General features: G+C 64.3%; 112 protein-coding genes, 1 other RNA gene and 2 pseudogenes (2 of these 115 running past the window's edge). 68 read left to right on the forward strand and 47 right to left on the reverse strand.

The window, feature by feature from the left end:
• Positions 1-591: the 3' portion of a TSUP family transporter gene (locus V6W80_RS10930; protein WP_208694967.1), read on the forward strand. The gene continues 186 nt to the left of window position 1, outside the view; the window shows 591 of its 777 coding nt (coding positions 187-777); the start codon falls outside the window, past its left edge; it ends in the stop codon at positions 589-591.
• On the opposite strand, the gene nudC is transcribed toward V6W80_RS10930, so the two are convergent.
• The 5 genes from nudC to V6W80_RS10955 all read right to left on the reverse strand — a co-directional run bounded on the left by nudC (position 559) and on the right by V6W80_RS10955 (position 5,483).
• Positions 559-1,386, reverse strand: a complete 828-nt coding sequence (gene nudC / locus V6W80_RS10935; protein ID WP_338547083.1) for an NAD(+) diphosphatase — start codon at positions 1,384-1,386, stop codon at positions 559-561. The genes V6W80_RS10930 and nudC overlap by 33 nt on opposite strands.
• Positions 1,383-3,083: a ferrous iron transporter B gene (locus tag V6W80_RS10940; RefSeq protein WP_338547084.1), complete on the reverse strand. Its 1,701-nt coding sequence runs from the start codon at positions 3,081-3,083 to the stop codon at positions 1,383-1,385. The genes nudC and V6W80_RS10940 overlap by 4 nt, the downstream gene beginning before the upstream one ends.
• Positions 3,084-3,496: 413 nt before the next feature.
• The gene (gene dnaQ, locus V6W80_RS10945; RefSeq protein WP_338547085.1) at positions 3,497-4,231 is read right to left on the reverse strand and encodes a DNA polymerase III subunit epsilon; all 735 of its coding nucleotides are present in this window, start codon (positions 4,229-4,231) and stop codon (positions 3,497-3,499) included.
• An 18-nt stretch (positions 4,232-4,249) separates the two neighbouring features.
• Positions 4,250-4,714, reverse strand: coding sequence for a ribonuclease HI (rnhA, locus tag V6W80_RS10950; RefSeq protein ID WP_017640229.1), 465 nt, complete (start codon positions 4,712-4,714; stop codon positions 4,250-4,252).
• Positions 4,707-5,483, reverse strand: a complete 777-nt coding sequence (locus V6W80_RS10955) for a methyltransferase domain-containing protein (RefSeq protein ID WP_017640230.1) — start codon at positions 5,481-5,483, stop codon at positions 4,707-4,709. Before V6W80_RS10955 ends, rnhA begins: the two co-directional genes overlap by 8 nt.
• Before the next feature lie 83 nt (positions 5,484-5,566).
• Here V6W80_RS10955 and gloB point away from each other — a divergent pair, with 83 nt between their 5' ends.
• From gloB to fabI, 3 genes are all read left to right on the forward strand, one after another.
• Positions 5,567-6,346 carry a hydroxyacylglutathione hydrolase gene (gloB, locus tag V6W80_RS10960; RefSeq protein WP_338547087.1) on the forward strand — a complete coding sequence of 260 codons (780 nt, stop codon included), beginning with the start codon at positions 5,567-5,569 and terminating at the stop codon, positions 6,344-6,346.
• Positions 6,347-6,491: 145 nt separating this feature from the next.
• Positions 6,492-8,126 (forward strand): lytic transglycosylase domain-containing protein, encoded by a 1,635-nt coding sequence (locus tag V6W80_RS10965; RefSeq protein WP_338547089.1) that lies wholly within the window; start codon positions 6,492-6,494, stop codon positions 8,124-8,126.
• Positions 8,127-8,319: 193 nt separating this feature from the next.
• Positions 8,320-9,120, forward strand: a complete 801-nt coding sequence (gene fabI, locus V6W80_RS10970) for an enoyl-ACP reductase FabI (RefSeq protein WP_027599367.1) — start codon at positions 8,320-8,322, stop codon at positions 9,118-9,120.
• A gap of 56 nt (positions 9,121-9,176) precedes the next feature.
• On the opposite strand, the gene V6W80_RS10975 is transcribed toward fabI, so the two are convergent.
• The 13 genes and pseudogenes from V6W80_RS10975 to V6W80_RS11035 form a co-directional block, all read right to left on the reverse strand.
• Complete coding sequence (locus tag V6W80_RS10975; RefSeq protein ID WP_064308696.1) at positions 9,177-10,040, reverse strand: formate/nitrite transporter family protein; 864 nt, start codon at positions 10,038-10,040, stop codon at positions 9,177-9,179.
• A complete protein-coding gene (locus V6W80_RS10980) occupies positions 10,040-10,285 on the reverse strand; it encodes a hypothetical protein (RefSeq protein ID WP_017640235.1) in 246 nt (81 codons plus the stop codon). The genes V6W80_RS10975 and V6W80_RS10980 overlap by 1 nt, the downstream gene beginning before the upstream one ends.
• Positions 10,286-10,380: 95 nt before the next feature.
• On the reverse strand, positions 10,381-10,764 hold the full coding sequence (locus tag V6W80_RS10985) for a response regulator (protein WP_017640236.1): 384 nt from the start codon (positions 10,762-10,764) through the stop codon (positions 10,381-10,383).
• Positions 10,765-10,871: 107 nt separating this feature from the next.
• Positions 10,872-11,084, reverse strand: coding sequence for a hypothetical protein (locus V6W80_RS10990; protein ID WP_338547092.1), 213 nt, complete (start codon positions 11,082-11,084; stop codon positions 10,872-10,874).
• A gap of 244 nt (positions 11,085-11,328) precedes the next feature.
• Positions 11,329-12,954, reverse strand: a complete 1,626-nt coding sequence (locus V6W80_RS10995; protein ID WP_160922463.1) for a methyl-accepting chemotaxis protein — start codon at positions 12,952-12,954, stop codon at positions 11,329-11,331.
• 135 nt (positions 12,955-13,089) lie between these two features.
• Positions 13,090-14,442 carry an OprD family porin gene (locus tag V6W80_RS11000; RefSeq protein ID WP_338547095.1) on the reverse strand — a complete coding sequence of 451 codons (1,353 nt, stop codon included), beginning with the start codon at positions 14,440-14,442 and terminating at the stop codon, positions 13,090-13,092.
• 124 nt (positions 14,443-14,566) lie between these two features.
• Positions 14,567-16,033, reverse strand: coding sequence for an ABC transporter ATP-binding protein (locus V6W80_RS11005; protein ID WP_338547097.1), 1,467 nt, complete (start codon positions 16,031-16,033; stop codon positions 14,567-14,569).
• On the reverse strand, positions 16,030-16,851 hold the full coding sequence (locus V6W80_RS11010) for an ABC transporter permease (RefSeq protein ID WP_173147495.1): 822 nt from the start codon (positions 16,849-16,851) through the stop codon (positions 16,030-16,032). Before V6W80_RS11010 ends, V6W80_RS11005 begins: the two co-directional genes overlap by 4 nt.
• Positions 16,848-17,783, reverse strand: a complete 936-nt coding sequence (locus V6W80_RS11015; protein WP_064308691.1) for an ABC transporter permease — start codon at positions 17,781-17,783, stop codon at positions 16,848-16,850. The genes V6W80_RS11010 and V6W80_RS11015 overlap by 4 nt, the downstream gene beginning before the upstream one ends.
• A complete protein-coding gene (locus tag V6W80_RS11020; RefSeq protein WP_338547099.1) occupies positions 17,780-19,321 on the reverse strand; it encodes an ABC transporter substrate-binding protein in 1,542 nt (513 codons plus the stop codon). Before V6W80_RS11020 ends, V6W80_RS11015 begins: the two co-directional genes overlap by 4 nt.
• A 311-nt stretch (positions 19,322-19,632) precedes the next feature.
• Positions 19,633-20,232 (reverse strand): EF-hand domain-containing protein, encoded by a 600-nt coding sequence (locus tag V6W80_RS11025; protein WP_257706048.1) that lies wholly within the window; start codon positions 20,230-20,232, stop codon positions 19,633-19,635.
• Positions 20,233-20,333: 101 nt separating this feature from the next.
• The gene (locus V6W80_RS11030; RefSeq protein ID WP_173147501.1) at positions 20,334-21,392 is read right to left on the reverse strand and encodes an ATP-binding protein; all 1,059 of its coding nucleotides are present in this window, start codon (positions 21,390-21,392) and stop codon (positions 20,334-20,336) included.
• Positions 21,393-21,394: 2 nt separating this feature from the next.
• A pseudogene (locus V6W80_RS11035) lies at positions 21,395-22,135 on the reverse strand (response regulator).
• Positions 22,136-22,744: 609 nt separating this feature from the next.
• On the opposite strand from V6W80_RS11035, the gene V6W80_RS11040 reads away from it, so the two are divergent.
• The 5 genes from V6W80_RS11040 to V6W80_RS11060 all read left to right on the forward strand — a co-directional run bounded on the left by V6W80_RS11040 (position 22,745) and on the right by V6W80_RS11060 (position 29,029).
• Positions 22,745-23,728, forward strand: a complete 984-nt coding sequence (locus tag V6W80_RS11040) for a DUF1852 domain-containing protein (protein WP_338547101.1) — start codon at positions 22,745-22,747, stop codon at positions 23,726-23,728.
• 23 nt (positions 23,729-23,751) lie between these two features.
• Entirely contained in the window at positions 23,752-24,780 is a 1,029-nt protein-coding gene (locus V6W80_RS11045; protein ID WP_338547102.1) for a methionine synthase, read from the forward strand.
• A gap of 2,030 nt (positions 24,781-26,810) precedes the next feature.
• On the forward strand, positions 26,811-27,128 hold the full coding sequence (locus tag V6W80_RS11050; RefSeq protein WP_007162900.1) for a DUF1484 family protein: 318 nt from the start codon (positions 26,811-26,813) through the stop codon (positions 27,126-27,128).
• Positions 27,129-27,144: 16 nt separating this feature from the next.
• Positions 27,145-27,975, forward strand: coding sequence for a phage antirepressor N-terminal domain-containing protein (locus tag V6W80_RS11055; protein ID WP_338547103.1), 831 nt, complete (start codon positions 27,145-27,147; stop codon positions 27,973-27,975).
• 40 nt (positions 27,976-28,015) lie between these two features.
• Complete coding sequence (locus V6W80_RS11060) at positions 28,016-29,029, forward strand: DUF4917 family protein (protein ID WP_338547105.1); 1,014 nt, start codon at positions 28,016-28,018, stop codon at positions 29,027-29,029.
• Positions 29,030-29,944: 915 nt separating this feature from the next.
• Here the strand turns inward: V6W80_RS11060 and V6W80_RS11065 are convergent.
• Both V6W80_RS11065 and V6W80_RS11070 read right to left on the reverse strand, forming a co-directional pair.
• Positions 29,945-30,970: a phage portal protein gene (locus V6W80_RS11065; RefSeq protein ID WP_338547107.1), complete on the reverse strand. Its 1,026-nt coding sequence runs from the start codon at positions 30,968-30,970 to the stop codon at positions 29,945-29,947.
• Positions 30,970-32,703 carry a terminase ATPase subunit family protein gene (locus V6W80_RS11070; protein ID WP_338547407.1) on the reverse strand — a complete coding sequence of 578 codons (1,734 nt, stop codon included), beginning with the start codon at positions 32,701-32,703 and terminating at the stop codon, positions 30,970-30,972. The genes V6W80_RS11065 and V6W80_RS11070 overlap by 1 nt, the downstream gene beginning before the upstream one ends.
• 232 nt (positions 32,704-32,935) lie before the next feature.
• Between V6W80_RS11070 and V6W80_RS11075 the strand changes: the two genes are divergently transcribed.
• From V6W80_RS11075 to V6W80_RS11130, 12 genes and pseudogenes are all read left to right on the forward strand, one after another.
• Entirely contained in the window at positions 32,936-33,781 is an 846-nt protein-coding gene (locus V6W80_RS11075) for a GPO family capsid scaffolding protein (RefSeq protein WP_338547109.1), read from the forward strand.
• 28 nt (positions 33,782-33,809) lie between these two features.
• On the forward strand, positions 33,810-34,826 hold the full coding sequence (locus V6W80_RS11080; protein ID WP_271654855.1) for a phage major capsid protein, P2 family: 1,017 nt from the start codon (positions 33,810-33,812) through the stop codon (positions 34,824-34,826).
• Between the two features lie 3 nt (positions 34,827-34,829).
• Positions 34,830-35,531 (forward strand): phage terminase small subunit, encoded by a 702-nt coding sequence (gpM, locus tag V6W80_RS11085; protein WP_338547111.1) that lies wholly within the window; start codon positions 34,830-34,832, stop codon positions 35,529-35,531.
• Between the two features lie 102 nt (positions 35,532-35,633).
• Entirely contained in the window at positions 35,634-36,095 is a 462-nt protein-coding gene (locus V6W80_RS11090; protein WP_338547113.1) for a head completion/stabilization protein, read from the forward strand.
• On the forward strand, positions 36,095-36,319 hold the full coding sequence (locus V6W80_RS11095) for a tail protein X (protein ID WP_338547115.1): 225 nt from the start codon (positions 36,095-36,097) through the stop codon (positions 36,317-36,319). Before V6W80_RS11090 ends, V6W80_RS11095 begins: the two co-directional genes overlap by 1 nt.
• Positions 36,320-36,341: 22 nt before the next feature.
• Positions 36,342-36,656, forward strand: coding sequence for a phage holin, lambda family (locus V6W80_RS11100; RefSeq protein WP_027601400.1), 315 nt, complete (start codon positions 36,342-36,344; stop codon positions 36,654-36,656).
• Entirely contained in the window at positions 36,653-37,477 is an 825-nt protein-coding gene (locus V6W80_RS11105; protein WP_338547118.1) for an N-acetylmuramidase domain-containing protein, read from the forward strand. The genes V6W80_RS11100 and V6W80_RS11105 overlap by 4 nt, the downstream gene beginning before the upstream one ends.
• Positions 37,474-37,680 carry a hypothetical protein gene (locus tag V6W80_RS11110; protein WP_338547120.1) on the forward strand — a complete coding sequence of 69 codons (207 nt, stop codon included), beginning with the start codon at positions 37,474-37,476 and terminating at the stop codon, positions 37,678-37,680. The genes V6W80_RS11105 and V6W80_RS11110 overlap by 4 nt, the downstream gene beginning before the upstream one ends.
• Positions 37,677-38,030: pseudogene (locus tag V6W80_RS11115) on the forward strand (Rz-like lysis system protein LysB); the annotation flags it as partial. The gene V6W80_RS11110 and the pseudogene V6W80_RS11115, both read left to right, overlap by 4 nt.
• Entirely contained in the window at positions 37,954-38,211 is a 258-nt protein-coding gene (gene lysC, locus V6W80_RS11120) for an Rz1-like lysis system protein LysC (RefSeq protein ID WP_338547121.1), read from the forward strand. The pseudogene V6W80_RS11115 and the gene lysC, both read left to right, overlap by 77 nt.
• The gene (locus tag V6W80_RS11125) at positions 38,208-38,738 is read left to right on the forward strand and encodes a phage tail protein (protein ID WP_338547122.1); all 531 of its coding nucleotides are present in this window, start codon (positions 38,208-38,210) and stop codon (positions 38,736-38,738) included. The genes lysC and V6W80_RS11125 overlap by 4 nt, the downstream gene beginning before the upstream one ends.
• A complete protein-coding gene (locus V6W80_RS11130) occupies positions 38,731-39,177 on the forward strand; it encodes a phage virion morphogenesis protein (RefSeq protein WP_338547123.1) in 447 nt (148 codons plus the stop codon). The genes V6W80_RS11125 and V6W80_RS11130 overlap by 8 nt, the downstream gene beginning before the upstream one ends.
• A 143-nt stretch (positions 39,178-39,320) precedes the next feature.
• Here V6W80_RS11130 and V6W80_RS11135 read toward each other — a convergent pair whose 3' ends face one another.
• Positions 39,321-39,815: a hypothetical protein gene (locus tag V6W80_RS11135; RefSeq protein WP_338547125.1), complete on the reverse strand. Its 495-nt coding sequence runs from the start codon at positions 39,813-39,815 to the stop codon at positions 39,321-39,323.
• A 97-nt stretch (positions 39,816-39,912) separates the two neighbouring features.
• Between V6W80_RS11135 and V6W80_RS11140 the strand changes: the two genes are divergently transcribed.
• The 15 genes from V6W80_RS11140 (at position 39,913) to V6W80_RS11210 (ending at position 53,010) form a co-directional block, all read left to right on the forward strand.
• Positions 39,913-40,506 (forward strand): phage baseplate assembly protein V, encoded by a 594-nt coding sequence (locus V6W80_RS11140; RefSeq protein ID WP_338547127.1) that lies wholly within the window; start codon positions 39,913-39,915, stop codon positions 40,504-40,506.
• Complete coding sequence (locus V6W80_RS11145) at positions 40,503-40,844, forward strand: GPW/gp25 family protein (protein WP_338547128.1); 342 nt, start codon at positions 40,503-40,505, stop codon at positions 40,842-40,844. The genes V6W80_RS11140 and V6W80_RS11145 overlap by 4 nt, the downstream gene beginning before the upstream one ends.
• Positions 40,844-41,719, forward strand: coding sequence for a baseplate assembly protein (locus tag V6W80_RS11150; RefSeq protein ID WP_338547130.1), 876 nt, complete (start codon positions 40,844-40,846; stop codon positions 41,717-41,719). Before V6W80_RS11145 ends, V6W80_RS11150 begins: the two co-directional genes overlap by 1 nt.
• The gene (locus V6W80_RS11155) at positions 41,712-42,824 is read left to right on the forward strand and encodes a phage tail protein I (RefSeq protein ID WP_338547132.1); all 1,113 of its coding nucleotides are present in this window, start codon (positions 41,712-41,714) and stop codon (positions 42,822-42,824) included. The genes V6W80_RS11150 and V6W80_RS11155 overlap by 8 nt, the downstream gene beginning before the upstream one ends.
• Positions 42,825-43,184: a hypothetical protein gene (locus V6W80_RS11160; RefSeq protein WP_338547134.1), complete on the forward strand. Its 360-nt coding sequence runs from the start codon at positions 42,825-42,827 to the stop codon at positions 43,182-43,184.
• Between the two features lie 12 nt (positions 43,185-43,196).
• Positions 43,197-45,389, forward strand: a complete 2,193-nt coding sequence (locus V6W80_RS11165) for a glycine-rich domain-containing protein (RefSeq protein ID WP_338547135.1) — start codon at positions 43,197-43,199, stop codon at positions 45,387-45,389.
• Positions 45,390-45,392: 3 nt separating this feature from the next.
• The gene (locus V6W80_RS11170) at positions 45,393-45,959 is read left to right on the forward strand and encodes a DUF4376 domain-containing protein (protein ID WP_338547137.1); all 567 of its coding nucleotides are present in this window, start codon (positions 45,393-45,395) and stop codon (positions 45,957-45,959) included.
• Positions 45,959-46,390 (forward strand): hypothetical protein, encoded by a 432-nt coding sequence (locus tag V6W80_RS11175; RefSeq protein WP_338547139.1) that lies wholly within the window; start codon positions 45,959-45,961, stop codon positions 46,388-46,390. The genes V6W80_RS11170 and V6W80_RS11175 overlap by 1 nt, the downstream gene beginning before the upstream one ends.
• 92 nt (positions 46,391-46,482) lie before the next feature.
• Positions 46,483-47,649: a phage tail sheath protein gene (locus tag V6W80_RS11180; RefSeq protein ID WP_338547141.1), complete on the forward strand. Its 1,167-nt coding sequence runs from the start codon at positions 46,483-46,485 to the stop codon at positions 47,647-47,649.
• Positions 47,650-47,697: 48 nt separating this feature from the next.
• Positions 47,698-48,213 (forward strand): phage major tail tube protein, encoded by a 516-nt coding sequence (locus tag V6W80_RS11185; RefSeq protein WP_338547142.1) that lies wholly within the window; start codon positions 47,698-47,700, stop codon positions 48,211-48,213.
• A 62-nt stretch (positions 48,214-48,275) separates the two neighbouring features.
• Complete coding sequence (locus V6W80_RS11190; RefSeq protein ID WP_338547144.1) at positions 48,276-48,581, forward strand: phage tail assembly protein; 306 nt, start codon at positions 48,276-48,278, stop codon at positions 48,579-48,581.
• Between the two features lie 8 nt (positions 48,582-48,589).
• On the forward strand, positions 48,590-48,709 hold the full coding sequence (locus V6W80_RS11195; RefSeq protein ID WP_338547146.1) for a GpE family phage tail protein: 120 nt from the start codon (positions 48,590-48,592) through the stop codon (positions 48,707-48,709).
• On the forward strand, positions 48,699-51,296 hold the full coding sequence (locus V6W80_RS11200; protein ID WP_338547148.1) for a phage tail tape measure protein: 2,598 nt from the start codon (positions 48,699-48,701) through the stop codon (positions 51,294-51,296). Before V6W80_RS11195 ends, V6W80_RS11200 begins: the two co-directional genes overlap by 11 nt.
• A gap of 5 nt (positions 51,297-51,301) precedes the next feature.
• Complete coding sequence (locus tag V6W80_RS11205; RefSeq protein ID WP_338547149.1) at positions 51,302-51,745, forward strand: phage tail protein; 444 nt, start codon at positions 51,302-51,304, stop codon at positions 51,743-51,745.
• Positions 51,742-53,010, forward strand: coding sequence for a phage late control D family protein (locus V6W80_RS11210; RefSeq protein WP_338547150.1), 1,269 nt, complete (start codon positions 51,742-51,744; stop codon positions 53,008-53,010). The genes V6W80_RS11205 and V6W80_RS11210 overlap by 4 nt, the downstream gene beginning before the upstream one ends.
• A gap of 57 nt (positions 53,011-53,067) precedes the next feature.
• On the opposite strand, the gene V6W80_RS11215 is transcribed toward V6W80_RS11210, so the two are convergent.
• From V6W80_RS11215 to V6W80_RS11240, 6 genes are all read right to left on the reverse strand, one after another.
• Complete coding sequence (locus V6W80_RS11215) at positions 53,068-53,709, reverse strand: hypothetical protein (protein ID WP_338547152.1); 642 nt, start codon at positions 53,707-53,709, stop codon at positions 53,068-53,070.
• Positions 53,710-54,080: 371 nt separating this feature from the next.
• Entirely contained in the window at positions 54,081-55,175 is a 1,095-nt protein-coding gene (locus V6W80_RS11220) for a hypothetical protein (protein ID WP_338547154.1), read from the reverse strand.
• Positions 55,176-55,445: 270 nt separating this feature from the next.
• Positions 55,446-56,708 carry a Y-family DNA polymerase gene (locus V6W80_RS11225; RefSeq protein ID WP_338547155.1) on the reverse strand — a complete coding sequence of 421 codons (1,263 nt, stop codon included), beginning with the start codon at positions 56,706-56,708 and terminating at the stop codon, positions 55,446-55,448.
• Complete coding sequence (locus V6W80_RS11230; RefSeq protein WP_338547156.1) at positions 56,705-57,133, reverse strand: hypothetical protein; 429 nt, start codon at positions 57,131-57,133, stop codon at positions 56,705-56,707. Before V6W80_RS11230 ends, V6W80_RS11225 begins: the two co-directional genes overlap by 4 nt.
• Positions 57,134-57,516: 383 nt before the next feature.
• A complete protein-coding gene (locus V6W80_RS11235) occupies positions 57,517-57,978 on the reverse strand; it encodes a DUF2511 domain-containing protein (protein ID WP_338547158.1) in 462 nt (153 codons plus the stop codon).
• Between the two features lie 120 nt (positions 57,979-58,098).
• The gene (locus tag V6W80_RS11240) at positions 58,099-58,443 is read right to left on the reverse strand and encodes a helix-turn-helix domain-containing protein (protein WP_284670492.1); all 345 of its coding nucleotides are present in this window, start codon (positions 58,441-58,443) and stop codon (positions 58,099-58,101) included.
• A gap of 85 nt (positions 58,444-58,528) precedes the next feature.
• On the opposite strand from V6W80_RS11240, the gene V6W80_RS11245 reads away from it, so the two are divergent.
• From V6W80_RS11245 to V6W80_RS11295, 11 genes are all read left to right on the forward strand, one after another.
• Positions 58,529-58,759 carry a DNA-binding protein gene (locus V6W80_RS11245; protein WP_284670491.1) on the forward strand — a complete coding sequence of 77 codons (231 nt, stop codon included), beginning with the start codon at positions 58,529-58,531 and terminating at the stop codon, positions 58,757-58,759.
• A 29-nt stretch (positions 58,760-58,788) separates the two neighbouring features.
• Entirely contained in the window at positions 58,789-59,271 is a 483-nt protein-coding gene (locus tag V6W80_RS11250; protein WP_338547161.1) for a YmfL family putative regulatory protein, read from the forward strand.
• A gap of 106 nt (positions 59,272-59,377) precedes the next feature.
• Positions 59,378-59,758, forward strand: a complete 381-nt coding sequence (locus V6W80_RS11255) for a hypothetical protein (protein WP_338547163.1) — start codon at positions 59,378-59,380, stop codon at positions 59,756-59,758.
• Positions 59,755-60,114 (forward strand): hypothetical protein, encoded by a 360-nt coding sequence (locus V6W80_RS11260; protein ID WP_338547165.1) that lies wholly within the window; start codon positions 59,755-59,757, stop codon positions 60,112-60,114. The genes V6W80_RS11255 and V6W80_RS11260 overlap by 4 nt, the downstream gene beginning before the upstream one ends.
• 74 nt (positions 60,115-60,188) lie before the next feature.
• Positions 60,189-60,434, forward strand: coding sequence for a hypothetical protein (locus V6W80_RS11265; RefSeq protein WP_338547167.1), 246 nt, complete (start codon positions 60,189-60,191; stop codon positions 60,432-60,434).
• Positions 60,431-60,694, forward strand: a complete 264-nt coding sequence (locus V6W80_RS11270; RefSeq protein ID WP_338547169.1) for a hypothetical protein — start codon at positions 60,431-60,433, stop codon at positions 60,692-60,694. The genes V6W80_RS11265 and V6W80_RS11270 overlap by 4 nt, the downstream gene beginning before the upstream one ends.
• Positions 60,694-60,912: a hypothetical protein gene (locus V6W80_RS11275; RefSeq protein WP_338547171.1), complete on the forward strand. Its 219-nt coding sequence runs from the start codon at positions 60,694-60,696 to the stop codon at positions 60,910-60,912. Before V6W80_RS11270 ends, V6W80_RS11275 begins: the two co-directional genes overlap by 1 nt.
• Before the next feature lie 2 nt (positions 60,913-60,914).
• Positions 60,915-63,752 (forward strand): toprim domain-containing protein, encoded by a 2,838-nt coding sequence (locus V6W80_RS11280; protein WP_338547172.1) that lies wholly within the window; start codon positions 60,915-60,917, stop codon positions 63,750-63,752.
• 74 nt (positions 63,753-63,826) lie between these two features.
• Positions 63,827-64,084 (forward strand): hypothetical protein, encoded by a 258-nt coding sequence (locus V6W80_RS11285; RefSeq protein WP_338547174.1) that lies wholly within the window; start codon positions 63,827-63,829, stop codon positions 64,082-64,084.
• A 2-nt stretch (positions 64,085-64,086) separates the two neighbouring features.
• Positions 64,087-64,626, forward strand: coding sequence for a BRO-N domain-containing protein (locus V6W80_RS11290; RefSeq protein ID WP_338547175.1), 540 nt, complete (start codon positions 64,087-64,089; stop codon positions 64,624-64,626).
• Positions 64,627-64,629: 3 nt separating this feature from the next.
• Entirely contained in the window at positions 64,630-64,899 is a 270-nt protein-coding gene (locus tag V6W80_RS11295) for a pyocin activator PrtN family protein (RefSeq protein ID WP_338547177.1), read from the forward strand.
• On the opposite strand, the gene V6W80_RS11300 is transcribed toward V6W80_RS11295, so the two are convergent.
• Positions 64,896-66,014 (reverse strand): tyrosine-type recombinase/integrase, encoded by a 1,119-nt coding sequence (locus V6W80_RS11300; RefSeq protein WP_338547179.1) that lies wholly within the window; start codon positions 66,012-66,014, stop codon positions 64,896-64,898. The two genes, V6W80_RS11295 and V6W80_RS11300, sit on opposite strands and share 4 nt — an antisense overlap.
• Positions 66,015-66,116: 102 nt before the next feature.
• Here V6W80_RS11300 and dusA point away from each other — a divergent pair, with 102 nt between their 5' ends.
• Entirely contained in the window at positions 66,117-67,127 is a 1,011-nt protein-coding gene (dusA, locus tag V6W80_RS11305) for a tRNA dihydrouridine(20/20a) synthase DusA (protein WP_338547180.1), read from the forward strand.
• Positions 67,128-67,174: 47 nt separating this feature from the next.
• The gene (gene tal / locus V6W80_RS11310; protein WP_064308684.1) at positions 67,175-68,101 is read left to right on the forward strand and encodes a transaldolase; all 927 of its coding nucleotides are present in this window, start codon (positions 67,175-67,177) and stop codon (positions 68,099-68,101) included.
• 12 nt (positions 68,102-68,113) lie between these two features.
• Here the strand turns inward: tal and rssC are convergent, their stop codons facing one another.
• Positions 68,114-68,596 carry an anti-sigma factor antagonist RssC gene (gene rssC, locus V6W80_RS11315; protein WP_007158388.1) on the reverse strand — a complete coding sequence of 161 codons (483 nt, stop codon included), beginning with the start codon at positions 68,594-68,596 and terminating at the stop codon, positions 68,114-68,116.
• Positions 68,593-69,777 carry a two-component system response regulator RssB gene (gene rssB, locus V6W80_RS11320; protein ID WP_338547184.1) on the reverse strand — a complete coding sequence of 395 codons (1,185 nt, stop codon included), beginning with the start codon at positions 69,775-69,777 and terminating at the stop codon, positions 68,593-68,595. The genes rssC and rssB overlap by 4 nt, the downstream gene beginning before the upstream one ends.
• Before the next feature lie 204 nt (positions 69,778-69,981).
• Between rssB and V6W80_RS11325 the strand changes: the two genes are divergently transcribed.
• Positions 69,982-70,281 (forward strand): PilZ domain-containing protein, encoded by a 300-nt coding sequence (locus tag V6W80_RS11325; RefSeq protein ID WP_093251151.1) that lies wholly within the window; start codon positions 69,982-69,984, stop codon positions 70,279-70,281.
• 57 nt (positions 70,282-70,338) lie between these two features.
• On the opposite strand, the gene V6W80_RS11330 is transcribed toward V6W80_RS11325, so the two are convergent.
• Entirely contained in the window at positions 70,339-70,965 is a 627-nt protein-coding gene (locus V6W80_RS11330) for an MlaA family lipoprotein (protein WP_414206660.1), read from the reverse strand.
• Between the two features lie 218 nt (positions 70,966-71,183).
• Here V6W80_RS11330 and V6W80_RS11335 point away from each other — a divergent pair, with 218 nt between their 5' ends.
• Complete coding sequence (locus V6W80_RS11335; protein WP_017640583.1) at positions 71,184-71,447, forward strand: DUF4404 family protein; 264 nt, start codon at positions 71,184-71,186, stop codon at positions 71,445-71,447.
• On the opposite strand, the gene queF is transcribed toward V6W80_RS11335, so the two are convergent.
• The 3 genes from queF to V6W80_RS11350 are packed head-to-tail and all read right to left on the reverse strand — an operon-like array spanning position 71,448 to position 73,997.
• Positions 71,448-72,275, reverse strand: a complete 828-nt coding sequence (gene queF, locus V6W80_RS11340) for an NADPH-dependent 7-cyano-7-deazaguanine reductase QueF (protein WP_338547187.1) — start codon at positions 72,273-72,275, stop codon at positions 71,448-71,450.
• Positions 72,276-72,288: 13 nt separating this feature from the next.
• Complete coding sequence (locus tag V6W80_RS11345) at positions 72,289-73,068, reverse strand: ABC transporter permease (protein WP_017640581.1); 780 nt, start codon at positions 73,066-73,068, stop codon at positions 72,289-72,291.
• On the reverse strand, positions 73,065-73,997 hold the full coding sequence (locus V6W80_RS11350; RefSeq protein WP_017640580.1) for an ABC transporter ATP-binding protein: 933 nt from the start codon (positions 73,995-73,997) through the stop codon (positions 73,065-73,067). Before V6W80_RS11350 ends, V6W80_RS11345 begins: the two co-directional genes overlap by 4 nt.
• Positions 73,998-74,139: 142 nt before the next feature.
• Between V6W80_RS11350 and V6W80_RS11355 the strand changes: the two genes are divergently transcribed.
• Positions 74,140-74,550 carry a PA2817 family protein gene (locus V6W80_RS11355; protein WP_017640579.1) on the forward strand — a complete coding sequence of 137 codons (411 nt, stop codon included), beginning with the start codon at positions 74,140-74,142 and terminating at the stop codon, positions 74,548-74,550.
• A gap of 61 nt (positions 74,551-74,611) precedes the next feature.
• On the opposite strand, the gene nfuA is transcribed toward V6W80_RS11355, so the two are convergent.
• The 3 genes from nfuA to V6W80_RS11370 form a co-directional block, all read right to left on the reverse strand.
• On the reverse strand, positions 74,612-75,196 hold the full coding sequence (gene nfuA / locus V6W80_RS11360; RefSeq protein WP_064308678.1) for a Fe-S biogenesis protein NfuA: 585 nt from the start codon (positions 75,194-75,196) through the stop codon (positions 74,612-74,614).
• 81 nt (positions 75,197-75,277) lie between these two features.
• Positions 75,278-76,243 (reverse strand): sensor domain-containing diguanylate cyclase, encoded by a 966-nt coding sequence (locus tag V6W80_RS11365; protein ID WP_017640577.1) that lies wholly within the window; start codon positions 76,241-76,243, stop codon positions 75,278-75,280.
• 2 nt (positions 76,244-76,245) lie between these two features.
• A complete protein-coding gene (locus tag V6W80_RS11370; protein WP_257706040.1) occupies positions 76,246-77,247 on the reverse strand; it encodes a response regulator in 1,002 nt (333 codons plus the stop codon).
• A 227-nt stretch (positions 77,248-77,474) separates the two neighbouring features.
• Here V6W80_RS11370 and metH point away from each other — a divergent pair, with 227 nt between their 5' ends.
• Together metH and V6W80_RS11380 are read left to right on the forward strand one after the other, a co-directional pair.
• Complete coding sequence (metH, locus tag V6W80_RS11375; RefSeq protein WP_338547190.1) at positions 77,475-81,191, forward strand: methionine synthase; 3,717 nt, start codon at positions 77,475-77,477, stop codon at positions 81,189-81,191.
• Positions 81,192-81,284: 93 nt separating this feature from the next.
• Positions 81,285-82,412, forward strand: coding sequence for a PQQ-dependent sugar dehydrogenase (locus tag V6W80_RS11380; protein ID WP_338547192.1), 1,128 nt, complete (start codon positions 81,285-81,287; stop codon positions 82,410-82,412).
• Between the two features lie 35 nt (positions 82,413-82,447).
• On the opposite strand, the gene V6W80_RS11385 is transcribed toward V6W80_RS11380, so the two are convergent.
• The gene (locus V6W80_RS11385; protein ID WP_133863084.1) at positions 82,448-82,750 is read right to left on the reverse strand and encodes a DUF1883 domain-containing protein; all 303 of its coding nucleotides are present in this window, start codon (positions 82,748-82,750) and stop codon (positions 82,448-82,450) included.
• 85 nt (positions 82,751-82,835) lie between these two features.
• Here V6W80_RS11385 and V6W80_RS11390 point away from each other — a divergent pair, with 85 nt between their 5' ends.
• The 11 genes from V6W80_RS11390 to V6W80_RS11440 all read left to right on the forward strand — a co-directional run bounded on the left by V6W80_RS11390 (position 82,836) and on the right by V6W80_RS11440 (position 92,268).
• On the forward strand, positions 82,836-83,864 hold the full coding sequence (locus V6W80_RS11390; RefSeq protein WP_338547195.1) for an RNA methyltransferase: 1,029 nt from the start codon (positions 82,836-82,838) through the stop codon (positions 83,862-83,864).
• Between the two features lie 101 nt (positions 83,865-83,965).
• Positions 83,966-84,370 (forward strand): hypothetical protein, encoded by a 405-nt coding sequence (locus tag V6W80_RS11395; protein ID WP_017640571.1) that lies wholly within the window; start codon positions 83,966-83,968, stop codon positions 84,368-84,370.
• A gap of 51 nt (positions 84,371-84,421) precedes the next feature.
• Positions 84,422-85,027: a YncE family protein gene (locus V6W80_RS11400; protein WP_338547196.1), complete on the forward strand. Its 606-nt coding sequence runs from the start codon at positions 84,422-84,424 to the stop codon at positions 85,025-85,027.
• A 57-nt stretch (positions 85,028-85,084) separates the two neighbouring features.
• Complete coding sequence (locus V6W80_RS11405) at positions 85,085-85,444, forward strand: YncE family protein (protein ID WP_338547197.1); 360 nt, start codon at positions 85,085-85,087, stop codon at positions 85,442-85,444.
• A 149-nt stretch (positions 85,445-85,593) separates the two neighbouring features.
• Positions 85,594-86,448: an iron uptake transporter permease EfeU gene (gene efeU / locus V6W80_RS11410; RefSeq protein ID WP_338547199.1), complete on the forward strand. Its 855-nt coding sequence runs from the start codon at positions 85,594-85,596 to the stop codon at positions 86,446-86,448.
• Between the two features lie 41 nt (positions 86,449-86,489).
• Positions 86,490-87,644, forward strand: a complete 1,155-nt coding sequence (gene efeO / locus V6W80_RS11415; RefSeq protein ID WP_338547409.1) for an iron uptake system protein EfeO — start codon at positions 86,490-86,492, stop codon at positions 87,642-87,644.
• Positions 87,641-88,933 carry an iron uptake transporter deferrochelatase/peroxidase subunit gene (efeB, locus tag V6W80_RS11420; protein WP_338547201.1) on the forward strand — a complete coding sequence of 431 codons (1,293 nt, stop codon included), beginning with the start codon at positions 87,641-87,643 and terminating at the stop codon, positions 88,931-88,933. The genes efeO (V6W80_RS11415) and efeB overlap by 4 nt, the downstream gene beginning before the upstream one ends.
• Before the next feature lie 21 nt (positions 88,934-88,954).
• Positions 88,955-89,770, forward strand: coding sequence for an iron uptake system protein EfeO (efeO, locus tag V6W80_RS11425; protein ID WP_338547202.1), 816 nt, complete (start codon positions 88,955-88,957; stop codon positions 89,768-89,770).
• 78 nt (positions 89,771-89,848) lie between these two features.
• Positions 89,849-89,923, forward strand: a non-coding RNA gene (locus V6W80_RS11430) — sX9 sRNA.
• A gap of 202 nt (positions 89,924-90,125) precedes the next feature.
• On the forward strand, positions 90,126-91,784 hold the full coding sequence (locus V6W80_RS11435; protein WP_338547204.1) for a nitrite/sulfite reductase: 1,659 nt from the start codon (positions 90,126-90,128) through the stop codon (positions 91,782-91,784).
• The gene (locus tag V6W80_RS11440) at positions 91,768-92,268 is read left to right on the forward strand and encodes a DUF934 domain-containing protein (protein ID WP_173147539.1); all 501 of its coding nucleotides are present in this window, start codon (positions 91,768-91,770) and stop codon (positions 92,266-92,268) included. Before V6W80_RS11435 ends, V6W80_RS11440 begins: the two co-directional genes overlap by 17 nt.
• Positions 92,269-92,326: 58 nt before the next feature.
• Here V6W80_RS11440 and V6W80_RS11445 read toward each other — a convergent pair whose 3' ends face one another.
• Both V6W80_RS11445 and sohB read right to left on the reverse strand, forming a co-directional pair.
• The gene (locus V6W80_RS11445; RefSeq protein WP_257706032.1) at positions 92,327-93,319 is read right to left on the reverse strand and encodes a YhdH/YhfP family quinone oxidoreductase; all 993 of its coding nucleotides are present in this window, start codon (positions 93,317-93,319) and stop codon (positions 92,327-92,329) included.
• A gap of 50 nt (positions 93,320-93,369) precedes the next feature.
• The gene (gene sohB / locus V6W80_RS11450; protein WP_093251183.1) at positions 93,370-94,395 is read right to left on the reverse strand and encodes a protease SohB; all 1,026 of its coding nucleotides are present in this window, start codon (positions 94,393-94,395) and stop codon (positions 93,370-93,372) included.
• Positions 94,396-94,654: 259 nt separating this feature from the next.
• Between sohB and V6W80_RS11455 the strand changes: the two genes are divergently transcribed.
• Entirely contained in the window at positions 94,655-94,966 is a 312-nt protein-coding gene (locus V6W80_RS11455; protein ID WP_058765123.1) for an SCP2 sterol-binding domain-containing protein, read from the forward strand.
• A 51-nt stretch (positions 94,967-95,017) separates the two neighbouring features.
• On the opposite strand, the gene V6W80_RS11460 is transcribed toward V6W80_RS11455, so the two are convergent.
• From V6W80_RS11460 to V6W80_RS11490, 7 genes are all read right to left on the reverse strand, one after another.
• Entirely contained in the window at positions 95,018-96,499 is a 1,482-nt protein-coding gene (locus V6W80_RS11460; protein ID WP_338547205.1) for an efflux transporter outer membrane subunit, read from the reverse strand.
• Complete coding sequence (locus tag V6W80_RS11465) at positions 96,496-99,606, reverse strand: efflux RND transporter permease subunit (RefSeq protein ID WP_184287954.1); 3,111 nt, start codon at positions 99,604-99,606, stop codon at positions 96,496-96,498. Before V6W80_RS11465 ends, V6W80_RS11460 begins: the two co-directional genes overlap by 4 nt.
• Before the next feature lies 1 nt (position 99,607).
• Positions 99,608-102,739: an efflux RND transporter permease subunit gene (locus V6W80_RS11470; protein WP_338547207.1), complete on the reverse strand. Its 3,132-nt coding sequence runs from the start codon at positions 102,737-102,739 to the stop codon at positions 99,608-99,610.
• A 9-nt stretch (positions 102,740-102,748) separates the two neighbouring features.
• Positions 102,749-103,984 carry an MdtA/MuxA family multidrug efflux RND transporter periplasmic adaptor subunit gene (locus V6W80_RS11475; RefSeq protein WP_257706027.1) on the reverse strand — a complete coding sequence of 412 codons (1,236 nt, stop codon included), beginning with the start codon at positions 103,982-103,984 and terminating at the stop codon, positions 102,749-102,751.
• Between the two features lie 159 nt (positions 103,985-104,143).
• The gene (tpx, locus tag V6W80_RS11480; RefSeq protein ID WP_338547209.1) at positions 104,144-104,644 is read right to left on the reverse strand and encodes a thiol peroxidase; all 501 of its coding nucleotides are present in this window, start codon (positions 104,642-104,644) and stop codon (positions 104,144-104,146) included.
• Between the two features lie 79 nt (positions 104,645-104,723).
• Positions 104,724-108,416 (reverse strand): translocation/assembly module TamB domain-containing protein, encoded by a 3,693-nt coding sequence (locus tag V6W80_RS11485; protein ID WP_338547210.1) that lies wholly within the window; start codon positions 108,414-108,416, stop codon positions 104,724-104,726.
• Positions 108,413-110,089 carry an autotransporter assembly complex protein TamA gene (locus tag V6W80_RS11490; RefSeq protein WP_338547411.1) on the reverse strand — a complete coding sequence of 559 codons (1,677 nt, stop codon included), beginning with the start codon at positions 110,087-110,089 and terminating at the stop codon, positions 108,413-108,415. The genes V6W80_RS11485 and V6W80_RS11490 overlap by 4 nt, the downstream gene beginning before the upstream one ends.
• Before the next feature lie 175 nt (positions 110,090-110,264).
• On the opposite strand from V6W80_RS11490, the gene xthA reads away from it, so the two are divergent.
• Complete coding sequence (xthA, locus tag V6W80_RS11495) at positions 110,265-111,077, forward strand: exodeoxyribonuclease III (RefSeq protein ID WP_017640553.1); 813 nt, start codon at positions 110,265-110,267, stop codon at positions 111,075-111,077.
• A gap of 70 nt (positions 111,078-111,147) precedes the next feature.
• A protein-coding gene (locus V6W80_RS11500) for a substrate-binding domain-containing protein (protein WP_338547213.1) crosses the window boundary here: on the forward strand, positions 111,148-111,314 show its beginning. Its footprint extends 1,189 nt past the window's final position; only the first 167 of its 1,356 coding nucleotides appear in the window; the start codon lies at positions 111,148-111,150; its stop codon lies beyond the right edge, outside the window.

Raw genomic sequence — 111,314 nt, forward strand, 5'->3', positions numbered from 1 at the left:
ACCGCTGCCTATACCTTCTACCGCCGCAAGCTGTTCCATCCCCGTCAGTGGCGGCATGCCCTGGTGGCTACCGCCATCGGCGCGGGGATCGGCGCCCTGGTTGCCCACCATCTCTCCGCGGACTTCCTCAACCAGCTGCTGCCGGTGGTGGTGTTCAGCTGCGCCCTCTATCTGTTGTTCGGCGGCACGCCCAAGGCACCGGTGCTCAGCGATGCGCCCGTGCCGCAACGGCGCCAATGGCCCCAGGGCCTGACGCTGGGCGCCTACGACGGCCTGTTCGGACCGGGCACGGGCGCCTTCTGGACGGTCAGCAGCCTGCTGCTCTATCCCCTGGATCTGCTCAAGGCCAGCGGCGTGGCGCGCACCATGAATTTCGTCAGCAACGGGGTCGCCCTGGTGATGTTCATCGCCCTGGGGCAGGTGCTCTGGGTGCTGGGGCTGACCATGGGCCTGTCGCTGACCCTGGGGGCCTATCTGGGCGCGCGCAGCGCCATCGCCGGCGGCGCTAAGTTCATCCGCCCGGTGTTCATCTGCGTCGTGCTGGCGCTGACCGTCAAGCTAATCTGGCAGCACTGGTTCAGCGCCGCCTAGCCGCTCGACCCGATAGCGATCGATCAGAAAGCGCGAGATGGAAAAGGCCGGCGGCAACGTCGGCAACTCGCGCAGGTGGAACCAGCGCGCATCTTCGATTTCATCCGGTTGGCACCGGATGTCACCGCTCAGGTAATCGACGTGATAACCCAACATCAGGGAGTGGGGATAGGGCCAGTTCTGGCTACCCTGATAGCGCAGGTTGGTCACGGAAACGCCCACCTCTTCCATGATCTCCCGGTGTACGCAGGCCTCCGCCGACTCGCCCGGTTCGACGAAGCCGGCCAGAGTGCTGAAGACCCCGGGCGCGAAGCGTGGCGACCGGGCGAGCAGCACCTCATCGCCGCGCGTGATCAGGGCGATCATGCTCGGCGACAGGCGCGGATACTGGGTGAGTTGGCAATTCGGGCATTTGAGGCCGCGCTGGCCATCGAGGGCGAAGGTGCGGGTACCGCACTGTCCACAGAAGCGATGCTGCCGCGCCCAGGTTCCGATCTGATTGGCATAGCCCAGCAACTTGAACAGCGCATGGGGCGATTGCAGCATCAACGGCCGCAAGGGTTGCCAGACGCAGCCCTCGATGTCCGGCGGGGTATCCAGTTCGAGCAGGGTGACCGGCTGGGCCTGCCACTGGCCGAGGCCGTGGCGCTCTCCTGCGAATCCCTGCACCCGCGGATCGTCGCTGGCGAAGAGCACGTCCGCCCCCGCGGTCAGAAACGCCTGGCCGCTATGGACGACCAGCCAACCGCCAGAGGATTGGGCGGTCTGGAACCAGGCTGGCTGCCAGACACTCATGCCGCAGCCGAGGTCCAGCCCAGGGCGCGAATGCTTTGCGCGGCGATATCGAGGATTTCCGGGGTACCGTCCTGACTCTCGGTGCCACCGCTTTCGACAAAGAATTCGATACTGCTGAGGGCATCCGCCAGCACCTCGAGGGTCGCCGGCTCACAAGCCTGGCCGCCCTCGATCAGGCAGCGCTGGATGTAACCGGTGCAGGCACGCACCAGCTCGGCCGCCCGGGGATTGCCCAGGAAGAACAGCGCCCCTCGGACGGTATCCAGCAGCGCCGGCACGGTGGCCAGGTGCAGGGCGTCGCCCCGCGAATCGAGGAAGGCACCGATGGCGCGCTTGGCGTCGGTCAGGCCCTTGTAGGCCTCCCGATGCAACAGCGCCTGGGCTTCGCCCAGCTGGTAATTGGCGACACTGACCTGGACGCCATCGGCTTCCAGAGGCACGTCGATCAGCGAGCCCTGCCCTTCGGGCTGGCCCAGCAGACTTTCCACCAGCAGCAGGGCATCGGCCAGGGGCGCGAGATCGTCCAGCACCAGGGACCTGTCGCGGAACTGGGAGATGTTCGGCAGGCACTGCTGCAGGACCTGGCCGGCATTCTCCTGGCCGACCATTTCCAGGGTCTTGCCCAATAGGCCAACCTGGACATACAGCCGGGAGAAGTTATCGGAGCGCGGCAGACGATGCTGCTCGGCGCCCGTGCGCAGCTCGGCCTCGATGAGGTCGATCAGATCCTTGACCGTTTCCACCTCTTCGCGGATGGCGGCCGACAGCGAATGCATCACGGCATGGCCCGGACCGGCGAGACGCTTCTTGCCGGCTTCGAGCTGAGCATCGGTGAATCCGAGGCGCTCGAAGCCGTAGGCGTTCATGACCTCCTGCGGATGGGCGCCCTCGACACCAGCCAACGCCAGGAGATAGAGGAGTTCCTTGAGGGTGCTACGCGCCGGCTCGTGCAGGTCGTTACCCAGCATCTGACGCAATTCGCGATCGACCCGGGCGAACAACTGCTTGCGTTCACGGGTGGCGGTCAGGCGACCCTGGGCGAAGCCTTCGACCGTGGCCGCGGCGACCCACGGCAAGTAGCCGCCGACATGATCGTGCAGCAACGCGGCGGAGCGCTCCAGCGCTCTCGCCATCAGTCTGAGGCTGGCCGCACCGTTGACGTCACGCAGAAAGCCCAGCAGGCCGATCTGGTAGGTTTGACGCATTCGGCGCGCTTGGGCCTGGCGCTCGCGCAGGCCCAAGCGCGTGGTCGCGCTGATCAGGGGGCGTTGGTCGAGACGGACGCTGAAGAAGTAGCTTTCCGGAAGTTCTGGCTCGCCGCCAGCCAGGCGCAGGGCATTGATCGCCGGCAGCAACAGTTCGGGCATCTCGTCCTGGCCGCTGCGCAGCTGTTCGAGATAGCGGCGCAGCACATGCAACCCACGACAGATCGCCATCAGGTGCTCGTCGTGTTCGGGACCGGCACCCGCAGGGATGTCGTTGGCGATCTGCAGGGTCTGGTGGGCGAGCAACTGGGCGCCTGCCAGTTCGATCAGCGTCAGGGCGCCGCGAATCTGGCCAAGACTCTCGACCGCGCGCTGCAACAGGCTGCTGCAGTGCCGCTCGACGATGAAGCGTTCAAGATGGGATTCAGCTTCCTCGATGGTCGCGAACAGCTGTTCGCGGACCAAGCTCAAAGCTCTTGCTCCAGTCACCATGGTGCCTTACGCCTCCTGCGCCATTACAACCTCGCCAACGCCATTTTAAAGCGGGAAGAAAGGCTTGCTATTCCAACTGGAGCCTAGGTACCTGCGTCTTCCTGACCGGGCCACCCTCATCATTCCAGGCGGACGGGGATCTGACCTCTCGCCACGCCAGGGAACCTTGCTCTGGAACGCTAGACCTGTAAATCCACAAAAGCGAAGCGATAATTCCGAATCGTCATACGAGTTCGCGGGAGAAATAAAGTTCCGCGCAATTCGGAATTCGAGGCTTCATGCGGGCTCAAATGACCAGCCTGCAGCATCTTAGTTGAACGATAGCTGAAAATTGTGAGGTCTTTCAGCTTATTCAGACGAACGCGGACGCCCGGTCATGGGTCGACCGGGCGTATGGCGAGAGGCGGAGGTGGCTATTCGGCAGCCGTGCCCGCCAGCCAGAGCGGAGTCCGGCCACAGCTCTTTTCGATGGCCGCCATGCGCGCCGCATGGGCATCGAGATCCGCGGGGGTGGCGCTGATCACCCGGGTCCGCTGACGATCGGTCGGCAGTCGCTTGACCGGCATGACGTAATTGCCGTCGCCGTTGCCTTCCTGGCCGTGGGCCGCCAGCGACAGGCTGGTCTGGCCACCGGTCATGGCCAGGTAGACGTCTGCGAGGATCTCGGCGTCCAGCAAGGCGCCGTGCAACTCACGGTTGGAGTTGTCTACGCCGTAGCGCTTGCAGAGCGCATCCAGACTGTTGCGCTGACCGGGGTGCCGACCGCGCGCCATGACCAGGGTGTCGAGCACCGAGCAGTGCTGGGTGATGTCGGCGCGCTCGGGATGGACACCCAGCCGGGCGAACTCCATGTTGATGAAGCCCACGTCGAAGGGCGCGTTGTGGATGACCAATTCGGCGCCTTCGATGAATTCGAAGAAGCTGTCGGCGATTTCGGCGAAGCGCGGCTTGTCGGCGACATATTCATCGGTGATGCCGTGGACCGCGATGGCACCTTCGTCGATCTGCCGATCTGGATTGAGATAGACATGGAAATGCCGCCCGGTCAGTCGCCGGCCGATGACCTCGACCCCACCGATCTCGATGATCCGATGGCCATCGGTCACCGGCATGCCGGTGGTTTCGGTATCCAGAACTACATATCTCATCGCTAACCTCTTGGCTGGTTACGCCTTGGCGGCCTGCTTGGCCTGCCGGACTTCATCGACACCGCGGTTGGCCAACTGGTCGGCCCGCTCGTTCTCGGGATGGCCGGTATGGCCACGCACCCAGCGCCACTCCACCTGATGGCGCTGCACCTGCTCATCCAGGGCCTGCCATAGCTCGGCATTCTTCACTGGCTGCTTGGCGGCGGTCTGCCAGCCGCGCTTCTTCCAGTTCACCAGCCATTGGGTGATGCCCTTCATCACGTACTCGGAGTCGGTGGTCAGGCGGATCTGGCAGGGGCGCTTGAGCGCCGCCAGGGCCTGGATGGCCGCCATCAGCTCCATGCGATTGTTGGTGGTGTTGGCTTCGCCGCCCCAGAGCTCGCGCTCCGCACCCTTGAATTTCAGCAGGGCACCCCAGCCACCGGGGCCGGGATTGCCCTTGCAGGCGCCGTCGGTAAAGACCTCGACGATGTCGTCACTCATTGGATTCACTCGATTCGCGGCGGCTGATCTTGGCCACCGGCATGGGCACCAGCTTGCCACGCGGTTCCTTGCGCGCCTGGGGCACCGGACGCAGGCCGAACATCAGCTTGCGCGCCGAGAGCAAATAGAAACCCGCACCCGCTGCCTGTTCGCAGTTGGGTTCGGCTTCGCCCTGCTCCATCCAGGCCAGCCGCTGTTGCCACTTGGGGGATGAAAGCGGCGGACGATAACACCCGAAGCGCCGTTTCTCCAGCGCGAAGCCCAGCACCGACAGCCAGTCGCCGACCCGACTGGGGCCGAAACAGCGGGCCTTGCGCAGTGCATCCCGGGCCAGGTAATGACGCACGCCCCAAAGGCTCCAGGGATTGATGCCCACTACGACCAGATGGCCGCCGGGCCGGACGCTCAACGCCGCTTCGCGCAACAGCCGGTGGGGCGCCAGGGAGAAATCCAGGCCATGCTGCAGCAGGACCACGTCGGCCGCATGCTCACTCAGCGGCCAGGCGCCTTCCTCGCAGACGATGTCGACATCGCCCAGCGGCGGCCCGATGCGCACCGCGTGCCTGAGCTGACCGCAATTGGCCGGTGCCGTCGGGTGCGGACCGTAATGGACGAGATAGCTGCCGAAATGGCGCTTGAGTTCTTCGTCGATCAGCACCCGCTCCTGCTCCAGCAGCAACTGGCCCAGGGGGCCTGCCAGCCATTCCCGCGCCGAAGTCATCAACTTCAGCCAGCGCGGATCGACCTGGGCGGAGAATTCATCGTGCATCGTCTGGTCCTCTCATACTGAAGCCTATGCCCTACCACCCACTGCTACCCTAGGGGCCTGCAGTCCGACCCGAGAGCTCATCCATGTTCGACATCCTTCCGCTGCCCGCCTTCAACGATAACTACATCTGGCTGATCAAGGACGCGGCGACAAGACAGGCGGTCGTGGTCGATCCCGGCGATGCCGCGCCCGTCCTCGCTTGGCTCGACGCGAATCCCGACTGGCGCCTGACCGACATCCTGATCACCCATCATCATAACGACCATACCGGCGGCATCGCCGCGCTCAAGCAGCGCAGCGGCGCCCGGGTGAGCGCGCCGGCCGACGAGCGCATCGCCGCGGTCGACCTGCCCCTGACCGACGGCCAGCGGCTGGAAGTCCTGGGGATCGCGTTCGAGGTGCTGCGCGTGCCCGGCCATACCGCCGGCCACATCGCCTTTTATGTGGCTGGCGAACGACCCCTGCTGTTCAGCGGCGATACCCTGTTCTCGGCGGGCTGTGGTCGGCTCTTCGAAGGCACGCCCAGCCAGATGCTGGCCTCCCTGCAGCGCCTGGCCAGCCTGCCGGACGCCACCGAAATCTACTGCGGCCACGAATACACCTTGAGCAACCTGCGCTTCGCCCAGGCCGTGGAACCGGAGAATGCCACGGTCCAACAGGCCCTGGCCGAGACCCAGCGGTTGCGGGAGGCCCAGCGGCCTACCCTGCCCTCCACCCTGGGGCGCGAGCGCCGCATCAATCCCTTTCTGCGCACAGCCGAAAACGGCGTGCGCCAACGCCTGCAGGAGGAGCGCGGAGTGGCTGCGGAGGCGTCGGAGGATACCTATTTCGCCGCCCTGAGAGGCTGGAAGGACACGTTCTGACACCTATTGCCCAGGTCCCGTCACCACGCCGGAACGCGCGGTTTTCGGTCGTCGTACAGGTCACAGGCCAAGGGGTTGTTCCTTGACCCCCCGGGATGCGGTTCCTAGAATCGCCCATCCTCCAGCTCCCGGAAAGCCCAGACCAATGCCGCCAGCGACGCCGAAAACCCGCGAACTAGACGTGCTGGCTACCTCCTTCAAAGTCTCGGCGCTTTGCCTCGCGGTCTTTCTCGCCGGCTGTCAAAGCAACTCGCAGCCGGAGAATCGCGCCTATCAGGCCGATCTGCACATGACGCAAAGCAAGATGCAGCGTCCCCCGGAATGGCTGCGCAAGGCGCCGACCGCAGCGGCGACCAGCGGCGACATCTGGGACCGGGTGCGGGACGGCTATCAGCTCCAGGGTGCAGGCGACAACGGCACCAATCCGCGCATCGATCGCCAGCGCCTCTGGTATGCGAGCCATGAAGCCGCCCTCGCCCAATCCTGCAGCCGCGGCGCGCCCTACCTGCACTACATCGTCGAGCGCCTCGAAGAGCGCAACATGCCGCTGGAACTGGCTCTGCTACCGGTAGTGGAAAGCTCCTTCAATCCCAATGCCCTCTCGCGCAGTGCGGCCTCCGGCCTGTGGCAGTTCATTCCCACCACCGGCAAGTATTTCAATCTGCGCCAGACCCGCTTCTATGACGGTCGCCGCGACATCACCGCCTCGACCAATGCCGCGCTGGACTACCTGAGCAAGCTGCATGACATGTTCGGTGGCGACTGGCTGCTGGCCCTGGCCGCCTACAATGCCGGCGAAGGCACGGTCGGTCGCGCCATCGAACGCAACCAGTCACTGGGTCTGCCGACCGACTACTGGAACCTGTCCTCCCTGCCGCCGGAGACCCAGGACTACGTACCCAAGCTGCTCGCCGTTTCCCAGATCGTGCGCAATCCGGACGCCTACGGCCTGGCGCTGGAGTCCATTCCGAACGAGCCCTACTTCGAAGTGGTGGACATCAAGCAGCACCTGGACCTGGCCAGGGTCGCGGAACTGGCGGACCTGGACGCCAACGAACTCTATCGCCTGAATCCCGCCTACACCCAGCGCGTGACCATGGACGGCCCCAAGCACCTCCTGGTGCCGGCGGAAAAGGCCCAGCGTCTGGTCGCGACCCTGCCCGACATCGCCCCCGAGGCTGTGGTGCAGTGGCAGGAATACCGGGTTCGCCGCGGCGATACCCTGCGCAGCGTCGCCAAGCGCAACCGCGTGAGCGTCGAGCAACTCGTCGCCCTCAACAAGCTCAGTGGCAGCAGCCGCCTGGCCGCTGGCCGGGAATTGCTGATCCCACGGCGCGAGACCGGCAAGACCACCACGCCCCTGGAAACCATCGCCGTGGCCGAAGAGCCCGTGGTACGGACCTACAAGGTGCGCACCGGCGACAGCCTCTGGTCCATCGCCCGGGCCAACGAGGTGGAGCTGGGCGATCTCAAGCGCTGGAACGATCTAGGCAAGCGCGGCCTCAAGGTCGGTGAGACCCTGAAGCTGCACGGTACCGGTAGCGGCACCGCCACGGCCGTGGCGATGCCGGCCTCCTATACCGTCAAGGCCACCCAGGCAGCTGCCAAGACGACCAAGAACGCCAAGGCCGCGCCCACCTACTACCGGGTCAAGGCGGGCGATTCGCTCTACCAGATCGCCAAGCGCTACAACATCGGCGTGCAGGCGCTGCAGGACTGGAATCCACGCGTGGCCTCCGCCCTGACCCCTGGCCAGACCCTGACGCTGTTCCTCAACTGAGGCGCGACCGCTCACCGCAGCGGTCAACCAGCGCTTTTGTCCCGGGTATCGACCTGCTACCTTACCGCCCCACCCGTGCCTGACCCCTAGCGGAGCCAGGCCAGATCTCGCTCTGACCTGCGCAGAGCCATGCCCAACCCGGACCTCAGCCCTTGGCGGCTGCCCGGGATTCAACACAGAAGAGGAAAAAACCATGGGATTTCTCGCCGGTAAGCGCGTTCTCATCGTCGGCGTCGCCAGCAAGCTGTCCATCGCCTCCGGCATCGCCGCCGCCATGCACCGCGAAGGCGCCGAGCTGGCCTTCACCTACCAGAACGAGAAGCTCAAGGGTCGCGTCGAAGAGTTCGCCGCGGGCTGGGGTTCCAATCCCGAGCTGTGCTTTCCCTGCGATGTCGCCGATGACGCCCAGATCGAAGCCGTGTTCGCCGAGCTGGCAAAGAAGTGGGACGGTCTGGACTGCATCGTTCACTCGGTCGGCTTCGCCCCCGGTGACCAGCTGGACGGCGACTTCACCGCGGTGACCACCCGTGACGGCTTCAAGATCGCCCATGACATCAGCGCCTACAGCTTCGTCGCCCTGGCCAAGGCCGGTCGCGAGATGATGCGTGGCCGTAACGGCAGCCTGCTCACCCTGTCCTACCTGGGCGCCGAGCGCACCATGCCCAACTACAACGTCATGGGCATGGCCAAGGCCAGTCTGGAGGCCGGCGTCCGCTACCTGGCCGGCAGCCTCGGCCCGGAAGGCACCCGCGTCAACGCCGTGTCCGCCGGTCCGATCCGCACCCTGGCCGCCTCGGGCATCAAGAGCTTCCGCAAGATGCTGGCCGCCAACGAGCGTCAGACGCCCCTGCGCCGCAACGTGACCATCGACGAAGTCGGCAACGCCGGCGCCTTCCTCTGCTCCGACCTGGCGTCGGGTATCAGCGGCGAGATCCTCTATGTCGACGGCGGCTTCAACACCACCGCCATGGGTCAGCTCAACGACGACGAGTGATCGAAGCAACTGTCTGATCACCGCGAAGGGCCGGCAATTTGCCGGCCCTTCCGCTTTCAAGTGTCGCTGCGCACCTGGGCGTGGCTGATCAGCGCAAAGATCAGGCTGCCGCCGACGATATTGCCGGCCAGGGTCGGCCCGGCGAAGGTCAGCCAGAAGTCGCCCCAGCTCGCCTCCCCAGCGAACACCAGATAGGCCACCTCCAGGCTACCCACCACGATGTGGGTAAAGTCGCCCAGAGCCATCAGGTAGGTGATGAGCACGATGATCCAAATTCTGGCGTGCTCCGCAGCCGGCAGCATCCAGACCATGGTGGCGATCATCCAGCCGGATACGATGCCCTTGGCGAACATCGCCGAGGCATCGTTTTCCATCACCTTGGTTCCTATCTCCAAGAATTTCGCGTCGGCCTTGGCATCGAACAGCGGCAGATGGAGGATCACATAGGCGACCAGGATGGTCCCGAGGAGATTACCCACCAGTACCACCCCCCACAGCCGGCCCAGGCGACCGAAGTTATGCAGGGTGGGTTCGCTCATCACCGGCAGCACCGCCGTCAGGGTGTTTTCGGTGAACAGTTGCTGACGAGCCAGGATTACCGCCAGGAAGCCGGCCGAATAGCCAAAGCTGGCGATGACCTTGCTGTAGCCGCCCTCGGGCAGATTGGCGTTGAGCAGCCCCATCGCCATCAGCGAAAGCCCCATGGTCAGGCCGGCGGCCAGCGCCGACCAGAACAACGCCGCGATGGTCCGTTCCAATTCATGATCACCCTGGGTGCGGATGATCTCGTGGAGCACCACGGCGCGTGGCAACTGGTTCTCGTCGACGTCCTCTTCTTCTTCGCGACTCAGCTCCGGGTCATCCGGCGTGGACTCCTGGCTCTGTCGCGGTTCTTCGTCCCGCTCCTGGTCTCTCTTCATCAGACGGCCTGCTCGTCCCAGAGGAGTTCATCGTCGTCGCCGATCTCCGTCACGCGATTGAGCGCGGCATCGGCGGCCTCCTCCGCTTCGGAGGCGAGATCGAAATGACGCTCGGTCGCGACCTTGTGAAAGGTCGGATGGGCGTCTTCGCGCCGCGCCTTGACGGCGATGACCGCTTCAAAACCCTGTTCAGCCGGAACGGCGGACGAGATCGCTTCGTGATGAGTGAAATGCTTGATGGCCATGGACGCCGTTGTCTCCCAACCTAAGGCGACCGAACTGGTCGCACCTGATCAATAGACTGTCCTGGCGGAAAAACGATCTATGGGAAAGTAGCGGATCAGGCGCCGAGCAGCTTCTGCACCTGCAGGTGAAGACGCTCGAGGGAGAAGGGCTTGGTCAGCAAGGGGACCTTACCCAGCAACGGCGAACCGGTATCGATGATTTCGGCGGGATAACCACTGATGAACAGGACCTTGAGGTCGGGACGCAACTTGAGGGCGGGCTCGGCGATCATCACGCCGGAGACGTCATCGGGCAGGCGAAAGTCGGTGATCAGCAGATCGAGACGCGGCCGACCGGCCAGGATACGAAAGGCTTCGAGCGACGAGGGAGCCTGTAGGACGGTGTAACCCAGCTCGGCAAGATAATCCGCCAGAATCATCAAAATCTGCGGCTCATCCTCGACGACCAGGACAACCTTGCTCTGTTCCGCACTCACCATCTAACCCCTGTACCCACGCGCTCGGCCCCGTTGGACAGAGGAGGCCTGTAAAGTTCCATTCTAGACAGAGGTTAGGGGCCGCCAGACGCACCAGCGGCCCTAGACCCTTACTGCTGCTGCTTCTGACCTTGCTCATTGAGCGTGGTCTTGCCGGCACCGGTCGCAGCACCTGCGCCTTCACCGGTCTTCTGGCCAGCCGGGGTGCCCATGCCGGCACTGTTGGCCTTCGGCGGATTGCCTGCACCGTCGGTGGCGAATGCAGCGCCACTGGCAGCGATCAGACCAGCAAACATCAAAGCAGAGATTTTCTTCGCGTTCATGGTAGGACTCCGGGTTGTTTGGACACTGTTTAGGCAGGCCAAGCGCCGATTCGTTCTCTACCCGATAACAGAGGCGATGTAACCGAATACTAAAGATTGTGCCTCAGGCATTCCAGCGGCAAGCCACGCTGCCGGAGTTCGTGCACCGGTACCGGCGAACAGGCTGCGGCCCTCATTAGTCGAGCTATTACAGCGAAGAACCTGCAGCTGGACGCTGCAAGCCCTTCCCGCCTCCACACCCTGCCTAGACGGCGAATTCGCGAACCACGCGATTCAGGCCGGTAGCGAGCTTGGATACCTCGGCGCTGGCGCTGGCGGTCTGGGTGGCACCGGTCGCGCTTTGGGTCGCCAGATCCCGGATGCTGGTGATGTTGCGATCGATTTCCCGGGCCACCTGCGCCTGCTCTTCGGCGGCGGTGGCGATGACTGCATTGCGGTCGTTGATCTGGGAGATGGATTCGGCGATCTGCTCCAGGGACACATTGGCCAGTTGGGCGACCGACGTGGATTCCCCGGCCAGCTGCTGACTCTCGGCCATGGCCTTGACGGCCAACGACGAATCGCTCTGGATGGCGCCGATCATCTGTTCGATCTCGCGGGTCGACTGCTGGGTACGATGGGCCAGCGCCCGGACCTCGTCGGCGACCACGGCGAAGCCGCGTCCCTGCTCGCCCGCCCGGGCCGCCTCGATGGCGGCATTCAGTGCCAGCAGGTTGGTCTGTTCGGCGATGGCGCGAATGACTTCGACCACGGCATTGATGTCCTGGGCGCGGGACGACAGCGCCTGGATCTGCTCACTGGTACTGGCCACGTTCTGGGCCAGCGCCTCGATCGACTGGACCGTGCGGGTGACCTTGTCCAGGCCTTCGCTGGTCAGGGTCTGGGTGTGCAGCGAGGTGCTGGCCGCATCGGCGGCATTCCGCGCGACCTCCTCCACCGCCGAACTCATCTCGGTCACGGCGCTGGCCGCCTGGTTGACCTCGTCGTTCTGCCGTACATAACCCCGGCTGGCTTCGTCGATCACGGCGGTCATCTCCTCTGCCGCGGAGGCCAACTGGGTCGAGCTGTCGGCGATATGGGAAACGGTGTCGCGCAGATTGCCCTGCATCTGGGCCAGGGCCTGCAGCATGCCGGCCGCCTCGTCACGACCGACCACGGTGATCCGCTCGGTCAGATCCTTGCGGGCGATCCGTTGGGCGATGCGCAGGGCTTCGCCAACCGGTCGCGTGATGCTGCGGATCAGCAGGGCGGCCAGCACTACGGTGGCCAGAACGGTCAGGGCGATGAGGCCATAAACCCAGTACAGGCCCGTGGTGAAGGTGGCCTTTGCCGCGATTCCGGCGGCCTTGGCGCCGCGCTCGTTGAAGGCACTCAGCTCGGCGATGTGCTTTTCCAGCGCATTGGTGAGCGGGCGTATCGACGTATTGATCAGGACGATGGCACCTTCGTTGTCACCTGTGCGCAGTTTCTGCTCGAAGGCTTCCAGCAAGGTCCGGTAGCCTTCCGCCCCCTTGACCACGGCCGCGTACAACTGGCGGTCTTCGTCGCTGGCCAGGGTCGCCTCGTACTCTTTCACCGCCGCGAAGAAGGCATCGCGATAGCCGGGAAAGGCCGCGACGGTCTGGGCGCGCAGCTGCGGATCCGGCGTGGTGGTGCCCCTCAGACTTTCCAGACGCAAACGCAGCAGCCCGCCGCCCATCTTCGCTGCCAACTGGTTACCTGGTAGCCAACTGGTCTCCACGTCCTGTTCCGCCTCGTAGAGCTTGCCCATCTGTACCACGGCGACGGCGCCGAGCCCGAAGACAATCAGGACGATCACGGAAAAGAACAGGACGGCGCGGGGGGCGACGTTCAGACTGCGCAGACTCATGAGTTGGGCATCCCTAATAAAGTGACTATTAGAGCTATCGGCGCAACAGAGTCCTCTTAAACCGGGCGCGACGGGCGGCAGCGAACCGGCTGCCAGCGGTCGGTTCGTCGCCCTTCGCGGTAACGATTGCCGGCGCTAGAGCAGGCGCAGCGGATAGTCGACGATCACCCGCAGCTGATCGACCGAGCCGCCGGTGGACAGCGAGCCGCGATGCCAGGCCTGGCGCACCCGGATGGACAGACCCTTGGCCGAGCCGGATTGCACGACATAGCGCCCTTCCAGATTCAGCTCCCGCTCCCGGTCGTCGGCGCCGTACAGCCCGCGATAGGCGCTGGTGACGGGCAGGTTGCTGCCATCGATGTCACTGCCCTTGATGTAGCGGGTCATGAGGCTGAGACCGGGCACGCCCAGGGTCTTGAAGTTGAGGTCGTAGCGCGCTTGCCAGGAGCGCTCGCCGGGTGCGTTGAAGTCGGAGAACATCGAGGCATTGCCGAGGAACAGCCCGCCGCCGGTGCGCCCGTTGTCGCCCATGCCGATGTAGTCGAAGGGCGTATCCCCATCGATCCGCTGCCAGCCCAGGGTAAAGGTCTGCGGACCGAGGCTGTAGGCCGCCGCGAAGCTGTAGGCCGTGTTGTCGATGGGACCGGCGTTGGCGGCACCGGTATCGAGGGTCCGGTACAGGTTGGCATCGAAGGTCAGCGACTGGCTCGCCGACAATGGCTGCACCAGGTTGAAGTTGCCGTAGTACTGATTCCAGATGTCGTCGAGCTGGGCCGCGTAGAGCGACAGGCTGACACCCTTGGCCAGGGCGTACTTGCCCCCGGCGAAGTCGACGTGATCCGCGCGGCGCCGGGCATAACCGGCCCAGAGATCACCGTCCCGGTTGGTGCTGACCTGATCGGTACCCGAGGTGAAATGTCCGGCTTCCAGCGTCAGGCCGGAGATGTCCGTGCTGAGGATGCTCCAGCCGGTGGCACTCTGGGGCAGCAGGCGGCTGGTGCTGATGGCGAAGACCGGTGCCGTGGGCAGTTGCTGACCGTAGCGCACCACCGTCTGTCCCAGACGCAGCTTGGCCGCCGCGCCGGCGCGGGAATACTCGTCCGCCGGTTGGTTGCCGGCATGGACGGGTAGATTGCCGGTTCCTCGGCGCCCGGGACCGCCATCGAGCTTCAGGCCCAGGTAGCCGAACGCGTCGACGCCCAACCCGACCGTGCCCTGGGTGAAGCCGGACTGGTAGTCGAGCAGAAAGCCCTGGGTCCAATCCTTCTGATCGGCACGACCGTTGCGGCGATCGCTGCCGAAATAATAGTTGCGCAGGGTCAGGGTGAGCTTGCTGTCGTCCAGGAAGCCGTCGGCCCTGGCCTCCTCGCCCGTCAGCAGCCCCATACAGCCGCCCAATACGCCCAGTGCCAGTGGCGCGGCCAGGCGCCTGCCGTGTAACCAGCGACTGGCTCGGGGTAATCCTTTCTGATAGCGCAAGCGTTCCATGAAGTCCTCTGCGGAGTGTGGGTGATCTAGTTGTTGGAAAGACGCGCGCACGAAGGCAGTGGCATCCCACCACGGCCTTGGCGACGTCTGTTGGCAGGCCCGCACCCCCGTGCGGGCCCTGATCTCAGGTCAGAGATTCAGCCAGGCGGCTGCCCTGCTCCCGTGCCGGCGCTTGGTCCTGCAGGGGGCTGGTGTGGGTGCCGAGGTGGATGCGCCGATCGGCGACGGCCTCCACCAGGTCCTCGTCATGGCTGACCAGGAGGATGGCGGTCCCGGATTCCTCAGCCGTCTCGACCAGCAGCTCGATCATCTCCTGCTGGGTGATGAGATCCAGCCGCGAGCTGGGTTCGTCGGCAAAGATCAGCGCTGGATCGAGCAAGAGCACGCGCAGCAGGGAAAAACGCTGCAATTCGCCGCCGGAGATGTTGCCGGGCAAGCGATCCAGCAGCCGCTCATCGAGCCGCAGGCGCTGCATCAGCCGGCCAATCCGCGCCGCCTCCAGGCGATGCAGCCGCACCAGATCCGCCAGCAATTGACGGAGGGTCACCGAGGGCGCGAAAGCGGCCACCGGGTCCTGGTGCAGCTTCTGGAAAGCGCAGCGACTCAGACCAGGCTGGCGCCGGATCGCCCCGCTACTGGGCGCGGCCAAGCCGAGCAGGATGTCGCCCAGGGTCGACTTGCCGCAGCCAGACGGCCCGGTCACGCCGAGGATCTCGCCGGGCCGGACGGTAAAGGACAGCTCTTCGAACAGCTGCTTGCCGCCGCGCTGGGCGGACAGGCCTTCCACCGCGACCACGGCGTCATCGGCGAGCGGTCGCGCGGCACGTTTCGACCATTGCGCGGGATCGGCAGCCAGCAACTGGCGGGTATAGGCATGCTGCGGCTGGCCCAGTACCTGCTCAGCCGTGCCCGATTCGATCACCCGCCCCTTGAGCATGATCATCACCTCGCCACCCAGCCGGCGCGCGACTTCCAGGTCGTGGGTGATGATGAGCAGGCTGCCGCCCTCGGCCAGCATGGCCTTGAGCAGGTCGATCACCTCGTCGATGCGATCGCGATCCAGGCCCTTGGTGGGCTCGTCGGCGATGAGTACCGGCGAGCCACCGGCATGGGTAGCGGCAAAGGCCAGGCGCTGGGCCATGCCCCCGGACAGCTGGAAGGGATACTTGCGCTCGGCGCCGGCCAGACCCAGGCGCGCCAGATCCGCGCTGGCCTTGGCGCGGGCTTCGGCACGGCTGAGGCCAACCACCTGGGTATAGGTCTCGGTGACCTGGGACAGGGCCTTCATGGTCGGGTCCAGGCTCAGCCAGGGTTCCTGGGGCAGCACCGCCAGCCCCCTGCCCCAATGCTGGCGGCGACCGTCCTGGCGGCCCTCTTCGCTGAAGCCGTCCGCCAGCGCTATCTGCCCATGGGCCTGCAGGCCTGCCGGCAGGTTGCCGACCACCCCCTGGGCGAACAGACTCTTGCCCGAGCCGGTCTCGCCGATGATGGACAGCACCTGACCCGGCGCCAGGCGGATGGACAGCGGTTCCACCAACTGAGCCTCGGCGGTACGGATCTCCAGTGCCGTGGTAGTGAGCAAGGCGGTCATGGCTTGCGGCCTCCGGTGATGAGCAGCAGCGACAGCACGGTCAGAAAGATCGCCAGGATCGGCAGGGCGATGACCAGCGGCGCTTCGGCGTAATAAGGCAGCAATTCGGTGATCATCAGCCCCAGCTCGGCGGTGGGCGGCCGTACGCCGATGCTGACGAAGCCCAGGGCGGCGATGGCCATGATGGTCGAGGCGGCGCCAAAGGCAGCGATGGTCAGGAGTACCGGTGCCAGTTGCGGCCAGAGATGGCGGCGCACGATGTAGACCGGCCCGAAGCCCAGCAGCTGGCTGGCGGCCACCGCCGGCGAGGCCAGTACGGTGCGCGACAGCGCGCGGGTCATACGGAAGTACTCCACCCACAGCACCAGGGCCACGGCGCTGTAGAGGGCGACGAAGGAACCGGGAAACACCGCGACGATCAGCAGGACCAGCAGCAGGCCTGGCAGGGCCAGGAACAATTCGGCCAGTCCGCCCAGCAGCTTGTCGACCAGCCCGCCCTTCCAGGCGGCCAGGATGCCCATCAGCACGCCCGGGATGGCGGCGGTGCAGACGCTGATGAAGGCCAGCCCCAGCGAGAAGCGGATGGCTACCGACAGCCGCGCCAGCATGTCACGACCCAGGTGATCGGTGCCCAGGGGATAGGCGCTGCTGGGTGCCGCGAGGATCGCCATATAGTCCTGGCGGGCGATGTCGCCCTGCCAGAGCAGCGGAGTGAGCGTGGCGAAGGCGATCAAGGCGGCCAGCAGAGCCAGGCCCAGTCCGCGCGCGGAAGACTTCACTGGAGGCGCCGCCAGGGCAGCGGTAGCGTCGAGATTCATGCGTTTCTCCCGCGCGGGTCGATCAGATGATTGGCGAGATCGACCAGGGTATTGAGGATGACGAACAGCAGTCCCATCGCCAGGGCGGTGCCCTGCACCATGGGCACGTCGCGCTGAACGATGGCGTGGACCAGGCCGTGACCGATGCCCGGCCAGGCGAACAGCGTCTCCACCACCACCACGCCTTCGATGAGATACACCAGCTGCACGCCCAGGTAGGTCACCACCGGCACGCCGATATTGCGCAGGCCGTGGCGCAGGAAGACCCCGGCGCCTCTCAGGCCCTTGAGGCGGCCGAAGCTGTAATAGGCGGAGGCCGCGACCTCCACGGTGGCATCCCGAGCGACCCGGGACGACACGGCGGCCAGCCCCAGGGCCAAGGTCAGCGTGGGTAGCACGCTGTGCCAGAAGGTGCCGTGCCCGGCCGCCGGGAACAGCTGCCAGGAGATGGCGAACAACAGCACGAAGATAACGCCCAGGACGAATTGCGGCAGCGCGCGGATCGCGGTGGTCAACAGCAGCAGGCCGCGGTCCAGCAGGCTGCCCGGACGCAGACCGGCCACCACGCCCAGCGGCGGCCCCAGCAGCAGCGACAGGCAGACGGCGCCAATGGCCAGGCGGATGGAGCTGCCCAGTTCGTGGGCGACGACATCCATCACCGGCTTGCCGGAGACCAGCGAATGGCCGAGATCCAGGGTCAGCAGATCGCCGATCCAGGCGAAGAAGCGCCACAGCAGCGGCTGATCCAGATTGAGCTCGGCCCGCACGGCCTCGGCCGCCGCGGTATCCACCAGGTCGTAACCGTAACGTCCGGCGGCGATGCGGTAGGCGGCGTCGCCCGGCAGCAGGTTCATGAACAGGAAGGTGAGCCCCCCGACCAGCAGGGCGACCAGGCCCGCCTGCAGCAGGCGAAAGGCGAGCAGGCGGGTCATTGGCTCCACCGCATCTTGCTCAGGCCAAAGGTGCGCTCGAAGGGATCGATGGCGGCGCCTTGGACGGCATTGGACACGGCCATGGTCTGGCGATACCAGGCCACCGGGATCACCGGCAGGTCCTTTTGCACCTGGGCCATGGCGGCGTAGCGCTGACGCTGTTGCTCGGCCGGATCATCGCTGGCCAGCAGCGCGGCCAAGGCCTGATCGAAGGCCGGATTCTGCCACCCCAGCGGGCCCCATTCGGCGCCACCGTGGCTGAAGTCATTGAGCAGGGTGACCAGGGGATCGGGCACCAGTGCGAAGTTGCGACCGTAGAGCGCCAGCTGCAGCGAGCCGTCGTTGTGGGCGGCGGGGATGGCGCTGGAGTTCTGCACTGCGACTTCCACGTCCACGCCCACTTCGCGCAACTGCGCCTGCAGGGCGGTAGCGATCAGCGGCAACTCGGGACGATCCGAATAGGTCAGCAGCTTGAGCCTGAGCGGCTTGCCGTCCTTCTGCAGGATGCCATCGGCTCCCGCAGTCCAGCCCTGGCCGGCCAGCAGCTTGCGCGACGCCGCCGGATCATAGGCGAGCGGCGCCAGCTCGGGGTCATGCCAGGCGGGCACGTTCTTGGCGAACAGCTGGGTCGCACCGGTACCCGGGGCGCGCAACACGGCGGCGGCGACGCCCTCACGCTGGATGGCCAGACTGAGCGCCTGCCGCACCTCGACCGGCGCGGTGGCGCCAGCGCCGGAGTTGGGGGTCAGCAACACCACCCGCGGAACCGGCTCGATCAGTACCTTGAGATTGCTGGAGCGCTTGAGTCGAGCGATGCTGGGCGGATCGAGCTGGAACACCAGTTCGGCATCGCCGCTTTCAGCCATCAGGGTGCGGGTCTCGCCGCGGCCGGCGGCCAGGTAGGTGGTCTTGGCGATCTCCGGCTGGGTGCCCCAGTAGCCGGCGAAGCGCTCGGCGGCCAGACGCTGGGGCGGCTCCAGCAGGGTCAGCTGGTACGGTCCCGTGCCGATGATCTTCTGCACCTTGCCATCGGCATCATAGGCGGCGGGCGCCAGGATATTGGTGGAGGAATGCGCCAACAGGGCCAGCAAGGGCTTGAAGGGTTTCGCCAGGCGGATCACCACCTCGTTACCCTCGGCAGTGACCAATTCCATGCCTGCCTGCTTGAGTACTCCGGGCTTGCCGCGTGCCGCATTGAGCGCAGCGGCCGCGGCTTCCGCCGTGAGGTCGCTGCCGTCATGGAATTTCACCCCCTGGCGAATGGCGAGCCGCCAGGTCAGGCCATCTGCCGATTCCGTCCAGCGCTCTGCCAGTCCAGCGATCGGCTTGCCCTGGCCATCGGCTTCGAGCAGGGTCTCGGCGATCTGCATGCGCTGGAAGACGAAGCCGGAAATCGACGGGTCCAGACCACCGATCTCGAAGGGGCCAACCACATCGAAGACGCGTTCCTGAGCGCTGGAAAGGGTCGGCACGAACGCGACCAGGGTGGCCAAGGCCGAAGCGGTCAGGGCCGTGCGGAGGGGGCGGGATGAAAGCATGACAGTCCTTAGCAAAGCGAAAACGCCGATACCCGCTGCTAACACCTAGGTATCGGCCAAGCCAATGAAGGCGCACGTTATATCATAACGTTTCCGCGAGAATCCAAAGCCAAGCCGTGATGGCAACATCTTGAAACAGCTAAGAAATTAGCCCGGGATGCAGCCAGCTGACGGCACCCAGGGGCCTGGTGCCGAAGGGTAAGGGGTTCACCCCTCACGGGGAGCGGCGCGGAGAAAGGAGTCGCGTGAAGCCTGAGTGGGTGCAGACTGGACGGCCCCTGGCCGCCCTGCCCTGCGCTATCGACCTACGTTCAGGCAGCGACGTTCAAGGTACTGCCCGTGGCGCTACTGGTGCCGTTGCTGCCAATGCTCTGGTACTGGCGCAATACCGCCTGAACCCGTTGCGCATAGGGGCTCGACGCCGTCCCAGTGCTAGCCTCGGCCTCGGTGTCCCCTTGCCCGCTCGTACCCTGGGGCGGCGGTGGAGGCATGGGCGGGCGCGCTGAACCGCCCAGCCCCGCGACGCTGGAATCGCTGGATTCCTCCGTGCCCCTCTGCCCCTGGGGAGCGCCAGGGGCACCCGGCGGCGGTGCGAAGGCCGAGGCAAATTCGCTCTCGCCGACGCTGCCATCGCCATCCTGGTCCAGCATGCCGAGCAACTTGTCGACGTCGATATCGCCGCTTTCGTCGGTAGCCGTCTGGGTATCGCTCGCCGCACTGGCGGCGGTGGTGAGTTCGCTCTTGCTGATGGCGCCGTCGCCATCGCTGTCGAGCTTGCTGAACAGCTTCTTCAATGGGTTGCCGTCTTCACCCCCGCTGACGCTGTTGCCGGACGCTGTCGTGGCTGTGCCTTTGATCGCGCTGGCACTGCTGTAGTAGCTGGAGTAGCCACTGCCTATTCCGCTGATCATGGATATCTCTCCTGGGAAATGCGGACATCGGTGTTCCGCACCTACCAGTATCCGCCGCCTGGATGTCGGCCATTTGGCTACTTTGTATGCCCGGCGATACATCAGGGGCGCGGCAGCACCACCTGGCAGGTCAGTCCGCCACCGGGGGTTTCGCCAAGCGTCAGCTCGCCCCCCATGTGCGCCGCCGCTTCCCGGGCGATGGCCAGCCCCAGCCCGGTCCCCCCGGAGGATCTGTTGCGCGAGCCCTCCAGGCGATAGAAGGGTTCGAACACCGCCTCACGATACTGGGCCGGTATCCCAGGGCCGCGATCGAGGATGGAGATGATCAGCCGCTCCGGCTGTTCGCTCAACTGGATCTCCGCCTGGCCGGCGTAGCGCAGGGCGTTCTGCAGCAGATTGCCGAGGCAGGAGCGCAACGCCATGGGCGCCACCTTCAGCGGCTGGCAACCTCCCTGGACCGCGACCTGGGCGCCCTCCTCGGCCGCATCTTCGGCCATGGCCTCGACCAACGCCTGGACGTCGCAGAGGATGGGACGCTCCTGGCGGTGCTGTTCGCGCAGATACCTCAGGGTGCCGTCGAGCAACTCGATCATGTCGTCCACGTCCTGGCTGACCCGGGCATGCAGGCGCGGATCGTCGATATCCTCGATGCGCAGCTTCACCCGCGCCAGGGGCGTGCGCAGATCATGGGAGATGGCCGTGAGCATGCGCCCGCGCTGCTGGAGTTGTTCGAGCAGATGCTGGTGCATGCGATTGAGCGCCCGTGCGGCCTCGCGAGTCTCCCAGGGGCCGCTGACGGGAATGGGCGAACCGTCGAGGTTATGGCTCAGGTGCTCGGCGGTCTCGGTCAACTGGCGCAGCGGCCGGGTCAGCAGCCGCGCCCCGAGCCAGGCCGCGATCACCAGCGAGCCCAGCTGGAAGATCAAGGGGCCGCCGAGGAACCACTCGATGCGCTGCCACACGCCGGGCTCCCGATGGGGGAAAGGCCCAGGCGGCGATGGTCGATCGAAGGCGGCCTCGCCTTCCATGGGCGGTGGAGGTGGCGGCGGGCGCTCGCCGAGGCCATGGCGAAACCAGAAGAAGGCCAGCAGATGGCCCAGCAAGATGGCCAGCAGAAAGACCCCGAACAGCCGAGCGAACAAGGTATCCAGGCGGCGCATGGCTAGTGCCCTATCTGCCTGGCATCGAACAGATAGCCCTCGCCGCGCACGGTCTTGATCAACTGCGGCGCCCGGGGATCGTCGCCCAACTTGCTGCGCAGCCGCGACACCTGCAGATCGATGCTGCGATCGAAGGCCTCGATCGCCCGTCCCCGGGTGGCATCGAGCAACTGCTCACGGCTCAGCACCTGGCGCGGCTGCTCGATGAAGACCCAAAGCAGCCGCACCTCGGCATTGGACAGGGGCACCATCACCCCGGCGGGCGAATGCAACTGGTGCAGGACACCATCCAGTTTCCAGCCATCGAAGCTGACACTGGTCCGCGGCGCCTTGCGTTGGGTCACCTGCCCCTCCTGGGTCCGCCGCAGTACCGACTGGATCCGTGCCACCAGCTCCCGCGGTTCGAAAGGTTTGGCCATGTAGTCGTCGGCGCCCAGCTACAGGCCGATGATGCGATCCGCCGGCTCGCACTGGGCGGTCAGCATCAGGATGGGAATGCCACTGTCGCGCCGCAGCGAACGACAGAGGGAAAGCCCATCCTCCCCCGGCAGCATCAGATCCAGCACCACCAGGTCGAAGGCCTCCCCCGCCAGCGCCCGACGCATTTCTAGGCCGTTACCCACGCCCCGGGCACTAATGCTGAAGCGCGCCAGGTAACCGCAAATCAACTCGCGGATCAACGGATCGTCATCCACCAGCAGGATGCGCGAGGTCCAGCGCGGGGATTCGGATGACAGCGACATCGGGGCTACCTGAACAGTCGGACGATCTGGATGCGCATGCTAGCCGTTCGCCCGGCGGGGCAGCTACGGATTGGCATGTAGGCTTGTGTAAAGGTGGTCAAGGGATGGATACCTGAGGTTTGCCGGAGCGCCTATGACCAAAGGCGCCCAGCGTTGGAACGCATCTGCGGCGGGTCCTTTCCCTACGCCAAGGCCTCCCCTTCGGCTTTAACCAGGCGCAGCGGATCCTGGTAGCCGCCTGAATTTGGAGACCAAGCTGGCCCAGGGCTCGGTCACCGCATAACGCAGGCGACCAGAGCGAGCCGCGGCGGCTATGACACCGGAATAGAGCCAAGGCGAAGCGGATGGTGGAGCGGGAGTGGCAGCAGCCGGCCGAGAAAACGTCGGCCTAGTGAGGGTGCCTGCCGAAGCGCTTCACAGGCGATCCGGCCCTGCGCCTAATCATGAGTCCCGCTAAAGTTTTTTTGAAATCAATTCATTATCTATAGCGTCACCGCTGAAATAGACTGAGTGCTCATATTAGTCAGTCCAGTTCCGGCAATGAATCATGACGACAATGCCGGCAACCGGATGCTCTTTGCCTGAAGTTTGAGAAGGAGCGATTTGGCGATGAGCCATAATTTCGATTATTTAATTAAAAAGACACCGTTCGACGAGCGCTACCGCCCCTCGGAAAATACCCGCATCACCACTAATTTCGCCAACCTGGCGAGAGGTGACAATCGCCAGGAGAACCTGAAAAACACATTGAAGATGATGAATAATCGCTTCAACTCCCTGGCTGACTGGGACAATCCGCAAGGGGACAGATACAGCATCGAGCTCGACATCATCTCCGTCGCAGTGAGGCTCGACCGCACAGGTGGCGAAGCCACTATCCCCTTGATCGAAATCCTGAAGACCAACATCCTGGACAGGCACGCCGAAGAGCGCATAGAAGGCGTAGCCGGAAACAACTTCTCGTCCTATGTGCGTGATTACGATTTCAGCATCCTGCTCTCCGAGCACAACAGGGACAGAGAAGGCTTCAGTACCCCAGAAAATTTTGGCGAACTACATGGAAAATTATTCAAAGACTTCGTAGGCTCAAGCGCCTACAAGGCCAACTTCAGCAAACCGCCAATCGTCTGCCTCAGCGTCTCCACCAGCCGGTTGTATCAGCGCACGGAAAATCAACACCCAGTGCTCGGCGTCGAGTATCGGCAAGACGAATACTCATTGACCGATGAGTATTTTGCAAAAATGGGACTGAAGGTGCGCTACTTCATGCCACCCAATAGCGTTGCGCCTCTCGCCTTTTATTTTTCAGGTGACCTGCTGAACGACTATACGCACCCGGAACTCATTAGCGTAATTAGCACCATGGATACCTTTCAAAAGATCTATCGGCCTGAGATCTACAACGCGAACTCGGTCGCGGGCCACCTGTATCGCCCTAGCCTGAGGCATCAGGATTACTCGCTGACCCGAATCCTATACGACCGGGAAGAGCGCAGCCAACTGGCGATAGAGCAAGGAAAATTCACTGAAGAGCATTTCATCAGACCCTATCGATCCCTGCTTGAGCAGTGGTCTGCCACCTCTTCCTTTTAAATATTTGCACAAGGCCAATACCAATGAAGAAGCTGTTACCCACCTCCACCGCAGGAAGCCTGCCCAAGCCCTCTTGGCTCGCCCAACCGGAAACGCTCTGGTCACCCTGGAAGTTGGAAGGCGAGGAATTACTCGAAGGCAAACAGGACGCGCTACGCCTGTCTTTATTTGAACAGCAGCAGGCTGGTATCGACATCGTCAGCGATGGCGAGCAAACCCGCCAGCATTTCGTCACTACCTTTATCGAAAACCTGAGCGGTGTCGATTTCGCCAAGCGCGAGGTCGTCAGAATTCGTAATCGCTATGACGCTAGCGTACCTACGGTAGTGGGAGCCGTCGAACGCCGGAAGCCGGTATTCATCGAAGACGCCAAATACCTCCGTCAGCAAACGACACAGCCGATCAAGTGGGCGCTACCGGGCCCGATGACCATGATCGATACCCTCTACGACGATCACTACAAGAGTCGGGAAAAACTGGCCTGGGAATTCGCCGGCATCCTGAACCAGGAAGCCAGGGAGCTGGAAGCGGCGGGCGTCGACATCATCCAGTTCGATGAACCGGCGTTCAATGTCTTCTTCGATGAAGTCAACGACTGGGGAGTCGCCGCCTTGGAGCGCGCGATCGAAGGACTCAGGTGCGAGACGGCGGTGCACATCTGCTACGGCTACGGTATCAAGGCCAATACCGACTGGAAGCAGACCCTGGGCTCGGAGTGGCGGCAATACGAAGAAGCCTTTCCCAAGCTGCAGAAATCCAAGATCGACATCGTCTCCCTTGAATGCCATAACTCGCGCGTTCCCCTGGAGCTGATCGAACTCATCCGCGGCAAGAAAGTGATGGTGGGCGCCATTGACGTGGCGACCAACGCCGTCGAAACGCCCGAGGAGGTCGCGCAAACCCTGCGGAAAGCGTTGCAATTCGTTGCTACAGACAAACTCTATCCGTGCACCAATTGTGGCATGGCGCCGCTGTCGCGAAGAGTGGCAAGGGGAAAATTGAACGCCTTGAGCGCTGGCGCAGACATCGTTCGGCGGGAACTGCAAGGCTAGAGTCAGGCCGGGTTCGCCAGCCTGAACGAATCAGGGTGACGGCATAGCAATTCGAGTCGATAAAAACGCCTGATGCTTCTATCAGGCGTTTTTTCGTTTTCTTCAGCTCTAATTTCTGCACTGCTCTTCAGCGATATTCCCAAGGAGGCGATATAAAAAGTCCAACGCCACAAAGAACAGCATGCTGGCGGTGGCTCGTTGATCTGGCGGTCGGCTTCCCGTCGGATGCCTAACTTTCCTGATAGACTCGACCTTCATCCCTCACTATGTGGAGTGGGCTGTATAGCCAGCGTTCCGTACTTCCGGCGGGCTGACGTTATCATCTCCATTCCAACTTGTTACCTGACCTTTTGCGATTGCTACGCTGTAGTAACCCGGCTGCGAAAATCGGCTGAAAGGTAGCAAAACGAGCCTAGAACAGACGTGCCGAAACCGCCTCAAACCCAGCAACCACGCGCCCTGAGCCGTCCCGCCGACTTTCCGTGACGCCCATGATGGATCGGGCCGACTGAAGCTGGAACGCCCAGCTGGCGTGGGCTCCAGAGCCCTCCGGCTCGTCTCGTAGCAAATTTGTAGCAACGCCTTCTCCCTGCCCCGCCTCTTTGCCCTTTCTTAGCCCCGAATCCAGCCTATTCATCACGCCTAAGCCAAGGCCTGAATGCGGGTGTGTGAGCGCCTACGAACGTGCGAAAGCGTCAGGGCGAGCGCCAGAGCTTTTTGCGTGCCTATTAGGCTAGATCCCGGATTTATGTTCGGCCAAGGGAATGGCGTTACTTGCGTTACCTGGACGCCCTTCACCGCGCTAAGCCTCGTCCTGCAAGGCTTTCAGCCAATCCGACTGCTGTTACTTTTCCGTTACTTCACCGTTCCTAAGTAACGGAACCCTAATGTTACTTTTTAGAATTAATAAATACTTAAAAATCAATGACTTACATAAAAGTAACGGCAGAGGTAACGGCTGGGTTACGCAGGCAAATGCCGCCGCGAAGCTAGGCCCAGCAAGGCTTCCAGGCCTCAAGCATCTGGGAGGTAACGCAAGTAACGCCCCTGGATACCCCATATGGAAACTGGCCCATCGACGCCGCTTACGCTTGAGCCGAACGTGAGGTGTGATGACAAAATTCCCTATGGCAAAGCTGTATGAGCGCGCACATGGATCCCTCCGTCGAAACCAGACTCACCTCTTACGTTCAGGGTTTTTTCCCACCGTCCTATCAGGTCGCAGCGACCGTCTATGTACTTGAGCGGGCTCGTGCGCCACTTGTTTGCATCACAGTCGTCGCTCCCAACGGAAGTTCTGCGTTTCACGACGCCTATCAGCATCAGATTCTCGACATCTGCTACATGGAGAAGGCCGCTGACTACCTGCGCCAGGTCGTCAGCATGGGGCTAATACCAAGCCGTCCACTAATCAGTGACCGGTGCAGGGATTCGCAGGGAAAAAGGCAAACGCAAAATCCTCATCCAGCCCAGCAGCGGCGTGAAGCGGAGCGCCCTGCAGGGCTGCGGAAAAAGGGACACATTTAGCTCGCAGGCGTGGCGGGGGGACGACGGCGCGCGCTGGGTGCTGACCTCGCTGTAGCTCACCGCCTGGGGCCTCACGTTGGCCATGACAGGCTCGCGATCCGAAGTGTTGGCAGCGCTATGACGATGATGGTCACAGCTACCCAACAACTGAGGTGATTTCCACCACGGTTGGCTTTCAACCATCACCCATCCAGCTATGGTGGAAATCACCATAGCTGCCCCTGCAAGCCATCGTGGTTGACCGCATACACCCAGAGCCCTACGATGGTTGCGTCGCTGCAAATTCAGCGGCCTGGGATTGGCGTCCCGGATAGGAAGGCGGATACGAACACCGCCCTTGAGCGGTTTTTTTGTGTCCGCAGCATGGCTGTGCCCGTAATGGGCGGGCCGTGCGTGGGAGCCTTCGGGCTCGCCGGTCCTTCCCCGGTACGCCAACCCGCACGGTTCCGCCCTCCCTGATTGGCGTCAGGCGGCGGCTCATGACTATGGAAGGGGCTATTGCCATGCAACTCAATGCACTGTCACGTCTGGACGATCTGCACTCTCGCTTCAATCTGCTCCGCGGCCTCGATGACGCCGTCCTGAAAGCCAACGGCTTCGACGCCAGCCTGGAAGAGCTGGCCAGCGTCATAACCGGTCTCAAATCCCTCTCCCACACCCAGTCCCAACTGAGCAGCCTGCACGGCGCCCTGGAGCTGCTGTTGATGCTGCTGGAGGTCGCCCACGCGCGGGATCTGAGCGGCGATCACCTGCATTGCCTGCTGGAGCCACTCCGGGTGAAACTGGACGGGGCGCTGAACGAATTGGACTCGATCATCTAGGCAAGGAGCCGACGCCATGCACACCGCACCTCAGCTATTCCCCGTCCCCTTCCACGGGGACACGGTCATCCTGGTCGGCCAGGATAACGAGCCATATGTCGCGATGAAGCCGATCGTTGCCAACATGGGGATGGATTGGCCTACGCAATACGTCAAGTTGACCGAGAGATTCAGCTCAACCATTGGGGAAATCCCAACGGTTGGCGAGGATGGCAAGACCCGCAACATGATCTGCCTGCCGCTCAAGAAGCTGCCGGCCTGGCTCTACTCCATCAGCCCGAACAAGGTTGCCCCCGAACTGCGCGAGAAGATCATCCGCTACCAGGAAGAATGCGATGACGCGCTCTGGAACTACTGGACCCAGGGCGTGGCCGAGCGGCCAGGCGCGGTGGCGAACGCCAGCAAGCAGATTGCCCTCTCCCGCCACCGGCTGGCCTTGCTGAAAGAGCTGCATCGCACTCGGGACAGGGCACTGCGTAGCGCGATTCATGAGCAGCTTGCGCAGGTATCCCAGGCCCTTGGACTGAGCGTGCCGGAGCTAGAGAGCATTGGCCGGGACGATCCAGAGACGCCGGATATGCTGAAGGCGTTTTGGGAAGGAATTGCAGTTTTAGAAGAGGCAAAAGAGCCATGTAATCATGCCCTTCCAGGGTCTGGCACAATCTGCCTGAACCTTCCAGATATACGCCGACTTTTCAGAAAGTATGAAATCCCCCTAACGCCAAGCAAGGCTCTAAATGACTTGCTTCGTCAATCAAAGTCACCACATTTTATAAAAAATGGACTATTTACAAGCAGCTTATCTCAAAAGAAAATAAGAGGATGGCTTTTTACTTATCAGCTTTAGGGCAAAACCAACAAATCAATCGCAAGCAAGGATGCACAAATTGACTGATGACAAACTAGAAAACTGGAATGAGCTTTCGCGAGAGATAGCTCACAACAAAATTTTGTTAGGTAACGGTAGTAGCCGAGCCATTTGGGATAATTTTAACTATCCCACACTATTTGAAGAGGCGCTTAGGCTTAAGGAAAACCCTCTATCAGATGCTGATGCTAGAATCTTTGACCTTATTAAAACGACGAACTTTGAAGACGCCCTATTTACCTTAAGCCAAGCGCTTAAAGTCAATTCCATCCTGGAACTCCCCACGGACGGATTGGCTGATCGCTATGAAAATATACGCCAGGCATTAGTAAGCGCTGTCAAATCTGTGCACATCAGCTGGACTCAATGCGACCCAGTACTCGATCACTTTGCGAGCAGCCTATTACAGTACAAGCAGGGGGTATTTACAACGAACTACGATCTGATTCTCTACTGGGCAGTTATGAAGCGCCCATGGATACTAAAAGATCTCTTTTTCTCAGATCTGACCTTTGACCCATACAATACAAATGTATGGGAAGGAGGAACGCCTATATACTACCTTCACGGCGGCCTACATCTGTACACCAACAGTAGAGGCTTAACAAAAAAAAGATCAAGATCAGAAAATCCTGAAAACAACTTGCTTACTATTGGAGACAATAGACACCCTCCTCTATTTATAAGCGAGGGAGATTCGGCGGGAAAATACCAACAAATAAGGAAATCAACTTACCTTTTTCACTGCCTCTCCAAGCTGTTAGAAAAAAAACCCAATGAAGAAGTTCATCTATGTATTTTCGGGCATGGCCTTTCCGCTCAGGACTCTCACATATCTGCGAAACTAGCACTTTCTGACTTTGACACAATATCAATCTCGCTAAGAAAACAAGATAGCCATTCTTTGATTGAAACCAAGACGCACTACGAAAGAATCTTTAGACTATATAAAGCCCAGGGAAAACTTAGATTTTTTGACGCAGCCACGCATCCTCTTGGAGACCCTGATATTTCAAGAGCCCCCTCGAAATGAGGGCCAGCACAGATTATGACCGACTTTCAGAAATAAACTAAGAACAAATCAGTAATCTTTTGCAGTACAGCTACAGTCACCGTAGGAGATCCATAAAGCCTTACACATGCCGACGCGACCGTCTGGGATACGCAGGCTCTAAAAAACACCTTCAGAAATGGCGATGGCGGTCGAAATAGCGCTTGCCAATCTAAAGGAACTCAAACCCGTGACATTCAAGACTCTCAAAAAGGTAAGTGTTTGTGAAGATGACCAGACTCTCGAAAGATTGCTCGAGAGCTGGACCGACGTGGTCAAACGCTACTGCGACTTCCATAAAAAGGACAATTGTTGGTGGTACAACGAGCGGGCTAGCTTAAGCACCCTGGCTGGGGCCGCATGGGCGACCAAAGGTGGCGTCGCGTTGGAGGAATTCAGCACTGCAAAAAGGGCGGAGGCATTTGTGGCAGGTGTAGAAGGCGGCGGACTTCGCAACGGGCGGTGTGATCTTTACGTTGGCCTCCCATCGCCAGTCGGCCAGAAAAGTTATGCGTTTGAGGCTAAACAGTGTCGCCAGCCGACTGGTAGACGCTCGGACCCAGTTCTCTACCTCCACCGAGCTATGAGCAGGGCGTGGGAAGATTCTGGACACCTAACGAAAGACGAAGGAGATATACGCTATGCAGCAACCTTCGTACTACCAACAATGAAGCTAGATGAAGTGTGTCCAGACGGGACGAATCATGGGATTTGCGCAACCAAAGTCCGTGAGCGCATCGAGTATTGGATAGGTCGGACTGGGGATTTTCGCAGCCCTAGAAGCAAGGAAACATCTTATGCTTACATTTTTCCAGATGTCGGCGACACAAGATTTTCCTATCAGAAAAAACTTTTCCCGGGAGTTGTGTTGGTCCTCGAAAAGCGTCTCAAAGCCTATCAGCGGTCGAGGGGGTAGCCTAACGGCTGCGTTTCGTATGGCCGGAAGCGGATCACCTCTTCCCCCAGCCACTCGTTGACCTGGGCCAGGCGCGCCTGCAGCGGCTCCAGCTCATTGGCCGCATATACCTCCGCCGCCTCCTTGATCGAGCCGAAGCCGCCGGCGTTCTGGGGCACGATTCCCATCAGCTGCGGCGGGATCCGCAGGCCGGCGAGCATGTCGTCGCGGGTGATGCTCTTGATCGAGTTGAATTCGTCCTTTGCGGCTACCTCGCTGACCGGGATCAGCTGGATGCCGTCTTTCTTGCCGTTGGGCGCGTAGACGAAGAGGTTGCGGAAGTTGCCCGGGCCCTTGGCCGAGCGCAGCGCGCTGCGCAGGGAGTCGATGTCTTCCTCCTTCTGCGCGGCGTCGGTCATGTAGAAGATGAAGCCGGCGTGACTTCCGTTGTTGTAGTACTTGCGCCGGAACAGTGTGGCCGACTCGTTGAGCAGCGCCGACTGCATGGCGGCAAGCCACTCGGGCATGCCGTAGATCTCCTGATTGATGTCCGCCTCGCGCAGGTGGCAGATGGTGCCCGGGGCGAACTCGTGTTCGTCCTGCCAGCCCCTGACCTGGAAGAAGCGGCCCTCCTCCCCTCGCCTCATGTACTTGGCCAGCGGCGGCTGCAGGCTGATCGGCGTGCCTAGGCGTGACTGGCGGCGCTCCAGGTAGGCGTTGCCGCACCAGAGGTAGTCCAGGGCCAGCTGCTCGAAGGCGGCGCGGCTCAGCAGCGGATGCGGGATGAAGGTGCGGGCCAGCAGGTTGCGCTTGAACTTGAGGCCCGAATCCAGATAGACGCTGGCACGGGTGGCCTTGGCCAGGCCGTCGAGGGACAGCGGCGGATCGTAGTAGCGCCCGTTGAACCAGCACTCCAGGTAGTCGAAGACCTCGCGGCCATCGAGCACTGGCGCCGGGTCGCCAAAGGTAAAGGCCTCGACGCCAGGCGCGTGGGCTGCCGGGCTGGCCAGGGCGATGGAATCGTTCATCAGTAGATCTCCATGACGCCGGTGTTGCGGCCGGTCTGGCCCTCCAGCGGCTCGTTGTGCAGGGCATGAAAGAGGGCCCACGCGAGATCCGCATGGCCCGTGGTGTCGTTGCGTCCAGCCGTGTAGGTGAATTGCCGGCCGCTGGCGGTGGTGGTCTTGCGAATGGCCATGAGTGACTGGGCGACATCGGTCCAGCCAGCATCGAATTCGAGCCGGCCGTTCTTGATCACGTCGTAGGCCTTGAGCACCAGGCGGGTCTTCACCTCGGGCGAGTAGCTGAAGGTGGTCAGCCCCGGGAAAAACTGGCGCACCAACTGGGCCACGCCACTGCCCATGCCAGTGACATCGATCCCGATGTAGCTCACCCAGTAGCGCTGGCAGACCTGGCGGATCGCCTCGGCCTGGGCGGCGAAGTCCATGCCGCGGAACTGGTGGCGCTCGAGCACGCGGAACTTGCCGCCCGGTACCGCCGGCGGCGCGACCACCACCAGGCCGGCGGTGTCGCCAGTCTCGGCGGGGTCATAGCCGACCCAAACCGGGCGATCGCCCAGAGGTCGAGCTGCAAACGGTTTGTAGTCCTCGGCCCACTCGACCCAGCTGTCCACCATGCAGGGCTGCAGCATGGCCAGGGGGAAGATGCTCGCGCCGTCGTCGACGAACTGGCACATGAGCAGGTTCTGGAACGCCTCGGCCGAGTATTCGAGCTTGAGCTCCTCCAGGTCGAACAGGTCGCAGCCGCGCGCCTCGGCATCCAGGATGGTGACGATCTGCCGCCAGATCCGGTCCTCGCAGAGCCGGCCCTGCTGCAGGGCGTCGTGGGACACGTCCAACTTGAGGTGCTGGGCGATGGGCTTGCCCTTGTTGAAGCGCTCGCCGGTCCAGAAGGTGTAGGCCTCATGGGCCATGGAGCTCGGCGTCGAGAAGTAGGTCCGTCGGTACTGCTTCTGCATGGCCATGCCGCTGGCCACCTTGTTCAGCTCCTCGAAGCGGAAGGTCCAGAAGAATTCGTCGAAGTAGAAGTTGCCGTGGTAGCCCTGGGCAGTGCGGGCATTGGTACCGAGGAAATGCAGCTCGGCGCCGTTGGCCAGGATGATCGGATCCCCGGTCACCTCTACACCGCAGACCTCCCGCGCAAAGGCCTGGATGTACGCCTTGAAGATATGCGCCTGGTTCTTGCTGGCCGACAGGAAGATCTGATTGCGCCCGGTTATCAGGGCGTCCAGGAAGGCTTCGCGGGCGAAGTAGAAGGTGGCGCCTATCTGCCGGCTCTTGAGGATCGCCCGGGTCCGCTGCTGGCCCGCCCGGTACCAGTCCAGCTGGTAGCCGAAGCACTGGTCGCGGAAAGCGCTTTCAAGGGCCTCGATCTGCTCCTCGCTGAACTCGTTGCGCGCGGCTTTCTTCTTCGGCCCGGCATTGCGGTTGTCCAGCTTGGGATTGAGCTCGGCCTCGGTACCGCCGCCCTGGAAGCGCTGGATCCGCGCCTGGCGCTCCAGCTGGCGGTGGAGCAGGTCGATCTCCTTGAAGTCGCCCCCGGTCTTGCAGTCCTTGAGGATCAGCTGCACCAGCCGCGCTTCCAGGGCGCCGCCGATCCGCTCGACGTTGTCGGCCCGATCCCATTCGTCCCGCGCCTTCCAGCTGTGGACGGTCTTTTCCTTCTCGCCGATCGCCTCGGCGATCTCCGTCACCCGCCAGCCCATCCAGTACAGATGCTTGGCGCGCCGACGCACGTCCATCAGCAGGTCGGTGGACGGGGCGGCCGCCGGCGTTTCGGCCGGGCTTGGCAGGGGCGAGGAAGCGGATAGGCTTTTCATGGCCGCCAGACTGCCGCCCTGATCCCCTCCTCCATAGCGCGCGACCGTGTACCGTGCGCGCCTACAAAACCCCCTCGTTGCTGGGACGCGCGCGCGTCCCGACCATGCCCCTCATCGCCCAAGCACTCCCGCTAAGCCTCTGAGGATCCCCGGCATGGCCGACCCCAAGACCCCCAAACTCCGCTCTCCCTTCTTCCGTGTCGCCGTCGAAGGCGCCACCAGCGATGGCCGCCAGATCGAGCGCGCCTGGATCGAGCAGGCCGCGGCCAGCTACAACCCCAAGACCTACGGCGCCCGTATTTGGATGGAGCACATCCGCAGCAGCGTGGCGGACAGCCCCTTCAAGGCCTACGGCGACGTGGTGGCGGTGAAGGCCGAAGAGGTCGAGATCAACGGCCAGAAGAAGCTGGCCCTCTTCGCCCAGATCGAGCCCACCGCCGACCTGGTGGCCATGAACAAGGCCAAGCAGAAGATCTACACCTCGATCGAGATCTCGCCCAAGTTCGCCGACACCGGCGCCGCCTACCTGGTCGGCCTGGGCATCACCGACAGCCCCGCCAGTCTCGGCACCGATGTCCTGTCCTTCGCCGCGGCCAATCCGGCTGCCAACCCCTATGCCAGTCGCAAGCTGCACGCGGACAACCTCTTCACCGTGGCCGAAGAGACCGCCCTCACCTTCGACGAGGTCGAGGACAAGCCTGGCCTGGGCGCCCTGCTCTTCGCCAAGGTCCAGGAGCTGCTCAAGGGCAAGGAGGCGCAGACCCAGGGTGAGTTCGCCCAGTTCGGCGCCGCGGTCACCGCCGTGGCGGAGCACGTTCGCGAGCAGGACGAGCGCTTCACCCGCGCCGAGGCCGCCCTCACCGAGCTGGCCGGCAAGCACCAGCAGCTGCAAAACGACTTCTCCGCCCTGCAGCTGCAGCTCAGCCAGACCCAAGACCCCAACCAACCCAAGCGCCCTCCGGTTACCGGCGGCGATGGCCAGAACCTGACCGACTGCTGATCAGCCGTTCACCTTTCCGGAGAGATCCATGCGTAACGATACCCGTGTGCTGTTCAACCAATACCTGGAGCAGGTCGCTAAGCTGTCCGGCGTCTCCTCCTCCGCGGCGACCTTCGCCGTGGCGCCCACCGTCCAGCAAAAGCTGGAGACCCGCATCCAGGAGTCGAGCGAGTTCCTGAGCAAGGTCAACATCATTCCCGTCGACGAATTGATGGGTGAAAAGGTCGGCCTGGGCGTCTCCGGCACCATCGCTGGCCGCACCGACACCAGCGGCACCGCCACCCGCCAACCCCGCGAGATGCAGGCGCTCGACAATCGCGGGTACGAGTGCAAGAAGACCGACTTCGACACCGCCATCACCTACCAGCTGCTGGATACCTGGGCCAAATTCCCCGACTTCCAATCGCGCTTGCGTGACGCGATCGTGAAGCGGCAGGCCCTGGACCGCTTGATGATCGGCTTCAACGGCACCAGCGCCGCGGCCACCACCAACCGTGCCACCAATCCGCTGCTCCAGGACGTGAACATCGGCTGGCTGCAGCAGTACCGCAGCAATGCACCGCAGCGCGTGCTGAAGTCGGGCAAGGCCGAAGGCAAGATCGTGATCGGTACCGGCAGCGACGCCGACTACAACAACCTGGACGCCCTGGTCTTCGACGCGGTCAGCAACCTGATCGACCCCTGGTACCGCAAGGATCCGGGCCTGGTGGTGATCCTCGGCCGCGACCTGGTGCACGACAAGTACTTCCCACTGGTGAACAAGGAACAGCCCGCCTCCGAGAAGCTGGCTACCGACGTGATCCTGGCCCAGCGCCGCATGGGCGGCCTGCAGCCGGTCGAGGTGCCGTACTGCCCGGACAACGGGATGCTCATCACCTCGCTGCAGAACCTGTCGCTCTACTACCAAACTGGTGGCCGCCGCCGCTTCGTCAAGGAGGCGCCGGAGAAGAACCGCATCGAGAACTACGAGTCGAGCAACGACGCCTACGTGGTCGAGGACTACGGCTTCGGCTGCCTGATCGAAAACATCGTGACGGGCGTGTAAGCCATGGCCTCCTCTCCCGCGAAAAGCCACTTCCAGGCAGCTGCAGCGGCGCTCGCCGCCGCGGCCGCCGGGCCGGCCGACAGCATGGCGGGCCGCACCGTGTACGAGCAGCAGCTGGCCCAGCTGCTGCAGGACCGGCTGCGACTCAAGCAGGTGCAATCCACCCAGGCCAAGGCCGAACTCAAGCGGCAGCTGCTCGGCGCCTACGCCGACTATGTCAGCGGCGTGCTCGAGGGCGGCAAAGGCGCCCAAGACGAGGTGCTGGTCACCGTGATGATCTGGCGCATCGATGCCGGCGAGTTCGCAGGCGCCCTGGACATCGCCGCCTACGTGCTGCGCCACGGCTTGCTGATGCCCGATCGCTTCGAGCGCACCCCGGGCTGCCTGATCGCCGAGGAAGTCGCCGAAGGCGCGCTGGCCTCGCAGAAAGCCGGCCAGCCCTTCGACCTGGACATCCTGGTCCGCACCGCCGTGCTCACTGATGAGCACGACATGCCCGACGAGGCGCGCGCCAAGCTCTATCTGGCCATCGGTCGGGCTGAGCTGGCCGACGTCGACGAGGATCGACCCGGCCGACCGGGCCAACTGGTCTCGGCGATCGAGATGCTGCGCAAGGCGATCGGCTTGCACGACCGCTGCGGCGGCAAGAAAGACCTGGAACGGGCCGAGCGCCTGGCCAAGAAACATGCCGCCCCTGGCGGCTAACCGAGCGGTCCCCCGCAACCCCGCCGGCTCGGGGCGGATCGGCCAGGCCTCGCCTGGGACCGTGAAGTCCCGACCACCGGCGACCTATTCGAGAGCAGCACCATGAGCGGATTCGTTGCAGGCGGCACCGTCGCCAGCGGTCAGGTGGTGTCCGACCCCTTCTGGCCGGCGATAGAGCTGGACCAGGTCCGCGCGCGGCTGCGGATCGACAGCAGCGTCAGCACGGAGAAGCTGAAGGCGGCGGTGATCGCCGCGGCCATCGGCGTCAACCGCGAGCTCGCCGGCTACCGTTTCGCCCAATCCACCAGCGGCTACGCGGCCCTGGCCGCCGTGCCCGGGCTACTGGTCGACGGCGTCAGCGAGCGTGCCCACCTCTACCTGCGCGCGATCGATGCCGCCACCGCGGCCGAGGTCGCCGAGCGATACCGCAGCTATGACAGCACCGCCAAGGGCGACAAGGACGCCGAGGCTCAGACACCCACCATCGACGAGTACCGGCGGGATCAGCGCTGGGCCATCCGCGATTTCCTGGGCCTGGCCCGGACCACCGTGGAGCTCATCTGATGGCCACCGTCGTGCGCGCCCAGCAAGGCGACACCTTGGACCGGATCTGCCTGCGGCACTACGGGCGCACCCAGGGCGCCACCGAGGCCGCGCTCGAAGCCAACCCGGGCCTAGCCGAGCTCGGCCCCATCCTGCCGATCGGCACCCCTGTCACCCTGCCAGACGCCCCCACCCAAGCCTCTGCCGGCATCGCCGCGCAGCAGCCGGTGAACCTCTGGGACTGACCCCATGCACGAGAAACCTCCTATGCCCGACCGCCCCGACACCTGGGCCTGGCTCGCCGCCTGGCTCGAAGACAACTGGCCTGCGCTCTACGCCGGGCTGGTGGCTGGCGTCATCGCCGCCCTGCGCATCGCCTACGGCGGCGGCACCCTGCGCCGCGTGCTGCTCGAAGCGCCGCTCTGTGGCGCCCTGGCCCTGGCCGCAAGCCATGGCCTCTCCCTGCTGGGCATCCCCGCCAGTACCGGCCCCTTTTGGGGCGGAATCATCGGACTGCTGGGCGTCGAGGGCACTCGCGCCGCGGCCAAACGCTTCGTCGAACGCAAGGTGGAGACGCAATGAACCAGCCCAAGATTCTGATCCTTGGCGCCCACGGCCTGGCCGTGCGCGACCTGCAGAAAGCCCTGGCCGCGGCCGGCTTCACCGTCGACCTGGACGGGGACTACGACGAAGGCACCGAGCACGCCGTCGCAGCCTTCCAGCGCTCGGTCGGCCTGGTAGCCGATGGCATCGCCGGCCCGAAGACCTTCGCCGCCCTGCTGGGCAAGCGCGATCCGCTCCACCTGGGGTTTGCCGACCTCGAGCGCGCCGCCAAGACCCTGGGCATCCCCGTCGCGGCCGTTCAGGCGGTCAATGAGGTCGAGTCCAAGGGCGAAGGCTTCCTGGACAACGGCCGGGTGGTGATCCTGTTCGAGCGCCACGTCTTCTACCAACGCCTGGTCAAGGCCCACGACCAGGCCGAGGCTGATCGCCTGGCAGGCCTCCACCCGAACCTGATCAACCCGAAGTCCGGCGGCTATGCCGGCGGCGCGGCCGAGTGGCAGCGCCTGACCTCGGCCCGCCAGATCGACGAGGCCTGCGCGCTGGAGTCGTGCAGCTGGGGCCTGTTCCAGGTCATGGGCTACCACTGGCAGGACCTTGGCTATGCCAGCGTCCAGGACTTCGTCACCCGCATGCAGGCCAGCGAAGCCGAGCAGCTCGACGCATTCGTCCGCTTCGTCAAGGCGGATCCCGCGCTGCTCAAGGCACTCAAGGCCGGCAAGTGGGCGGACTTCGCCCGCGGTTACAACGGCCCGGCCTACGCCCGCAATCTCTACGACGTGAAGCTCGAGCGCGCCTTCGCCCGCTACAGCGCCGCCGCCCCGGCTAAGGACGCCGCATGACACCTGCCACTGACGTGCAACGCCTGGAGCCGCAGGATGGGGAGGTCTTCATCCTGCCGGTCGGCGCTTCCTTCGAGGAGGCCGAGCGCCTCTGCGAAGCCATCCAGACAGCCAAGCCGGGCGTGCGGGCTGTCGTGGTGATCGGCGAGCTCGCGCACCTGGACCAGGCGGCGATGAACCGCGCTGGCTGGTACCGTCAATGATCAGCTGGAAGGCGAAGGCGCTCTTCGCGCTCGCCCTGGCGCTGACGATCGCCGTGCTGTGCCTGACCCTCTATGCGCAGGGCCTGCGCATAGACCAGGCCAACCAGCAGCGCGAGGCCGCTGAGGACCAGGTCACCCAGCTGACCAGCGAGCGCGACCACCTCACCGCCACCCTCACCGAGCAGCGGGCCGCCCAGGCCCAGTTGCAAACCACCCAGAAAGACCTGCGCCGCGAGATCGACGTCCGCAAGCGCCGGATCCAGGAGCTCGAAGATGAAAACGCCGACCTCAAGGCTTGGGCTGGCCAGCCTCTGCCTGCTGCTGCTCGCCGGCTGCGCGAACGGCCCGTCCTCACCGGAGCCACGGCTTACCGTGAATGGCTGTCCAGTGGTAACGCGCTGCCAGCTGCCGTCGACCCACCCGCGCAATAACGGCGAGCTCCTGGGCGACAGCGAGATCCTGGAAGCGGCCTGGGCCGACTGCGCTGCCCAGGTCGATATGGTCTATGACGCCCAGCAGGCGCGCCCATGAATAAGCCCGAAAGCCTGCGTGCTCACCTGCTCGCCGCCGTGCCGGAGCTGCGCCACAGCCCGGACCGGCTGCTGATCTTCATCGACAAGGGCAAGCTGCGCTGCACCGCGGCGGCTAGCCTGTCCTGGGAGTACGGCTACGAGCTCCAGGTCATCCTGACCGACTTCGCCGGCCACCCGGACGCGGTGATGCTGCCGCTCCTGGCCTGGATCCGGACGAACCAGTCCGAGCTGCTCGTCAACCTGGACAAGTCCGCCCAGGGCATCGGCTTCGAGGCCGACATCCTGGACAACTCCAAGGTGGATCTGGCGATCACCCTGCCCCTCACCGAGCGCGTGGTCGTGAAACGCCAGCCGGACGACACCTATCAGCTGAGCCACGTGCCCGAGTCCCCGTATACCGAGTACCAGGAACCAGCCACCTGGCAGGTCTTCGCCGGCAGCGAGCTGCTTGCCGAATGGCAATCCGGAACCGCCGGCGACACCCTGGCCCTGGAAACGCCACATCCGGGCCGCAGCGATGGCTGACCTCGAGGCGCTGGAGACCTGGCTCTCGCCGCTCCTGCAAAAGCTGGATGGCCGCGGCCGGGCCCAACTGGCCCGCAAGGCTGCCCAACAGCTGCGCCGCAGTCAGCAGCAGCGGATCCGCGCCCAGGTGAACCCGGATGGCTCACCGTTCGAGGCGCGCAAGCCGCGGGATCTACGTGGCAAGAAGGGCCGCATCAAGCGGCGGATGTTCGAGAGGCTCAAGATGGCTCAGTACCTTAAGGCCAAGGGCACGCCGCAGCAGGCTGTGATCGGCTTCGCCGGTCGCGTCTCCCGCATTGCCCGCGTCCACCAGTACGGCCTGAAAGACCGCGCCGAACGCGGAGCCCCCGAGGTTCGTTATGCCAGACGTGAGCTAATTGGACTGAGCGAAGAGGAAATAGATAATTTAGCGGAAATGATTCTAAGCGAATTGGTATAGGGCGCTGGTTCGCAGCGCCCTATGGTGTTACTTGTCTCGCGTGTTCCCTAGCGGAGGCTGTTTATCTCTGCGTACATACTCAGTTGGTGCTGGCGGAGGCGGCGGCGTCTTACTATTGTTTTGTGGCTTCTCATTGCGATCGCTCATTTCATCAACTCCATTGTGGCTGCGATAACTGCAAATATACCTAAAGCCCAAGCACTATAGGTTAGTTCGCTATAGCAAAAACCTATATTCTTTGCCTTTCGGTCACTTTGGAAAGAAAGCTCATCAATCGTATTAGCATACCAATTGACAAGATGCCTCTCCCATTCACTTTTTTCAACGTAGGTCATCCACTCGATAGCACCACGACTTCTTGGCATGACCGGACAGTCATTAATCTTCAGCGCTAGAAGCGAATGCCCCCAAGAGCAAACGACACAGAAGAGAGCAATTATAAATGCTGCCAACCGCAGCCATTCTGCAAGTGAACTTGGAGATAGCAGCGCGCTATCTTTGAATCCAAGCGCTGCACCAAGCACCCCTATCAAAACTGAAAGATAGCCAAGAATTTTAGCGGACTTTTCCTCAAGCTGCGTGAAACGAGCTTGCTCTTCCGAATACCTATCCTTGAGATAATCCAAAACCTCCGCCATTGCTATCCTCGTTGGCTGATCCTGACGTCTGTGTATAGCGCTCCGCTACAAATTCCGCCAGCTGCGTATCACACGCGCGACCGCCATCCTCCGCGGCATGACCGACATCGCCGCCCTTTCCCGCCTCATCGAGAACCTGTTCCGCCTCGGCACCGTTGCCGAGGTCGACCATGGCAGTCTCCCAGACAAACGCCCTGCCCGCGTTCGGGTTCAGAGCGGCGACCTGCTGACCGGCTGGCTGCCCTGGGCCGCCCTGCGCGCCGGCACCACCCGCGACTGGGATCCGCCCACCGTAGGCGAGCAGGTCCTGGTCCTCAGCCCCAGCGGCCAGACCGCCCAGGGCATCGCCATCACCGGCCTGTTCAGCGCCCTCATTCCTGCCAATGGCGATCGCGCCGGCCTGCACCGCCGCACCTACCCGGACGGCGCCGTCGTCGAGTACGACAGCGTGGCCCATCGCCTGCGCGCCGTCCTGCCCGAGGGTGGCGTCACCGACCTGACCAGCCCCGGCGGCATCAACATCGTCGGCCCGATCAACCACCAGGGCGACTACACCCAGACCGGCAACCAGACCGTCACCGGCAAGGTAGCCGTCAGCGAGGACGTGGTCGCCGCCGGCATCAGCCTGGTCAAGCATCCCCACGGCGGCGTGCAGCCCGGTAATGGCAAGACCGGAGCGCCCACGGCATGAACCGAACCACCGGCCTGACCATCACCGACCTCAATCACCTGCAGCAATCCGTGGCCGACATCCTCACCACACCGATCGGCACCCGGACCATGCGCCGCGAGTACGGCTGCGACCTGTTCAGCCTGCTCGACCAGCCGCTCAACCCTGCCCTCGCCCTGCAGGCCAAGGCCACCGCCGTGACCGCCCTGCTGCGCTGGGAGCCCCGCCTCAACCTCACCTACATCGGTATCAGCCTGGGCGACGCCCCGGGCCAGGCCTTCGTTGACCTGGAGGGCTACAGCACCGTCAACGACGCCGCCGTCAGCCTGCGTGCCCCTTTGATCCTGGGAGGCCTGTGATGACCGGCACCTACACGACCATCGACCTCAGCCAATTGCCCGCGCCGGACATCATCGAATCGCTCGACTTCGAGACGCTGCTGGCCGCCCGCAAGGCGCGCCTCATCAGCCTGTACCCGGCTGAAGAGCAGGCGGATCTGGCCACGCGCTTGGTGCTGGAGTCGGAGCCGCTCAACAAACTGCTCCAGGAAAACACCTATCGCGAGCTGCTGCTGCGCCAGCGCATCAACGAAGGCGCCCGGGCTTGCATGCTGGCGTACAGCAGCGGCAGCAACCTCGATCACCTGCTGGCCCTGCTCGGCGCCGAGCGCCTGCCCGATGAGCAGGACCCGAACTACCGCGAGCGCGGTCGCCAGGCGCCCTTCGCCTACAGCACCGCCGGCCCAGCCGCGGCCTACCGCTTCCACGCCCTGTCGGCCACCCCCAGCGTGCTCGATGCAGCCGTCGACAGCCCCTTGCCGGGCCAGGTGCGGGTGACCGTCCTGTCGCGGGACGACGCCGGCCTGGCCGCGCCCGAGCTGCTGTCGGTGGTGGCCAAGGCCCTCAACGCCGAGGACGTGCGCCCGCTCAATGACAGCGTGACCGTTCAGAGCGCCACGCTAGTGGAGTGGGTGCTTGCGGCGACCCTCTACATTCCCGAAGGTCCCGCCCCGGAGCCGGTGATGGCCGCAGCTCAGAAAGCAGCCCAGGCCTATGCCGACAGCTGCCACCGTCTCGGCGTACCGCTGCGGCTTTCTGCGCTCTATGCCGCCCTGCATCAACCCGGCGTGAGTCGCGTCGCCCTGCAATCGCCGCTGGCCGACCTTGAGGTCAACCCGACCCAGGCGCTGAGCTGCACGCGCCTGACCCTCACGCGGGTGGCCGTCGATGGCTGACGCCACCCTGCTGCCGCCCAATGCCACCGCGCTCGAGCGGGCGCTGGCAGCCTCGGCGCCGCTGGACCTCCCGGTGCGCATCGGCACGCTCTGGAACGCAGAGACCTGTCCGGCCGAGTTGCTGCCCTGGCTCGCCTGGGCCCTGAGCGTCGACTTCTGGAGCCTGGCCGGCAACGAAGCACAGCAGCGCGGTCTGATCGCCAATGCCATCACCTGGCACCGCAAGCGCGGCACGCCCTGGGCGCTCAAGCAGGCCCTGGCCACCGTGGGCTATCCCGGCTCGACCCTGATCGAGTACCAGGACTATCGCCAGCAGTGGTCCGCTGTCGGTGGCCGCTTGCTCGATGGCAGCTGGGTAATAGATGGCCAGAGCACCATCACACCGCAGGCCGTGGCCATCACCGACGTCGGCCAACTCGCCCTGAGCCATTGGGCCGAGTACGCCATCCGCCTCAACATCGGCGAGGGGCTCTGGACGCGCGAGCAGCAACGCGCCGTCCGCCGCCTGGCCGGCCTCTATGCGCCTGAGCGCAGCCATTTGCGCGGCCTGCTGGTCCACGCGCGGCTGGACTTCGACGCCAGCATCCGTCTGGTCGACGCCCGGATCAGGGGCCGCACCCGCTTCGATCGCTGCACACGGTTGGCCGTCCACGGCTGGCGCGTCCTGGACGGCTGCTGGCTAATCGAGGGTGAAGAGGCGCCCCTGCTGCTGGACGGCACCTGGTCGCTCGGCGGCCCCCTGGATCTGGAAGGCACCCAGCCAGCCGGGCTGCCGCTGAATGCCGGCTTTGCCAGCTTCGCCGCGCGGGGCCGCACACGCCTGTCCTTGGCCGGCGCCGGCGGCGATCGCCGCGATCCGCCCCGCCCGCTGCTGGAATCCGCTGCCCTCGACGGCCAGTGGTACCTGGACGGCCCCAGCCTGACGGGTCAGCGGCGCCTGGATGGTCGCAACGCCTTGGACTACCCCCTGCTGGCCACCCTCGGCCAGCGCCGCCTGGACGGCACCTGGCACCTGGGCTGCGTCCCGGGCCAGGTCGGCGTCTGGTTCTCCGCCATCGCCACGGTTCGCCATGCCGACGGCTCCACCACCCGAGAGGTGCTGTAGATGCTTACCCCCGTTGCGGCCGCGACCGCTTACCGCCACCGCATTGCCCTGGCCGTGGCCGAGGGAGGTGCCATCCCCAAGGCCGCCTATCTGGCCTTTGGCAGCGGCGACCGCCCCTATTCCCCCGACACCGATACCGCGCTGCAGGCCGAATTCCTGCGCGTGGCCTGTACCACCTCCGTGGATGGCGTACGCCTCACGGTCACCGGCGTCCTCAAGGGCTCGGCGACCGGGCTCAACGTCACCCGCGAGGTGGCCGTGTTCGCGGCCGACGGCACCCTCATGGGTCGCCGCGTGGTCGCCGCCAAAGAGCTGGAACCCGAAACCGAGATCACCTTCGAGCTGGTCTTCGAATACTGAGTGGAGAGCACCATGACGCAACAACTCACCGTGACCGGGAAACCGGTCTTTACCGAAGCGCTGCCCGCGCTGACCACCAGCTCGCCGGGTCACCCGGACAGCTGGAACCCGCAGTATCAGGCGCTGCTGAGCAATGACCATTTCCTGCGCAACGCGATCAACGCCGTCGGCCAGGGCCTGGCCGGTTTCGAGGATCGCCTCGAGGGCGTCGAGATCACCAGCTCGGCCGCGCTCGATCGCGCCATGCGCCTCAATTGGCTGTATGGCGCAAGCCGCATGGCCCTCGAGCTGTTCACCCCGGCTTGGTCCCAGCGTGATCTGGACCCGGTCGCGGTAACCAGCGCCGTCGCCGGCGATGACTCGATCGATCTCGAGACCACCGCCGGTCTGCAGCTCGGCCAGGAATACGTGATCGCGGGAGCCGCCGGCGCCGAGGTGGTCAAGGTCTCGCAGATCCTGACCAGCAAGCGGATCCGCATCACCGGCGTGCTGTTGGCGACCTACGACAACATGGCCACCCTGTCCCGCACCAACTGGGCGCTGAGCGTCGGTGAAGCCGCGGCGGCCGATGGCTCGCTCTACTTCTCCAAGGGCATGACCCTGTCCAGCGCCCTGGGCAACCACCTGGTGGTGATCCGTCGCACGGCCAGCGCGGCCAAGACCCGGCTCTTTTTCATCGACGCGAACAACGCCACTTGGAAAGAGGCCCCGCTGCTGCAGCAGGTCGCCACCGGCGTGACCGATGCCGGGATGGCCGATTACACCTATCAGGTTCCGGCGACCGGCGAGTTCCGCCTCAAGGTGCTGGTGACTGGCGGCGCGATCAAGCTGCGCCACCTGGCCGCCGTGACCGGCCGCCCGGCCACCCTGGCGGCGGCAGGCATCGGCGACGCCTACACCAAGACCGAGACCGACGCCGGCCTGGCCGCTGTGCCTCGTACCCGCGTCGTCACTCAACCGACAGTGACCGGATCGACTAGCGTCACCCCGGCGACCAACTTCACGCTGACCGCTGCAGCGTCCTCGCGTCTGTCCGGCGTGACGGTGGCCAGCTTTGACTGGACCAAGCCGGACGGCTCCAAAGTCAACACCGTGGCCAGCAACGGCAGCGCCTCGCTTACCCTGCAGGTGCAGGGCGCCGTCGGCGAAACGCGGCAGGTATCCGTCGAGGCGATCGACAGCGACGGCAACCGCTCGGCCCCGCGCCAGGTGGTGCTGACCATCACCAACAACAACGCCCCGAGCATGGCGACCTTTGCTCATACCGTCCCGTCGGGGATGCAGCAGGCCGCCAGCCAGGCCGTGAGCTTTAGCGGCGCGACCGACGCCGACGGCGATGCCATCACCTACACGTTCGACTTCGGCAGCAGCGGCTTTACCGCAAGCAAGACCAGCGGCATCGCACCGAACGAATCGGTGACCCTGACGGCGCCAGCCACTACCGTGCCGAGCGACCCGCGCAGCTTCACCGTCTACGCGGTGGACGCCAAAGGCGCCCGCACCGGCGCAACGATCAACGTCAACGTGATTGGCCAGTCGCTGTGGGAATTCACCACGCCCGGCGCCTACAGCTTCACCCCGCCTGCGGATGGGCAGTATGAGGTGATCGTCGTTGGTGGTGGCGGCGCCGGTGGTAGATACAGCACCGGCAACGCCTGTGGCGGCGGTGGCGGTGGTTCCGGCTACGCGGACCGCAAGGTGGTAACGCTCAAGTCCGCCCAGCAAGTGAGTGGCGCGGTGGGCTCCGGCGGCACGACCTTTGTGGGCAGTAGCACCATTGGTACCGACGGGGGTACGTCTTCATTCGGCACGGAGCTCAGTGCTGCCGGTGGAAAGGCGGCCCTGAGCACCAATGGCGGCGCGGGTGGCTCGGGCGGTGCCTCGGGTATCCAGTCCTCGACTGGTACTTCCACGGGCGGTTCAGACGGTAGCGACGGCGCCGAATTTGGTTCGAGCTCGCGCAAAGGTGCTGGCATGGGTGCGGGATACTACTCGCGTCTCGATTCAACTATCACGCACGGTCGCGGCGGCTTGACCCCTGGCCGCGCTGGTGGCGGCGGCGGTGGCTGGGGGCCTACGCCTGCAGAAACCACCAACTATGGCGGCGGCTATGGCGCTGGCGGTGCGGGCTCAAGTTCCGAATCGCAAACCGCGTCCTTCGGCGGCCGTTCTGGCTATGTCCGCGTTAAGTACCTGGGAGCCTAAGCCATGGACCAAACCACCTACACTCGTATCGACACCGACGGCCGTTGCGCCGAATTCATCACCTGGGACCCGGCCGGCCGCTATCCGGTCGAGCTGAAATGGCTGCCGGTACCGGCAGCGCTGGTGCCCTTTGTGGGCAGCCAGTACCGCGCCGAGGACGAGCAGATCCTGCCGCCTTCGCTCGACAGCCTGCGCGACCAGGTCAAGGCACTGGCCACCGAGCGCCGCTGGCAGGTCGAAACCGGCGGCATCACTCTGGCCGACGGCACCCGCATCCTCACCGCCACGGATGATCAGGCCCGCATCGATACCGCGCTGAGCAACATGGAGCGCTATGCCATCAAGTCGGTCGACTTCAAGTCGGCGGGCGGCTTCGTGACGCTGAGTTACGAGCAGCTAAAGGCCATCGGCGCCGCCGTGGTGGCTCACGTTCAGGGCTGTTTCAGCGCTGAAATGAAGCATCACGCGGCGATCGATGCCCTGACGGACGTGCTCACGATTGCCAGCTACGACTGCTCGGCCGGCTGGCCGGGTCAGGCTGAGCCGGCATCCGCTGAACCCGCTGCCTGATGGTCCGCCTCGCGCTGTACAAGGCGCCGGGCGACTTCTACGACCGGGCCATCCGCGCCTGGACGCGCAGCCCCTACTCGCACTGCGAGTTGGTGCTGCCGGACGGCCGCTTCGTCAGTAGCTCGCCCAGGAACGGCGGCGTGCGCGCCAAGGTGATCGAGCCGGATCCAGCGGTCTGGAACTTTCTGCTCCTGCCCTGGATCCAGCCCGCCCACGTCGAGCAACTGCTAGAGCGGGAGGCCGGGGCGGGTTATGACTGGCTGGGCGTTCTGGGCAGCCAGATCCTGCCGGCCGGCATCCAGAGCCGGTCGCGCTGGTTCTGCTCGGAGTTCTGCGCCCACGTCCTGGAGCTGGAGCGGCCGCAGCGCTACAGCCCGGGGCAGCTGGCCAAGACTGTGCGCTGGGCCTCGAACCTGGTTCCGCTTTTGTAGCCCCCCCTCTTACACAACCCGCCGCGCGACCCGCGCGCGCGGATCCGCCAGCCTGTGCAGCGTCACCTACCCACCTGCGCAGGCAACCTTCCATGGTCGACTTCCATCACGGCGTGCGTGTCCTCGAGATCAATCAGGGCACCCGCTCCATTTCCACCGTTTCCACGGCCGTCATCGGCATGGTTTGCACCGGCAGCGATGCCGATGCCACCACCTTCCCGCTCGACACGCCCGTCCTGCTGACCAACGTCCAGGCCGCTGTCGGCAAGGCCGGCACCAAGGGCACCCTGGCCACCTCCCTGCAGGCGATCGCCGACCAGTCCAAGCCCGTCGTGGTCGTGGTCCGGGTCGCAGACGGCGCCAGCGCGGCGGAGCTGCAGTCCAACCTGATCGGCGGCGTGGTCGCCGGCAGATACACCGGCATGAAGGCCCTGCTCGCGGCCAAGGCCAAGCTCGGCGTGACGCCGCGCATCCTGGGCATTCCCGGGCTCGACACCCAGGCCGTGACCACCGCCCTGCTGCCGATCGCCAAGCAGCTGCGCGCCTTCGTCTACGCCAGCTGCTATGGCTGCGCCACCAAGGAAGAGGCCGTCGCCTACCGCACCCAGTTCAGCGCCCGCGAGCTGATGCTCCACTGGCCGGACTTCCTGGCCTGGTCGACCGCCGACAACAAGACCGTCACCGCGGCCGCCACCGCCCGCGCCCTGGGCCTGCGTGCCCAGATCGACCAGGAGACCGGCTGGCACAAGACCCTCTCCAACGTCGCCGTGGCCGGCGTCACCGGCGTGTCCAAGGATGTCTTCTGGGACCTGCAGAACACCGCTACCGACAGCGACTACCTCAACGGCAACCAGATCACCACGCTGATCAACCACGAGGGCTACCGCTTCTGGGGCTCGCGCACCTGCAGCGACGACGCGCTCTTCACCTTCGAGAACTACACCCGCACCGCCCAGGTGCTGGCCGACACCATGGCCGAGGCGCATTTCTGGGCCGTGGACCGCCCGATGCACCCCAGCCTGGTACGCGACATCGTCGAGGGCATCAACGCCAAATTCCGCGAGCTGACCCGCCAGGGCTACCTGCTGGGCGGCGAGTGCTGGTACGACGCCGACGGCAACGCTGCCAGCACCCTCAAGGCCGGCAAGCTGTGGCTCGACTACGACTACACCCCCGTCCCGCCGCTGGAAGACATGACCCTGCGCCAGCGCATCACAGACCGCTACCTGGCCGACTTCGCGACCCGCGTAAACGCCTGATCCTGATCACCCGGCGCCCCTACGGGCGCGCACTGGAGAGCTGCCCTCATGGCCATGCCCCGCAAACTCAAGAACATGATGCTTTTCAACGACGGCCACTCCTACCTTGGCGTCGCCAAGTCCGTCACCCTGCCGACCCTCGGCCGCAAGATGGAAGCCTTCCGCGGCGCCGGCATGAACGGCCCCGTCAAGGCTGACCTGGGTATGTCCGACGACGGTATCCAGCTGGAATGGACCCTGGGCGGCCTGGACCTAACCGTCCTCAAGCAATTCGGCGCGGTGGGCGCCGCGGCCGTGCCCCTGCGCTTCACCGGCAGCTACCAGCAGGACGACACCGGCGAGGAGACCGCCGTCGAGATCGTCGTCCGTGGTCGCCACGAATCCATTGAGATGGGTGAAGCCAGCGCCGGCGAGGACACCGAGCACAAGATCACCACCGCCGGCAGCTACTACAAGCTGATCGTGGACGGCGAGACCGTGATCGAGATCGACCTCCTTAACTTCATCGAGATCGTTGGCGGCGAAGACCGCCTGGCCAAGCAGCGCGCCTCGCTCGGCATCTGATCCCGCCCCTTTTCCAGCCCGCCCCGGCGGGCAATCCCTAGCCTATTCCCTGGAGCACCACCATGAGCGATACCACCCCCGAGAACGTCATCGTCCTAGACCAGCCCATCGTCCGCGGCACCACCACCATCGACCAGATCGCCCTGCGCAAGCCCAACGCCGGCGCGTTGCGCGGCATCACCCTGTCCGACCTGCTGCAGATGGACGTCAACGCCATCGTCCGCGTGATCCCGCGCATCAGCACCCCGACGCTCACTGAGGCCGAGGTCCGCGCTATGGATCCCGCCGACCTGGTCGACGCCGGGAGTGTCGTCGCCAGTTTTTTGCTCAAGAAGTCCATGAAGGCGGATCTCTTCCCCGCCACGTAGAGGATGCGATGGCGGATCTCGCCATCACCTTCCACTGGCACCCCGCTGAGCTCGATCAGCTGAGCGTTTCCGAACTGATGGACTGGCGCGAACGCGCCCGCAAACGAGTCGCCCCCGATGGCCAATGACCTGCAGATCCGCGTCCTCCTGTCCGCCCTGGACAAGGTCACGGCCCCACTCAAACGCATCGCCGGGGGCGGCAACGCGACCGCCCGGGCACTCAAAGCTGCCCGGGACCGGGTCAAAGAGCTCAACCAGCAGCAGCAAGACATCAGCGCCTACCAGCGCCAGCGCGAGGCGGTGCGCCAGAGCGCCGAGGCCCTGGCCAAGGGCCAGGAGAAGCTACGGTCCTACCGCGAGCAGCTCAAGGCCATGGACGCCCCGTCCGCCGCCTTCCAGAAGACCTTCGCCAACGCGGCGGCAGCTGTCGACAAGCTGCAGGCCAAGCACACCGCCCAGCGCACCGAGCTGCAGCGCCTGCTGCCGATCATGCGCGCCAGTGGCGTCGACACCCGCGACCTCGGCGGCGCCCAGGCGCGCCTGCAGGCGCAGATCAGCAGCGCCAATGCGGCGATCGACACCCAGAAGAACAAGCTCGAGCGCCTCAATCGCACCCAGGAGAAGTTGGCCAGCGCCCGCGGTAAGCTCAAACGCGGCCAGGAGTTCGCCGGCAACGCCGCCATGGCCGGGGCCAGCTCGGCGGCCACCGGCGCCGCGATCGGTGGCCCGGTGCTGGGCATGATCAAGGCCTTCGCGCCGGCCGAGGACGCCGCCACCCAGCTGCGGGCCTCGCTGATGCAGAGCGATGGCTCAGTCCCCAAGGAATTCAAGGAAATCTCCGACCTGGCCACGCGCCTGGGCGATCGCCTGCCCGGTACCACCGCCGAATTCCAGGAAATGATGACCATGCTGGTACGCCAGGGGATGGCGGCCAAGACCATTCTCGGTGGCTTGGGTGAGGCGGCCGCCTACCTGGGGGTCCAGCTCAAGATGCCAGTCACCGAGGCCGCGGAGTTCGCGTCCAAGATGCAGGACGCCACCCGCACCAGCGAGAAGGACCTCATGGGCCTGATGGACACCATCCAGCGCGGCTTCTACCTGGGCGTCGAATCCAACAACATGCTGGAAGGCTTCAGCAAGATCAGCCCGGCGCTGGACATCATCAAGAAGGAAGGCCTCGAGGCCGCCAACGCCCTTGCTCCCTTGCTGATCCAGCTCGACCAGACCGGGATGGAGGGCGGAGCTGCCGGCAATGCCCTACGCAAGATCTTCCAGATGGGCATGGATACGGACAAGGTTGGCAAGGCCAACAAGGGCCTCAAGGACAAGGGCATCAAGCTGGACTTCACCGACGGCAAGGGCGAATTCGGCGGCATGGAGAAGCTCTACGCCCAGCTGGACAAGCTCAAGGGCCTCAACACCGAGACCCGCCTGGGCGTGCTGAAACAGGTGTTCGGCGACGACTCCGAGACCCTCACTGCGCTCAATACCATGATGTCCAAGGGCCTGGCCGGCTACCAGGAAGTCCAGGGCAAGATGAAGGCCCAGGCCGACCTGCAGATGCGCGTCAATGAGCAGTTGGGCACCCTCTCCAACACCTGGGAGGCCGCGACGGGCGCCTTCACCAACGCCCAGTCCGAATTCGGCGCCGCCATTGCGCCCCAGCTCAAGCAAATCATCACCTGGCTGGGCGACCTCGCCGGCAAAACCGGCGCATGGGCCCGCGAGAATCCGGTCCTCGCCGGCAACCTGGTCAAGGTGGCCGCGGTGCTGTCTGCCGTCTCGATCGCCTTCGGCACCGTCGCCCTGGGCGTTGCCGGCGTGCTCGGCCCCTTCCTCGCGCTACGCTTCATGCTTGCCCAGGTCGGCATCCGCCTGCCGAGCCTGATCGGTCTGCTGTTCAACCTCGGCAAAACCGCCCTGCCGCTGGTGGCCACCGGCTTCCGGCTGCTCGGTGCCGCAGTGGTGGCCAACCCCATCACCGCCGTCATCCTCGGCCTGGTCACCGCGGGCGCCCTGCTCTACACCAACTGGAGCACTATTGGCCCGTGGTTCAGAGGGTTGTGGGAGGAGATGAAGATGGGTGCCACGGGTGGTATTGCTGAGATCGCCAAGCTGATCCTGGACTTCTCGCCGATCGGGCTCTTCTACCGCGCCTTCGCGGCAGTGATGAGCTACTTCGGCGTCGAGCTCCCGGCCAAATTCACCGACCTCGGCGGCATGATGATGCAGGGCCTGGTCAACGGCATCACCAGTGGCCTAGGCGCGGTGAAGAACGCCGTCATGGGCGCCGGCGAGAGCGCGATCAACTTCTTCAAGGAGAAGCTCGACATCCACTCCCCGTCCCGCGTCTTCGCCTCCCTGGGCGAGTTCACCATGCAGGGCCTGGCCATCGGCCTGGGCAAGGGGGAAGGCAGTCCGCTGGCCCAGATCGCCGACACCGCCAAGCGCATCGCCAGCGCCGGCACGGTCGCCCTGGGCATCGGCACCGCCGCCACCCCCGCGCTGGCCAACGGCATCACCTTCGACGACCGACCTGCGATGTCCGCGGCAGCCCCTGCTGCCCCGGCGGGCGGCGACGTCTACAACATCACCATCAACGCGGGTGCCGGTACGGACGCCCAGGCGATCGCCCGCGAGGTCCAGGCCGCCCTGGCCCGCATCGAGAGCCAGAAAGCCGCCCGCGGCCGCAGCAGCCTCAAGGACAGGAGCTGATCACCATGATGATGGCCCTCGGCAATTTCATCTTCAGCCTCTACACCCTCGCCTACCAGGAGCTGCAGCGGCAGACCGACTACCGCCATGCCAGCAGCTCGCGCGTGGGCGCGGCGCCGGCCCGCCAGTTCCTCGGCAAGGGGGACGACAGCATCACCCTGCCCGGCTGGCTCGCCCCGGAGCTCGCCGGCACGCCCAGCAGCCTGGACGTGCTGCGCTACATGGCCGGTACCGGTGGCGCCTGGCCGCTGATCGAGGGCAGCGGGCGGATCTACGGGCTCTGGGTCATCGAGAGCATCACCGAGACCAAGACGCTCTTCTTCCAGGATGGCACCCCGCGCCGCATCGAATTCAGCATCGCCCTCAAGCGCGTCGACGACGACACCGGCCGCGAGCTGCTCGGCGCCGGCCTGGCCGGCATGGGCACCCTGCTGAGGAAACTGCTTTGATCCAGGAGCTGCTCGACACCGCCACTGGCCAGCTGCGCACCCTCGGCCGCGACCTGGTCCAGGGCGCCATCTATGCCCAGGCCCGCTACCAGATCCTGGTCGACGGCCAGGACATTAGCGCCCTCGTCGCGCCGCGGCTGATCAGTCTGGATCTGACGGACAACCGCGGCCTCGAGGCCGACCAGCTGAGCCTGGTGCTGTCCGACCACGACGGCCTGCTGGCCATCCCGCCCCGGGGCGCCAATATTCGCCTCTGGCTGGGCTGGTCCACTACCGGACTGATCGACAAGGGCAGCTACATCGTCGACGAGACCGAACACAGCGGCGCTCCCGACGTGCTGAGCATCCGCGCCCGCAGCGCCGACCTGCGCAAGGGCCTCAAGACCAAGCGGGACCAGAGCTACAGTGCCACCACCCTGGGCGCCGTGCTGCGCGTCCTGGCCGCGCGCCAGGGCCTCACCCCGCTCATCGCGCGCGACCTCGAGGCGCAGAAGATCCTGCAGCTGGATCAGACCGGCGAATCGGACGCCAACCTCCTCACCCGCCTGGGTGAAGACTACGACGCGGTGGCCACCGTGAAGGCTGGCCGGCTGCTGTTCCTCCCAGCCGGCGGCGGCAAGTCGGTCAGCGGCGCCGACCTGGGCCACGTCACCCTCACCCGCAAGGACGGCGACCAGCACAGCTACCTCCAGGCCGACCGCGAGAGCTACGACGCCGTGCGCGCCTTCTACTACGACGTCAACAGTGCGAAGAAGAAGGAGGCCATAGCCGGCGGCGGCGAGAACGTGAAGGACCTGCGCCACACCTACGCCGACGAGCTCTCCGCGCTGCGCGCCGCCCGGGCCGAGTGGAACCGCCTGCAGCGCGGTACCGCCACCCTCACCTACCAGCTGGCCCTGGGCCGCCCTGAGCTCATGCCCGAGCTCACCTACACCCTGCAGGGCGTGAAGGCCGAGATCGACGCCATCATCTGGTACGGGGGGAACGTGCAGCACAGCCTCACCGCGGACGGCGGCTACACCACGCGCCTGGAGCTGGAAGCCAAGCTGCCGGAGGACCTGGTCGCCGACCTGGTCGACGAGATCCAGGGCGACTACACCGGCATAATCGCCTACTACCGCGACCCCAAGACCGGCAAGGAGCACACCCTCACCGCGGGCGACCAGAGCAAGCCGCGGCGGCTGCGGCATCTGTACGCCACCAAGGCGACGGCAAAGCGGGCGGTGGATCGCGAGTGGCGCAAGATGCAGGAATCCAAGGCATGAAAAAGCCCCCTGCCGTAAGGCTCCGGGGCTATGGATTGCAGCGCTCAGGTAGTCAAATCACGCTTTCTTTTTAGATCTTGAATTCCTGGCACTTTTATCTGTCGGCTTGTAGTACATAGAAACCGGAAAATGGCGCACCTGGTATCGCAATCCAGTAGCAGGATGCACGTGGGATGTTATTTCACTCAGCGTCTGCAAACATCTCTCATGACGCGCTACGGCTATCTCGTAATTGCTAACAAGATAATCCATCCAGCCATCAAGAAAATCCAGCTTGCTTTGCTTACTAGTATAGACAATAACTGCTCCTTTAGAGCTAAAACCATTACCATCTGAGTAGCGATCGCAAAGCTGGCGAAAGCCTTCCATTACATACGCTGGGCCATCATCTAACTTAGCTTCTCCTAGCCAATTAAACCTGCCAGACTTTACCAAAAAATCCACATGGCCATTTCTATTACTATCGTGCTCAGCATCAAGACCTGCACCCTTCAACCATGTAAGAATTATGGTAGAAAGCTGATCCTCACCTAACGTATGAAAAACTGATTTATTTTGCTCAAGGTTAATAATTGCGTTAATCAAGTGCTCTTCGACGTCGCAGCAAAAATCATCATAGCTAGGCCTCGACAAATCTCTTTCGACGGTCACCCTAACAACACTTCCGCCTGGGAGATTCATAATCGTCTCAAGATTCACGATCTAGAACCTCTCGACAGAAAACAAACACAACATAAACATACTGCTTGTAGTTATCCACATTATAACTATAATGTGGATGTGCTAGAACGCCATTCTCCGCAGCATCTCTTAATGCCTCAACATCTAAATAATAGAATTCACCACTATCCTCTACAAACTGATACTTCTGTTCGAAAACTGAAAGGGGCGGGGACTTCAAATAGTTGAGACACCTTTGAAGCTGATCCAAAGAACAGCTTCTATGAGTAAAGCCGAGAAGAGCCTCATATGTGAAGACCGGGTTTTCTATAGGAGACTCTATCGCAGCGTCGAAGATGCTCCTACAACAATCGTTCAACCCAAGGACGGCGAGGTCTGCTTCGATTTTTTCACGCACTTGGCCGATGTTCATTTTTTGGCATCAAAGTCAGTATTTTCTGAGTTACGAAACGGTTGTCACTTGCGTACTTGATACCACGTACGATAGCGTGATCGTACCGCGCCCCTAGTTTCATAGCCTCTCTACAACTACCTGGAATAAACAACTCAGGTATTGAATCTGTACCATCTATATCTTTTCTATGCCAGATGATGGAGATTTCGAAAGGCATAATTTTGTGGTCAATAGCCTTGGCACCATTCAAATGAAACTCTTCTGTTCGAAGATCCCTACCGCCCTGCATGGTTTCGTGTTTTACAGAATCCGACTCTGTACGAAAACCAAGCTTTTTGATAGCGCCAGATGGATCAGAATAGATATTCTTAATCAGAGGGAGAAGATTAAGAGGAAGCCCAATTCCAGAATTATAAACTGTAGCACCAAAGACAACCCCGGAAAATGTCCGAAGATCCTCGTTAGACTTTCTTTGCTGCTGGACCGTCTGAAGCACTGCGGACCCTCTCATTACATCCGCCCGCAGCTGTAATACATTCAACCCGACATCGTAGTATATTACATCAAAAGTTTGTCGCGAAACATACTTCGTCGCTACGAACTTATCGTATTCCTTGAAGCGCTCAGGCAAATCGGATGAAAAATTCTCCCTCGTGTATTCCTCAGAGACCTCAAACCGCCTGCGTCTACTGAGGACACATCCAACACCAAACTCATCTGAAAATACGTCTACGATCTCGTACTTCTCTGTGGCCGAACTCAGCTCTTCACTAGATGCCATCAGTGGATATTTTTTTGCCAAGCCACTCGATGAAATCTTTAGATTTTTCAACCCATCAGCGAGCACTTGACCTACTGAGCTTGTGACAGAAAAATAGGCAACAGACTTCATGTCATTTACTGCCAGATCTTTAAGAGCGTCCGCTAAGCGAGAATAGAGACGAGGATCCTTATTAATGGCCTGCTCAAGGATCATCCCCAACTGCGCCCAACTTCTTGCCGTTGGTATTCCTGCCCCCCTAAGAATATATTGAAGGTAGTTTATATTCATTCTGGTACGGAGCTCAGAGATCAGGGCACTGCTATTCATTTCCAAATAAATCCTTCAAGAACTCTTCTAATTTTAGAGGTGAAGATCGAAGGACAAATGAACAGGAGCTGCCGCTAGAGCGAGACTCTTAGGATGAAAACTCCTAAGCAGACTGTTGAAACGTTCCATGTTCAAAGCCAATCAGATCCATCGATAACCAGATTAGAATCGTCCAATGACAATCGCAAGGGCGTTCGTCAGGTATTACAGCCGTTGCTCCCATTTGCCTCCACCCGCTTTTCCTTCTCGGCAATAGCAGACCCGACGAGCTCAGCCCGCCCGCGGCAACTCCCCCCACCGCGTCGTATACCCCCGCGACAACAGCTCCCGCCGCATCTGCCACCCCGGATCGGCGGGCACCCGCCCCACGTGCAGCGCCGCCCGCCCGTACCGCGCGTTGATCCGGTCCACCACCTGCATCAGCTCGCTAGGCCGCCCCTGCCCGGCCGGGGCGAAGAGATCCGGCGTGAACTCGTCCGTCTGCACGATGCTGCCCAGCACCACGGCGCATTTCGAGTAGGCGTAGCCCTCGCGATAGATTGGGTCCAGCCCGGCCAGCGCGGCCTGCACCAGGATGCGGGTATCGTCGGTCGGATGCGCCAGCTGGATGCCCAGGCTGCGGTAGTAGCGGCGGTCCTCGGGCTCGTGCTGGCCGGTCTGCACGCTCACCAGCAGCGTGGAGCACAGCGACCCCTGCTCGCGCAGCTTCTCGGCCGCCCGGGTCACGTAGGTGGCCATGGCCTCACGCAGCGCCTCGAGGCGGTACACCCGATGCCCGAACATACGCGAGCTGATGATCTCCTTCTTCAGCGGCGGCGCCTCGTGCAGGCGCATCCACTGCTCGCCGCGTAGCTCCCGTGCCGTCCGCTCTAGGACGCGAGAGAACTCTTTGCGCAGCATCGATAGATCCGCCCGGGCCAGGTCCTCGGCGGTAGTGATGCCGAGCCCCTGCAGGCGAGTGGTCAGCTTGCGGCCCACGCCCCACACATCGCCGGCCGGCGCCAGCGGCAGCAACCGCCCCTGCCGCAGCGAGTCGGTCAGGTCTACCACCCCGCCAGTAGCGCGCCAGGTCTTCCCGGCCCACTGCGCGAGCTTGGCCAGCGTCTTGGTGGTCGAGATCCCGACCCCGACCGGGATGCCCACCCAGCGGTGCACCCGCGCCTGTATCTCCCGGCCGAGCGCCTCCAGGTCACCGGGCATGCCCGTGAGGTCCGCCCAGCATTCGTCGATCGAGTAGACCTCCAGGTCCGGCACCATCCCCTGGATGGTCCGCATCACGCGATTGGAGACGTCGGCATAGAGCTCGTAGTTGGAGCTGAAGACGGCGACGTGGTGCTGCCGCAGGAAGGCCCGATTCTGGAAGTACGGCACGCCCATACCGATGCCCAGGGCCTTCGCCTCGCGGCTTCGGGCAATCACGCATCCATCGTTGTTCGACAGCACCACCACCGGCCGCCCTTTCAGCTCGGGCCGGAACAGCCGTTCGCAGCTGCAGTAGAAGGAGTTGCAGTCGATCAACGCGTAGACGCTCATGGCCGCAAGTCTCGCATCAGGAAGTCGACCACGCCCCAAAGCTCTACCTCACCGATCAGATCGAGGGGCCGCGGGTGGCCATCACGTCCGATCGTGGCCAGCAGTTGCTGCCGCTCCTGGCTGGTGAGCACCGTGCAGAGTCGGTGCTCACAGTCGGCCACCACGATCACTGCGCGCCCGGGCTCGACATCCCCGGCACGGTCCACGACCAGGACATCCCCCTGGTGGATGCTCAGCCCCGCGAGGGCTTCGCTGTTCACCAGCCAGAGCCAGAGGTTGGGCGCGCCCCAGCCAATCGCCTCATCGATCGAAAGCGGCAGCTGCGCATGATCCTCGGCCGGACTCTGAAAGCCGGTGATCTTCAGCCGCGCCTGGGAGAGCGTGAGCTGTGCGAGTCTGCGACCCCGTGTCTTGAAAGCGTCCATGATGGCACCTTGATACTGTACGTTTAAACAGTATAGGTGCTGGCTTCAGAAAGAGGTCAACAGACGGAGCGACGAATGGTGTCTACTGGCGGTGAGGTAAGGGACCGGCAGCCCACCGCAGGCTGCGCGTCAGAAGCAGGATGCGCCCTTGATCGGCGCTGGAAAGGTGACGGAAGGCATCAAGCAATTCTCGCTCGACCTCCACCAGGCGCATAGCGTCTTCTCGACGTTGTCGCGGCTCTGCCTGGGTATAACTCACCTGCTCCATGGTTGCATGACCCTCACATTACTGTATTTGCATACAGTACATTTTGTGACTTAGGTCGCCAACCCTTAAGGGTTACTTAATACGAAAAGCCCGGCGTAGAGGCCGGGCTTGCAGATCAGGACTTGGGACAGCGGGCAAGCGCTCGCTGGATCATCTCCGTAGGTGGCGGGACTTTCCAGGTCGTGCCAGTGCCAACCGATTTCGGATCGTCGCGCCAGATCTCGGTCAAATCATGCCAGCCCATCTTCGCTGCCTTGGACCGTGCTGATCCATTGACGGCGTAGGTGGTGTTGCCAACGCGCACCACGGTATAAGCCGGTGGCTCGCAGTCCAGCAGCACGGCAGGCACGGTAAAGGGCCAATCCTGGCCGTACTCTTCTGCCGTGATCTTCTCGCCATGTGCAGCGGACGGCGCACCCAGAACCTTGATGAAAAACCAAGCCGCGACCGTGATGAACGCCAGGCCGTAGAAGTAGTGCTTCAGACGGATACCTGGATTCTTGACCCCACAACCAGGGCAAACCTTGGCCGTCGGCGCCGCCTGGTGGCTACAGGTCTTACAGGGCGTCAGCGCCATGCGACACCTCCTGAAAAGGAGGCAGCGAGGCAATTCGCGAGCGAGCGATAGTGATGGGTCATGGAACTGCTCCTTGTGGAATCCATGCTTCCCGGCCCCCATGGCCGGGGCCGACAGGGCTTACGCCTTGCCGGAATCCAGTGCGCCGTCTGCTGCAGCCAGGGCGAAGGCCATACGGCGCGCGGCGTCTTTGCTTGTATCGGACATTCCTCGAAAGTGCCGCAGGAGCTCCGCCTCATCTGAATTGAGGCTGTCCACAGTCGTTGGCGTAGGTGTCCCAAAGAGTACGAAATTGACATCGATTCCGAGAGAAGCAACCGCAATCAGGTAGCTAGCATCGGGATTGCGCTCGCCTTTTTCGTAACCAAGCTGGGTGTTTTTAGCAATCCCAACAGCCACGGCCAAGTCGGTTTGGCTGAGGCGTAACCGCGTCCGTTCATCCCTCAAGCGTGAACCGATGGTCATAAAATTCGTACCTTACTCCCTTGACAGGTCCTAAATATCGGACCAATCTGCGCATCACCCACCCATAATCACACGATTTTGCACCATGGCCGAAACCTACGCTACCGACCAAGCCTGCAAAGAAGCCCGCGCCCGACTGGAGATGCAGGGGATGTCCGTAAAGGACTTCGCGATCCAGCATCAGCTGAACCCCAGTACCGTTTACGCGGTGATTAACGGGCAGAAGAAATGCCTTCGCGGCGAAGCGCATCGAGCCGCTGTACTGCTGGGTATCAAGCAGGGAGCTATCCCGGCGCAAGTTGCAGCAGAACGATAGGGCCGAACGCCCCAGGGAGATACTGGAAGATGAAACGCCCCGCCCTAGAAACCCGCCGTCAGGTCATTAGCGCCGTGATCTGCGCCTACCCTGGCGGTCGTGAATGCGCCGCCGCCCGCCTCGGCCTGCCGCTCAAGAAATTCGACAACCACGCCTACGAGACCGCCGGCTGCCGCCCGCTCAATGACCAGCAGATCCTGCTGCTGGAGCAAGAGACCGGCACCACCCACCTGGTGGACTACCTGGCCGCTCAATACGGCGGCTTTTTCGTGCGCCAGGCCGAGGTGGGCGACCTGGACAATCTCGATCTCTACAGCCGCGGCGTGGAGACAGCCGTCAGGCGTGGGCGGCTGAACCAGCTGATTGCTGAAGCGCTTGAAGACGGCGTGATCGATGAGAAAGAGGTCGTTGCCCTCCTAGCCGCCCACCGCCACTACATGGCCGGCAGCAGCGAAGAATTGCATGCGCTCGTCACGCTCCATGCTCGCCGGCCCAGGAGCAAACCCAACTAGCCTCAAGCCCCAGATCCCATACGACCTGCCAGGGTGGCAGGCGAGTAGTCGGCGCGGAGCGCCAGAACCCGGCCAGGCCGGAGCCGCGCAAGCGGTGGGAGTCACGATGCAGTTTTTGTGGAAGCTATTTGGCAAGACGAAGAAGACGCGGTTTCGCTGCGAGATCTGCGGCGCCCCCCTGATCTGCCGGACCAGTTGGTTCGAACACATCTTCATGAGGCGCGAGCTGTACCAGTGCGACTTCGTCCCATGCAGCCAAAGCTATTGGGGCCGCACCGAGCTGACCCACGCCGCCAACAGGAGCGGCCTTCCGGGTTCTCCGCCCTCTCAGTTGCCGATGCAAAACGAGGATTACGTGCGTATGGCGGCGCACGTCTATCGCTACAACCAGTACCTCGCCGCGCAGAAGAAAGGTGAACAGCAGTTGGACCTGCTGGAAGCCGACCAGGAAGACCATCAGCCCATCAGAGAGGACCTCGCATCGTGACCACCACCAACCACCCCGCCGACTACCTCGACACCATGCAGGCTGCTGCCCTGGCTTACCTGCGCAAGCACGAAAGCCAGCACCTTGGCCGCAGCCAGGCCCTGCAGGATGCAGCGATCGAGCACCTGCAGCTGATGGGCGTGCCGTCGCACACCGCCGAGCGCCTGGTCGTCCGCGCCACTGATCATCTCGAAGCCCTCAAGGGCCACCGTTTCCTGGACGTCGACGCCAGCACCGGCGACGTCGTCGTCCTGGTCAACCCGGCCACCGGTCTGCGCTACCGCATCCCCGTGCAGGAGATCTTCGACGCCCTCATCGACGAAGACCCAGGCACGCGACAGCCCGCCGCCCGCTAAGCCCCTGACCACCTGATCCATGCCCGCCTTGCGTGGGTATGGGTGAACTGCGCTTTTTTGCAGCGAGAAACATCATGCCGAACACCCTTTCCCTCCAGATCGAGCTGCCGCCGGCAGTCGCCGAAACCTACGCCCGCTGGCTCCAGGGCCGCGCCGACTACATCGTCAACCAGCACTGGAACGAACCGCGCTTCCTCCGGATCGAGGACACCGACAAGCGCCGCGTTGCCATCCTGCAGCGCTTCCCTTCCATGCTCGCCGCCCACCAGACCGCCGCCCAGATCCGCGCTCAGCTGAGCAATCAGGAGGCGGCCCAATGACTCTGCATCCCATCCTCCTGGACGGCTCTCCCGCTCTACGCGCGATCGTCGAAACACATCCGCTGGTCCTTGGCGGTCTGCAGCAGCTGACAGCCCGCCCACGCGACGCGGCTCATCTCAGCGCAACTCTTGCCCACTACCTATGGAATCTGCCTGACGTCGACGATTCGGTGGTGATCAACGCTGTTATCGACTTGGCCTCCATCACCGGCTTCATCCAGACGATCCTGAGCGCCGCCGGCGTCGGGGAGGCCAACTGATGCGCCGCCAGCTCGATGTCACCCTGCACCGCAACGCCGGCCAGCCCCTGATCGTTTCCAACGACGGCGCCCTAGGTAAAGAGGACTACTGGACCTCCGCCGAGCTGCGCGAGCTCGCCCGTGCCTTGAACATCCTGGCCACCGACGCCGAACGCCATGAGGGCGGCGACCTGCGCCTGGTTCGCGACCTCGGTACCGGCCGCGCGGCGGAGTTCTGAGCATGTACCAGATGGATCACAAGCTCCGCGCCGACGTCCTGCAGCGCCTCGAGGGTGACCTCGGGATGCGGCACATCGCCGGGACGAACTACATGCGCAAGGGCGAGTGCCCGGCCTGCCACAAGCGCGAGCTCTTCACCGATCACCGCGCGCCCTGGGTGCTCAAATGCGGCCGCGAAGCCAAGTGCGGCCAGACCTGGCACGTCAAGGAGCTGTACAGCGACCTCTTCGAAGACTGGTCCGAACGATTCAAGCCGACCCAAGACGCCCCGGCCGCCAGCGCCGACGGCTACCTCCAGTTCGCCCGCGGCTTCGACCTGGGCCTGATCAAGGGCTGGTACACCCAGGAGAACTACTGGGACCGCGCCCAGGGCATCGGCTCGGCCACCGTGCGCTTCCAGCTCGACAAGGGCGGCTACTGGGAACGGCTGATCGATCGCCCGGCGCGCTTCGGCAAGCAGAAGGCCCGCTTCCAACCCGGCACCAGCTACCGCGGCGTCTGGTGGTGCCCGCCGAGCCTGGACCTGCAGACGGTCAAGGAGCTCTGGATCGTCGAAGGCATCTTCGACGCCATCGCCCTGACCCATCAGGGCATCGCCGCCGTCTCGGCCATGAGCAGCAACGCCTACCCGGAGCAGTCGCTTAAGTACCTGGCCACCGCCCGCGCCGGCAATCTGCCCAAGCTGGTCTGGGCCCTGGACAACGAGCCCGGTGCCCACCGCTACACCCGCCGCTGGGCGCGCCAGGCCCGCGAGCTGGGCTTCAACTGCGAGGCTGCGCAGATCCCGCAACCGGGCCCCCGCAAGGTCGACTGGAACGACCTGCACCAGCGGTGGGCCTTCGAGCAGGACCAGGCGAAGCGCGAGGAGCGCCGCGGCCAGGACCTCAAGGAGGCGCGCTACCATGGCGCCCTGCTGCTGGCCGACACCGCCGCGGAGAAGGCGGTGCTGATGTACGAATGGCGCGAGCGCCACGAATTCCACTTCACCTTCGAGAGCCGGCTCTACTGGTTCAAGCTCGACCTGGACAAGTACAACAAGGCCCTCACCCACCTCGAGGAGTCCGAGCGCGACGAAGACCGCGAGCTGACCACCAAGCAGCAGCGCGACAAGGCCATGCGCCTGGCCGGCAATGTGGTAGAGATCGCCAACTGCGCGCCCCAGGCGCTGTACTTCCAGCGCAACGAGGTCACCGACGAGTCCTGGTACTACTTCCGCGTCGAGTTTCCCCACGACGGCGCCCCGGTGAAGAACACCTTCACCGGGGCCCAAGTCGCCGCCGCGAGCGAGTTCAAGAAGCGCCTGCTCAGCATGGCCGCCGGCGCCGTCTTCACCGGCAGCGGCACCCAGCTGGACAAGATCATGAAGGACCAGCTCTTCGGCCTGAAAACCGTGGAGACCATGGACTACGTCGGCTACAGCCGAGAGCACGGCTGCTATGTCTTCGGCGACCTGGCGGTGCGCGAGGGCCAGCTGCACCAGGTCAACGACGAGGACTACTTCGACTTCGGCAAGCTGCGCCTCAAGACCCTGCAGAAGACCATCGGCCTCAAGCCCAACCCCGCCGCTGGCGACTACCGCAGCGACTGGCTGCCGCTGCTCTGGACCTGCTTCGGCGCCAACGGCCTGACCGCCCTCACCTTCTGGTTCGGCTCGCTGTTCGCCGAGCAGATCCGCGCCCGCTACCAGTCCTTCCCCTTTCTGGAAGCCACCGGCGAGGCCGGCGCCGGCAAGACCACCCTGCTGACCTTTCTCTGGAAGTTGTTCGGCCGGGCCGGCTACGAAGGCTTCGACCCGTCCAAGTCCTCCACGGCCGGCCGCAGCCGCGCCATGGGCCAGGTCGCCGGCATGCCCATCGTGCTGATCGAGGGCGATCGCAACGACCCGGAGAAGGCCCACGCCAAGAGCTTCGACTGGGACGAGCTGAAGGACTTTTTCGGCGGCGGCACCCTGCGCACCCGCGGCATGAAGACAGCGGGCAACGAGACCTACGAGCCGCCCTTCCGCGGCACCATCGCTATCAGCCAGAACGCCCCCGTCAGCGCCTCCGAGGCCATCCTCACCCGGATCGTGAAGCTGCACTTCACCCGCCCCGTGCTGACCGACGAGAGCCGCGCCGCGGCCGACACCCTGAGCCGCATGGACGGCGAGGCCCTGAGCCACTTCCTGCTGCGGGCTACCCGTAAGGAGGCCGAGGTGCTGGCCCGCTTCCATGAGCTCTTCCCGCAGTACGAAGCCAGGCTGCGCCGCCTGGGCGACACCTGCTTCTGCTGCGGCACCCGCCTGACCGGTGACAGCCATCGCTGCAGTAGCTGCCAGAGCGACCTCGTCGGCCACCTGCGCATCGAGCGGATCGTGAAGAACCACGCCATGTTCCTCGCCCTGCTCGACTGCCTCGCCCTGGTAGTGGACATCCCCGCCGGCATGGTCAGCCAGACCCAGCGCACCATCGTTCGCATCGCCCTGGAACGGCAGGCAGCCATCAGCGCGGACAACCCCGTCGTCACCGAATTCTGGCAGGTCTACGACTACCTCCAATCGCTCAGCGAAAACCCGGTCGTCAACCACAGCAAGAACCCGGCTGAGGTGGCCATCAACCTCAACGAATTCATCGAGCGCGCCGCCGAGCACCGTCAGCGCCTGGCCGACATGAGCACCCTGCGCGAGCTGCTCAAGGATTCCCGCCAGTTCCGCTACCTCGACAACAAGGCCGTCGACAGCCGTATCCGCGAGCTGCAGCGCGCTGCTGCGCCTCTCGACAACCGCCCCAGCAAGGTCCGCTGCTGGGTCTTCAGCAACCCCCACTACCAACCTACGGACAAGGCCAGCAGAAACCGCTGACAGACACCGGAAACGAAAAGGCCCGGGAGAGCTGTAACTCCCCCAGGCCCTGCCACCACCCCTGGAGATTCATCATGCCAATGACTCAGAGCAGCAGCACTCAACAGCCTATCACGCTCCACCCGACCCTCGTCCGCCGGTACCGAGCCACCGCCCTGCTCGGCGAGGCGCTCATCCGCTACCAGGTCAGCAACACCCTGGGCGATCGCATCCACCTCCTCGCCCTGGCCAGCATGGCCAACGTCCTCGGCGCCCTGAAGCAGGAGGACGCCGACATCATCAACACCACCTTGGCCAAGCCGGCCCAGCAGCACATGGGAAAGGGAGAATGACCATGAACAACCTCAGTCTCATCAGCAATGCCTTCCAGTTCGCCGAGCGCGACGTCCGTACCGCCATCGGAGCGGATGGCGAGGTGTGGTTCTGCGCCAAGGATGTATACGAGGTGCTTGGCATCGTCTGGAAAGGCGCGTCCGGCAGCCTGAAAAACACCCCCGAAAAGTGGCAAGGGGTCTGCTACTGCAAGACCCCTGGCGGGGGTCAGGAGGTCATTTTCATCTCAGAACCCGCCATCTATCAGACTGCTTTCGCCTCTCGTAAACCGGAGGCACAGGCGTTTGCCGAATGGGTCTGCGGTGAGGTACTGCCCTCCATCCGCAAGCAAGGCTTTTTCGGTACCGTCCCCGGTCCGCAGCGCGCAGCCTACTCCCGGCAGATCGGCAAGCTCACCCAGCACCTGGTTGGCACCAAGGACGCTTTCGCCCGCCAGCTCTTCATTGGCGAGCTGCGAGACCTCTGCAACCTGGTAGGCAGACCGATGCCAGACCTGGCCCTGCTGGGCAAGGACCACCAGCAACTGCCGTTGGGGGTGTGACCCTTGAACACACTCTTCCTGCTCATGGCCCAGTACCAGGGCGCCGTGGTGGTACCGCTGGAGCGCCTCTGCACCGACTATTTCAGCCACCTGACGCCGACAAAGCTCCGTAGCAAGATCGTCGCCGGCGTCATCGACCTGCCGCTGGTGCGGATCGAGAACAGCCAGAAGGCCGCCCAGGGCGTGCACCTCACCGATCTCGCCCGCTACCTGGACCTGCAGCGCGAGCGGGCCGTCCTCGAGAACGACAAGCTGCACAACCGAGCACGCTAGCCCGGGACGCGCGCGCCGAGCACCACCGGCGCCGCGATGATCCTCTCCAGCCAGGGCCATCCCGCATAGGGATCGCCCTGGCCTCTCAGGTGCGTATAGCGTCGCATCGAATTCCAGTCGCGATGGCCCGACACGCTGGCCACCCGCGGGATGTCCCAGTCCATCTCGAACAGCCGGCTCACCCCATCGTGGCGCAGGTCGTGGAAGCGCAGATCCTGCAGTTCCAGGAACTGGCAGGCCCGGGTGAAAGACGCGGAGATGGAGTCGCCGTTGTAGGGAAAGATCCGCTCGCACTCACGCGGCATCGACTGGACGATGGCCCAAGCCTCATCCGGCAGATGGCACCAGACGTGGTTGCCGATCTTCTGCCCTGGATTCTTCATGTCGCGCACCAGCACCGCCTGCCGGCGTTCGTCTAGGTCGTCCCAGCGGATCCGCGTGATCTCCTCCTGGCGGCGGGTGGAGAAGATGGCGAAGGCGATCACCTTGGGCATGTTGATCGACGCCGGCCGGCGCCGCTGCATCTCGAAGAAGTGTTCCATCAGCAGGTCCAGCTCCCGCAGCTCTGGCCGCCGGTCGCGCTCCTTGCTCTTGCTGACCATGCCCATTTTCTTCAACACCCGGCGGGCATCAGCCATGGCGTGCGGGTCAATCTCGTAGCCCCAGGCCGGCCGCGCGATCGACAGCACGGCCGCCAGGTGCGAGAGGTCATTGCCCACCGTCTGCGCCTGCACCGCACCGCCCTCGGCGCCCATTCGCCACTGCCCGTACTCCACCAGGCGCTGGCTGGTGAGGTCGCGGTCCTGCAGGTCGCCCAGCCAGGTCTCGCCGATGGCCTTGAGCGTCGCTTCCTTGGTCCGGCCGAGGGCGCCGCCATACTGCTCCAGGTACCTGGCGATCATCTGCCTCACGGTCGCCCCGCCCCGCGCGGCCCTTTCCAGCGCGCCAGGATGCGCCAGTTCCGTTTCCCGCTTTTTCACCCACGCCTGGGCGGTCTGCTTCCGGTCGAATGTTTGGGTTTCCTGATAGACTCGGACTCCATCCCGCATGATGCGGACCTGGGCCGTATAGCCCGTGCTGCCATCCCTCCGGCGGCGTGAAGTTATCGTCCCCATTTCGATTTGCTACATCCCTGATTGCCGTTGCTACATTGTAGCAACGCACCTCTAAAAACAGGCTGAAATGTAGCAAAACGGGCCTAGAACAGACGTACCCAGATGCTTGCCGAAACCGCCTCAAACCCAGCAACCACGCGCCCTGAGCCGTCCCGCCGCTTTTCCGTGGCGCCCATGATGGACTGGACGGATCGTCACTGCCGTTATTTCCACCGACTGCTGTCCCAGCATGCCCTGCTCTATACCGAGATGGTCACCACCGGTGCCCTGCTGCATGGCGATGCCCAGCGGTTCTTGCGGCATGACGAGACCGAGCATCCCCTGGCGCTGCAGCTGGGCGGCAGCGTGCCAGCCGAGCTGGCTGCTGCGGCGCGGCTGGGTGAGCAGGCGGGTTATGACGAGATCAACCTGAATGTCGGCTGCCCCAGCGACCGGGTGCAGAACAACATGATCGGCGCCTGCCTGATGGCCTATCCCGAGCGGGTGGCCGACAGCGTCAAGGCAATGCGCGATGCCGTGGCCATCCCGGTGACGGTCAAGCACCGTATCGGCATCTCCGGGCGCGACAGCTACGAGGCTTTGCGGGATTTCGTCGGCCAGGTCGCCGAGGCCGGTTGCCGCAGCTTCACCGTGCATGCGCGCATCGCCATCCTCGAAGGACTGTCGCCCAAGCAGAATCGCGAGATCCCGCCGCTGCGCTACGACGTGGCCGCGCAGCTGGTGCAGGATTTTCCGGATCTCGAATTCATCTTGAATGGCGGGATCAAGACCCTGGACACCTGCCGCGAGCAGCTGGCGGTCTTCGATGGGGTAATGCTGGGTCGCGAGGCCTACCAGAATCCCTACCTGCTGGCCGAGGTGGACGCGGCGCTCTACGGTTGCGACCGTCCGCCACTGACTCGCCATGAAGTCATGCTGCGGCTGCGGCCCTATGTCGAGGCACATCTGCAACAGGGTGGTCTCATCCACCACGTCACCCGCCATGTTCTGGGCCTGGCGCAGGGATTTCCCGGCGCGCGGCGCTTCCGGCAACTGCTGTCCACCGATCTGCATCGCAGCCCTGAACCGCTGCGCCTGTATGACGAGGCCACTGAACTTCTCAGAGGCCACTGAGTCACGTCTCCACGATGTCCATTCGTTAACCGAAGGAAAGACCTGCCATGAGCAAGCTGGAACAACTCAAGCAATACACCACGGTCGTCGCCGATACCGGCGATCTGGACGCCATCGCCCGCCTCAAGCCCTACGACGCCACCACCAATCCCTCGCTGCTGCTCAAGGCCGCTGCCCTGCCCCGCTACGAAGAACACCTGCAAGCCGCCTTCAGCGGCGCCGGCGGTGACATCGGCCTGGCCTGCGATCGCTTCGCCGTCGCCGTCGGTGGTGAGATCCTCAAGCTGATCCCCGGCCGCATCTCCACCGAGGTGGACGCGCGCCTGTCCTTCGACACCGGCGCCACTCTGGATCGCGCCCATCGCCTGATCGAGCTGTACGAGAAGGCCGGCATCGGCAAGGACCGCGTACTGATCAAGATCGCCTCCACCTGGGAAGGCATCCGCGCGGCCGAGCAACTGGAAAAGGAAGGCATCCAGACCAACCTGACCCTGCTGTTCTCCTTCGCCCAGGCCGCGGCCTGCGCCGACGCCGGTGTGTTCCTGATCTCGCCCTTCGTCGGTCGCATCTACGACTGGTACAAGAAGGCCGAAGGCCGTGACTACGAAGGCGCCGAAGACCCGGGCGTGAAGTCCGTGACCCGTATCTACCAGTACTACAAGGCCAATGGCTACGAGACCGTGGTGATGGGTGCCAGCTTCCGCAACCTGAACCAGATCGAGCAGCTGGCAGGCTGCGACCGCCTGACCATCAGCCCCGAATTGCTGCAGCAGCTGTCGGAAGCCCAGGGCGACCTGCCACGCGTACTGACCGCCGACAGCACCGGTGGCGAACCCAAGCAGCAGCTGAACGAGGCTGCCTTCCGCTGGGCGCACAACGAAGACGCCATGGCCACCGAGAAGCTGGCTGAAGGCATTCGCCAGTTCGCGCGGGATCAGGAAAAGCTGGAAGTGCTGCTGCCCGGCAAGCGCTAAGCCGGAGCGTGGTCAGTGCCTTTCGAGGGCACTGACCAGATCGCGAAATGCATTGCGATTGGATTCATTGAGGCCCATCAACACCCGATGGGCTTCCAGCACGCGACTGCGCACCTCGGCTTCGGACTGATCCTGCGGTGGCAGGTCGGTCAGGCAATCCGGGCAAGGCAGGACCGTCTCGACGATGTTGAACACCTGGTCGAAACCCATGGAATCCAGCAGGCGCAGGATGTCCGGGTTGTTGGTGGTCAGCATGGGCAGCAGCCCGATGCGCTGCCGCGACAGGATCGACAGCTTGGCCAAAAGGCCCAGGGTGGTGCTGTCAATGCTCTGCGTCTCGGTCAGGTCGATGACGATGGACGAGAAATTCAACGACGAGAAGATGTGTTCGATGGTCGCGTCCAGCGCCGAGCACAGGGTCAGACGCACCTCGCCGGTAAACTTCAGGACGAAGGTGCCATCCTGCTCGGCAAATTGGATTTTTCCGGTGCTCATGCCAGGTTCCTGCTCAACACCAGCAAAGCGATATCGTCAGGCATCTCGGTAACGGATGCCAGATCCAGGGCTTCGCTCAGGCCTGCCAGTGTACCGCCGGCGCGGCGGACGTAATCGGGCAAGCTGTGTTCTTTCTCTTTCAAATTGTCTCCCGGCAGCAGGTCGAAGATGCCATCCGAAAAGAGGGTCAGGCTGAAACGCTCGGGCAGATCCATCTGGTGGTCATTGTAGGTCGCCTCCTGGAACAGGCCGACCGGCAGCCCCTTGCCGACCAGGAAGCGGGTTTCTTCCAGGGTATGCAGGACCGGCAAGGGCAGATGACCACCGATGCTGTACGCCAGGGTACCCGTGGTTTCGTCGATGACGCCACCCAGCATGGTCACGTGCTTGCCCAATTTGCAATCCAGTAGACCCCTGTTGATGTGACCGAGCACATCCGAGGGCTTGAATTCGGGCAGCGTGCCGTTGCGCTTGGACTCATAGAGCAGCCGCGTGGTCATGAACTTGAGCAGCACGGTCACGAAGGCCGACGAGGCGCCATGGCCGGAGACGTCGGCCAGGTAGAAGGCGACGCGGTGCTCGTCGATGCGAAAGTAGTCGACGAAATCGCCGGACAGGTACAGCGAGGGGATGATCTCGTGGGCGAAATGCAGCCCCTCGGTTTCCCAGGGCGTCACCGGCAACATGTTCATCTGCACGTGGCGCCCGGCGTTCTGGTCTTCCTGCAGGAGGCTCAGGCTGGCCTGCAGCTCGCGATTGGTGTTTTCCAGCTTGACCCGGTAGCGATCGTTTTCCAGGCGCAGGCGGGCGCGATCTAGGGCGCGATTGACCGAGTGCTCTAGCACCATCAAGTCTTCCAGCGGCTTGATCAGGTAATCGGCGGCGCCCAGGCGCAGGGCTTCCACGACGTCGCTCATGACGCCGGCGCCGGACAGCACCAGCACGGGCGTATCGATGGACAGCTCGCTGATGCGGCGCAGCAGCGTCAGTCCGTCGACCTGCGGCATGCGCAGGTCGCAGATGATGAGGTCAGGCTGTTCGCGCTCGAATATTTCCAGGCCCTGCTGGCCATTGCTGGCCTGCAGGACATTGAAGCCACTGTCTTCGAGATAGTCGGCGAGACTGAGGCGAACCACCTCGTCATCGTCAATGATCAGGAGCGTGGCAGGCGAATTAGACATAGAGGATCCAGGCATGCACCCGAACGGCAAACCGGCGGACACTATCCGACACGGGCCACGGTGATTACGACACGGCGGAGACACTACTCCCATCCACCGGGGCGTTCAAGCTTGCCAACCGGATGGAAATTCTTTACAGGGTGCCATTATGGAGTTTATACCTCCAGCAACCCGCCATCCATCCTCCCAAGCAGTAGGATTGCCATGAGTACCATTGACCGTTCTTACAGTGAAAAGCGCGACTTCATTCGCATGCACGTCGACTCCAAAGCCATACTGAAGGTCGGCGATGCCTCCTTCGAGGCGCGCTGCGTCGATCTGTCCAGCACCGGTTTCCAGATTGAGGCCGCCACCAGCCTGCAGGTCGGCGACAAGGTGACCGTGCTCATCCCCTCCAGCCATGCCGAACTCCCCGGCCTGGAAGCGGACGCCGAGGTCCTGCGCGTCCAGGCCACCGATTCGGGCAAGCAGCTGCTGGGCCTGTCCGTGCTGGAAATGCGCTAACTACTGCGGCCAATAAAAAAGGCAGCCCCTGGGCTGCCTTTTTTATTGGGGCCGGGACTAGAAGTCGTCGACCACCTGACCATCCTTGACCTTGAATTCGCGGGTCTGCAAATAGGCGTTGCGAATGAACACGTACTTGTCCCCGGTGATCAGGCGCTCGGCCTGCAGGAGACCGGCCCGGGTATCGACGGTGCTGAGGGCGAAGGCGCTGTTGCGCACGGCGACGTCGTCCACATAGGGATAGGCGCTGGTGTAGCTGTCCGGGATGCGACCGAGGCCGTCACGCACGCTGCTGGGGCCGAAGAACGGCAGGACCAGGTAGGGACCGCTGGTTGCGCCCCACTTGCCCAGGGTCTGGCCGAAATCTTCGTCGTTGCGCTGCAGGCCGGCCTTGGTGGCCACGTCGACCAGGCCGAGGCCGCCCATCGTGGTATTCATCAACAGGCGCGCGGTGTCGACCCCGGCGTGCTCGATCTTACCTTGCAACAGGTCGTTGGCCAGGTTGCGCACGTCACCCAGGTTGTTGAAGAAGTTGCTCACGCCGGTCTGCACGAAGCCAGGCGTGAAGCGCTGATAGCCCTGGGCGACCGGCTTGAGGGCATAGGTATCCAGGGTATCGTTGAACACGAAGATCTTGCGGTTGAAGCCTTCCCAGGGATCGGGATTCTCGGCTTCGGCCGCCATGGCCTGACCGGCAAAGGTCAGGGCCGTTGCAAGGAGCGCTCCCCAGACCCTAGAACCACGTCGCTCGACCATCATCGCTTCTCTCCTCGTTGCACTCAGACGCCTGAAAGGCGCCGATTATAGTCATAGCTTTGCCACTTTGGCTTAGGGCCAAGCGCTATCCCTCGATCTTTGACCCGCCGTTGCGGTCAAAGAATCCGAACACAGGAGAAACGCCCATGACCACCTCTCATCTGCAGGAACAACTCGACCACCTTCGCCACCAGTTGGACCAGGATCCGCCCGCCTCGCCCGAGGATCGGGAAGAACTGGAACTGCTGATCCGGGACATCGAATTCCAGCTGGCCAACGAAGATGCCACCCGGGATGGCAGCCTGGTCGAAGGCGTCAATCTGGCCGTGGAGCGTTTCGAAGTCAGTCACCCGACCATGGCCGGCACGCTCCGCTCGATCATGAACAGCCTGAGCAGCATGGGCATCTGATCACTGCCGGACGTAACGCTCCGCGGCGGGCTGGGTGGCTTCACTGCTTCGGTAAGGATTGATATCCAGTCCGCCACGCCGCACATAGCGGGCGAATACCGTCAGCTTCGCCGGCTTGAGCAGCCGCCACAGATCCAGATAGATGCGCTCGACGCACTGCTCGTGGAAATCCGCATGTTGGCGGAAGGCGACCAGGTAGCGCAGCAGGCTGGCCGGTTCCAGGGCCAGACCCTCATCGTACTCGACCACCACGGTGCCCCAGTCCGGCTGACCGGTGACCGGGCAGTTCGACTTGAGCAGGTGGCTGTAAAACCTCTGACTATCCCGCGCTTCGCCCACGTTCAGCAGTTCGGCCTGTGGGTGGGCATAGCGATCCAGACTGACATCCAGATCGTCGAGGCACTGGCCATTCGGGCGCTGGACACCACGGGCCGCCCAATCATCCAAGGACATCAGGTTAACGCCAACGGGACCACCAGCCGCGGCGCTCAGGTCTTTGACCAGCACGGCTTCGAGTTCGGCCATGCTGGCGAACACCGACTGGTTCAGAGAGTTGAGGTACAGCTTGAACGACTTGGATTCAATGATGTTCGGCGAATCGGCCGGGATAGCGAACTCGGCAATGGCCACCACCGGCTTGCCGGAAGGCAGCAACCAGGACAGCTCGTAGCAGGTCCAGACATCCACCCCGCGAAACGGCAGATCCTGCCCGTCCAGGCCCAGCTCCGCCCACTTGGGCGCGCGCGGGATCGGATAGAGCAGTGTCGGCGCATATTCGCTGACGTACTCGGTGCTTTTGCCCAGGGGCGATTGTTCTACGCTATGCATGACGCTCAGACACTCAATGACGCATGCCGCGCCCGCTCACGAGCAGACGGATGCTGACCAGATAAAGCACGACCACGGCGAACAGCATGAAGGCGATCGCCACCCCGATGCGGATGTCGGACACCCCGAGGATGCCGTAGCGGAAGGCGTTGACCATGTGCAGGATCGGATTGACCAGGGACACCTTTTGCCAGAAGGCCGGCAGCAGGTCGATGGAATAGAAGACCCCGCCCAGGTAGGTCAGGGGCGTCAGCACGAAGGTCGGCACGATGGAGATGTCGTCGAAGTTGCGCGCGTAGACGGCGTTGATGAAGCCGCCCAGGGCAAAGATCGCCGCGGTAAGGACGATCACCAGCAGCATGATGCCCAGGTGGTGCACCTGCATGTTGGTGAAGAACAGCGACAGCAGGCTGACGATGGCCGCCACGGCCAGGCCGCGCAGGATGCCGCCCATGGCATAGCCGATGAGGATCACGTGCGGCGACACGGGCGAGACCAGCAGCTCTTCCACGGAGCGCTGGAACTTGCTGCTGAAGAAGCTGGAGACCACGTTGCTGTAGGCGTTGGTGATCACCGACATCATGATCAGGCCCGGCACGATGTACTGCATGTAGGTGAAGCCACCCATGCCACCGATACGATTGCCGATCAGGTTCCCGAAGATCACGAAGTACAGAACCATGGTGATCGCCGGGGGCAGCAGCGTCTGTGCCCAGATACGGGTGAAGCGGCGCACTTCGCGATGGACGATGGTCCGCAGCGCCACCATGTTGGCTTGGAATTCGGTACTCATCGGGCGACCTTGGCTAGATTCTTTTCCACCAGGGAGACGAACAGCTCCTCCAGGCGATTGGCTTTGTTTCTCAGGCTCTGGACCTGGATGCCGGCGGCGTCCAACTGGCGGAACAGGGCGTTGACCCCACTGGCCTTGTCGATCTGCACCTCGAAGGAGTGGTCGCCCAGCAGCTTGGCCGGATAGCCGTCCAGCTGCGGCGCCGCCGTCAGCGGCTGGACCACATCGACGATGAAGGTCTCGACGTTGAGCTTCTGCAGGAGCTTGCGCATGCTGGTGTGCTCGACCAGCTCGCCATGGTCGATGATGGCGATGTTGCGGCAGAGATGCTCGGCCTCTTCGAGGTAGTGGGTGGTGAGGATGATGCTGGTTCCCTGCCTGTTCAGTTCGGTGAGGAAGCTCCACATGGAGCGCCGCAGCTCGATGTCGACCCCGGCGGTGGGTTCGTCGAGGATCAGCAGGCGCGGTTTGTGGATCAGAGCGCGAGCGATCATCAGGCGACGCTTCATGCCGCCAGAGAGCATGCGCGAAGGCGTATCGCGTTTGTCCCACAGCCCGAGCTGGGTGAGGTACTCCTCGGCGCGCTCACCGGCGATGCGTGCGGGAATACCGTAGTAGCCAGCCTGGGTGACGACGATGTCGAAGGCCTTCTCGAACTGGTTGAAGTTGAACTCCTGGGGCACCACGCCCAGGCAGCGCTTGAGGCCCGCGGGATCCTTGTCCAGGTCGTTGCCGAACACGGATACCTCGCCGCCCGACTTGTTGACCAGGGTCGAGAGAATGCCGATGGTGGTCGATTTGCCCGCCCCGTTCGGACCGAGTAGCGCGAAGAAATCACCTTCGACCACATCGAGGTCGATCCCCTTGAGGGCGGTGAAGCCGTTGTTGTAGGTCTTGGTCAGACCACGAATGGAGAGAGCTAGACTCATGTGCCTCCCGGCAAGAACTGATTCGCAAAGAAAAGTGCTACTTCCTATAACCCCGGCGGCGGGCAAAGGTTCGATCCTAGTCGAACCAGACAACGTCGGACAGTGCCCCTATACTGCGCAGCCGCTTTTTCAGGAGACACCCATGGCCACTTCCTATCTCGCCCACCACGTCGCCCTCCTCGCCCAGCTGCGTGCGGTTCTGGCCGACGTTGGCGCGGCCGAGCAGGTGCCCTCGGAGAACCACGCGCTGTTCCTCGACCGCTTCGACGAGCTGGTCGCCGGATTGCCGCAGGCGCCCGAGGAATACGCCTATCTCGGCCAGGACCTGCTCAGCCAGATCTTCAGCCGCTATCCGCAGATCGCCCATCGGGTGCCGCGCGACCTGCTGTGGTTCTTTGGCGGCGACTGCCTGCACTTCATGCCGGACGAGGAGCTGGCGCTCTATCAGCGGCTGGACGAGCGTCGTCATGAGGCGGAATCCCGCGGCGAAGTCTTCGACTGGGCGCAGGAGCAGCGCCTGATGGCCCTGCCGGAAGACGCAGCGCGTCACTGAAATGTCGAAGGGCTATCGATTGGTTCGATAGCCCTTCGCGACCGCCAGGACGCCAGGCTACCTAGTAGTAGGCGTTTTCGCGGTTGGTGTGGTCGGTGACGTCGCGCACGGCGGTGAGCTCGGGGATCCGCTCCAGCAGGGTGCGCTCGACGCCATCCTTGAGGGTCAGATCGACCTGACCACAGCCCTGGCAACCGCCACCGAAGCGCAGCACCGCGACGTTGTCGTCGACGATATCCACCAGGCTGACCATGCCACCGTGGCTGGCGAGCCCCGGATTGATCTCGGTCTGCAGGTAGTAGTCGACGCGCTCGTTGAGCGGGCTGTCCTCGTTGACCATGGGCACCTTGGCGTTGGGCGCCTTGATGGTCAGCTGGCCGCCCATGCGGTCGGTGGCGTAGTCCACCAGGGCGTCTTCCAGGAAGGGCTGGCTGATGGCATCGAGGTAGGCGGTAAAGCTCTTCAGGCCGATGGGCTGGTCATCGGGCTTCTCCTCGCCAGGCTTGCAATAGGCGATGCAGGTCTCGGCGTACTGGGTGCCGGGCTGGGTAATGAAGATGCGGATACCGATCCCGGGGGTATTCTGCTTTTCCAACAGGTCGGCCAGGTAATCCTGAGCCGCGTCGGTAATGATGATGGCGCTCATGGTCACTCCTCAACAGGTGTGACAAGTTTACGCCACCCTACCCCTCGACGAAAGCCCTAGTGAAACAGTCGGATAATCGTCTCAATCCAGACGCTGAACGAAGCTGGTGACCCTATTGCGCCCGGCATGCTTGGATTCGTAGAGCGCCTTGTCCGCCTGCTGGATCATCTGCTCGTGATTGCCCAGGGGCACCGACAGATCGGTGAGGCCAATGCTGATGGTGAAGGCGATGGGCGTTCCCAGCACATCGAGACGCATCGCCTCCACCGCTTCGCGCAGGCGCTCGGCGAGTAGTCGCGCGCCTTCTACACCCGTGTCGAGCAGCACCACGCCGAATTCCTCGCCACCGTAGCGTCCGGCGATGTCGGCGTTGCGCACATGGGTCTTGATCACCCCGGCCAGCGCCTTGATCGCCTGATCGCCAACGGCGTGGCCATGGGTGTCGTTGATGCGTTTGAAGTGATCGATGTCGAGCATCATCAGCGCTAGGCGGCCGCCATAGCGCTGGTGCCGGGCGAATTCCTCGGTGAGGCGTTCCTCCCAGTAGCCACGGTTGGCCAGCCCGGTCAGGCGATCGGTGCGCGACAGCTCCTGCAGCTTGTCGTTGGACAGCTCCAGTTGCCGCTTGTTGATGGCGACATCGGTGACGTCGTAGATCACCACGCAGATATGGGCGATGGCCCCGGTGGAATCGCGTAGCGGCAGCAGGGTCACGTTCTGGTACATGAAGGCTTCCACGCCGGTGATCGGCTGGTAGCTCTTGAAGTGGACCAGATAGGGTCGCTGTTCCCAGATGGAAAAGGCCCGGGTGCCCAGCAGGACCACGCTTTCGGCCTTGGCGCGAAACCAGGCCTCGTCGATTTCGGCGAAGACCGCGAACAGCGACTGCTGGCTGACCTCGCTGAGGATCCGCCCGGAATGGTTTTCCATGAAGCTGTTCCAGACCTCGATACGGTAGTCGAGGTCCAGCACCACCACGCCGACATCGATGTTCTGCACGATGTCCAGCAGCCAGTGGAGTTCGTTGATATCGATCTGTGCGGCCATGCTCAACTCATCAGGTAGCCGATCTTGCGGGTGATGCGCTTCACCGAATCCTCGGTGAACAGCAGCAGCAGATCGAAGTGGACGTTATGGCCTTCCAGGCTGTAGCTGAGTTCGACCGCCAGGGTCTTCTTCCAGCGCGTCTTGTTGACGACGATGAGCTCGTCGATGGACGCGTGGTGGCCGAGGATGGTCGGATGGCCCTGGGAAAAGCGGATGTCGAACTGCTCGGCGATCCCGGCCAGGCAGGCGCCGATGATGATGCTCGACAGATCCAGCAGCATCTCGATGTCGCCGGACTCCCCCGCCTCGCGCCAGCGCACCAGGCGCGCCATGTCGTCGAATTCGGAGTCGTGGAAGATCAGCAGCGCCTCGCCGGCGATGCCCTCGCCGATGTAGCCCTGGCACACCGCGCTGAGACGATCCTCGCGCTGTGCATCCACCAGCGTCATGTGCAGCTCGCTGACTTCCAGGATGTTGACATTGGGAATGGGCAACTGAACGAAGACATCCAGCGCCTTGGCCAGCAGGGCCCCGGCGCGACCCATGGAGACGTTGACCACCTCGCGGAAGGCATCGCGGAAACTGACTTCCAGCTCCGGACGCGCGACGGGTTCCGCCGGAGTCGTCGGGCTTGGGCTATAGATACCGTGGCGCTGGAGCACCGTGGCCAGTTCGGTGGGATCGGCCGGCTTGCGGATGAAGTCCAGAGCGCCCAGTTCGCGCACCCGTGCCACCGCCTGTTCCTGGACATCGCCGGAGACGACGATCACCTTGACCGCCAGACCCTCGTTGCGAATCGCCGCCAGGGTGCCGTAGCCATCCAGGATCGGCATGGTCAGGTCCAGCAGCATCACCTGGCCCAGTCCCTGACGCAGCGCCGTGAGGGCTTCCTCGCCATTGGTGGCCTGGGTGATGGATACCCCCCAACCTTCGGGCAGGGAGCGAACCAGCTGCTTGCGCGCCATGTTCGAGTCGTCGCATATCACCAGAGGAATCACGGCCACCTTCCATGACACTGTTTTGACGCACAGTAAACGTCGGTCATCTGTCAGTAAAGCAGCACTTCGGGCGCTTGTCCGCCGCCCGCTCTAGATCGCTAAGCATCCCTGGCATGAAAGACTCGCGGACCCTTCATGAGCGCTGCTCATCATGGATCACTGCCGTTACCGGGGCGGGCGCCAGCTTTTGCTATGCTGCCACCCTTTGTCCAGCGTCTCTTCATCTCTGTGGAATGCCCATGACTGATCGTAGCTCTCGCCTCGCCGCCCTCCGCCACGCCCTCGCGCAGCGCATCCTCATCCTAGACGGCGGCATGGGCACCATGATCCAGAGCTATCGCCTGGAGGAAGCGGACTACCGCGGCAGGCGTTTCGCCGACTGGCCGAGCGACGTCAAGGGCAACAACGACCTCCTGCTGCTGACCCAGCCGAAGATCATCGCCGAGATCGAAAAGGCCTACCTGGATGCCGGCGCCGACATCCTGGAAACCAACACCTTCAATGCCACTCGGGTCTCCCAGGCCGACTACGGCATGGAAGAAATCACCTATGAGCTGAACCTGGCCGGTGCCCGGGTCGCTCGTGAAGTGGCCGACGCCAAGACCCTGGAGACCCCGGATCGCCCGCGCTTCGTCGCCGGGGTGCTCGGCCCGACCAGCCGGACCTGCTCCATCTCCCCAGACGTCAACAACCCCGGCTATCGCAACGTCACCTTCGACGAGCTGGTGGAAAACTACACCGAGGCCACCCGCGGCCTGATCGAGGGCGGTGCCGACCTTATCCTGATCGAGACCATCTTCGACACCCTCAATGCCAAGGCGGCGATCTTCGCCGTCCAGGGCGTGTTCGAAGAGGTCGGTATCGAATTGCCGATCATGATCTCCGGCACCATCACCGACGCCTCTGGCCGCACCCTGTCCGGCCAGACCACCGAAGCCTTCTGGAACTCGGTGCGCCACGCCCAGCCGATTTCGGTCGGCCTCAACTGCGCCCTGGGCGCCAAGGAACTGCGGCCCTACGTCGAGGAATTGGCGACCAAGGCCGATACCTTCGTCTCCGCCCACCCCAACGCCGGCCTACCCAACGCCTTTGGGGAATACGACGAAAGCCCCGAGCAGATGGCGACGGTGGTGGAGGAGTTCGCCGCCAGCGGCCTGCTCAACATCGTCGGCGGCTGCTGCGGCACCACCCCGGCGCATATCCAGGCCATCGCCGAGGCCGTCGCCAGGCATGCCCCGCGCCAGCTGCCGGAGATTCCCAAGGCCTGCCGCCTCTCCGGCCTGGAGCCCTTCACCATCAGCCGCGAGTCGCTGTTCGTCAACGTCGGTGAGCGCACCAACATCACCGGCTCGGCCAAGTTCGCCCGGCTGATCCGCGAAGAGAACTATGCCGAGGCCCTGGAAGTGGCCCAGCAGCAGGTAGAAGCCGGCGCCCAGGTCATCGACATCAACATGGACGAGGGCATGCTGGACTCGCAGGCGGCCATGGTCACCTTCCTCAACCTGATCGCCTCCGAGCCGGACATCTCCCGGGTGCCGATCATGATCGACTCCTCCAAGTGGGAGGTGATCGAGGCCGGCCTCAAGTGCATCCAGGGCAAGGGCATCGTCAACTCCATCTCCATGAAGGAAGGCGTCGAAGCCTTCATCCATCACGCCAAGCTGTGTAAGCGCTATGGCGCGGCGGTGGTGGTCATGGCCTTCGACGAAGACGGGCAGGCCGACACCGAGGCGCGCAAGAACGAGATCTGCGCCCGCTCCTACGACATCCTGGTCAACCAGGTCGGCTTTCCGCCGGAAGACATCATCTTCGACCCCAACATCTTCGCCGTGGCCACCGGGATCGAGGAGCACAACAACTACGCGGTCGACTTCATCAACGCCTGCGCCTATATCCGCGACAACCTGCCCTACGCCCTGACTTCCGGCGGTGTGTCCAACGTCTCCTTCTCCTTCCGCGGCAACAACCCGGTACGCGAGGCCATCCACTCGGTCTTTCTCTACCACGCCATCCAGAACGGCCTGACCATGGGCATCGTCAACGCCGGTCAGCTGGAGATCTACGACGAGATCCCGGCCGCCCTGCGCGAGCGGGTCGAGGACGTGGTGCTCAACCGCACCCCGGCTGGCACCGACGCCCTGCTGGCCATCGCCGACGACTACAAGGGCGGCGGCGCGGTCAAGGAAGCCGAGACCGAGGAATGGCGCGGCCTGCCGGTGGACAAGCGACTGGAGCATGCCTTGGTCAAGGGCATCACCACCTATATCGTCGAGGACACCGAGGAGTGCCGCCAGCAATGCGCGCGGCCCATCGAGGTCATCGAAGGTCCACTGATGAGCGGCATGAACGTGGTCGGCGACCTGTTCGGCTCGGGTAAGATGTTCCTGCCGCAGGTGGTCAAGTCCGCCCGGGTGATGAAACAGGCGGTGGCCCACCTGATTCCCTTCATCGAGGCGGAGAAAGGCGACAAGCCCGAGGCCAAGGGCAAGATCCTCATGGCCACGGTCAAGGGCGACGTCCACGACATTGGCAAGAACATCGTCGGCGTGGTGCTGGGTTGTAACGGCTACGACATCGTCGACCTGGGCGTCATGGTCCCGGCGGAAAAGATCCTGCAGACCGCCATCGCCGAGAAGTGCGACATCATCGGTCTGTCGGGCCTGATCACCCCCTCGCTGGACGAGATGGTCCACGTCGCCAAGGAGATGCAGCGCCAGGGCTTCACCCTGCCCCTGATGATCGGCGGCGCCACCACCTCCAAGGCCCATACCGCGGTCAAGATCGAGCCGCAGTACCGGAACGATGCCGTAGTCTATGTCACCGACGCCTCACGCGCCGTGGGTGTGGCTACCCAGCTGCTCTCCAAGGAACTCAAGGCCGGCTTCGTCGAGCGCACCCGCGCCGACTACGTCGAGGTGCGCGAACGCACCGCCAATCGCAGCGCCCGTACCGAACGCCTGTCCTACGCCAAGGCCGTGGCCAACAAGCCGGCCTTCAACTGGCTCGGCTACCAGGCGCCCAAGCCCAGCTTCACCGGGACCCGGGTGCTGGAAGACATCGATCTGGCGGTGCTGGCCGAATACATCGACTGGACACCCTTCTTCATCTCCTGGGACCTGGCCGGCAAGTACCCGCGCATCCTCACCGACGAGGTGGTGGGTGAAGCCGCCACCGCGTTGTTCGACGATGCCCAGGCCATGCTCAGCAAGCTGATCGACGAGAAGCTGATCAAGGCCCGCGCCGTGTTCGGCTTCTGGCCGGCCAACCAGGTGCGCGACGACGACCTGGAAGTCTATGGTGAAGACGGCCAACCCCTGGCCACTCTGCACCACCTGCGCCAGCAGACCATCAAGCCCGAGGGCAAGCCCAACCTGTCCCTGGCTGACTTCGTCGCGCCCAAGGAAACGGGCGTGACCGACTACATGGGCGGCTTCATCGTCACCGCCGGCATCGGCGCCGAGGAACTGGCCAAGGACTACGAGCGCAAGGGCGACGACTACAACTCGATCATGGTCAAGGCCCTCGCCGACCGCCTCGCCGAGGCCTGCGCCGAATGGTTGCACGAGCAGGTGCGCAAAGAGCACTGGGGCTATGCCGCGGACGAGACCCTGGACAACGAGGCGCTGATCCGCGAGCAGTACAAGGGCATCCGCCCTGCCCCGGGCTATCCGGCCTGCCCCGATCACACCGAGAAGGCCACCCTGTTCAAGCTGCTGGACCCCGAGGCCAGCTTCAACGAGGCCGGTCGCAGTGGCGTCTTCCTCACCGAGCACTACGCCATGTTCCCGGCCGCCGCCGTCAGCGGCTGGTACTTCGCCCATCCCGAAGCCCAGTACTTCGCCGTGGGCAAGATCGACCGGGATCAGGTGGGCAGCTATACGGAGCGTAAGGGGCAGGAGTTGGCGGTGACGGAACGGTGGTTGGCGCCGAATTTGGGGTACGACAACTAAGCTGGCAGACGCCTCAGGTAACAAAAACGCGGCCCTTTTCGCTGGCGTCCCTACTAGGGTGTAGGGACTTCCAACGACGAGGACAGCGTGCCCATGAAAGGTCTCACCCTAGCTGCCGGCAGTCTCCTGCTCAGTCTCGCCACCCTGAACGCCAATGCCGCACCCCAGGCTCTCTCCCAGGATCAGTGGCCCTTCACGGCCACGCCCAGGGCCACCTTGGACGCGCCCTGGGCGATCGCTTTCCTGCCGGATGGCACTGCCCTGGTCACCGAGAAAGGCGGTGTGCTCAAGCACCTGAACGTGCAGACCGGCAAGGCCCAGGACATCAGCGGCGTGCCCAAGGTGGTCGCCGCCGGCCAGGGCGGACTGGGCGATGTCATCCTGCATCCGCAATACGCCAGCAACGGGCTGATCTACCTGAGCTATGCCGAGGCCGGCGAAGGCGACACCCAGGGTGCTGCGGTCGCCCGGGCCAAGTTGAAGCTGAACACCGACGGCAGTGGTTCGCTCAGCGAGCTCAAGGTGATCTGGCGCCAAACGCCCAAGGTCAGTGGCAACGGCCACTATGGCCATCGGATGAGATTCGGGCCAGACGGCAAGCTGTGGATCACCTCGGGTGAACGGCAGAAGTTCACCCCGGCCCAGGACATGAGCGGCAACCTGGGCAAGCTCATCCGCCTCAACGACGATGGCAGCGTCCCCGCGGACAACCCCTTCGCCAAGCAGGGCGGCGTCGCGGCGCAGGTCTGGTCGCTGGGTCACCGCAACCCGCTGGGCATCGCCTTCGACACCCAGGGCCGCCTATGGGAGCAGGAAATGGGTCCCCAGGGCGGTGACGAGCTGAACCTGATCCAGCGTGGCGGCAACTACGGCTATCCCGAGGTCTCCAATGGCGACCACTATGGCGGCAAGCCGATTCCCGATCACTCCACACGCCCGGAATTCATCCCGCCCAAGATCACCTGGACGCCGGTGATCTCCCCCGCCGGCTTGATGATCTACGCAGGCGACCGCTTCCCGGCCTGGCAGGGCAATGCCTTCATCGGCGGGCTGTCGTCCAAGGCGCTGGTAAGGATCGAACTCAAGGGCGAAGAGGCGCGCGAAGTCGAGCGCTATGCCATGGGCACGCGCATCCGTGACGTCGAGGAAGGTCCCAACGGCAGTCTCTGGGTCTTGGAAGACGGTGCCAACGCCCGGCTGCTGGAGTTGCAGCCGAAATAGCCGCCAGGGTCACCCAGGGACGGGTGACCGTTGTCTCAACGCAGCTCGGAGGGCGAGCGGCGGACGATCTTGATCGAGTGCTTGATCTCGGGCTTGCGGGTCACGCTGATGGGTCGCTTGGTCACGGTGTCCAGGGTGATGTTCCAGAAGCCGGTGCTGGGTACGGTGATACGCGCCGGAAAGGTGTCGAAGGCGCCGCCATGGTAGGAGTGGCGGCCACCGTTCTTGAAGCTGCGGAAATTGGCATCGTTCATCAGGCGGATGTTGCACACCCCCGAACTCTGGATGACGACCAGGTCGCCCTCGTTGAGATGCTCGCGCTGGTGGATGAACTTCATGACGGGTCCTCGTCTCGCAAAGGACTAGGATAGCATCCCTGCCCTGTCCTATTATCGCCGCCCGCCCCCGACCTGCCCTTTTCCCATGCGTATTTCCGATGTCGTCCAGTTGCTCGCCGATGCCGGCGCCAAGCCCAAGCACAGCGCCAGAATCCTGCGCGCCTGGTGCCAGGGCCTGCCCCTGGACACCGGTACCCGCCGCCAGCAGGCGGAAAACTTCCTGCCGCTGGAGGTACGCCAGGCCATCCCGGCACTGACCGCGCGGCTGGAAGGCCTGGCCCAGGTGACCTCGGAGCATCCGGGAGCCGACGGTTCGGCGCGGATGCTGGTAACCCTGGGCGACGGCCAGGCGGTGGAAAGCGTGCTGCTGCCGCGCGACGGGCTCTGCGTGTCGTCCCAGGTCGGCTGCGCGGTGGGCTGCGTCTTCTGCATGACCGGCAAGAGCGGCCTGCTGCGCCAGGTGGGCAGCGCCGAGATTGTCGCCCAGGTCGCCCTGGCGCGCCGCCTCAGGGCGGTCAAGAAGGTGGTCTTCATGGGCATGGGCGAGCCGGCGCACAACCTGGACAATGTGCTGGAAGCCATCGACCTGCTGGGCACCGCCGGCGGTATCGGCCATCGCAATCTGGTGTTTTCCACCGTCGGCGATCCGCGGGTGTTCGAGCGACTGCCCCAGCAGGCCGTCAGACCCGCCCTGGCGCTGTCGCTGCACAGCACCAATGCCGAGCGGCGGGCCCGGCTGCTGCCCAAGGCGCCCCGCTACGAACCGGGCGAGCTGATCGAACAGGGCGAAGCCTATGCCCGGCTGATCGGCTACCCCATCCAGTACCAGTGGACGCTGCTCGCCGGCATCAACGACAGCCAGGAGGAGATGGATGAACTGCTGCGGCTGATGAAGGGCAAGTACGGCGTGCTCAACCTGATTCCCTACAACAGCCTGGAAGTGGACGACTACCAGCGCCCCGACGGCGAGCGCATCGTGCAGATCGTGCGCTACCTGCACAGCCGTGGCCTGCTGACCAAGGTGCGCAATTCAGCGGGCCAGGATGTCGATGGCGGTTGTGGCCAGTTGCGCGCCCGTGCCGAGGTGCTGCGCCCCGTGCGCGTCAGCGCCTGACCGATCGTCCCGCGCCTGGCCCCGCCTATCAGATGCGGCGGAACGCCAGGCCTGGCGCCCCCTCAGAGTGCACTCGCACCATTCAGAGGGAAGCTTTTTCCATGCAGGATCGCATCAAACGCCACGACCCCTTCATCGCCGGTCTGAAGGAACGCCTGCCCGAAGCGCTGCGTGAGACCTTTACCGAGGAGCAACTGGAAGCCCTCAAGCTGGCCTTCGGCACCCGCAGCTGGGGCAAGCACAGCGTCGATCTGCGCGGTACCGTCAAGTTCTGGCACCGGCGTTACTACTTCGTCTTCCTCGCCGGTCGCAACTATCGTCAGCTCTCGCGCCTGGAGCAGGAATTGTCCCTGCTGGGCAAGGCAACGGTGCTGGCGGCGATTCTGCTGGCCTGCGGCCTGGTGGGTCTGGTGCTGCTCTATCTGCTCAAGTCGGCGCTGGGCATCGATATCTTTCCCGACTACTCCTTCGGAGTTTGGACCTGGTTCAAGGGTCTATTCGAGTAGCACGGATTCGCTGGACCCCAGCAGGGAGGCTTGCCCCTTGGGAGACCTCCTATGCCCCACCTGAATCGCCGCCGGACCCTCGGCCTGCTGGCTGCCAGTGCCGCCCTGCCCCTGCTGGGCGGCTATCCACTCAACGCCGTTGCGGCAGATGACGAATACCTCGCCCTGGTCGAGAAGGAAGCCCCCGGCCTCGGCTTCTATCGCCTGGCCGATGGCAAGCGCGTCGGCAGCCTGGAATTGCCCGAGCAACCCCATGAGATCGTCGCCGACCGTCAGGGTCGCTATGCCTATGTCGGCCAGTATGGCGTCAAGAGCTGGCAGGCGCCCGGCGAAGGCGGTCACCAGGTCAGCGTGATCGATCTCGCCGAGCGCCGGCTGGTAAGGTCCATCGACCTGTCGCCCTACCGCCGCCTGCACGGCATGCGGCTGGACGACCAGGGTCGCCTCTATGTGCTCAGCGAGACCGATTCACTGCTCATTCGCTTCGACCAGCCCGCCACCGCCGAATCACCCAGTCAGATCGTCCCGGTCGGCGGCACGCGCAGCCACTACTTCGTGCTGACCCGCGATGGGCGGCGTGCCTATGTCGCCGATACCCTGAGCGGCCTGGTTATCCTGGTGGATACGCACAATCCCGCCGTCCTGCCGGTGAAGTAGTATCTTGGTCAGGCGCCAGAAGGCTGCTGCCTGAGTCCGGACGAGCGGACGTTCTATGTGCTGGACCGGTTCGCCGGCATCCTCCATGCGCTGGATGCCCGCGACCTCGCGCCGCTCCGCCAGGTCAAGCTGCGCGGCGAAGCGGTGCGCGTGGCCGCCTTGCCGGATGGCCGCCTGCTGGTCTCCAACCTGGCGGACAAGAGTCTTTCGCTGCTGCGGCCCGATACCCTCGCGGAAGTCGCCTATCTGCCCATGGGCAGCGCCGTGCCCGGACTCAACCTCGATCCCCGCGGCGAGCGCCTGTTCGCCGCCCTGGAGGACAACCAGCTGGCGGTGGTCGATCTGCGCAACTGGCGGGAGATCCGCCGCTTCGCCACCGGCAAGGCCCCGGACACTGCCGTGGTCTTCCAGGGCTGACACTCGCCTGCACCCCGATCCGCTACCAACCAGTCGGCGGATCCGCAAGGCACGAGAATCATCCGCATTTAACAATCTGAATCATTGTGATACAAATCACCGACCTCCGGGCGCCTTCGCGCCCTCAGCTTCCGTCGGTGATAGCTTTCATGCTCGTTCCCTTTCTGATCATGCTCCGCGAAGGCATCGAAGCGGCGCTCATCGTTGGCATCATCGCCAGCTACCTGCAACGCACCGGTCGCAGTCACTGGATGCCCGCGGTCTGGATCGGCGTGATGCTGGCCGCCGCCCTGTCGCTGTTCGTCGGCGCGGGCCTGCAACTAGCCAGTGCCGAATTTCCGCAACGCCAGCAGGAGCTGTTCGAGGCGATCGTCGGCCTGGCGGCCACGGCCATCCTCACCTCCATGGTGTTCTGGATGCGCAAGGCGGCGCGGTCGATCAAGACCGAGCTGCATGACTCCCTGGAAAACGCGCTGTCCGCCTCGCGCAACCAGGTCTACGCCCTGATCGGCATGGTCTTCCTAGCGGTCGCCCGCGAGGGCCTGGAAACCGTGTTCTTCCTGCTCGCGATCTTCCAGCAGAGCGCCGGCCCCGGTGCGCCCCTGGGCGCCCTGCTGGGCCTGGTCATCGCCATCGCGGTGGGCTATGGCCTCTATACCGGCGGTGTGCGGCTGAACCTGGGCAAATTCTTTCGCTTCACCGGCCTGTTCATCCTCTTCGTAGCGGCCGGCCTGTTCACCAACTCGATCAAGGCCCTGCATGAAGCCGGCCTGTGGAATGCGCTGCAACAGGTGGTCTTCGACTGGAGCCACGTGCTGCCCGCCGACGGCCCGGTCGGCACGGTCCTGGCCGGTATGTTCGGTTACCAGGACACCCCCACGGTCAGCACCCTTGGCGCCTATCTGCTGTTCCTGGCGGTCACCCTGCCGCTGTTCTTTCGCACCCCGGCGCCGCCCCAGCGTCCTGCCGTAACCACCCCTGCCTCGCTGGAGCGCCCGTCTTGAACAACACCAACTCCCATTCGCCAAAGCCAGGCTCCACGGCCATGCGCCTGGCCGTGATCGGCTCCGCGACCTTGCTGGTCGTGGCGGCCGCCGCCTTCTACTACGCCTCGCGCTCGGCCGGTCAGCGCCATGCCGAGGTGGGTGACAGTGAGGTCAGAGTCGAGATTCTGGCCAATCGCTGCGAGCCCAATGCCCTGGAGGTGCCTGCCGGGCCGGCGCGTTTCCGTATCATCAACCGCTCGGACCGTGCGGTGGAGTGGGAAATCCTCGATGGCGTCCTGGTGGTCGAGGAGCGCGAGAACATCGCCCCCGGTCTCAGCCAGGTCATCAATGCCACCCTGGCGCCTGGCGACTATGCCATCACCTGCGGGCTGCTGAGCAATCCGCGGGGTACGCTGAAGGTACTCCCGACCGCCGCCTCGGAAGCCGCCAGCAAGGCCGGTCCGACCCTGACCCAATTCGTCGGCCAGCTGTCGGAATACCGCGTCTACCTGAATCAGCAGAGCCGCCTGCTGCTGCAGGGCATCGCCACGCTGCAACAGGCGCTGGCCGCGGGCGACCTGGAGCAGGCCCGCGCCGCCTATGCTGCTGCCCGCCTGCCTTACCAGCGCCTGGCGGCGACCGCCCAGCGCTTCGCCGAGCTGGACAATCGCCTCAATGCCCGCGCCGACTACTACGAACAGCGCGAACAGGATCCAGCCTTCGGTGGCTTCCATCGCCTCGAACAAGGCCTATTCGCGGGTAACAGCACCCAGGGCCTGGAGCCGGTCGCCAACCGCCTGCAGCAGGACGCCGCCGCGCTGCGCGACGCCTTGCTCGGTCAGTCGCTGCCACCGGAGCAACTCAGCGGCAACGCCGCACGCCTGCTGCACAACCTGGCCAGCACCCGGATCTCGGGCGAGGAAGAGCGCTATAGCCAGCTGGTCCTGCCTGGATTCGCCGCCAACCTGGAGGGCGCGCGCAAGGTGATCGAGTTGCTGCGCCCGCTACTGGGCAAGGGCCACCCCGAACTGCAGCAACGCCTGGACACCCAGGCTGACGCCCTTGCCGCGGCCCTGGGCGATGTCCACCGCCCCTACGCCTCCCTTTCCTCTGACGACCGCCAGCGCATCGCCGCCGCGGCCCAGGCGCTGGCCGATTCCCTCGACCAGGTCGCCCCGGCCCTGGGCCTTGCCGCCACCAAGACCACGCCATGAAGAAGTCCGCTCCCGATCAGCCCAATATCGAACGTCGCCGCCTGCTGGGTGGCCTCGGCGCCGCCAGCGTGGCCCTGGCCGGTGCCGGGCTCTGCCCGATGCACGCCCGGGCGGCCAGCACCGCCGAGGTGACCCGTGCTCCCGGCAGCGCCAATACCCATCAGCGCCAGGCGTTCCTTGGCCTACACCAGAGTGGCATCGTCACCCCACGGCCGGCGGCCGGAATGATCGTGGCCTTCGATGTGCTGGCCAGCGATCGCGAGGACCTGGAACGCCTGCTGCGCACCCTCGACGAACGCATCCGCTTTCTCATGCAGGGTGGTCCGGTGCCGGAGGTGGATCCCAAGCTGCCGCCAATGGATTCCGGCATCCTCGGTCCGGTCGTGACGCCGGACAACCTGACCATCACCGTCTCCGTCGGCGAGTCCCTGTTCGATGACCGCTTCGGCCTGGCCGCGGTCAAGCCAAAGCAGTTGCAACGCATGACCGGTTTTCCCAACGACGCTCTGGAAGCGGACTGCTGCCACGGCGATCTCTGCCTGCAGTTCTGTGCCAATACCCCGGACACCAATATTCACGCCCTGCGCGACATCCTAAAGAACCTGCCGGATCTCCTGGCGATCCGCTGGAAGCAGGAAGGCAGCGTGCCGGTGCAGGATCCGCTGCCCGGCCAGCCCGCCGAGAGCGCGCGCAACTTCCTAGGCTTCCGCGACGGCTCGGCCAACCCGGATTCCACCGACCAGCAGGCGATGGACAGGATCGTCTGGGTCCAGCCCGGCAGCGGCGAACCGGCTTGGGCGGCCCAGGGCAGCTACCAGGCGGTGCGCATCATCCGCAATTTCGTCGAGCGCTGGGATCGCACCCCGCTGCAGGAGCAGGAAGCCATCTTCGGTCGGCGCAAGGCCAGTGGCGCGCCCATGGCCGGCGGTCACGAGACCGATGTGCCGGATTACGGCAGCGATCCCAAGGGCAAGGTCACGCCGCTGGACGCCCATATCCGCCTGGCCAATCCCCGCACCGCGGAGAGCCAGCGCAACCTGATCCTGCGCCGCCCCTTCAACTACTCCAACGGCGTGCGTAAGAACGGCCAGCTCGATATGGGCCTGCTGTTCATCGCCTACCAGGCCGACCTGGAACAGGGCTTCATCGCCGTGCAGAAGCGGCTGGATGGCGAGCCCCTGGAGGAATACATCAAGCCCATCGGCGGCGGTTACTTCTTCGTCCTGCCGGGGATCACCGATGCCAAGGACTACCTCGGCCGCAGCCTGCTGGCAGCCGCACCGCTTTAAACCCTCGACAGGAGAAGTCGAATGAAACGCTCGTCACTCGCCGTTGCCCTCGGACTGGCTCTGGCCATGCCGGCCTTTGCCGCCAACTCGCCGCTGGATCTGGTCGGTCCCATCTCCGACTACAAGATCTATGTCACCGACAACCTGGCCAAGCTCACCGAGCAGACCCAGGCCTTTACCGCAGCGGTCAAGCGTGGTGATCTGGCCACCGCGCGCAAGCTCTATGCGCCGACGCGGGTCTCCTACGAGCAGGTCGAGCCCATCGCCGAGCTGTTCAGTGACCTGGACGCCGCCATCGACTCCCGCGAAGACGATCACGAACAGGGGGTGAAATCCGAGGATTTCACCGGCTTCCATCGCCTGGAGCACGCCCTCTTCACCCAGAACACCACCGAAGGCCAGGGTCCCCTCGCCGACAAGCTGCTGGCCGACGTCAAGGACCTGCAGAGCCGCGTCGACGGCCTGACCTTCCCGCCGGAAAAGGTGGTCGGCGGCGCTGCGGCGCTGATGGAGGAAGTGGCGGCGACCAAGGTGTCGGGCGAGGAAGAACGCTACAGCCATACCGATCTGTACGATTTCCAGGCCAACGTCGATGGCGCCAAGAAGATCGTCGACCTGTTCCGCCCGCAGATCGAGAAGCAGGACCAGGCCTTTGTCGGCAAGGTCGACAAGAACTTCGCCACGGTCGACAAGATCCTGGCCAAGTACAAGACCAAGGACGGCGGCTTCGAGACCTACGACAAGGTCAGCGAGCGTGATCGCAAGGCCCTGGTCGGTCCGGTAAACACCCTGGCCGAGGACCTCTCCACTCTGCGCGGCAAGCTGGGCCTGAACTAACCGCGGCTGCTAAAACTACTGCGCGTCCGCCAGACGGGCGCGTGCAGTGCTCGGAATCCTCATGTACCGCTCGTACACTCGTGCGCGAGCCCGGTCCGGTTCCTGCGCGCCGCGCGCACCCGCCTGACAGCCGCTCGCTACGTTTTATCAACCACGGTATTCATAAGTGGTATCCGGCGCCGCCCACCCGCTTTCGCTTATCGCCGGAATAGATTTATATATAAAGAAACATCGCTTTTAAGCATATAGACCTGCTGCTATCGTGCACGGCCTAGAAAAGTCGCCAGCGCGCCCCTCGGGTGCCCAAGACTTCGATCACGCGCAGCCGTGCGCGCCGCCTGACAGCAGGATGACCATGTACGTTTACGATCAGTACGATCAGCGGATCGTCGAAGAACGTGTCGCCCAGTTTCGCGACCAGACCCGCCGCTTCCTGGCCGGAGAGCTGGGTGGCGAAGAATACCGCCCACTGCGCCTGCAGAACGGCCTCTACATCCAGCGCTATGCGCCCATGCTGCGGGTCGCCGTGCCCTATGGCCTGCTGAACACCAAACAGGTCCGCAAGCTGGCGCAGATCGCCCGTGACTACGACAAGGGCTACGCCCACATCAGTACCCGGCAGAACTTCCAGTTCAACTGGCCGGAGCTGGAAGACGTGCCCGAGATCCTCGCCGAGCTGGCCACCGTGCAGATGCATGCCATCCAGACCAGCGGCAACTGCATCCGCAACACCACCACCGACCAGTTCGCCGGTGTCGCCCATGACGAACTGATCGATCCGCGCCCCTGGTGCGAGATCATCCGCCAGTGGTCGACCTTCCACCCCGAATTCGCCTTCCTGCCGCGCAAGTTCAAGATCGCCGTCAACGGCGCCGCCCTGGATCGTGCCGCCATTGAGGTGCACGACATCGGCCTGGAAGCGGTGCGCAACGAGGCCGGCGAGCTGGGCTTCCGCGTGCTGGTCGGCGGCGGCCAGGGCCGTACCCCCCACACCGGCGAATTCATCCGCGAATTCCTGCCCTGGCAGCACCTGCTCAGCTACCTGGAAGCCACCCTGCGGGTCTACAACCGCTACGGTCGCCGCGACAACAAGTTCAAGGCGCGCATCAAGATCCTGGTCAAGGCGCTGGGTGCCGACGCCTTCGCCGAAAAGGTCGAGGCCGAATGGGCCCACCTCAAGGACGGCCCCATCACCCTGACCGACGCCGAGGTCGCGCGGGTCTCCGCCTTCTTCGTCGATCCGGCCTATGCCGAGCTGCAGGACCAGGACGAAGCCCTCGCCCGCCTGGACGCCGAGCAGCCCGGTTTCGCCCGCTGGCGTCAGCGCAACACCTTCCGCCACAAGCGTCCGGGCTATGTCGCCGTGACCCTGTCGCTCAAGCCCACCGGCGTGGCCCCGGGCGATGTCACCGATCGCCAGCTGGACGCCATGGCCGACCTCGCCGATCGCTACAGCTTCGGCGAGCTGCGCACCTCACACCAGCAGAACGTCATCTTCGCCGACGTCCGCCAGGATCAGCTGCTGGAGCTATGGCACGAGTTGCGCGAGCATGGCTTCGCCACCCCCAACATCGGCCTGCTGACCGACATGATCTGCTGCCCGGGCGGTGATTTCTGCTCCCTGGCCAACGCCAAGTCGATCCCCATCGCCGAAGCCATCCAGCGCCGTTTCGACGACCTGGACTACCTGTTCGACATCGGCGAGCTGGATCTCAACATCTCCGGCTGCATGAACGCCTGCGGTCACCACCACGTCGGCCACATCGGCATCCTGGGCGTGGACAAGAAGGGCGAGGAGTTCTACCAGGTATCCCTCGGCGGCGACGCCGGTCGTGACGCCACCCTGGCCAAGATCCTCGGCCCCTCCTTCGCCCAGGACCAGATGCCCGAGGTGATCGGCAAGCTGATCAACGTCTACGTCGAGCAACGCACCGAAGACGAGCGCTTCATCGACACCTACCGCCGTATCGGTATCGACCCCTTCAAGGAGCGCGTCTATGCAAAGAATCATTAAGGGCGACCAGCTGGTCACCGACAACTGGCACCTGCTGCCCAAGGACGTCGCCTTCGCAGACGTCCCCAATAGCGATGACGTGATCATTCCGGCTGCGCTGTGGCTGGAACACGGCCATGCCCTCACCTGCCGCGATGGCCGCCTGGGTATCTGGCTGGACAGCGACGAAGAGCCCGAGAGCATCGCCGCCGATCTCGAGCATTTCGCCCTGATCGCCATCAACTTCCCGGCCTTCGTCGACGGGCGCGGCTATTCCTATGCGCGCCTGCTGCGCGAACGCTTCGGCTGGACCGGCGAGCTGCGCGCCATCGGCGACGTCCTGCAGGACCAGCTGTTCTTTCTCAAGCGCTGTGGCTTCGACGCCTACGTGGTCCGTGCCGACCGCGATCCGGAAGCGGCGCTGGCCGGTCTGCGCGACTTCAGCGTGACCTACCAGAGCGCGGTGGATCAACCGGAGCCGTTGTTCCGTCGTCGCCAGGCCTGACCGCCCTGGAGGCAAAAAGAAACCCGCCGCGGCGGGTTTCTTTTTGCCTGGCCTTCGCTCAACCGAGATCGACGACCACGCGACCCACCATCTTGCCGGCAAGAATCTGGCTGATGGTATCGGGCAACTCTTCGAGGCCGACCTCGCGGGTCAGGCTTTCCAGGTCATCCAGCTTCCACTGCACCGAGAGCTTGTCCCACAGCGCGGCCTTGGCCATCAGCGGCAACTCGACGGAGTCCACACCCAGCAGATTCACCCCGCGCAGGATGAAGGGAAAGACCCCGGCCTCGAAGGTGGTGCCGGCCGTCATGCCGCAGCAAGCTACGCTGCCGCCGTACTCCAATGACTTGATGACATTGAAGAGGATATCGCCGCCGACGGTATCCACTGCGCCGGACCACTGCTGGTCCAGCAGCGGCTTGCCGACGCCATCGGCCAGGGTCGCACGGTCGAGGATCTGCCGAGCGCCCAGACGATGCAGCCACTCCGCGCGCTCCAGCTTGGCGGTAGAGGCCGCCACGTGATAGCCGAGCCGCGCCAAGAGCTTGACCGCCAGGCTGCCGACGCCACCGCTGGCGCCGGTCACCAGTACGGTGCCGGCCTCCGGGGTCAAGCCCATCTGTTCCAGCTTCTCGACGCACAGCGCCGCGGTGAGACCCGCGGTGCCCAGCACCATGGCCTCGCGCAGGCCGAGGTTGTCCGGACGGCGGATCACCCAGGCGGCTGGTACCCGGATGTACTGACCGAAGCCGCCGGGGGTGCTCATGCCCAGGTCATAGCCGGTGACCAGGACCTCATCGCCCACGGCGAATTCGCCGGCGCTGGATTGCTCCACCACGCCCGCCGCGTCGATGCCCGGGGTATGGGGATAGCGTCGGGTCACACCGCGGTTGCCGATGGCCGACAGGGCGTCTTTGTAGTTGAGCGAGGAATAACGCACCCGGATCAGCACCTCGCCTGCGGGCAGGTCGTCCAGGCTGCGCGTCACCACCTCTTGCCGAAAAGCACCATGGGCCCCTTCGGTCACCCAGAGCGCCTGAAAATTGCTCATCGCAGAACCTCCGTTGGAGTCTTGTTATGGGGCCGCTAGTCCTATGGACCTCAGCGCCAGCGGGTCGACTCGCCCAGGCGTTCCCACCAGGTGGTCACCAGGCGATCGACACCGAGGCTGGCCGCCATGCCCAGACGTTCGGGCAACGACTTCTTCTCGACGAAGCGCAGCGAGAAGACCTCGACCACCTGGGCCCGTTCGGCCAGGTATTCGTCGCTGGTGCGCAGCTCGTCCACCAGCTGCTTGCCCAGGGCGGCCTGGCCCAGCCAGACCTCGCCGGTGGCGACCTCGTCGATGTTGAGTTGCGGGCGGTAGTGGGCGACGAAGTTCTTGAACAGGACGTGGGTGGTGTCCAGATCGTGCTGGAATTTCTCCTTGCCCTTCTCGTCGTTCTCGCCGAACACGGTGACGGTACGCTTGTACTCACCCGCGGTGAAGACCTCGAAATCCACGTCATGCTTTTTCAGCAGGCGATGGACATTGGGCAGCTGGGCGACCACGCCGATGGAACCGAGGATGGCGAAGGGCGCACAGAGAATGCGGTCGCCGATGCAGGCCATCATGTAGCCGCCGCTGGCGGCCACCTTGTCGACGCAAATGGTCAGAGGGATCCCGGCCTGGCGGATACGCGCCAGTTGCGAGGCGGCCAGGCCATAGCTGTGGACCAGGCCACCGCCACTTTCCAGCCGCACCACCACCTCGTCCTTGGGCGTCGCCAGGGTCAGCACCGCGGTGATCTCGTTGCGCAGGTGTTCGTTGGCCGTGGCCTTGAGGTCGCCGTGGAAATCGAGAACATAGACCCGCGACTTGCCGGACTCGCTCTTGCGCTTGCTCTTCTCGGCCTTGGTCTCGCGCTTGCGCAGGGCCTTGAAGGCCTCCTTGCCCAGCACGCTTTGCTGCAATCTCAGCCGCAGATCGCGATAGAAGTCATTGAGCTTCTGCACCTGCAGCTGCCCTGCCGAGCTGCGCCGGTTGCGGCCGCGGACAGCGGCGGTGAACAACAGCACGGCGATGATGGCGACCACCACGGTGACGGTTTTGGCCAGGAAACTGGCATAGTCGGCAAGAAACTCCACGGACTCTCCTAGGATGGCGGCAGCAGTGCCCTGCCCAGCATACCGAGTCGTCCGAGCGATAGAAACTCGGCGATCCCTGGTCGGTCTTCCTGCATGGGCTACTTCTCGGCTGCGATCAGGCCGTGCGCAAGCCCCAGCCTTTCAAACAAGCGTATGAATAGCCGTTGACAGGCCTTCTGCAGCCCCCTACCCTCGGTCGAGTACCCTGCCCCTCCAGCTGGAGTGGGCCTCATCGAAAAAGACCACAAGGACCCTCGCCATGAGCGCAGCCGATGCCATCGCCACCCTGAAGAGCAAGTTCGACCCCTCCGCCGCGGCCGGTCTGGATCTCACCTATCAATTCGACGTCGAGGGCGGTGACAACTACTACGTGGTCATCAAGGACGGCACCTGCGACGTCCAGCAGGGCGACGCTGCCGATCCGGATTGCACCCTGATCATGGACCAGGCCACCCTGGCTGGTATCGTCAGCGGCGAGACCGACGGCATGCAGGCCTTCATGTCGGGCAAGCTCCGCGTCGAAGGCAACATGATGCTGAGCATGAAGCTGGGCGAACTCTTCCCCAACTAAGCGCCAGTCGCAAAAAAGCCGGGCAATCGCCCGGCTTTTTTGTGCCTGGGCTCAGGGCCGCCGCGGCGGCGCGGGCGGCGTGACATTGCCGTCCCAACCGCCACCGAGCGCCGCGATCAACTGGACACTGGTGCTGAGGCGACTGCCCAGCAGGGTCAGGTTAGTGCGTTCGTTGCTCAGGGCGGTGGTCTGCAGGGTGACCACGTCGAGATAGCCGATCAGCCCGGCCTGGTACTGATTCTCCGCCAGTTGCAGGGCGCGGCGTGCGGCGTCCAAGGCCTCCTGGCGTACGCCGGCCTCTTCGCCGTAGGTGCGCAACTGCACCAGGTAGTCTTCCACCTCGCGGAAGCCATCGAGCACGGTCTGGCGATAGCCGGCGACGCTGGCGTCGTAGCTGGCTTCGGCCGACTCCACCTGGGCCCGGCGCAGGCCAGCATCGAACAGCGACAGGGCAAAGGATGGCCCGATCGACCAGAAGCGATTCGGGGTGCTGACCAGGCTGCCCCATTGGCTAGCGCTGTAGCCACCGCTGGCGCTCAGGGTCAGGTCGGGATAGTAGGCGGCTTCGGCGACGCCGATGGCGGCATTGGCGGCCATGACCTGGCGCTCGGCCTGGGCGATGTCCGGACGCCGCTCCAACAGCGTCGAGGGCACGGCGCTCGGCAGCGGCGGCAACTCGGGAATCGTCTTGACCGCGGCCAGCTGGAAATTGGCCGGGACTTCGCCGACCAGCACCGCGATCGCATTTTCCAGCTGGGCACGCTGGTACCTGAGGTCGATGGCGTCGGCCTGGGTGCTCTTCAGCTGGGTGGTCGCCTGGGCCACATCCGCCGGCGTGACGATGCCGGCGCGGTACTGGTTCTGGGTCAGGCGCAGGGATCGCTCGTAGGCGGACACGGTGGCGTCGAGCAACCGCTGCTGGGCGTCCAGCACCCGTAACTGCAAATAGTTGGTCGCCAGTTGCGTCTGCAGACTCAGGCGGGTGGCTGCCAGCTCCGCAGCGCTGGCCTGGGCGGTAGCCCGATCCGCCTCCACCTGGCGCCTTACGCGCCCCCAGAGATCAAGCTCCCAGCTCACCCCCAGGCTGGCGTCGTAGGCGTTGCTGATGGTGCTGGTGCCACCGCTGCTGAAGGTGCCGCTGGTGCCATTGGAGTTACGGATGACGGTGTTGCTGCCCGAACCGCCGCCGCGTCCGGAACGGGTGGCGCCCAGACTGCTGGACAGGGTCGGGAACAGCGAAGCCCGCGCCTGGCTGACCAGGGCCAGCGACTGCCGATAGGTGGCCTCGGCCTGCGCCAAGCTCTGGTTGCGCTGGTTGAGCTGCACCATCAGCCGATCCAGGGTCGGGTCGTCATAGCGCCGCCACCAGTCGCTGCGCATCTCCAGGTCCTTGGGCGCGGCGGCCTGCCAGCCTTCGGCGTGGCGATAGGCGACCGGTACCGTGGTGGTCGGTCGCTGGTAATCCGGGCCCAGGGTACAGCCGGCCAGCAGCAGAGCCAGGGTCAGCGTCGGCAGGCGCAGGAATGGGGTCATAGCGGCGTATCCAGGGCAGCGTCGGTACGGATGCCGCGCCAGCGATTGACGCGGCGGCGCAGGCGTTCGAAATAGAGATAGACCACCGGGGTGGTGTAGAGGGTGAGGATCTGGCTCAGCACGAGCCCGCCGACGATCACCAGGCCCAGCGGCTGGCGCATCTCGGCGCCTTCGGTATTGCCGATCAGCAGCGGCACGGCGCCGAGGATGGCGGCCATGGTGGTCATGAGGATGGGCCTCAGGCGCAGCAGGCAGGCCTGGCGGATGCCTTCCTCGGGCGTCAGCCCCTGCTGGCGTTCCAGTTGCAGCGCCAGATCCACCATCATGATGGCGTTCTTCTTCACCACCCCGATCAGCAGGAACAGGCCGAGCATGGAAATCAGGCTGAACTGGCCGCCGGTGAGCTGGATGGCCAGCAAGGCCCCTACCCCGGCTGACGGCAGCGTCGAGAGGATGGTCAGGGGATGCACGTAGCTCTCGTAGAGCACGCCGAGCACGATGTAGACCAGCACCAGGGCACCGAGGATCATCAGCGGCTGCCCCGAGACGGTGCTGGCGAAGATGTTGGCCGAGCCGCCCAGGCGACCCTGGACATCGCTGGGCAGGCCGATGGCCGCCACCGCGCGCTGCACCGCCCGGGTCGCCTGCTCCAGGCTGACGTCCGGCGCCAGGTCGAAGTTGATGCTCTCCGAGGCGAACTGGCCGTCGTGGGTGACCCGGTCCTCGGCGAGGCTGTTGGTGTAGTAGGCGAAGGCCGACAGCGGCACCTGGGCGCCGCTGCTGGTGATGACCCGCACCTGCTCGAGGACGGTCGGGTCCTGGGCATAGCGCGGATTGATCTCCATCACCACCTTGTACTGGTTGAGCGGCTCGTAGATGGTCGAGATCTGCCGCTGGGCGAAGGAGTTGTTGAGCACCGCGGCCACGGTCTCCATGTCCACGCCGAGGCGCTTGGCCTTCTCGCGGTCGATCTGCAGGGTGATCTGCTGGGTGCTGCCCTCGCGGCCATCCACCGCGGTCAGTTCCGGCAGTGCCTTGAGCGCGGCCAGTACCTTGGGCTGCCAGGCCTGCAGCAGCTGGACGTCGCCGGAGAGCAGGTTGTACTCATAGGACGAGGTGCTCTGCTGGCGACCGCCAAATCTGAGGTCCTGGTCGGCCATGAGGAACAGCTGGGCACCCGGCACCTTGGGGGCGTTGGCGCGGATGCGCTCGATGACCTTCTGGGCATCCAGCTGGCGCTCGGCGATGGGCTTGAGGCGGATCAGCATCACCGCATTGTTCACCCCGCTGCCGGAGCCGGAGCTGCCGACGAAGCCCGAGGCGCTGGCGACCGCCGGATCGGCCAGCAGCGACTTGCGCAGGATCTCGATCTTCGGCTGCATCACCTGGAACGACAGGGCATTGTCGCCGCGGATGAAACCGATCAGTTGGCCGGTGTCCTGCTGCGGCATGAAGGTCTTGGGCACCACCACATAGAGCACCACGTTGAGCGCTATGGTGGCGATCAGGCTGAGCAGGGTCAGGCGCCGATGGCGCAGGGCCCAGCCGAGGCTGCGGTCGTAACCCGCCACCAGCCGGCGATGGGCGCGTTCGCTGAAGCGCTGCAAGCGGCCTTGGGTGGTCGGGTCATGGGGCCTGAGCCAGCGCGCGCAGAGCATGGGCGTCAGGGTCAGGGACACCACCAGGGAGACCAGGATGGCCGCCGCCAGGGTCAAGGAGAACTCGCGAAACAGCTTCTCGACGATGCCACCGATGAAGAGGATGGCGACGAAGACGGCCACCAGGGAGACGTTCATCGACAGCAGGGTGAAGCCCACCTCGCGGGTGCCCTGATAGGCGGCCTTGAGCGGCGCCATGCCGTTGTCGATGTGGCGGGCGATGTTCTCCAGCACCACGATGGCATCGTCCACCACCAGGCCCGCCGCCAGGATCAAGGCCATCAGCGACAGGGTATTGAGCGAAAAGCCGAGTAGGTACATGACGGCGAAGGTGCCCACCAGGGAGATCGGCACCGCCAGGGCCGGAATCACCGCGCTGCGTAGTCGGCCGAGGAACAGCCAGACCACGCCGATCACGAGGAAGACGGCGATGATCAGGGTCAGCTCGGCCTCGTGCAGGGTGGCCTTGATCACGCCTGAGCGGTCCATGGCCACTTCCAGGCGGGCACTGGCTGGCACGATGGCTTCCAGTGCCGGCAGGCGCGCTTTGAGCGCGGCGATGGTCTCGATGATGTTGGCATTGGCCTGGCGATTGACCACCAGCAACACCGCGCTCTGGTCGTTGTAGAAGCCGGCGTTGTAGCGGTCTTCCACCGCGTCGCTGACCTTGGCGACATCGCGCAGGCGCAATGCCGCGCCATCCTGGTAGCGGATGATCAGGGGCGCATAGTCGGCGGCCTTGAACAGCTGGTCGTTGGCCTGGATCTGCCAGTTGTGCTGGTCATTGGCCACCGCGCCCTTGGGCCGACGCTGGTTGGCGCTGTTAATGGCGGTGCGGACATCGTCCAGCGCCAGGCCATAGTGCTCCAGCTGCCGCGGCTCCAGCTCGATGCGGACCGCCGGCAAGGAGCTGCCGCCGATCTGCACCTCGCCCACGCCGTTGACCTGGGACAGGCTCTGGGCCAGCACCGTCGACGCCAGGTCGTACAGTTCGCCCTTGCTCAGGGTCTTGGAGGTCAGGGAGAACACCATGATGGGTGCCTGGGACGGATTGACCTTGCGATAGCGCGGCATCTGGCGCATGCCGCTGGGCAGCAGGTTGCGCGAGGCGTTGATGGCCGCCTGCACCTCGCGGGCGGCGGTATTGACGTCCTTGTCCAGGTCGAACTGGATGATGATCTGGGTCGAGCCCTGGCTGCTGCGGCTGGTCATGGAACTGATGCCGGCGATGCTGCCCAGGGAGCGCTCCAGGGGGGTGGCCACGCTGGAGGCCATCACCTGGGGACTGGCGCCGGACAGGGTCGCCGAGACGGTGATGGTCGGGAAATCCATCTGCGGCAGGGGCGCCACCGGCAACAGCCTAAAGGCGATGGCGCCGAGCAGCAGCAAGGCCAGGCTCAGCAGCAGGGTCGCCACCGGCCGGGCGATGAAGGGCGCCGAGAGATTCACCTCAGGCCGTCCTGCGCCGACCCAGGCGCTCGCCCAGGCGGTCGAAGGCCAGGTAGATCACCGGGGTGGTGAACAGCGTCAGCACCTGGCTCACCAGCAGGCCACCCACCATCACCAGGCCCAGCGGCTGGCGCAATTCGGCGCCAGCGCCGGTGGCCAGCATCAGCGGCACCGCGCCGAACAGCGCGGCCAGGGTGGTCATAAGGATCGGCCGGAATCTCAGCAGCGCCGCCTGGTAGATGGCCTCCTCCGGCGTGAGCCCCTGGTGGCGTTCGGCGTCGAGGGCGAAGTCGATCATCATGATGGCGTTCTTCTTGACGATGCCGATCAGCAGGATGATGCCGATCACCGCGATCAGCCCGAGGTCGTTGCCGGTGAGCAGGAGCGCCAGCAAGGCGCCGATGGCCGCCGAGGGCAGCGTCGAGAGGATGGTCAACGGATGGATGAAGCTCTCGTAGAGCACTCCCAGCACGATGTACATCACCACCACCGCCGCCAGGATCAGCAACAGGGTGCTGGACAGCGAGGCCTGGAAGGCCGCCGCCGCGCCCTGGTAGTGGGTATTGATGCCCACCGGCAGGCCGATCTCCTGCTTGGCCGCGTCGATGGCGGCCACGGCGGCACCGAGGGAAATGCCGTTCGCCAGGTTGAAGGACAGGGTCACCGCCGGGAACTGGCTGAGGTGGTTGATCACCAGACGGGTCGGCCGCTGCTCCATCTTCACCAGGCTGGACAGCCGTACCGGGGCGCGACTGGTGTCCGTGGTGGTTTCGGTCGTGTTGGCCGTGCCGGTGCCACTGCTGCCGCTGGAGGAGGTACCACTGCCCGCCTTTACCCAGACCTGGCTGAGGGCATCCGGCCCCAGGCTGTCGGCAGCGGCGCTGGCCAGCACCACCCGGTACTGGTTGGCCTGGGTGTAGATGGTCGAGATCTGCCGCTGACCGAGGGCGTCGTAGAGGGCGTCGGTGATGGCCGAGACCTGCACCCCCAGGCGCGCCGCCGCGTCGCGGTCGATGGTCAGGTACAGCTGCAGCCCCTTGTTCTGCAGGTCGCTGGTGACATCGGTGAGCTCGGGCCGCTGGTGCAGCGCCTCGGTCAGCCGCGGCACCCAGGTGTCGAGCAGAGTGGCGTCGGGTGAATCCAGGGTGAGCTGATACTGGGTGCGGCTGACCCGGTCTTCCACGCTGAGGTCCTGCACCGGCTGCATGTAGAGGGTGATGCCCACCACCTTGGCGACCGCGGGCCGCAGCCGGTCGATCACCTCCTGGGCCGTGACGTCGCGCTCGCTCTGCGGCTTGAGGTTGATCTGCATGCGACCGCTGTTGAGGGTGACGTTATCGCCATCGACGCCGATATAGGACGACAGGCTCGCCACCGCCGGGTCTTGCAGCACCACCGCGGCCAGGGCCTGTTGGCGCTCGCTCATGCCACGGAAGGAAATCGACTGGGGCGCCTCGGTGATGCCCTGGATGGAGCCGGTGTCCTGGGCTGGGAAGAAGCCCTTGGGCACCAGCAGGTAGAGCACCGCGGTAAGCACGAAGGTCGCCAGCGCCAGCAGCAGCATCAGCGCCCGATTGGCCAGCGACCAGCGCAGCGCCCGGCCGTAGCCGGCGATCAGCCGCTCCAGCCAGACCAGCTGGTGCTCGGCGGCTTCCTCGCGCTTGAGCAGGCGGGCGCACATCATCGGCGTGAGGGTAAGGGAGATCACCAGGGAGATAAGAATGGCCACCGCTAGGGTGATGGCGAATTCGCGGAACAGCCGGCCGACCACGTCCTGCATGAACAGCAGCGGGATAAGAACGGCGATCAGCGAAACGGTTAGGGACACCAGGGTGAAACCGATCTGACGGGCGCCCTTGAGCGCCGCCTCCATGGGTGTGGCGCCCTCTTCCAGATGTCGGGAGATGTTTTCCAGCATGACGATGGCGTCGTCGACGACGAAGCCGGTGGCGATGGTCAGGGCCATCAGCGACAGGTTGTTCAGCGAGAAGCCGGCCAGGTACATGGCGCCAAAGGTGCCGATCAACGACAACGGCACCGTGACCGAGGGGATCAGGGTGGCGCTGAAGCGGCGCAGGAAGACGAAGGTGACCATGACCACCAATCCCACCGCCAGCAGCATCTCGTGCTGGACGTCGGTGACCGCGGCGCGGATGGTCTCGGTACGGTCGCTGAGCACGGCGATGTCGAGACCGGCCGGCAGGCTTTCCTTGAGGCTCGGCAACAGCGCCTGGATGCGGTCGACGGTCTGGATGACGTTGGCCCCGGGCTGGCGCTGGACGTTGACCAGGATGGCGCCGCTGCGATTGGCCCAGGCGGACAGGCGGTCGTTTTCCGCGCCCTGGGCGATGGTGGCGACGTCACCCAGGCGCAGGGCGCCGTTGTCGGCGTAGTTGAGGATCAGGTCGCCATAGGCCTTGGGGTCGCGCAACTGGTCGTTGGCGTCCAGGGTGGCCACCCGAGTGGGTCCGTCGAAGCTGCCCTTGGGCTGGTTGGTGTTTTCGCTGGTGACCAGGCTGCGCACATCGGCCAGGGTCAGGTTGTGGGCCGCGAGCTTGTCGGGATCGACCTGGATGCGCACCGCCGGGCGCTGGCCGCCGGCCAGGCTGACCATCCCTACCCCGCTGACCTGGGCCAGCTTCTGCGCCATGCGGGTGTCGACCAGGTCGTAGAGCGTGGGCAGCGGCAGGGTCCTGGAGCTGATCGCCAGGGTGACGATGGGCGTATCGGCCGGATTGACCTTGTTGTACACCGGGGGCGCCGGCAGGTCGCTGGGCAGCAGGTTGTTGGCTGCGTTGATCGCCGCCTGGACCTCCTGTTCGGCAACCGACAGGTTCAGTTCCAGGTTGAATCTCAAGGTGATGACCGAGGCGCCACCAGAGCTGGTGGAGGCCATCTGCGACAGGCCCGGCATCTGCCCGAACTGACGCTCCAGCGGCGCAGTGACGGCGCTGGTCATGACATCGGGGCTGGCGCCGGGATAGAGGGTGAGCACCCGGATGGTGGGATAGTCCACCTGTGGCAGCGCCGCGACCGGCAGCAACCGATAGGCCAGCAGGCCGGCGATGAGCAGCGCCACCATCAACAGGGTGGTGGCGACCGGGCGCAGGATGAAGGGGCGCGAGATATCCATCGCGGCCGATCAGCCCTGGGTCTTGCCGGGCTTGCGTACCGCCGGCTTGGCCGGTTCGCTGGGCGCCGCCGAAGCCCCGGTGACCACCTCCACCTCGTTGCCCTCGCGCAGGCGATCGGTGCCCTCGGTCACCACCCGGTCACCGGCGGCCAAGCCTTCGGTGACCACGGTCAGACTGCCGTCATCCGGCCCCAGCTTGAGGCTGCGGACCTGGATCTTGTTGTCGGGCCCCACCACGTAGGCGAAGGTGCCATTGGAGCCGAACTGGATAGCCGCGGAAGGCACCACCAGGGCCTGATCCAGCACCTGTTCGCGCACCCGCACGGTGACGAACTGATTGGGGAACAGCGCCTCGTCGCCATTGGCGAAGCGCGCGCGAAACTTGAGGGTGCCAGTGGCCGTATCGATCTGGTTGTCGAAGCTCTGCAGGGTACCGTCGGCGACCTTGCGCGAACCGCCGCGATCCCAGGCTTCGACCGGCAGGGTCTGACCGGCGCGGGCGCGCTTGAGCAACTCGCCGAGCTGGCTTTCCGGCAGGGTGAAGACCACCGAGATCGGCTGGGTCTGGGTGATGACGGCGACCACGGTGCTGTCGTTGGCGGACAGCAGATTGCCCCCATCCAGCTGACGCAGGCCGACACGGCCGGCGATGGGCGCCTTTATCTGGGTGAAGGCCAGATTCAGCTTGGCATCGGCCACCGCTGCCTGGCTGTTCTTGAGGGTACCGCGGTACTGGTTGACCAGGGCCTCCTGGGTATCCAGCGTCTGCCTGGCGATGCTGTCCTCGCGGAACAGCCCCTGGTAGCGCTTGAGGTCCAGCTCGGCGTTGCGCAGCTGCGCCTGATTCTGCTGCAGGGTGCCCTCGGCCTGCTGCAGCGCCACCTCATAGGGGCGTGGGTCTATGGTGGCCAGCAGCTCGCCGGCCTTGACCTTCTGGCCTTCCTCGAAGGCCACCCGCACCAGTTCGCCGGCGACCCGGGTGCGCACGTTCACGGTATTGAGCGCGGTCACCGTACCGATGGACCGGCGCACGATGGGAAAGCTGCGCTGCTCCACCGCCACCACCCGCACCGGGGTCGGGCCGGTCATGCCGAAGGGCGAACGAGCCCCCTTGCCGGCCGCGGCCTCGCTCTTCTGGCCGTGCTGGTGATACCAATACCAGCCACCCGCGGCCACCAGCACCACGAGAACGAGCAGCCAGACCAGTCGGCGACGGGAGGAAGAGCTAGGCGAAGAGTCGGACATCGGAGAATACGTACACGCTGGGGAAGGCGGAAGATAAGCAGTAGCGAGACGGCTAACCAGCCCCTTTACTGCGATTTTACCTAAAGCAAAACGGGCAGACACAAAAGGCGCCTGCCCGTTTCGAAGCGCCCACCGCGTGGCGCGGTGGGTTGCCGGCGATCAGCCGAGGACGGCGAGCGCAGCCGCGTAGTCCGGCTCCTGACCGATCTCGGGCACCAGTTCGCTGTGCAGCACCCTGTCCTGTTCGTCCAGTACCACCACGGCACGAGCGGCCAGGCCTTGCAGCGGACCGCTGGCCAGGGCGACGCCATAAGCCTGCAGGAATTCGGCACCGCGCAGGGTGGAGAGGTTCATGACCCTTTCCAGGCCTTCGGCGCCACAGAAGCGCTTCTGGGCGAACGGCAGGTCGGCGGAGATGCACAGCACCAGGGTGTTATCCAGCTTGTCGACTTCGCTGTTGAACTTGCGCACCGAGGTGGCGCAGGTCGGGGTGTCGACGCTGGGGAAGATGTTGAGCACCTTGCGCTTGCCGGCGAGGCTGGCCAGGGTGATGTCCTGCAGATCGCCATTGACCAGGCTGAAGGCCGGGGCCTGTTGGCCAGGCTGCGGCAGGTTGCCCTGCACCTCGACCGGGTTGCCACGCAGATTGACGGTTGCCATGAACAGCTCCTTTCTCATGAGACGGGACAGGGAGTAAACACGTTTTCCGCACCCGATCAAAGCGTTACGCGCCCCTGCTTCAAAAATCGCGGCGATAGAAGAAATCCAGGGAATTGGCCAGACCGCTGGCGATCTCGAGATAGAGCCGGCGGGTGAGCTGGTAGCGCAGGGCGACGGTATTGGCCGAATCGAACACCCCTACCCCATAGCGCACCGACAAGCGATCGGTCAGATTTCCCGAGGCCACCACGCTGGTCTTGTCCCCCGATCCAGCGGTATCCAGCTGGAAGTTCTGGATGCCCAAGCGCTGCGCCAGGGCACCGGCGGTGCCGGAACTGCCGGCCAGGCCCAATGCCAGCGCCGCCTGGCCGAGCACGTTGTTGTCGCCTTCGCTGCCGCTGGACAGCGGCCGCCCCAGCACCAGGTAGGCCAGCGCCTGCTCCTGGCTCATGCTCGGCTCGGAGAACACTTCGATACGCGGCTGCTGGGCGAAGCCCGAGAGCCGCAATCCCGCGGTGACATTCTGCTCCTGCACCACCCGTACGGCTTCCACATCGATATAGGGCTGGGCGATAGGCCCCTGGAAGAACAGCCGAGCGCGCCTCATGGTCAGGCGCTGACCATAGGCGTTGTAGCGGCCGTTGCGCAGGTTCAGCTCGCCGCGGGTGTCGAGGTTGTCGCCGATGTGGACCTTGCCGACGATTTCCGCGGACAGGCCAAAGGCGTCGAAGGTGAGCTTGTCGGAACCGACCAGCACATCGACGTCCATGGCGATCTGCATGGCCTGCTGCCTGGCCGGGGCCTCCTGGCCGACGATGACGGCATCGTCCGACACCTTGACCGTGGACGGCGGCAGCTGCTGCACCTGGATGCGCCCACGCGGCACCCGGACCTCACCGGCCAGGGCCAGGCGGCCGTTCTGCATGAGGATCTTGAGATTGGGCGCCACTTCCAGCTGCGCATAGGGCTCGACGTTGACGGGAAGCTTGTCGCCGGTGACCGCTACGTCGACGTCCAGGCCATTGGCCCAGCCGACGCTGCCCCGGATCTGGCCGCGCCCCTGGGTGCCGCTGCGCCAGCCGCCGTCGAGCAAGACGGTGTCGCCCTGGATACGGGCGGTCAGGCCGAGGTCCTGCAGGCGCGTCGGCACGCTGCCGCCGCCGATGTCGCCGCCGCTGAGCTGGATCTGGCCGTTGACCCGCGGTTGCAGCAGGGTTCCGCCCAGCTCGCCGGCGCCGTTGATCTTGCCTTCGAGATGTTCGATGCCCTCGACGAAGGCCTTGCCGAGAGCCAGATTCAGGCCCTGCAACTGGAAGCGACCGGCCAGGGCCTGATTCGGATCGCGAGGGTCCAACCGGGCCTGGACGTCGAGCCGGCCGAGGTCGGCACTGGTCAGGCGCACCTGGGTGTCCACCTGCTGCGGTTTCAGGGCGCTGGTGACGTCCAGGCTGTCGTAGCTGAAGGTCTGCCACTGGCCCGCGGCGTCGCGCAACCTGAGGCTGCCACGGCCGGCCTGGAGACGGATCTCGCCATCGGGTCCGGCCTTGGGCAGGCGCAGGTCGACGTCGCCATCGAGGGTGCCCTGCCAGGCCAGTTCCGGGGGCAGCAGCGGTTGCAGACTGGCGAGCGGGAAGGCGCGCAGGTGCCAGGCGAGACGGGTGTCGGGCAGTAGCTGCTGATCGTCGCCGCAAAGGCTGGCCGCGCCGGACCGCCAGCAATGCCGGCCCAGTTCCAGGCGCCCGTTGGCCAGGCGTTCGATGCGCGCGGGGCTTTGTAGGGTCCAGTTCTGGCCGCTGGCGGCAACCGAGCCGCGGGCCAGCTGGCCCTTCCAGTCGCCGTTGTCGGCCAGGGTACCGCCGGCCGCGAGCGCCAGGTTGAGCTGGGGCCCCTTGAGCGACAGCTCGGCCTGCTGCTGGCGGCGATCGCCCTGCCCCTGCAGGCGTAAGACGCCAAAATCGCGTCCGGCCGCCTGCAGGCCTTGGGCGGTCAGGTCCAGCTTGCCGCGCTGGCGATCGTCCAGAGTGGCCGCCAGCCCCAGGCTGCTCATGCGGTTGTCGGCATAGGCGAGCTGGCGCCCGTCGAGACGCAGCTGACCAGCCGGCGCCTTAAGGGTGCCGGCCAGATCCAGGCGGCCCTGGGCGCTGCCGGACAGATCGGGCCAGAGTTGGCCGAGGCGCCGCAAATCCAGTTGCAGCTGGCCCTGCAGCCGTTGATCGAGCGCGCCCTGCCCCTGGATGCGGTTGTCACCCAGGCGGATGTCCACCTGCGAGACCTGCCATTGCTCGCCAGCGCCCTTGGCCTTGGCGGCCAGTACGGCCGGCTGGTTGCGCAGCCGTCCCTTGAGGTCCAGATCGGCATCCAGCTGCAGGCGGCCATCCTTGAAGGCACCGGAACTGCGCAGCGGACCGGCCAGGCTGCCGGGCAGCTGGGCGACCCAGAAGGCCGGATCCAGGCGACTCAGATCGAGGGCCACCTGCCAGCTCACGCCGTCGGCGAAGCCCAGGTTGACCTTGCCCTGCGCCCGCCCCTGGCCGGCCTGGAGATCCAGCGAGGGCAGATTGAGCTGGGTGGTATCGCCACTGAAGGGGGTGGCCAGGGTGAAGGCACCGGCCGGACCGGTGGCCGCGGCCTTGAGATTGCCCAAATAGGCACCGTCTCTATAGGCCACCTCGCCCTGCAGACGCTGCAGGCTCACCGGGGGCTCCGCCATGGGATACAGCCGGCGCCAGGGGAAGTCGCGCCAATCCAGGGTGGCGTCGGCGGCGAGCCCCTGCTGCCAGTCGACCTGGCCGGCCAGCGCCACGCGCTGCTCGGGCGCGGCCTGCAGGCGCAAGGCCGCGACCCGCGCGCCCTTAGCATCGACGCGGCCCTCCAGATTCAGGTCCACCGGACCACCCTCGCCCGGCAGTTTCGCGTGGCCGACCAGGGCGTAGCCCGCAGCCAGATCGCCTCGCGCGGTCAGCTTGAGGTCGTTCAGCCGCAGGGTATCGGGCAGGCTGGCGGCCGCCTTGAAGCCATCGGCCACCAATTGCAGATCGGCCGGGACGTTGTCCACCAGCGGCTGCACCGTGCCGGTCAAGCGTCCGGGCAGATAGCCGCTGCTGTCGGCCTCCAGGCGCAGGGTCTGCTGCAGCTCGCCCTCCAGCTTGAGCGCCAGTGACCAGGGCGCGGCCTCCGGCGCAGGCAGGCCGAGGGTGCCCTGCAGCTGCAGCGGCCAGTCGCCATTCGGCTGCAGCTGGCCATGGGTATCGAGGGTGATGCCATGGGCGATGCCGGCCATTCGCTCAATGGCGATGCCATCAGCCTGCCAGCGGGCCTGGAGTTCCAGGTCGCGGGCCTGCTCGGCGCCGTTGTAGCGGATCTCACCGATCCGCACCTCGCCCAGCTGAATACCGACCGGCAGGCCCAGGCGGGGTAGCTGGATCGGCCCGCTGCTTTCCGGCTGGGGCTCGTTGCTGGGGGCCTGGTCAATGGCGATGCGCGAGGCGACCAGGGTATCGATGCACAGCTGCAGCCTGAGCAGGCAGCCGGGTCGCCAGGCGAATTCGGGGGCCTCGACCGTTACCCGGGTGGCGCCCCCCTCCCAGACCAGCTGCCGAGCCTGCCAATGGCCACCCAGGCGCCCCTGAAACTCGGTCAGGGTCAGACCCGGCACCCGCTCCAGCACCAGGCGGCCGATGCCGGCGTTGCCCAGGACCAGGGCCAGCAACAGGATCAGCCCACCGAGCAGGGTCGCCAGCACGCCAAGGATGACACCACCTACCGACTTCACAGCTCAGGTCCTATGGAAAAGTGCAGGCGGATGCCGCCGGGTTCGTCGAGGCCGTGGGCCAAGTCGACGCGGATCGGCCCGACTGGCGAGACCCAGCGCACGCCCACGCCGACGCTGGTCTTGAGTTCGTAGTTGTTGAGGTCGTTGAAGGCGCTGCCCTGATCGATAAAGGTCGCCAGGCGCCATTTGTCGCGCAGGGGATACTGGTACTCCATACCGCCGGCCACCAGGTAGCGACCGCCGACATAGTCGCCCTCGTCGTTTTCCGGTGACAGGGTCTGGTAGTCGTAGCCGCGAACGCTCTGATCGCCACCGGCGAAGAAGCGCAGCGACGGCGGGATCTTGTTGTAGCCATTGGTGAGGTTGCCGCCCAATTGCAGGCGTCCGAGGAAGCGATGGCCGTCGCCCACGGTGATCAACCCGCGGGCCAGCGCCGTGGCGTGAATCATGTTGGCGTCGGAGAGCAGCCCCTCCTTCGCCGCCGAGACGCCGAATTGCAGGCGGTAGCCGCGATTGGGATCGATGCGGTTGTCACTGCGCAACAGTGAGAAATCGACCCCCGGCATCACCAGGTTGGAGGTGCCTTCGTCATTGCCCAGGCGATAACTTTCGTTGCGCCACTTGAGCGAGAGCACCCGCTCCCAGCCATTGGGAAACTTGCGATGCCACTCGGGACCCACGGTCAGCAACTGGCTGAGGGAATCGTCGTCGGCGATCTGCTCGTACTGGTAGCCGCCGGCGAAGCGGAACTTGTCATTGATCGGGTCCTGCCCGGGAATGTCGTACCAGGTGGCAATGCTCTGGCGTGGCGCCGACAGCTCCGCCTCCGCACCCAGGCTGTGGCCCTGGGGGTTGAGCCAATGGTTCTCCCAGGTGAATCTCAGCCGTGGACCGACATCGGTGGAATAGCCGGGGCCGAAACCGAAGGTCCGTGGCTTGCGAGTCCGCAGCGTGACCGTCACCGGCACCTCGGCGGCACCTTCCTGCTTGGGATAGGTGTCGAGCCGGGCGCCATCGAAGAAGCCGCTGGCCAGCAGGTTGCTCTGGAAATCGGCGATCAGCTCGGAATCGTAGGGCGTGCCCTGGGCGAAGGGCACCATACGCTGCAGCAGATCGGGATCGAAAGGGGCATCCCCTTCGAAGGACACGTTGCCAAGGACGAAGCGCGGCCCGCTGTCGAACACCAGGGCGATGTCGGCGAAGCCAGTGGCGGGATCGATCCGCAGCTGGTGCTGGGTAAAGGTGCCGCGAAAGAAGCCATACCGCTGCGCCTGATTCTGGATCAGGCTCTTGGCATCTTCATAGAGTCCCTGGTTCAGCGGCTGGCCTGGCTTCAAGCCGGCCGGAATCGGCCGCTGAAAGGCCCGCAATCGCCGCGCTGGCCCCTCGATGCGGATATCCACGTTACGCAGCTTGATCGGCTCGCCGGGTCGCACCTCGACGACCAGCCGCGGTGTCTCGCCACTCTCTACCCGAGTCTCGATCTGCGCGTGGTAGTAGCCGAGCGCCTGAGCCGCCTGCTCGGCCTGCCGTTCCGTCGCCGGACGCAGGCGCTGCAGCCCGGCGACATCGCGCCCTTCCACCGAGCCGATATAGGCCTGGATGTTGTCTCGCAGGGGGTTGTTGGCCGGTCGGACGCGAACGCTGACCTCGGCCGGTGCCGCCCAGGCCATGCCGTGCAGACAACAAACTCCAATCAGGGCGCAGCGTAGAGCGTTCTTAGTCATACGGAGATGCTAACGGGCGTTGCGCTGTGAGACAAACAGGAGTGGCCAGGGTTCGCCAGGTCGCCGCTGCGACAGGAGGCTTTCTGCTAGGCTAGGGCCATCCATTTTCCAGGACAGCTTCATGAAGATAGTCTGCTTCAATATCAACGGCTTACGCGCAAGACCTCATCAACTTTCCGCCATCATCGAACGCTATGATCCGGATGTGATCGGCCTGCAGGAAACCAAGGTCTCGGACGATCAGTTCCCGCGCGAGGAAGTCGAGGCCCTGGGTTACCACGTGCACTATCACGGCCAGAAGGGCCACTACGGAGTGGCCCTGCTGTCGCGCCTGGCGCCGCTGGAATTGCACAGGGGTTTTCCCGGCGATGGTGAAGAGTCGCAAAAGAGATTCATCTATGGCGTCTTCGCCGACCGAAAGGGTCAGCCACTGGTGGTCATGAACGGCTATTTTCCCCAAGGGGAGAATATCGCTCACCCAACAAAATTCCCTGGCAAGAGGAAGTTCTACGCGGATCTTCAGAATCTACTTGAAGAGCGTTTCACGCCGGACACGCCCTTGCTGCTCATGGGGGATTTCAATATCTCCGCCCAGGACCACGACATCGGCATAGGTGCGGTCAACGCCAAGCGCTGGCTGCGCACGGGCGCCTGCAGTTTCCAGCCGGAAGAACGCGAATGGATGCAGCGACTGCTGGACTGGGGCCTGATCGACAGCTATCGCCAGCTGCATCCGGACGTCGACGACAGGTTCAGCTGGTTCCCCTATCGCAGCCGCGGCTTCGAGGACGAACCCAAGCGCGGCCTGCGCATCGATACCATCCTCGCGTCTCGGGTGCTGCGCGAACGGATCGTCTCGGCCGGCATTGACTATGAGATCCGCGGCATGGAGAAGCCCTCCGACCACGCGCCGATCTGGCTAGAATTGACCTGAGGTGCTGTCACATCGGCGTCATGTGGCCTGCCTAAGGTGGCGGCCTCGTCTCAGGCTCGAGGCCTATTCCATGAACGGCTCTGCCCCGGTATTCCGCCGCGCCTTCCTGCGGCGAGCGGTGCTCGCGACCTTGCTGCCCCTGCTGCCTTCGCCCCTTCTGGCCGGCGAACCCACCACTGTCATTCTGCGCCTGCAAGGCTCCAACACGATCAACGCGAACCTGGGCCCGCGCTTGGT

The organism is Pseudomonas benzopyrenica (assembly GCF_036884265.1).
GTDB classification, from domain to species: domain Bacteria; phylum Pseudomonadota; class Gammaproteobacteria; order Pseudomonadales; family Pseudomonadaceae; genus Chryseomonas; species Chryseomonas benzopyrenica.

Bases quoted from the DNA above. Each gene is read 5' to 3' on its own strand.
- V6W80_RS11030 (WP_173147501.1), bottom strand. From the start codon at position 21,392: ATGCGCCGCCTGGATACCTTGTTCGCTCGGCTGTTCGGGGTCTTTCTG.
- V6W80_RS11080 (WP_271654855.1), top strand. From the start codon at position 33,810: ATGCGTAACGATACCCGTGTGCTGTTCAACCAATACCTGGAGCAGGTC.
- V6W80_RS11205 (WP_338547149.1), top strand. From the start codon at position 51,302: ATGATGATGGCCCTCGGCAATTTCATCTTCAGCCTCTACACCCTCGCC.
- V6W80_RS11230 (WP_338547156.1), bottom strand. From the start codon at position 57,133: ATGGACGCTTTCAAGACACGGGGTCGCAGACTCGCACAGCTCACGCTC.
- V6W80_RS11150 (WP_338547130.1), top strand. From the start codon at position 40,844: ATGACCGGCACCTACACGACCATCGACCTCAGCCAATTGCCCGCGCCG.
- V6W80_RS11190 (WP_338547144.1), top strand. From the start codon at position 48,276: ATGAGCGATACCACCCCCGAGAACGTCATCGTCCTAGACCAGCCCATC.
- V6W80_RS11385 (WP_133863084.1), bottom strand. From the start codon at position 82,750: ATGAAGTTCATCCACCAGCGCGAGCATCTCAACGAGGGCGACCTGGTC.
- V6W80_RS11225 (WP_338547155.1), bottom strand. From the start codon at position 56,708: ATGAGCGTCTACGCGTTGATCGACTGCAACTCCTTCTACTGCAGCTGC.
- V6W80_RS10995 (WP_160922463.1), bottom strand. From the start codon at position 12,954: ATGAGTCTGCGCAGTCTGAACGTCGCCCCCCGCGCCGTCCTGTTCTTT.
- V6W80_RS11285 (WP_338547174.1), top strand. From the start codon at position 63,827: ATGCCAATGACTCAGAGCAGCAGCACTCAACAGCCTATCACGCTCCAC.
- V6W80_RS11365 (WP_017640577.1), bottom strand. From the start codon at position 76,243: ATGGCCGCACAGATCGATATCAACGAACTCCACTGGCTGCTGGACATC.
- V6W80_RS11070 (WP_338547407.1), bottom strand. From the start codon at position 32,703: ATGGACGTGCGTCGGCGCGCCAAGCATCTGTACTGGATGGGCTGGCGG.
- V6W80_RS11000 (WP_338547095.1), bottom strand. From the start codon at position 14,442: ATGGAACGCTTGCGCTATCAGAAAGGATTACCCCGAGCCAGTCGCTGG.
- V6W80_RS11075 (WP_338547109.1), top strand. From the start codon at position 32,936: ATGGCCGACCCCAAGACCCCCAAACTCCGCTCTCCCTTCTTCCGTGTC.
- efeB (WP_338547201.1), top strand. From the start codon at position 87,641: ATGAAGAAGTCCGCTCCCGATCAGCCCAATATCGAACGTCGCCGCCTG.
- V6W80_RS10980 (WP_017640235.1), bottom strand. From the start codon at position 10,285: ATGGCCATCAAGCATTTCACTCATCACGAAGCGATCTCGTCCGCCGTT.
- tpx (WP_338547209.1), bottom strand. From the start codon at position 104,644: ATGGCAACCGTCAATCTGCGTGGCAACCCGGTCGAGGTGCAGGGCAAC.
- rssB (WP_338547184.1), bottom strand. From the start codon at position 69,777: ATGTCTAATTCGCCTGCCACGCTCCTGATCATTGACGATGACGAGGTG.
- V6W80_RS11100 (WP_027601400.1), top strand. From the start codon at position 36,342: ATGCCCGACCGCCCCGACACCTGGGCCTGGCTCGCCGCCTGGCTCGAA.
- V6W80_RS11455 (WP_058765123.1), top strand. From the start codon at position 94,655: ATGAGCGCAGCCGATGCCATCGCCACCCTGAAGAGCAAGTTCGACCCC.
- tal (WP_064308684.1), top strand. From the start codon at position 67,175: ATGAGCAAGCTGGAACAACTCAAGCAATACACCACGGTCGTCGCCGAT.
- V6W80_RS11015 (WP_064308691.1), bottom strand. From the start codon at position 17,783: ATGACCCGCCTGCTCGCCTTTCGCCTGCTGCAGGCGGGCCTGGTCGCC.
- efeO (WP_338547202.1), top strand. From the start codon at position 88,955: ATGAAACGCTCGTCACTCGCCGTTGCCCTCGGACTGGCTCTGGCCATG.
- nudC (WP_338547083.1), bottom strand. From the start codon at position 1,386: ATGAGTGTCTGGCAGCCAGCCTGGTTCCAGACCGCCCAATCCTCTGGC.
- queF (WP_338547187.1), bottom strand. From the start codon at position 72,275: ATGCATAGCGTAGAACAATCGCCCCTGGGCAAAAGCACCGAGTACGTC.
- V6W80_RS11050 (WP_007162900.1), top strand. From the start codon at position 26,811: ATGCAACTCAATGCACTGTCACGTCTGGACGATCTGCACTCTCGCTTC.
- efeU (WP_338547199.1), top strand. From the start codon at position 85,594: ATGCTCGTTCCCTTTCTGATCATGCTCCGCGAAGGCATCGAAGCGGCG.
- dnaQ (WP_338547085.1), bottom strand. From the start codon at position 4,231: ATGAGATATGTAGTTCTGGATACCGAAACCACCGGCATGCCGGTGACC.
- V6W80_RS10940 (WP_338547084.1), bottom strand. From the start codon at position 3,083: ATGGTGACTGGAGCAAGAGCTTTGAGCTTGGTCCGCGAACAGCTGTTC.
- V6W80_RS11490 (WP_338547411.1), bottom strand. From the start codon at position 110,089: ATGGCCTGGGCGGCACCGGCCGAGGTCAGCGTTCGCGTCCGACCGGCC.
- V6W80_RS11470 (WP_338547207.1), bottom strand. From the start codon at position 102,739: ATGGATATCTCGCGCCCCTTCATCCTGCGCCCGGTCGCCACCACCCTG.
- V6W80_RS11090 (WP_338547113.1), top strand. From the start codon at position 35,634: ATGAGCGGATTCGTTGCAGGCGGCACCGTCGCCAGCGGTCAGGTGGTG.
- V6W80_RS11350 (WP_017640580.1), bottom strand. From the start codon at position 73,997: ATGAGTCTAGCTCTCTCCATTCGTGGTCTGACCAAGACCTACAACAAC.
- V6W80_RS11140 (WP_338547127.1), top strand. From the start codon at position 39,913: ATGACCGACATCGCCGCCCTTTCCCGCCTCATCGAGAACCTGTTCCGC.
- nfuA (WP_064308678.1), bottom strand. From the start codon at position 75,196: ATGAGCGCCATCATCATTACCGACGCGGCTCAGGATTACCTGGCCGAC.
- V6W80_RS11200 (WP_338547148.1), top strand. From the start codon at position 48,699: ATGGCCAATGACCTGCAGATCCGCGTCCTCCTGTCCGCCCTGGACAAG.
- V6W80_RS11130 (WP_338547123.1), top strand. From the start codon at position 38,731: ATGGCTGACCTCGAGGCGCTGGAGACCTGGCTCTCGCCGCTCCTGCAA.
- V6W80_RS11160 (WP_338547134.1), top strand. From the start codon at position 42,825: ATGCTTACCCCCGTTGCGGCCGCGACCGCTTACCGCCACCGCATTGCC.
- V6W80_RS11040 (WP_338547101.1), top strand. From the start codon at position 22,745: ATGAGCCATAATTTCGATTATTTAATTAAAAAGACACCGTTCGACGAG.
- V6W80_RS11135 (WP_338547125.1), bottom strand. From the start codon at position 39,815: ATGGCGGAGGTTTTGGATTATCTCAAGGATAGGTATTCGGAAGAGCAA.
- V6W80_RS11045 (WP_338547102.1), top strand. From the start codon at position 23,752: ATGAAGAAGCTGTTACCCACCTCCACCGCAGGAAGCCTGCCCAAGCCC.
- V6W80_RS11170 (WP_338547137.1), top strand. From the start codon at position 45,393: ATGGACCAAACCACCTACACTCGTATCGACACCGACGGCCGTTGCGCC.
- efeO (WP_338547409.1), top strand. From the start codon at position 86,490: ATGCGCCTGGCCGTGATCGGCTCCGCGACCTTGCTGGTCGTGGCGGCC.
- V6W80_RS11325 (WP_093251151.1), top strand. From the start codon at position 69,982: ATGAGTACCATTGACCGTTCTTACAGTGAAAAGCGCGACTTCATTCGC.
- V6W80_RS11400 (WP_338547196.1), top strand. From the start codon at position 84,422: ATGCCCCACCTGAATCGCCGCCGGACCCTCGGCCTGCTGGCTGCCAGT.
- V6W80_RS11240 (WP_284670492.1), bottom strand. From the start codon at position 58,443: ATGACCATCGGTTCACGCTTGAGGGATGAACGGACGCGGTTACGCCTC.
- V6W80_RS11235 (WP_338547158.1), bottom strand. From the start codon at position 57,978: ATGGCGCTGACGCCCTGTAAGACCTGTAGCCACCAGGCGGCGCCGACG.
- V6W80_RS11380 (WP_338547192.1), top strand. From the start codon at position 81,285: ATGAAAGGTCTCACCCTAGCTGCCGGCAGTCTCCTGCTCAGTCTCGCC.
- V6W80_RS11440 (WP_173147539.1), top strand. From the start codon at position 91,768: ATGCAAAGAATCATTAAGGGCGACCAGCTGGTCACCGACAACTGGCAC.
- V6W80_RS11355 (WP_017640579.1), top strand. From the start codon at position 74,140: ATGGCCACTTCCTATCTCGCCCACCACGTCGCCCTCCTCGCCCAGCTG.
- V6W80_RS10955 (WP_017640230.1), bottom strand. From the start codon at position 5,483: ATGCACGATGAATTCTCCGCCCAGGTCGATCCGCGCTGGCTGAAGTTG.
- V6W80_RS10990 (WP_338547092.1), bottom strand. From the start codon at position 11,084: ATGAACGCGAAGAAAATCTCTGCTTTGATGTTTGCTGGTCTGATCGCT.
- V6W80_RS11180 (WP_338547141.1), top strand. From the start codon at position 46,483: ATGGTCGACTTCCATCACGGCGTGCGTGTCCTCGAGATCAATCAGGGC.
- xthA (WP_017640553.1), top strand. From the start codon at position 110,265: ATGAAGATAGTCTGCTTCAATATCAACGGCTTACGCGCAAGACCTCAT.
- gloB (WP_338547087.1), top strand. From the start codon at position 5,567: ATGTTCGACATCCTTCCGCTGCCCGCCTTCAACGATAACTACATCTGG.
- V6W80_RS11390 (WP_338547195.1), top strand. From the start codon at position 82,836: ATGCGTATTTCCGATGTCGTCCAGTTGCTCGCCGATGCCGGCGCCAAG.
- V6W80_RS11010 (WP_173147495.1), bottom strand. From the start codon at position 16,851: ATGAATCTCGACGCTACCGCTGCCCTGGCGGCGCCTCCAGTGAAGTCT.
- dusA (WP_338547180.1), top strand. From the start codon at position 66,117: ATGCTTGCCGAAACCGCCTCAAACCCAGCAACCACGCGCCCTGAGCCG.
- V6W80_RS11435 (WP_338547204.1), top strand. From the start codon at position 90,126: ATGTACGTTTACGATCAGTACGATCAGCGGATCGTCGAAGAACGTGTC.
- V6W80_RS11270 (WP_338547169.1), top strand. From the start codon at position 60,431: ATGACTCTGCATCCCATCCTCCTGGACGGCTCTCCCGCTCTACGCGCG.
- V6W80_RS11165 (WP_338547135.1), top strand. From the start codon at position 43,197: ATGACGCAACAACTCACCGTGACCGGGAAACCGGTCTTTACCGAAGCG.
- V6W80_RS11290 (WP_338547175.1), top strand. From the start codon at position 64,087: ATGAACAACCTCAGTCTCATCAGCAATGCCTTCCAGTTCGCCGAGCGC.
- V6W80_RS11020 (WP_338547099.1), bottom strand. From the start codon at position 19,321: ATGCTTTCATCCCGCCCCCTCCGCACGGCCCTGACCGCTTCGGCCTTG.
- V6W80_RS11475 (WP_257706027.1), bottom strand. From the start codon at position 103,984: ATGTCCGACTCTTCGCCTAGCTCTTCCTCCCGTCGCCGACTGGTCTGG.
- V6W80_RS11175 (WP_338547139.1), top strand. From the start codon at position 45,959: ATGGTCCGCCTCGCGCTGTACAAGGCGCCGGGCGACTTCTACGACCGG.
- V6W80_RS10965 (WP_338547089.1), top strand. From the start codon at position 6,492: ATGCCGCCAGCGACGCCGAAAACCCGCGAACTAGACGTGCTGGCTACC.
- lysC (WP_338547121.1), top strand. From the start codon at position 37,954: ATGAAAACGCCGACCTCAAGGCTTGGGCTGGCCAGCCTCTGCCTGCTG.
- V6W80_RS10985 (WP_017640236.1), bottom strand. From the start codon at position 10,764: ATGGTGAGTGCGGAACAGAGCAAGGTTGTCCTGGTCGTCGAGGATGAG.
- metH (WP_338547190.1), top strand. From the start codon at position 77,475: ATGCCCATGACTGATCGTAGCTCTCGCCTCGCCGCCCTCCGCCACGCC.
- rnhA (WP_017640229.1), bottom strand. From the start codon at position 4,714: ATGAGTGACGACATCGTCGAGGTCTTTACCGACGGCGCCTGCAAGGGC.
- V6W80_RS11245 (WP_284670491.1), top strand. From the start codon at position 58,529: ATGGCCGAAACCTACGCTACCGACCAAGCCTGCAAAGAAGCCCGCGCC.
- V6W80_RS11195 (WP_338547146.1), top strand. From the start codon at position 48,590: ATGGCGGATCTCGCCATCACCTTCCACTGGCACCCCGCTGAGCTCGAT.
- V6W80_RS11255 (WP_338547163.1), top strand. From the start codon at position 59,378: ATGCAGTTTTTGTGGAAGCTATTTGGCAAGACGAAGAAGACGCGGTTT.
- V6W80_RS11025 (WP_257706048.1), bottom strand. From the start codon at position 20,232: ATGATCAGCGGAATAGGCAGTGGCTACTCCAGCTACTACAGCAGTGCC.
- V6W80_RS11345 (WP_017640581.1), bottom strand. From the start codon at position 73,068: ATGAGTACCGAATTCCAAGCCAACATGGTGGCGCTGCGGACCATCGTC.
- V6W80_RS11250 (WP_338547161.1), top strand. From the start codon at position 58,789: ATGAAACGCCCCGCCCTAGAAACCCGCCGTCAGGTCATTAGCGCCGTG.
- V6W80_RS11065 (WP_338547107.1), bottom strand. From the start codon at position 30,970: ATGAACGATTCCATCGCCCTGGCCAGCCCGGCAGCCCACGCGCCTGGC.
- V6W80_RS11095 (WP_338547115.1), top strand. From the start codon at position 36,095: ATGGCCACCGTCGTGCGCGCCCAGCAAGGCGACACCTTGGACCGGATC.
- gpM (WP_338547111.1), top strand. From the start codon at position 34,830: ATGGCCTCCTCTCCCGCGAAAAGCCACTTCCAGGCAGCTGCAGCGGCG.
- V6W80_RS11445 (WP_257706032.1), bottom strand. From the start codon at position 93,319: ATGAGCAATTTTCAGGCGCTCTGGGTGACCGAAGGGGCCCATGGTGCT.
- V6W80_RS11155 (WP_338547132.1), top strand. From the start codon at position 41,712: ATGGCTGACGCCACCCTGCTGCCGCCCAATGCCACCGCGCTCGAGCGG.
- V6W80_RS11300 (WP_338547179.1), bottom strand. From the start codon at position 66,014: ATGGGGACGATAACTTCACGCCGCCGGAGGGATGGCAGCACGGGCTAT.
- V6W80_RS11275 (WP_338547171.1), top strand. From the start codon at position 60,694: ATGCGCCGCCAGCTCGATGTCACCCTGCACCGCAACGCCGGCCAGCCC.
- V6W80_RS11265 (WP_338547167.1), top strand. From the start codon at position 60,189: ATGCCGAACACCCTTTCCCTCCAGATCGAGCTGCCGCCGGCAGTCGCC.
- rssC (WP_007158388.1), bottom strand. From the start codon at position 68,596: ATGAGCACCGGAAAAATCCAATTTGCCGAGCAGGATGGCACCTTCGTC.
- V6W80_RS11145 (WP_338547128.1), top strand. From the start codon at position 40,503: ATGAACCGAACCACCGGCCTGACCATCACCGACCTCAATCACCTGCAG.
- V6W80_RS11185 (WP_338547142.1), top strand. From the start codon at position 47,698: ATGGCCATGCCCCGCAAACTCAAGAACATGATGCTTTTCAACGACGGC.
- V6W80_RS11125 (WP_338547122.1), top strand. From the start codon at position 38,208: ATGAATAAGCCCGAAAGCCTGCGTGCTCACCTGCTCGCCGCCGTGCCG.
- fabI (WP_027599367.1), top strand. From the start codon at position 8,320: ATGGGATTTCTCGCCGGTAAGCGCGTTCTCATCGTCGGCGTCGCCAGC.
- V6W80_RS11055 (WP_338547103.1), top strand. From the start codon at position 27,145: ATGCACACCGCACCTCAGCTATTCCCCGTCCCCTTCCACGGGGACACG.
- V6W80_RS11280 (WP_338547172.1), top strand. From the start codon at position 60,915: ATGTACCAGATGGATCACAAGCTCCGCGCCGACGTCCTGCAGCGCCTC.
- V6W80_RS11460 (WP_338547205.1), bottom strand. From the start codon at position 96,499: ATGACCCCATTCCTGCGCCTGCCGACGCTGACCCTGGCTCTGCTGCTG.
- V6W80_RS11395 (WP_017640571.1), top strand. From the start codon at position 83,966: ATGCAGGATCGCATCAAACGCCACGACCCCTTCATCGCCGGTCTGAAG.
- V6W80_RS11110 (WP_338547120.1), top strand. From the start codon at position 37,474: ATGACACCTGCCACTGACGTGCAACGCCTGGAGCCGCAGGATGGGGAG.
- V6W80_RS11220 (WP_338547154.1), bottom strand. From the start codon at position 55,175: ATGAATAGCAGTGCCCTGATCTCTGAGCTCCGTACCAGAATGAATATA.
- V6W80_RS11105 (WP_338547118.1), top strand. From the start codon at position 36,653: ATGAACCAGCCCAAGATTCTGATCCTTGGCGCCCACGGCCTGGCCGTG.
- V6W80_RS11005 (WP_338547097.1), bottom strand. From the start codon at position 16,033: ATGACCGCCTTGCTCACTACCACGGCACTGGAGATCCGTACCGCCGAG.
- V6W80_RS11335 (WP_017640583.1), top strand. From the start codon at position 71,184: ATGACCACCTCTCATCTGCAGGAACAACTCGACCACCTTCGCCACCAG.
- V6W80_RS10975 (WP_064308696.1), bottom strand. From the start codon at position 10,040: ATGAAGAGAGACCAGGAGCGGGACGAAGAACCGCGACAGAGCCAGGAG.
- V6W80_RS11330 (WP_414206660.1), bottom strand. From the start codon at position 70,965: ATGGCGGCCGAAGCCGAGAATCCCGATCCCTGGGAAGGCTTCAACCGC.